Below are 104171 nucleotides of genomic sequence, written 5' to 3' on the forward strand. Positions count from 1 at the left end.
CGCCCGCCCGCCGCCGTCCGCGCCTTGCCGTTCAGAGCGCCGAGGCCGCTTTGGCCAGCTTCACGGCTTCTTCGTAGTTGGCGCGGGCGCGGCCGTTCCACTCGCCTTCCAGCTGGGTGATCTGCTGGTTCACGGCGGCGTCCTTCTTGTTGCCGGCAAAGATGGCCAGGAAGGCCGGGTCCGCCGCCTTCTTGCCGTCGACGAGCGGCGCCCAGGCCAGCTTGCGCGCCTGGTCCAGCAGTTCCGCGGCTCGGCCGCTCTTGGCCTTGTCGCCCAGCTTGGCTTCGGCGTCGTAGATGGCCTTGGTGGCCGCCTGCAGTTCCTTCAGCCGGAACGTGACGGTCTGGTCGTAGAGCGACTGCACGACGTAGTAGCGCGACTGGGACAGGTCGGCGTCGAACTGGACCTTGCTGCGCTTGGCGATTTCGGCCGGGTCGGGATAGCCCGGCGGAATCTTGCCGGCCAGCGCCGAGTAGGGCAGCACCGGCAGGCGGGAGATCTTCGGCTCCAGCAGCAGCTCCTGGCCCGCCTGGCTCAGCGTGAAGGCGATGAACTTCTTGCCTTCCTCGGTGTTCTTCGCGCCTTCGATGAGCGCGATGTTGGCCGGCACGATGGCGGTTTCGGAGGGGTAGACGAATTCAACCGGGAACTTGGAGTACTTGCTGGACAGGCCGAAGAAGTCGATGACCGGGCCGGCGCCGAACTGGCCGTTGTTCACGCCGTCGGGCACCCCGAAGGAGCGCTCGGTGACGGCGCTGCTGTTGCCCGACATGCGCAAGAGCGTGCGCCAGCCGTCGTCCCAGCCTTCGCCCTGCAGAATGGTCTCGACCGTCAGGTGCATTGTGCCCGAGCGCGAGGGCGAGGTGATGCCTACGTGGCCGAACCATTTCGGCGACAGCAGGTCCTTCCATTCCACCGGGGCGGGAATCTTGTGCGCCGCAATGTAGCGCGTGTTGTAGATGATGCCGTAGCCCGCCAGCGCCTGGCCCAGATACATGCCGCCGGGATCGTTGATGGGGTAGTTGCCGATCTTGTCCGGCACGTTCTTGTTCGCCACGTCGGACGACTTGACCAGCAGCTTGTCGCGGCCCAGCACCTCGAAGGCATCGGGCGCGCTGGCCCAGAACACCTCGGGCCGCTGGCCGGCGGGCGTCTCGCGCACATAGGCAATGCCGGACACGGTGTTCTTGTTCAGGATCTCCAGCGTGATGCCGGGGTTGGCCTTTTCAAACGCGGTCTTGTAGGCCTGGGTCAGGTCCTTGGGGAACGACGTGATCACCGTGACGGTGCCTGCCAGGGCGGGCGCCGCGCAGACGGCCAGCAGCGCCCCTGCAAGGGCTGTGCGCATTGCGTGCATGGTTTGTCTCCGTGGTTTTAGATTTGTTCGGAGACAGTACTGGGCGGTCCGCCAGGCGTCCAATCAGAAATTTTGATGCGGTCCATCATCGCGGACGCCTCGGGCAGGCGTCCGCGTCGCGCGCTACGCCGTGGCGGACACGCCGCCGCCCTGCGAGGCCCGGGCCTGCTGCGCCATCACCTGAGCGATCTGCCCCTGGATCTGCACCGCCTGGGCATTGAGCGCCAGCACTTGCTGCGCCTTCATTTCAGCCGGCATTCCGCTGGCCTTGACCTTGGCGATCTGGTCCATGATCCGCTTGAGCTGCTTCTGCAGTTCCTTGATCTGGCGGGTGTATTCGTCGTCGTTGTCGGTCTCTTCGGTTGCCGCGGCGCTGGCCGCGGCCATCCCCCCAGGATTGTTGATGCGGACCTTGCCGTCCGCGGTCAACGAGGTCGCCTCCTGGCTCGTGGAATTCCTGGCCTCTTTGTTGGCCTGGATGCGCTCGGCCCACAGATCGGCCAGGCTGTTGGTCCGGGAGATGCCGCTGATGGGATTGGTCGCCATGATTGCTCCTGCTGCCGGGATGGAATTTGGGGTTTCCACTGATACGGCATCTTTGGCTGAAACTTAAACGTTGCCGCCCCTTCGCGGCCCCATTTACACTGGCGCCCGCTCATACCCAATACCTACCGGGGAATCCATGTCCAATTCCTATTTTCCGCGCTGGCGCCTGGCGGACGACGCCGAGCCCGGCGTCATCATCGCGCCCGATGAAAGGCTGTCCTGGCCCAAGAACGTGGCCATGGGCGCCCAGCACGTGGTTGCGATGTTCGGCTCCACCGTGCTGGCGCCGTTGCTCATGGGCTTCGATCCCAACGTCGCCATCCTGATGTCGGGCATCGGCACGCTGATCTTCTTCCTGTTCGTGGGCGGGCGCGTGCCCAGCTACCTGGGATCCAGCTTCGCCTTCATCGGCGGGGTGATCGCGGTGACTGGCTATGCCGGCAGCGGCGCCAACGCCAATATCGGGGTGGCGCTGGGCGCCATCATCGCCTGCGGCCTGGCCTATACGCTGATCGGCGTGGTCGTCTGGATTGTCAACGCGCGCGCCGGGGGCGGGGCCAACTGGATCGACGCGCTCATGCCGCCCGTGGTGACGGGCGCGGTGGTCGCCGTGATCGGCCTGAACCTTGCGCCCATCGCGGCCAAGGGCGCGATGGGCGCCTCGGGCTTTGACAGCGTCATGGCGATGGTCACCATCGTGTGCGTGGGCGGCATCGCCGTGTACACCCGGGGCATGGTGCAGCGCCTGCTGATCCTGGTCGGCCTGATCCTGGCCTGCGTGGTTTACGCGGTGCTGGCCAATGGCCTAGGCTACGGCAAGCCCATCGATTTCTCCGCCGTATCGGCCGCCGCCTGGATCGGCCTGCCGCAATTCGCCGCGCCCGTGTTCAAGGCGGAAGCCATGGGCCTGATCGTGCCGGTCGCCATCATCCTGGTGGCCGAAAACCTGGGCCACGTGAAGGCCGTCAGCGCCATGACCGGGCGGGACCTGGACCGCTACCTGGGCCGCGCCTTCGTCGGCGACGGGGTGGCCACGATGGTCTCCGGCGCCGTGGGCGGCACCGGCGTCACGACCTACGCCGAGAACATCGGCGTGATGGCCGTGACCCGCATCTATTCCACGCTCGTCTTCGTGGTGGCCGCCCTGATCGCCATCGTGCTGGGCTTCTCGCCCAAGTTCGGCGCGCTGATCCAGACGATCCCGGCGCCCGTGCTGGGCGGCATGTCGGTCGTGGTGTTCGGCCTGATCGCCGTTGCCGGCGCCCGCATCTGGGTGGTCAACCAGGTCGACTTCAGCGACAACCGCAACCTCATCGTGGCCGCGGTCACGCTGGTGCTGGGCGCGGGCGATTTCACCGTCAAGCTGGGCAACTTCACGCTGGGCGGCATCGGCACCGCCACCTTCGGCGCCATCATCCTGTACGCCTTGCTGCGCCGCCGCGGGACGTAAATCCGCAGGCCGGCCGGGACGCGCACGCGCCCCGGCCAGGGCCGATGCGCCTAGGAGCGCGACAGCCTCGCGGCCAGCGCCGTCCGCGCAATCCGCTCGGGCGACGCCTCGATCACCTGCCCGGACTGCGTCTTGAACACGGCGGTGGCCTCAGCCAGGCGCCGCGCCTGTTCCTCCATCGCCGACGCCGCGGCCGAGGCCTCTTCCACCAGCGCCGCGTTCTGCTGCGTCACCTCGTCCATCTGCGAAATCGCCAGGCTGACCTGGTCGATGCCGCCGGCCTGCTGGGCCGACGCCGCCGAAATCTCCCCCATGATGTCCGCCACCCGCTGAACGGAAGCCACGATCTCCTGCATGGTCTGGCCGGCGGCGGCGACCTGCGCGGAACCCGTGGTCACCGTGTCCGCCGAGGCTTCGATCAGCGCCTTGATCTCCTTGGCAGCCTGCGCGGCGCGCTGCGCCAGCGTGCGCACTTCGCCCGCGACCACCGCGAAACCCTTGCCCTGTTCCCCGGCCCGCGCCGCCTCGACGGCCGCGTTCAGCGCGAGGATGTTGGTCTGAAAGGCGATGCTGTCGATCACCGACACGATGTCCGCGATCTTGCGCGAACTGTCCGAGATGCCTTGCATGGTCGCCACGACCTGCCCGACGTTGTGGCCGCCGCGCTGCGCCACGTCCATGCTGACCGCGGCCAGCTGATTGGCCTGGGCCGCGTTTTCGGCGTTCTGCTTGACGGTGGTGGCCAGTTCTTCCATGGTGGAGGCCGTCTCTTCCAGCGCCGCCGCCTGCTGTTCGGTGCGGGTGGACAGGTTGGCGTTGCCGGTGGCGATCTCCGCCGCGCCCACATTGATTTCCTCGACCCCGTGGCGCACGGACGTCACGGTCCGGGTCAGGCCCTCCTGCATGCGCTTTAGCGACGCGAACAGGGCGCCGATCTCGTTCTGGGAGCGGGTCTCGACCCGCTGCGTCAGGTCGCCGGCGGCGATGCGGTCGAAGTGCCTGCCCGCTTCCTGCAGGGGCAGCAGCACGCCGCGCCGGATGAAGGTCCAGCACAGCGCCGTCAGCAGCAGGGCGGCCGAAAGCAGGGCGATCGCCGAAATCCGCGCGGTGGAATAGGTCTTCTGCGAGCTCGCCAACACCCCGTCGCTGCGTTCCTGGACCCGCGCCAGGAAGACCTGCATGTCCTTGATGAAATTCGCATCCGCCTGGCGCACGCGCCCTTCGTCCTGCTGATACCTGGCGGGCGAGCGCTCCTTGATGGCGGCGGACAGCGCGTCCAGTATCGCGGTGTACTCCGTGTAGCGGGTCTGCAGCGTCAGCGCCAGGGCCTGGCCGCGTTCGCTCTTGGGCACTTCCATGTAGCGGGCAAACCGTTCGCGCGCCAGTTTGAGCTGACTGGCGGCGTCCTGTTCGGCCGTCGCGGCCTGTTCCGTGGCGCCCGTCTGCAGCGCCGCATTGGCCGCGCCCAGCGCCAGCCTTGCCCGCAGCAGCGCGGCATTGGCCTCGTAGAGCGGGTCGACCTGATGGACCGCCACGGTGTTCAGGTCCTCGATCTCGGTCATGCTGCGCTCAGCGTTCATCCAGCTCAATCCGCATGCCAGCGCCAGGGCGGTCACGAAGCACGCCAGCACCAGCAGCATTCCCGTACGGACTTTCAATTTTTCCAGCATGAGGGCTCCTCGTTCTTGAAAGCGATCCGCCGCACAGGGGACGGGCCGGGGCCGCGTGCCGCGCGGAGGACAGGCGGACGTCGTGCCGGGTGGCTGCGATGCGCCCGCCAGAATTGCAAACACGCAAAATCAATCGATTTCACGGCGGGTGTCCGCCGTGTCCCCCCGGGCCCAAGAAGAGAAACCTCTGCTTTCGGCCTATTTGTATTTAATTGTTATTAATGACTCAATTTGTTAGTTATACCTGTTTTATCGATATTGCCGGCTGGCTATTTGCGTAAACAGGGGGCGACGAACAGAATGGCCTATTCGCGAGTATCTTTTCCGCAACGCAATATGGGCGGAAATAATGCGGATGACGCCCGGCGCGCGCGGCAAGTCCCGCCGGTTCTCTGGCATCCTGGATGAAATGGCGGGTTTTAGCGGGTTACAGCGTCGAAATGCGTCGAAAACGACGTTTTCTCCAGTGGCTTGCAATTCCCGTGGACTTTGACCACAATATGACCTTGATTGCCCCGGTTCCGACCCGAGCCGGGGTTTTGTTTTGGTCGTCCGCGCCGCCCGTCACGTTACAAGCATCCGACGGCAAGCGAGCGCCAGGGTTACGACCTTCACCGAGAACGCTCCGTCGGGGCGTTTTTCTACTTTTGTTTGGGAAACGACATGTCTGCCATTCCTTTGACCGTGCGCGGGGCCGAGCGCTTGCAAGAAGAGCTCCAGCGGCTGAAAACCGTGGAACGTCCTGCCGTGATTAACGCCATCGCTGAGGCGCGCGCGCAGGGTGATCTGTCGGAAAATGCCGAATACGACGCCGCTCGCGAGCGCCAAGGCTTTATCGAGGGCCGGATTGCTGAACTTGAAGGCACGCTTTCCAATGCCCACCTGATCGACCCCTCTTCCCTGGAGGCCGAAGGCCGCGCCGTGTTTGGCGCAACCGTCGACATCGAGGACCTGGATTCGGGCGATCGCGTGACGTACCAGATCGTCGGCGACGTTGAAGCCGATATCAAGTCGAACCTGATTTCCGTGTCGAGCCCGGTGGCGCGCGCGTTGATCGGCAAGAGCGAAGGCGATGTCGTCGAGGTCAAGGCCCCGGCTGGCGTTCGCGAATATGAAGTCCTGGGCGTGCGTTACATCTGACGCAAACGCCCTAAGCTGTAAAAACTGTCAAAACACCATAGCCTGAACCCTGCGTTCGTCTGAATTCCGCGGTACATTGCGGATCGCTATGGTGGACCGGGCGCGTAAAGCGCCCGTTTTTGTGCCCGGCCTTACCTTTTCGACGTCTTGCGGCTGGTGCCGCTGCGTGCCCCGGCCCGCAGGCTGAGCGCGCTGCCGGCGCGGCGGGGAATGCCGTGACCGCCCGAGGTTGCGCGCTTGTTGCTGGGACGCATGGGCTTGCCGTTCTTGTTGAGCTCGTCCTGGGGCACATAGCGCGTCTTTGCCGGCTTGGGCTCTTCGGATTCGCTGCGGCGCGGACGCTTGGACAGGGTCTTGCCTTCGGCGGCCAGCTTCTTGGGCGTGTACGGCTCGGAGGCGCGGCGCTTGGGCGGACGCTCGGGCTCCATGGCGGCCAGCGCGGCGGGCTTGACGTTGCCGGCCAGCGGGCGGAAAAGAATCAGGGTCTTGCCCAGGTGGTGCACCGGGGCGCAGGATAGCGTGTCGCAGATGGTCGACAGCATGGCATCGCGGGCCTCGCGGTCTTCGCCGCCGGCACGGACCTTGATGAGGCCGTGCGAAGACAGTGCCAGGTCGATTTCCTTGAGCACGGCTTCAGTCAGGCCATTGTCGCCAATCAGGACGACGGGGCGCAGAGGGTGAGCGGCGGACCGAAGGTCGCTGCGCTCACGAGAGGTAAGTTCTAATATAGGCATGCGTGGAATTGTACGGTAATGGCCAAGAATAAATTCTCTAAAGACTGGATTCACCAGCACATCAACGATCCCTATGTGAAGCTGGCGCAACAGAAGGGCTACCGGGCCCGCGCCGCCTTCAAGCTGATCGAGATCCTCGACACCGAAAAGCTGATGCGCCGGGGAGACCTGGTCATCGACCTGGGCTCGGCGCCCGGAAGCTGGTCCCAAGTGGCGCGCGAGCGCCTGGCCGGGCCAGGCGGGGTCGTGGATGGACGTATTATCGCGCTGGACCTGCTGCCGATGGAACCGGTCGCGGGGGTGGAGTTCATCCAGGGCGACTTCCGCGACGACGAGGTCCTGCAACAATTGGAAGAGATGGTCGGATCTCGCGCGGTGGACCTTGTTATTTCAGACATGGCCCCCAACTTGTCAGGCGTGGGTATTGCCGACTCCGCGCGCATCCAGCATGTGTGCGAGCTGGCGATGGAATTTTCCTGCGCCCATTTGAAGCCCAATGGGGCGCTGATCGTCAAGGCCTTCCACGGCAGCGGCTTTTCGCAGATCGTGCAGTCCTTCAAGCAGCGCTTCAAGCGGGTGGTCGAACGCAAGCCGAAGGCATCACGGGACAAATCCTCTGAAACCTTTCTGGTGGCGCGCGATCTGAAATGACCCTGCCCTGGGCATGTCGCCCGGGACCTGGAAAAACCCACCGGCCTGCCGAGACAACGACCAGAAAACTCACGAATCAAATGTAATTAAATGGGTCCCACGCCTGCCAGGACGCAACTCCGTCTGACAGGGTAGAATGGGCTATTGACATACTTGTGACTGTGCCATACGCGGGTGCACAGTCGCCGGTCGGAATCGAAAGCAGGAGATCGACCTTGAATAATTCATTTTCCAAAGTCGCTGTCTGGATGGTGATAGCCCTGGTGCTGTTCACCGTCTTCAAACAGTTCGACGGACGCGCTCAGACCCAGGACGGCGTGACCTACACGCAGTTCATGGACGACGCCAAGGCGGGACGTATCCGCAAGGTCGACGTTCAAGGCGATGTGCTGTACGTCACCCCCGATGCGGGCCGCGCCTACACGCTGACTTCGCCCGGCGACCTCTGGATGGTCTCCGATCTGCTGAAGTTCGGCGTGCAGGTTTCGGGCAAGCCGCGTGAAGAGCAGTCGCTCCTGATGAGCATCTTCGTGTCGTGGTTCCCCATGCTGCTGCTGATCGGCGTCTGGGTGTTCTTCATGCGCCAGATGCAGGGCGGCGGCAGGGGCGGCGCATTCAGCTTCGGCAAATCGCGCGCCCGGATGCTCGACGAAAACACCAACCAGATCACGTTCGCCGACGTTGCGGGCTGCGATGAAGCCAAGGAAGACGTCCAGGAACTGGTCGATTTCCTGCGCGATCCCAGCAAGTTCCAGAAGCTGGGCGGCCGCATTCCGCGCGGCGTGCTGATGGTCGGTTCGCCCGGCACCGGCAAGACGCTGCTGGCCAAGGCCATCGCGGGCGAAGCCAAGGTTCCTTTCTTCAGCATCTCCGGCTCGGACTTCGTTGAAATGTTTGTCGGCGTGGGCGCGGCCCGTGTCCGCGACATGTTCGAGAACGCCAAGAAGCACGCTCCCTGCATCATCTTCATCGACGAAATCGATGCGGTGGGCCGTCAGCGCGGCGCCGGCCTGGGTGGCGGCAACGACGAGCGCGAACAGACCCTGAACCAGATGCTGGTTGAAATGGACGGCTTCGAATCCGGCCAGGGCGTGATCGTGATCGCCGCGACCAACCGTCCCGACGTGCTGGATCCGGCGCTGCTGCGTCCGGGCCGCTTTGACCGCCAGGTCGTGGTGCCGCTGCCCGATATCCGCGGCCGCGAGCAGATCCTGAAGGTCCACATGCGCAAGGTCCCGCTGTCGCCCAACGTCGACGCGACCATCCTGGCGCGCGGCTGCCCGGGCTTCTCCGGCGCCGATCTGGCCAACCTGGTCAACGAGGCCGCGCTGTTCGCCGCCCGCCGCAATGGCCGCACGGTGGATATGTCCGACTTCGAAAAGGCCAAGGACAAGATCATCATGGGCGCCGAGCGCCGCTCCATCGTCATGCCCGAAGAGGAACGCAAGAACACCGCGTACCACGAATCCGGCCACGCGATCGTTGCGCGCCTGTTGCCCAAGACCGACCCGGTCCACAAGGTCACCATCATCCCCCGCGGCCGCGCCCTGGGCGTGACGATGCAGTTGCCCGAAACCGACCGCTACAGCATGGACAAGGGCCGCTTGCTGTCCACCATCGCTGTGCTGTTTGGCGGCCGTATCGCCGAAGAGCTGTTCATGGACCAGATGACGACGGGCGCCTCGAATGACTTCGAACGCGCCACCGCCATCGCCCGCGACATCGTCACGCGCTACGGCATGACCGACGAACTGGGCCCCATGGTCTACGCCGAGAACGAAGGCGAAGTCTTCCTGGGCCGCAGCGTCACCAAGACGACCCACATGTCCGAAGCCACCATGCAGAAGGTGGACACCGAGATCCGCCGCATCATCGACGAGCAATACAGCGTCGCGCGCAAGATCCTGGAAGACAATCGCGACAAGGTCGAAGTGATGACCGCCGCGCTGCTCGAATGGGAAACCATCGACGCCGACCAGATCAACGACATCATCGAGGGCCGCCCCCCGCGTCCCCCGAAGACGCCGCAAGGCCCGTCGGATACGTCCGACACGCCGCCGACCGGCCTGGCGACAGGCGGCAGCACGGCAGCCGCGGTCTGAGGTTCTTCGTTCTGGTTTATGGCAAATAACTTTCTTTGCGGGCGCTTCGAGTTTGATCTCGAGCGCCCGCTTGTCATGGGCATCGTCAACGTCACGCCGGATTCCTTTTCCGACGGCGGCCAGCACGACGATACCGATTCCGCGGTGGCGCATGCGCGCCAATTGATCGAAGAGGGTGCCCAGATCCTGGATCTGGGCGGCGAGTCCACGCGCCCGGGGGCCGACCCGGTATCCGTGGCGGACGAGCTGGCCCGGCTGCTGCCGGTGGTGGAGGCGTTGCGCGATTGCGGCGTTCCGCTGTCCATCGATACCTTCAAGCCGGAAGTCATGCGCGCGACGCTGGACGCCGGCGCCGACATGATCAATGACATTTATGGCTTCAGGCAGCCGGGCGCGATCGAGGCGGTGACGCAATCGCGCTGCGGGCTGTGCGTGATGCACATGAAGGGCGAGCCCCGCACCATGCAGGCCGCTCCGCCCGAGTACACCGATCTGATCGGTGAAATCGGGCTATTCCTGGGGGCGCGCGCGCAGAAGCTGCGCGCGGCCTGGATCGATCCTCGCCGTATCGTGCTTGATCCGGGCTTCGGCTTCGGCAAGACCGGCGACCAGAACTTTCAACTGCTGCGCAGGCTTTCCAGCTTGCGCAGCACCGGTTATCCATTGCTGATCGGCTTGTCGCGTAAAACCATGATAGGCCAGGCCACGGGCCGGCCGGTGGGCGACAGGCTGCCCGGCAGCATTGCCGCTGCCCTTGCCTGCGTGGCGCGTGGCGCGTCCATCGTGCGTGTGCACGATGTCGCCGCCACGGTGGATGCGCTTAAGGTATGGCAGGCGGCTGAACAAGGAGCTATCAGTTCATGATTCGACGCAAGTATTTCGGTACCGATGGAGTGCGCGGTGAAGTAGGCGGTCCGGTGATCAATCCCGAGTTCGCCCTGCGCCTGGGCTACGCGGCCGGCCGCGTGCTGGCGCGCGAGCACGCCGCGCGCGGCGGCAGCCGCCCGCAGGTGGTGATCGGCAAGGACACCCGGATCTCGGGCTACATGCTGGAGTCCGCCCTGGAAGCCGGCCTGTCGGCCGCCGGCATCGACGTGCTGCTGGCCGGTCCGGTTCCCACGCCGGCCGTGGCCTACCTCACGCGGGCCCTGCGCCTGGTGGCCGGCATCGTGATCAGCGCATCGCACAATCCGTACCAGGACAACGGCATCAAGTTCTTTTCGGCGCAAGGCATGAAGCTGCCGGACGAAATCGAGGCGGATATCGAGGCCGCGCTCGACGAGCCGCTGGGTTGCGTCAGCTCGGAAGGGCTGGGCCGGGCGCGCCGCATGGGCGACGCCCAGGGCCGCTACATCGAATTCTGCAAGAGCACCTTCCCCAACGACCTGGACCTGAACGGCATGGCGATCGTGGTGGACGCCGCTCACGGCGCCGCCTACAACATCGCGCCGCACGTCTTCCGCGAATTGGGCGCTGAAGTGCACGCGATCGGCGTGCACCCGGACGGCTTCAACATCAACAAGGGCGTGGGCGCGCTGCACCCCGAACTGCTGGCCAAGGAAGTGAAGGCCCGCGGCGCGAAATTGGGCATTGCGCTGGACGGCGACGCCGACCGCCTGCAGATGGTGGACGGAGAAGGGCGCATCTACAACGGCGACGAACTCATGTACGCCATCGTGCGCGAGCGCATGCAGCGCGGCAAGGTTGATGGCGTGGTGGGCACGCTCATGACCAACTTCGGCTTCGAGCGCGAAATGAAGCGCCTGGGCGTGGGCTTCGAGCGCGCCAATGTGGGCGACCGCTACGTGCTGGAGCAAATGCAGTCGCGCGGCTGGCTCTACGGCGGCGAAAGCTCCGGCCACCTGCTGTGCCTGGACTGCCATTCCACCGGCGACGGCATTGTGGCCGCGCTGCAGGTCCTGACCGCGCTGCGCCGCAATTCGGTGCAGCTGGGCGAGTGGGTGCGCGATCTGCGCATGTACCCCCAGAAGATGATCAACGTGCCGCTGACGCCGGGACAGGACTGGAAAACGCACGCCGGCCTGACCGCCGCGCGCCAGGCGGTCGAGGCCGAACTGGACGGGCGGGGCCGGATTCTCATCCGCGCTTCGGGCACCGAACCCAAGCTGCGGTTGATGGTTGAAGCCGAGGACGAGGCCCTGGCGGTCGCTTGCGCCGAGAAGCTTGCGGCAAGCCTGGGGTAAACCCGGAGTTTTCGATTTAATATGAGGGCCACGCGTCGCGAGTCGATGCGTGGCCCTTGCTTATTTACCGGCTGTATTTATTTGTAAAGTTTCGTCGAAAGCTGTGGGAAGTGGACGGATCTGCCCCGATCTAAACTTCATAGTCACGTAACATATTGGTCAAGTCTTTGACATACAGGGCGTCCACACTGGCTGGACTCTCTAGGAGCTTCGCGCAATGCTGGAACTAGCACGCATCAACCCGAGCCGTAATGCCGCTGAACCTTGGACGGGCGCCGCCCCGAAGGTGCTGGCGGTCGGCCTGGCGCGCACGGCCGAAGAAATCGAGCAGATTCAACGCCTGCGCTACGACGTCTTCACCGAGGATATGGGCGCGGTGTTTCCCGATGCCCAGGACGGCATCGAGCAAGATCGCTTCGACCCGTACTGCGAACACCTGATGGTCCGCGAAATCGATACCGGCCGGGTCGTCGGCACGTACCGGATCCTGACGCCGGAAAAGGCGCGGGAGGCGGGCGGATACTATTCGCAGTCCGAATTCGACCTGTCCGGCCTGGGCCCGATCCGCGACGAGCTCGTGGAGGTCGGCCGGTCCTGCACGCATGCCGACTACCGCGGCGGCGCGGTCATCATGCTGCTGTGGTCCGGCCTGGCGGAATACCTGCGCCGCGGCGGCTACCAGTATGTGCTGGGCTGCGCCAGCGTGAGCCTGCGCGATGACGGCGTCACTGCCGCCGAAGTATGGCGCACCATCTCCAAGCATCTGCCCCAGGGCGACGAGCCCCGCGTGGCGCCGCTGCACCGCTACCCGGTGGAAAAGCTCAACAGCACCTTGCCGGCGCGCGTTCCGCCGCTGATCAAGGGCTACTTGAAGCTGGGCGCAAAGGTCTGTGGCGAGCCCGCCTGGGACCCGGATTTCAATGCCGCGGACTTCCCGGTGCTGCTGAAGATGGACCGCATGGATGAGCGCTACCGCCGCCATTTCGGCCTGGACCAGCCGGCCGCCGTCAACGGTCAGCGCTGAGCATCATGCGCCGCCTGTTCCGCCGGATGACAATCAGATTGATACGGCGGGCCACTCGGCCTTTGCGCATGGAGCTCAAGCAGCTCGAGCGCGAAACGGATCTGTCGCCGTTTTAGGAATCCAGGGCGGGGAGGGCGCAAACGCCTTTCCCGCCCTGTGTCGTCAGAACTCCAGCAGTTCGAACGAAAACCCGACCTTGTTCCATTCCGCCTCTTCGGCGCGCAGCGTGAAATCGCTCAGGGGGTGCTGGGCGAGCCATTCGCGGTTGACGCGCACGACGATGGAGTTCTCGCGCACCGAGGCGGTCAGCGGCAGGGGGTCGATCTCGCCGCGGCGGCGGAACAGCAGCACCGCCAGCCGCAGGCTGAGGATGGCCTTCCATTGCGCGCGGCTGCGCGCCAGCGGTTCCAGTTTGCCCAGCTTGCCCTGGTGGCCCAGCGCCAGCAGCGCCAGCAATTGCTGGTCCGCCCGCGAGAACCCTGGCATGTCGGCGTTCTCCAGCACGTAGGCCGTGTGCTTGTGATATGCGTTGTGGGCGATGGACAGGCCCACTTCGTGCAGGTCGGCCGCCCAGCCCAGCGCCGGCCGCAGCTCGGCGCGTTCCGGGCCGTCGGACACCATGGCGTCGAACAGGCTCAGCGCGGCGTGGTGCACGCGGCGGGCCTGGTTGATGTCCACGTGGTAGCGCTTCATGAACTGGCGCACGGATTCGTCGCGCTTGTCGTGCTCGTCGTCGCGTCCCAGCAGGTCATACAGCACGCCCAGGCGCAGCGCGCCGTCGCCGGTGTGCATGACGTCGATGCCCAGCTCGTCAAAGAGCGCGCTCATGATGGCCAGCCCGCCGGGCAGCACGTCGGCGCGCTCGATCTTGATGCCGGGCAGCTCGGACGGGATGACGCGGCCCGAACGCACGATGCGGTCTTTCAGCTTGGTCAGGCCCGCGCGCGTGATGCCCCGGTCGGAGAAACGGCATTCGGTCAGGATGGCGAACAGCGCCTTGGCGGTGCCCGACGAGCCGTAGGCTTCCTTCCAGCCCGTCTTGCGGTACTGCTTGGCGATGACTTCGATTTCGCGGCGGGCGGCCAGCTCCGCCTGCTTCATCTGGTGGGCGTCCACCACGCCGTCCGAGAAGAACTGGCGGCTGTAGCTGACGCAGCCCATGTACAGCGAGGACATCAGGCCGGGTTCGTGGCCCTTGCCGATGATGACTTCGGTCGATCCGCCGCCGATGTCGATGACCAGGCGCTTGTTGGGCGACGGGGGCAGCGTGTGGACCACCCCGGAGAAAATCAGGCGGGCTTCTTCGCGGCCGGCGATGACTTCGATGGGAAAGCCCAGCGCGGCCTCGGCCCGGGGCAGGAAGTCGCGGGTATTGCGGGCGACGCGGAACGTATTGGTGGCGACCGCGCGGACCCGGTTGGGATGGAAGCTGCGCAGGCGGTCGCCGAATCGCTCCAGCACGGCGATGGCCCGTTCGATGGCGTCGTCGCCAAGCCGTTTTTCGGCGTCTAGGCCAGCGGCCAGCCGGACGGTTTCCTTGAGGCGGTCGATCTGATAGATCTGGGGCGTACCGTCCTGTTGAACGATGCGTCCGATGGAGAGGCGAAAGCTGTTGGACCCGAGGTCCACCGCGGCCAGAAGTTGATCCATGCGGCTCGTAATATTGTCTGAGAGGTGGCCTGATTATAGAGACCCCATGTGACAGCGCCCCGCCATGCGGGTTTTCGCTTATGGAACAGGGGGTTGGACGGATGAGGCCTGCGCGCTATACGTCCCGGATTTGACGTACGCTACGGTGTTGGCGTTGTCATAGAACCGTCACTTTTTTGCAGTAAAACTCCACGCTCTCCCTACGTATGGAATCCGGTATGACCACACGCCCGCCTGGCGAGCCTTTGCTCCTGAATCGCGAGTTGTCGCTGCTCAAATTCAACGAACGCGTGCTGGCGATGGCGGAGAACCCGAAGACGCCCTTGCTGGAGCGGCTGCGCTACGTGTGCATCGTCAGCTCCAACCTGGATGAGTTCTTCGAGATCCGGATTTCCAGCCTGAAAGAGCAGCAGCGCCAGTCTCCGAATCTGGTCGGGCCCGACGGCATGACGCCGGACCAGGCGTTCGAAAACGTCCAGCAGGCGGTGCATGAACTGGTCAGGCGCCAGTACAACCTGCTCAACGACGAGATCCTGCCGGCCATGCAGGCCGAAGGCATCACGCTGCATCACGCGTCCGAATGGAACCCGCAGCAGCAGGAATGGGCGCGCAACGTGTTCAACCGCGACGTGATGCCGCTCCTGACGCCCATCGGGCTGGATCCGGCGCACCCTTTTCCCCGCGTCTACAACAAGAGCCTGAACTTCATCGTGTCGCTGGCGGGGGCCGACGCCTTCGGTCGCCAGGCGTCGATCGCGGTCGTGCAGGCGCCGCGCGCCCTGCCGCGCCTGATCAAGATGCCGCCGGAGCTTTCCGGCCATCCCGAAGGCTACATCCTGCTCACTTCCTTGCTGCGCGCCTTCGTGGGCGAGCTGTTTCCGGGCCTTGAGATGCTGGGCTGCTACCAGTGGCGGGTCACGCGCAACAGCGACCTGTTCGTGGACGAGGAAGAAGTCACCAACCTGCGCCATGCGCTGCAGGGCGAGCTCTCGCAGCGCAACTTCGGCGCCGCCGTGCGCCTGGAGATCGACAAGCTGACGCCCGTCGAGCTGGAGAACTTCCTGCAGCGGGAGTTCTCGCTCAAGCCCGACGACACCTACCGGGTGCCCGGACCGGTGAACCTGTCGCGCCTGATGCAGCTGTGCAACTCGGCGGCGCGGCCCGACCTGCTGTTTCCCGACTACCGCGCGCCCGTGCCGGCGCCTTTCGACCGGGTGGGCGACAAGCCGGCCGACCTGTTCGAGGCCGTGGCCGAGCAGGACCGCCTGCTGCACCATCCCTATCAGTCATTCCAGCCCGTCATCGACTTCCTGACCGCCGCCGCGCTGGATCCTGACGTGATGGCCATCAAGCAGACCATCTACCGCACCGGCGAGGATTCCGAGCTGATGAAGATCCTGCTGGCCGCCGCGCGCGCCGGCAAGGAGGTGACAGTGGTGGTGGAGCTGATGGCGCGATTTGACGAGCAGACCAACATCAACTGGGCGTCCAAGCTGGAAGAGGTGGGCGCGCACGTGGTGTATGGCGTGGTGGCGCACAAAACGCACGCCAAGATGGCGGTGGTGCTGCGCCGCGAAAAAGGGCGCCTGCGGCGCTACGCCCACCTGGGCACCGGCAACTATCACCCGCGCACGGCGCGCCTCTACACCGATTTCGGGCTGCTGACGGCGGATCCGAAGCTGTGCGAGGACATGGACAAGGTGTTCGCCCAGCTGACCGGGCTGGGCGCGCGCCGCTCGCTCAAGGCGCTGATGCAGTCCCCCTTCACCATGCACGACGGCATGGTGGCGCTGATACGGGCGGAAGCCCGCGCCGCCAAGGCGGGCAAGCGTTCGCGCATCATGGCCAAGATGAATTCGCTGCTGGAAGAGCAGGTCATCGAGGAACTCTACAAGGCCGGGCAGGCGGGCGTGAAGATCGACCTGATCGTGCGCGGCGTGTGCGCGCTGCGCGCCGGCGTGCCGGGGCTGTCCGAGAACATCCGGGTGCGCTCCATCGTGGGCCGCTTCCTGGAGCATTCCCGGGTCTTTTATTTCTATGCGGACGGCGAAGAAACCGTGTATCTGTCGTCGGCCGACTGGATGGACCGCAATTTCTTCCGCCGCGTGGAAATCGCCTTCCCCATCTACGACAAGACGCTGAAGAAGCGCGTGATCGACGAAGCCTTCACCTACGCGCTGCGCGACAACCAGCTGGCGTGGCAGCAACAGCAGGATGGGGACTACGCTCGCGTCAAGAGCCGCCGCGAGCCCTTCAACCTGCACCTGTACCTGATGCAGAAGCTGGGCGTGTAGGCCCGACTGTCATAAAAGGGGTTTGTCCCTTAATGTGCCGGCCGCCCAGGAGTCCACGGGGCGGCCGGCGCATTTTGGGGGCAATCGCGGGTGTCGCATGAACCGTATGTGACTGTCACTATCTTGTCACGTTGGACTTCTAATATGCGAGGGTCGCTGAAAGACAGGCAGTAACCAAAGCCTGCCAAGACTCCTCTAACGAGCACAGAAGGAACCCAGATGTTCAAACGTGTCTTCAAGCAAGTTTCCCTGGGCGTCGCGCTGAGCGCCGCCGTGTTTGCCGTCCAGGCCGCCGATGTCACCGGCGCCGGCGCATCGTTCCCGTACCCCATCTACGCCAAGTGGGCGTCCGACTACAAGGCGGCGACCAACAACGCGGTGAACTACCAGTCCATCGGTTCGGGCGGCGGCCAGCAGCAGATCATCGCCAAGACCGTCGATTTCGGCGCCTCGGATGATCCGATGAAGGCAGCCGACCTGGAAAAGAACGGCCTGCTGCAGTTCCCCGCCGTGATCGGCGGCACCGTGGCCGTGGTGAACATCGACGGCGTCGAGCCGGGCAAGATGAAGCTGTCGGGCAAGGTCCTGGGCGACATCTTCCTGGGCAAGATCAAGAAGTGGGACGACGCCGCCATCAAGGCGCTGAACCCCGACGTGAAGCTGCCTTCGGCCGACATCATCGTCGTCCACCGCTCTGACGGCTCGGGCACGACCTTCGGCTGGACGAACTACCTGTCCAAGGTTTCGCCGGAATGGAAGGCTCAGGTTGGCGAAGGCAAGGCTGTCAAGTGGCCCACCGGCCAGGGCGGCAAGGGCAACGAAGGCGTCGCCGCCTACGTCGGCCAGCTGAAGAACTCGATCGGCTACGTCGAATACGCCTACGCCAAGCAGAACAAGCTGGCCTGGACGCAGTTGCAGAACAAGGACGGCAAGTTCGTCCAGCCCGAACAGAAGGCGTTTGCCGCCGCGGCCGCCAACGCCGACTGGAAGAGCGCGCCGGGCATGGGCGTGGTCCTGACCGACGAGCCGGGCGCCGATTCCTGGCCCGTCACCGCCGCCACCTTCATCCTGATCCACAAGTCGCAAGACAAGCCGGCTCAGGGCAAGGCGGTCCTGGACTTCTTCGACTGGACGTTCAAGAACGGCGCCAAGTCGGCTGAAGCCATGGACTACGTGCCGCTGCCGGAAGCCGTGACCAAGGAAATCCGCGCGGCCTGGGGCGAAGTCAAGTCCGCCGACGGCAAGGCCGTCTGGAAGTAAGGCGAGGGTAGCGCGGCTGGCGGGTGGCGGCATCGCCGCCCGCCAGCGCGCAACCTTTCAACCGGCAGCCCCCGATGGCCGATATCGGGCAGAAGGGGCCGCTGCACGCAACATGATCCCCCTGTTTTTCCCCCAGGTTTCCTAAGGAAAGTCCATCCATGAGCGCGGTAATGGATAATAGTGTGCCGCTTCCGCCCAGCGTGGCGGACTCCGTGACTACCGGCACGCCTTCGCCTATGAAGCAAACCAAAAACGCGCTGATGGATGCGCTGTTCAAGAATCTGACCCGCCTGTTCGCCTTTCTGGTGTTCATCCTGCTGGCGGCGATTCTTGTCTCCCTGATCTACGGCGCCCGCGAATCGCTGGCCAAATATGGCCTGTCGTTCCTGTGGCTCAATGACTGGGACCCCGTCAATTCGAACTACGGCGCCGTGGTGCCGATCATCGGCACCCTGCTGACATCGGCGATCGCGCTGATCATCGCCGTGCCGGTGTCCTTCGGCATCGCCATCTTCCTGACAGAGCTGTCGCCGACCTGGCTGCGCCGCCCCTTGGGCACCGCGATCGAAATGCTGGCGGCCATCCCGTCCATCATCTACGGCATGTGGGGCCTTTTCGTCTTTGTGCCGGTGTTCCAGCAGTATGTGCAGCCCTACCTGATCGCGACCCTGGGCAGCCTGCCCGTCATCGGCGGACTGTTCGCGGGGCCGCCGTTCGGCATTGGCATCTTCACGGCGGGCCTGATCCTGTCGATCATGATCATCCCGTTCATCGCGGCCGTCATGCGCGACGTGTTCGAACTGGTGCCTGCAATGCTGAAGGAATCGGCCTACGGCCTGGGCAGCACGACCTGGGAAGTGATGTGGCGCGTGGTGCTGCCCTTCACCAAGTCCGGCGTCATCGGCGGCATCATGCTCGGCCTGGGCCGCGCCCTTGGCGAGACCATGGCCGTCACCTTCGTGATCGGCAACGCATTCAAATGGTCCGGCTCGCTGTTCTCGCCAGGCAACTCGATCGCCTCCGCGCTGGCCAACGAATTCAATGAGGCGGGCGGCATACAGAAGGCGGCGTTGCTGGAACTGGGCCTGATCCTGTTCCTGATCACGACGATTGTGCTGGCCCTGGCCAAGATGCTGCTGGTTCGCCTGTCCGCCGGCGAAGGCAAGAAAACCTGACGCGCCCAGAGCACAAGGAAAAGACCATGGCTGTATCCGTACTCAATATGCAGAACGGCATCTATCGCCGGCGCCGCGCGATCAACCGCGTGATGCTCGCCGTGTCGATGGGAACGCTGGTGTTCGGCCTGTTCTGGCTGTTCTGGATCATCCTCACCCTGCTGATGAAGGGCGCGCCCGCGCTGTCGTACACGCTCTTCACCGAAATCACGCCGCCGCCGGGGCAAGCGGGCGGCCTGATCAACGCCATCCTCGGCAGCGTGATGATGGCCGGCGTGGGCACGCTGATCGGCACGCCGATCGGCATCCTGGCCGGCACGTACCTGGCCGAATACGGTCACCGCGGCTGGCTGGCGCCGGCCACGCGCTTCCTGAACGACGTGCTGCTGTCGGCGCCGTCCATCATCATCGGCCTCTTCATCTACGCGGTGTATGTGGCGCAGGTGGGGCATTACTCCGGCTGGGCCGGCGCGATCGCGCTGTCCATCCTGGTGATCCCGGTGGTGGTGCGCACGACCGACAACATGCTGATGCTGGTGCCCAACAGCCTGCGCGAAGCCGCGGCGGCGCTGGGCTGCCCCAAGTGGCGCATGATCACCCTGGTGTGCTATCGCGCCGCCAAGTCCGGCATCATCACCGGCGTGCTGCTGGCGATCGCCCGGATCTCCGGCGAGACCGCGCCGCTGCTGTTCACCGCGCTGTCCAACCAGTTCATGTCGCTGAACATGAACGGGCCGATGGCCAACCTGCCGGTCGTCATCTACCAATACGCCGCCAGCCCCTTCAAGGACTGGAACAACCTGGCCTGGGCCGGGGCTACGCTGATTACGCTGCTGGTGCTGGGCATCAACATCATTGCCCGCAACCTGTTCCGCAAATAAAGATCGCATTGCCGGCGCGCTGGGCGCGCCGGAGCCAAGGGAAACCAAATGGAAAATATCGCTACCGCCGTCAAGAACAAGATCGAGGTCAAGGACCTGAACTTCTACTACGGCAAGTTCCATGCGATCCGCAATGTGAACATGTCGATCCAGGAGAAGAAGGTCACGGCCTTCATCGGACCGTCGGGTTGCGGCAAGTCGACGCTGCTGCGCACGTTCAACCGCATGTTCGAGCTGTACCCGGGCCAGCGCGCCGAGGGCGAGATCATCCTGGACGGCGAGAACCTGCTGACGGCCAAGACCGACATTTCGCTGATCCGCGCCAAGATCGGCATGGTGTTCCAGAAGCCCACGCCGTTCCCCATGAGCATCTACGACAATATCGCCTTCGGCGTGCGCCTGTTCGAGCGCCTGTCCAAGGGCGAGATGGACGAGCGCGTGGAATGGGCGCTGAGCAAGGCGGCGCTGTGGAACGAAGTGAAGGATAAGCTGCACCAGAGCGGCAACAGCCTGTCGGGCGGCCAGCAACAGCGCCTGTGCATCGCGCGCGGCGTGGCCATCAAGCCGGAAGTGCTGCTGCTGGACGAGCCGTGCTCGGCGCTGGATCCGATTTCCACCGCCAAGATCGAAGAACTGATCGCCGAGCTGAAGAACGACTACACGGTCGTGATCGTGACCCACAACATGCAGCAGGCCGCGCGCTGCTCGGACTACACCGCCTACATGTACCTGGGCGAGCTGATGGAATTCGGGCAGACCGACCAGATCTTCGTGAAGCCCTCCCGCAAGGAAACCGAAGACTACATCACGGGCCGCTTCGGCTGATCCCTTCAGGCTCTACCGCAGGCTCAAAAAAACGGCGCGCCATCGCGAGGCGCGCCGTTTTGCACTTCAGGGCCGCTGCAGGGCCGGCGAGGCGTCCTGCCTGGGTGCGGCTTGCGGGTTGCCCGCGTAGCGTCCCGGGATCAGCATGACGAAGACCGCCGCCAGCACCGCCGCGCACGAGAAGGCAATGAAGTTCCAGGCCAGCGGCAGTTTCAGCGCGGCCAGGTAGCCGCCGACGATGGGGCCGCTCATCGCGCCGATGCGGGCAAACGACAGCGCCCAGCCCGCCGCGGCGCCGCGGGCATGCGCCGGGTAGTAGCCCGTCAGATAGCCCGTCAGGATCAGCGACGTGGAAATGCTGCCTACTCCGGCCAGCGCCACCCACAAATAGTTCACCACCAGCGAGTTATTGAAGGTGAGGCAATAGATGCCTATCCCGCCGGCCAGAAAGAACAGCGCCACGATCTTGCGCGGTTCGGTCTTGTCGGCGAACTGGCCCAGCAGCAGCCCGCCGATGGCGGACGCCAGGCTGAACACCAGCAGGAAAGAAAGGCTGGATCCGAGGTCATGGCCGTTCTTGCGCATGATCTGCGGCAGCCAGGTGCTCAGGCCATACACCAGCATCAGGCCCAGGAACAGCGCGCCCCAGAAGCACAGGGTGGCGCGCAGGTGGCGGGGCGCAAACACCGCCGCCATCACGTCGCGCCAGGTCGCCTTTTCGCCGGCAACCTCGCGCGGCCGGAAGGACTCCAGCGAGTCGATGCCCAGGCGCTGGGCCTGAGCACGTGCGCCAGCTTCGTCGCCCTTGGACAGCAGGTACTCCAGCGACTCCGGCAGCAGCCGGGCCAGCACCGGCACCAGCAGCAAGGGCAGGGCGCCCACCCCGATCACGGCACGCCATCCCATCTGGCTGAGGAGCGCCATGGCCACTGCCGCGGAGCACAGGATGCCCAGCGAATATCCCGAATACATCACGCCGTAGTTGAAGCCGCGCTTGGCGGGCGGCGAGTATTCGATGGTCAGCGCCGCCGCCACCGGAATCAGGCCGCCCAGCCCCAGCCCGCCTATGAAGCGGAACGCCCCGAACCAGGCGGGCGTGGGCGCCCAGGCCGCCCCGATCATCGTCAGCGAAAACAGGGTGACGCAGGCAAGCAGCATGCGCCGGCGGCCGAGCAGGTCGCTCAGCGTGCCCACGACAAAGGAACCCACGAACATGCCCACGAGCGCGTAGCTGCTCAACAGGCCGAGTTCTATGGAGGTCAGGGTCCAGTTCTTGTCGTCGGCCAGGGCCGGCAGCACGGCGCCCATTACGCCGACGTCATAGCCCTCGAACAGGATAGCCAGCCAGCAGACGAACAGCACGGTATAGGTGGTCCGCGGGGGCGTGGTCCAGGCGGATGGAGCGGAGGCGTTTGCCATATGTTTCCCGATGAGTGTTTTTGCGTTGGGCCGGCGACGCCCGCCGTGGTCGGCGGGAATATCCGGCGTGAAAACAAGGAACATGCAGGGGTCAGGCAGGCAAACGGGCACGGCCGTCCGCCCTCCAGCGGCTATCCTTCGCTGCGCCGGAAGCCACAATTAATTTAGGCTTGAAATATATAGGTGTCAACTAGGGGATTTCCGGGCAAGGCGCTGCGGCGCGCGGCCAAGGCGGGAACAGGCCGGAATGGGCGGGATTCTGGTATAGTTGCCACCCTTCGGGGCGTAGCGCAGCCTGGTAGCGCATCTGCTTTGGGAGCAGAGGGTCGTGAGTTCGAATCCCACCGCCCCGACCAAAAAAAAAGGGTTAGCTCAGTTCATGAGCTAACCCTTTTGTCTTTTGCGCATGCCGCCAGCCAGCCTCGCGGTCTCGCCGCATTTGCGATATTCGGCAATTCATCGCTCGATGACATTATTGCCGCACATTATTTCAAACTAATGCGCGTCTTTGTTTTTCATAATCAAATACGCTGACCTATAACCCGCAAAATATATTAAGCGCGCGCCCGTTCAAGGGCGGCGCTTTGCCTCGCGCGCAGCCCTCGAGTGCCGGCCCTGCTTGATCCGGCGCAAATCGTGACGGGCCAGGTTGATAATTAATCACTCGAATCAACCGCCAGAACTGCAATCAAGCAATTCATCTCCTGAGTGGAACGATATTTTTCCGGCCTTCCATGGCCGGATTTTTTCAATGTCGCCGGGGTGGGATTTTAATAATTCTTCTAAATACATCCCGCACCCCGGTGGATAAAGTCTGGCCTCAAATGGACGCCGCACGTCAGCTCCGGATTGCGGCCTGGCGGCCGAGCTTTGCGGCGGGCTGTGCCCGCCCCACCTCTGGAAAGCGAGTTATTCATCATGAACGCGCTGGGCTACATACAACACAGGGAATCCGGGCTGCCAGCGGTCCTGGGCGGACGGCAGATGTCGATGGTCGCCGTGGGCACGGTCATCAGCTATGGGCTCATTTCCGGAAGCGCTTTCCCGTTGCTGGCTGCCGGACCCGCCGCAGTGCTGGCCTATCTGGCCGCGGCGCTGGTGGCGGTACTGCTGATGGCCTGCCTGAGCGGCCTCGCCAGCGCCCATCCGACTCCCGGCGCGTTTGGGTCCTATGCCGAATGCTATCTGGGGCCGGCCGCGGGATTCATGGTGCGCGCGGCGTATTTCGCTTCGTTCGTGCTGATCATGGGAACGGAAGTGTCGCTGCTTGCTCCGGTGCTGAACGCCTGGCTGCCGCAGGTCCACACCGGGCTCCTGCTTGCCTGCGTGTTCGTGGGGCTAGCCCTGGTAAACCTGCATGGAACAAGAACCTTCGCCCATTGCGAAGTTGCGCTCTCCATGCTCAAAGTCCTCGCCTTGATCGGCCTGATCGGTCTGGCGTGCTATTACGCCGCGTTCGGCACGCCCACACCGCCCCATAATCCCATCGATGCCGTGGCCGCCATCCGGGGCGCGTCGTTTCCCTCTATCTGGCAAGCGTTCATTCTCGCGGCGCTGGGCTACGTCGGCATCGAGTCGCTGGCTGTCGCGGCCGGAGAGGCCAACGTATCCGCGCGGGCGTTGCGGCGCAGGATGCGCGCGACCACCTTGGCCGTCGTGGGACTGACCGTCGCCGCGGTAGCGGCCTCGGCGGCCCTGGTCAACAGCGGCGTGGTGTCCTTGTTCCAGGCGCCCTTCGGCGCCTTGCTCGGATTGACCGCCACGCCATGGCCGCAGACTCTGTTCCGCGCACTGATATTCGTCACGGTTCTATCCGTGCTCAACAGCCAGATGTATTGCGCATCGAGAATGCTGTTCAGCATGGCGCGCGCGGAGCAGGCGCCGTCGGCGCTGGGCCGGTCTTCGGCGCGCGGCCCCTCCCGGGCGGTCATTGCAACGGCAGGGTTGGCCTTCGCCGTATTCCTCGCCGGCGCATGGTTTCCCGTCCAGACCTATCTTGCGTCGACCTCGATCGCGACAACCGGCCTGCTGTTCGTGTGGCTGGCGATCTTCCTCACCTATGGAAGTTACCGCCGTAGCCAGACCGGACGGGCGAATACCCGCAGGGCCAGGCTCAGGGACATCGCAGCGGCGGGGGGCGGTGCGCTGACGGTGGGCACGATAGCGGCATCCACGTGGGCCGCCGAGTCCTTTTCCCTGACGTTGCGCGTAGGCCTTCCCTTCATGTTGCTGCTGTGGCTGACCTATGCGCTGCTCAAGCGCCGCGCATCGCGCCGCGTCCGGCCCGTCGAGCCGACACCGATTCCTTTCCACCGTTGCGCGGGCTCCAGAAACGGAGCGCGGACAAACGCCGTCCGCCTGTGCGCGGATCAACCGACCGGGTGAATTACATGAGCAAGCTGGGCATCTGGGTCGATTTTGAAAGGAAGATTGTGTGCAATGAACTGCGCCGTCAGAACCTCATTTCCTTTCAGGATTGGGTGCATGACGCGAGCCATTGCGCAAAGAGATTCTCGCCGACGAGCTACCTGGGCTATTGCGTCTGGGCGATCCCATGTCTGCGGCTGATGCGCAAGCATCCGCCGTTGGCAGCAAGGCTTGCGGTCGTGGTTCGATGGATGGTCGCTGATCTGAAGTACGAAAAGGGCGTCAGCAAGCAGCCGCACCTGTTAGGACGCATCGTGCGGCGAGGGGTGTTCTGGCCAGGAAACTGGCTCTTGGGTCGTCTTGCGCGCCTGGCTCGGATTGAACCTGGCAATCCTTCCCGTCGAATCCGGATGCAAGCGCCGGGGCGGTCCTTCGGGCCGTCCTCATCATCATTTGTTCCTTCAACTTTGACAGGTCTAAAAGCCATGAAAAAACTCGTCCTCAATGCTCTGATCGCCACCAGCTTCGCGGCAATCACCGGCATCGCGTCGGCCGACACGGGCAATATCTCGTTCCAGGGCGAAATCACGACGTCGCCCTGCACGATTGCCGGTGGCCAGCAAGGCACCGACATGGTGGTTCCGCTGGGGAGCATCTCCAAAAACAACTTCGGCGACATTGGCGAAAGAAGCCCGGCCACGCCATTCGTCATCTCGCTGATGAACTGCGACACCGCCGTTGCGCAGTCGGCCGTAATCGCGTTCCGCGCGGGCGCCGGCAGCGTCATCGACAATCGGCTGCTCAGCCTGGAGAACGGCGCCGGCGCGCAGGGCGTGGCCATCGGCCTGATCGACCAGGCCGGCAATCCGGTGAATGTCGGAGGCACCGCGTTGAACTACAGCCTGATTGAAGGCACCAACAACTTCAATTTCAAGGCGTTCTACGAAGCCACCGATACCGATATTACGGCGGGCCCGGCCAACGGCCGCGCGGTGTTCGAGGTCACCTACTCATAAATTGCCAGCGATCCCGTAGGCGGCGGGCCCGGCTGGCGCCGGGCCCTCTCAAGAAACAGTTTTCATGAACCGCTATGCGAGGCGGTTCGAAGCCGGGCGGGATATCGCACCACTGGGGACCGGCGCCTGCTTTGTCTTGCCTCCAGCCTTCGCAATGTCTGCATTGCGAGCCCGGGGCGCAGCGGATGCGCCGAACGACGATATGAATCTCAAAACTGAAAGCGCCGCCGCGGCCGCCGTTCTCTTGTCCACGGCATGCGCGGCATACGGCCAGGCGGCTACGCTGTCCATCCAGGGGCGCATTACGAGCACGCCATGCACCATTTCGGTGGGCTCGGTTGCCATGGGCGAAGTGCCCATCTCGGAATTCAGCGGGTCGAGTACGCCTGGCCAGAGCTACTGGAAAACTTTCACGGTCACCTTGCAGGATTGCGAGATGTCGACCTTGCAGGCCGCCAGCCTGCGATTCAACGGCACGACGGCGTTCGGAGACGCCACCATTCTTGCGCTGACGCCCGGCGCGGATAACGCGACCGGCTTCGGCGTGCAGGTGCAGACGAGCGATGCGACACACGGTTCCGGCGTCAAGGTCCGCATGGACGGCAGCCAGGCTTACGCCCTCAACGTGCACACGGCCCAGAACACGTTCCAGTTCACCAGCTACTACATCACTGCGCCAGGCGCGACCGAGATCAGATCCGGAGCGGCCAACGCCACCGCGACGATCACGCTGTCGTACTCCTGATTCCGGTCCGGCCCAGTGCCGCCGTGGCCTGGACAAGATGGCCATGCCTGCATTTCCAACCTTCAACCGGGTCGCCTGGAGCGAGCCAGAGGTCAGCCCCATGAACATTCTTTTCCAACGCCTGCTTCCCGCGATCGCCGCGATGGGCGTGTTGAGCGGCGCCGTTGCCGAAGCCGCCGTCCAGCTTTCCACTACGCGTGTCATCGTCAACGAGAAAGACAGGAACGTTTCCGTTTCCGCCAAGAATCATGGCGCCGATCCGTTCGTCGTCCAGGCCTGGATCGATGGCGATTCCGAAGAGATGGAAACGCCCTTCTTCGTAACCCCGCCCTTGAGCCGTTTCGACGGCAAGGCCGAACGCAGCCTCAATATCACGCGAGTGAGCGCAGGCATGCCCGGCGACCGCGAAAGCTACTACTGGTTGAACGTGCTGGAGATCCCGCAGAAGAAGGCGGCCCACACCGATAACAGCCTGACGCTCGCCACGCGCACGCGCATCAAGCTGTTCTATCGTCCCGCCGCGATCCAGCAATTGCCGCGCGGCCCCAGTCTGGCGCAATGGTCGTGGGCGGGCGACGGCAAGCAATGCTGGCTCGCCATCAAGAATGCTTCCGCGTTTACCGTCAACTTTGCGGCCATCGAGATCATGGGCGAAGCCGCGGGCTTTGCCCGCACTGTCGTCGCCAAGCCGCTCGCGACGACGCAGGTTCCGCTCGGCAAATGCCCCAGCGGCGTGATCAAGGCAACGGCGCATGTCGTCAATGACTTCGGCGTGGTTGAAACGTGGCCGGAGGTTGCGGTGCAACCGGAGACCGGTAGTCCGGAGAGGCGCCAGCAGTGAAGCGAAAGTGGAATCGAGCGAGGCCGGGCTTGACGGCAGTCGCGATTCTTGCAGCGTGCGCATCCAGTTCAGCCGGGGAGGTGGGCCGGGAAGCGGCTACCTTCGACAGCAGCTTTTTGCATAAGACCAAGGTCGACCTGTCGGTATTTGCCTACTCGAATCGAACCCTGCCGGGCAGAAAATCGGTAATGATAAATCTGAACCGCCAGACAGTCGGCATGCGTGAAATTGAGTTCACCGCTGTCGAAGGGATGGACGACGCGCAGCCCTGTCTTCCCATTTCCCTGCTAAAGGAGATGGGCGTGAAGGTGGACGCTTTTCCCGCCTTGCAGAAGCTCGACGCCGCCGCGTGCGAAGGCGTACTGAAGGCCTTGCCGTCGGCCGAGACGCGATATGACCAAGACAAGAACGTGCTTGACGTGTCCATCGCCCAGGCTGCGCTGGACCGCCGGGCCCGCGGGACTGTCGCGCCGGAGTTGTGGGACCACGGCGCGACCGCCTTGTGGTCGTCCTACCGCTTGACGCACAACGCCGCCCGTACGCCGGGCGGACAGGGAGGCGGCAGGAACAACAGCACATTTGCCAACTTCCGCAATGGATTGAACCTAGGCGCGTGGCGCCTGCGGGCCAATGGCAGCTATTACGACAGCGCGAAGCAATCGAACTGGGACTGGAGCGATCTGTACGCCGAGCGCGATGTCGCCGCCTGGCGCGGCTGGCTGCGCCTGGGCGACAGTTCGACGCCGGGCAGTATTTTCAAGGCCACGCGCTTGCGCGGGGCGCTCCTGCAATCCGATGACGGGATGCTGCCGGACAGCCAGCGCGGCTACGCGCCGGTCGTTCGCGGCATCGCGCCTTCGAATGCCAAGGTGACCGTGCGCCAGAACGGCCATGCGATCTATACGACGTTCGTGCCTGCGGGGCCGTTCGTCATCGATGATCTCTATTCCACGCCCGGGGGCGGCGACCTCGAAGTCATCATCGAGGAACTCGGCGGACGCACGACGCGCTCCTTTCAGCCGTTCTCGGCGCTGCCGACGATGCTGCGCGAGGGAACCTGGAACTACAGCCTCGCGGCGGGCGAGCATCGCCAGTTGTATCTGGACGAGCGTCCGCTGGTGGCCCAGCTGACCCTGGCGCACGGACTGCCTCTTGGGGTCACGGCCTATGGCGGTTGGACGAGCGCCCAGGGCGCGTACCATGCGGGCGCGGCCGGCCTGGCGTTCAACCTGCGCGAGATGGGCGCGGTGTCCGTCGACCTGACGAGCTCGCGTTCGCAAGGGGCCGCCGGCGTAAAACAGGTGGGCACGGCCGCCAGGGCGCAGTACGCCAAGTCCTTTACCGGGACGGGAACCGATCTGACGCTGGCCGGATACCGGTACAACTCCGACGGCTATCGCAGCCTGGACGACGCCATGCGCGAACGCTCGCGGCGCGACGTGTATACGGGCTACGAGCGGCAGCACGAGTACCAGTTCTGGCTGTCGCAACGGCTTTCGAGGATGGGTTCGTTGTCGTTCAACTATTACGGCATTGCCTATCGGAACGCGCCGCGCAACGCCTCCTTTCTTCAAGTTTCATTCTCCAGCGCCCTCGGCCCGGTGGGCTATGCCCTGAACTACGGCGTCAACAGAAGCCCGTGGCAGGGCCGGGAGTCGACCATCATGCTGACGCTCAGCATCCCGCTGGGCGGCAGGCACAACGCCAGCTATTCGATGAGCCGTGCCCAGGGACAGGGCGCCAGCCACGACGTCAACGTCAGCGGCTCGCTGGCCGACGACTACTCGCTGACGTATGCCGTGCAGGCAGGGGTGACGGACGGTTCGCAAGGCAATGGCAGCCGGGGCTACGCGACGATGGGCTACGCGTCGCCGGTGGGGCTCGCCAACCTGAGCCATGCCTACAACGCCGGCGCCTCCAACACGAACATCGACTTTGCCGGCGCCCTGGTGGTGGACGGCAAGGGCGTGCTGTTCGGCCAATCCATCGGCGAGACGGCCGTCATTGTGGAAGCGCCCGGCGCCGCCGGGGCGGTGGTGGATGCCTATCCGGGAGTCCGCACCAATGGCTCGGGCCGCGCACTGGTGCCGTATGCGACGCCCTATCGGGAAAACCGCATTTCCTTGTCGCCCGATTACGACGATCCCAATGCGACGATCACGGGGAACGTCGCGACGGTCGTTCCGACCCGCGGCGCGATCGTGGTCGCAAAGTTCGAGACCGAGCTCGGGCGCACCACGCTCGTCGTGCTCAAGAACGTCTCGGGGGACGAGTTGCCCTTCGGAGCGGCCATCTACGCCGCCGATGGCGAGCAGCGCGGCATAGTCGGGCCAGTCGGCCGGGCATGGTTGACCGGGCTGCAGGGGGCGAGCCGCTACACGGTGAAGTGGGGCAGTGCGCAGGAGCAGCACTGCTCATTCGAAATCGACGTCTCCGCGGAGCAATCCGGCGCTGCGGACACCCAGGAGGAACTGACATGCGCCTGAGCGCCAAGCTCGTTTCTTGTGTGGATCTTGGCCGGGCCGCGCCAGGCCGGGCCGCGCCAGGCCGGGCCGCGCTAGGCCGGGCCGCGCCGCGCCGCCGATTGGCGAGGCTGTGCCTCGCGCTGTCGGCCGCCGCGGCCGGGATCCATACCGCCGTTGCGGGGCCGCTGGATGCGCGCGCATCCAGCTGCTCGATCAACTCGGGCGGCCCGGGGCCTAGCGGCACGCGCTACGCGGCGTTTTCGGGCTATCAATTCTCACTGAACTCGGGAAGAGACTCATTTGCCACGCCTGCGCAGGCCACGCAAGGCGATTTGCTGTTTGCGGTGGAGCAAGGGCTGCCCACCTTAACCGGGGGGGATCAGGGCAAGGTGGCGCCCCTGTATAACTGCCCTCCGGGAATGATGGAGTACTTCAATGGCAACGGGGACCTGATCGCCGGCACCGACATTTTCCGCACCAATATCGCGGGTATCGGCTATCGCGTCTTCTACTATCTGAACAGCCAGGGCTACGCGACTGCGCCGGTGGCTTACTTCAACGAGTACGCGAACGGCGTGCTGGTGTTTCCGTTCGATCACCCGGGTTTTGGCCCAAATACCAAGACCCGGATCGAAATCGTCGCTACCGGGGAACCGATAGGCACCGGGATCTTGAACGCGAGCCGCATCTACGCCCAGGTCTCCGTGAGCTATACGGGCGGCCCGATGCCCCCGGGGGGCATGTACCGGGTGGCATTGTCGCGCAACGTGACGATCACCCGCCCGACATGCAGCGTGACCAACCAGGACGCGTTGAGCCTGACGCTGCCTGACGCCACGCTATCCGCGTTGAAAAGCGGCAGCGCCGGCGAGGTGAAATCGACCGATCTTCTGGTGACCTGCGGCGGCGCGAGCATGGCGGCGCCCAGCCTGTCGATTTCCGGCGCCACGGTCAGCGGCTATCCGGCAACGCTGGCGAATCAGAACACGACGACCGCGGGCGCCAAGGGGGTTGGAGTCAGGCTGTGGATCCACGACCCGCAAACCGGGGACTTCCGCCAGCCGGCCATGGGGCTGGCCGAGAGCAGCCTCGGCACGGCGGTGGGGGCCCTTCCCACGGCGACGTGGTCGTATCGCGTCGGCGCAAGCTACCAGCAAGTCGAGTCCACCCCGACGGCCGGGGCTGTGCGCGCGACAGCGACGCTGACCTTCACATACAGCTGACGGGCAATGGGCGCTTCCACCACCGCCGCCGCGCTTGCGGGCTGGATGCGGCCATTGTCAGTCCTATTTTTTTTGGAAATCCGATCATGCAAACCCAGCCGACAACGCCAGTCCTTCCGGACCCCGCAATCCTGCGCGAAAAGCTCGCAGGCATCATCGCCAATGTGTGCCGGTGCGAGCCGGCGCCTCTGCTCGAAGACCAGGAGTTTTCCGCCGTCATCACGCAGTTCGACTCCCTCGCCATACTCGAGATCCTTCTCGAGATCGAAACCGAATTCCATATCCAGACCGACGACATGCTGCCCACCGACCATGCGGTCGGCGCGCAGGAAATCACGAGCATCTTTCCCAATAATCTCTCCGCGCTGATCGCCTATATGCACGCAGTCGTCGAACGCTTGGCCGCAGGGCCCGCGCAGGGCAGCGTGGCGGCGCGCGTGGCGCTTGCAGAGGCCCGGCGGGCCAAGGGCTGACAAGGAAACTTCCATGATGGAACGCAAAAAAGTCGTCGTCACCGCCATCGGCATGGCGACGCCCGTGGGCGGTACGGCCGGAGAGACTTTCGACGCCCTGATTGAGGGCAAGTGCGGCGTGGCTGAGCTCCGCGACAGCGGCATCGGGCGGCGCGTGGGCTATGTGCGGGCGGATATCGCCCCAGGCGTGCATCCGGCGCAGGCACGCATGATGGACCGGGTTACGCTGATGGCGCAGCACGCGGCGGGCGAAGCCATGGCGCTGGCTGGCCTGGACGACATGCAGAAGGCCAGTTGCGGCGTCTTCGTGGGGACCGGAATCGGTGGCGTGTCCATCCTGTGCGAGGCGGTCGAGGCATACCATGGCATTGTCCCGAAACGGCCGGTGCTGGTGGTGCCCGCCGCCATGCCGAATGCGCCGGCGGCGCATATCGCCCAGCAGCTCAAGTCCGTGGCGGAGGCGCAGACCTACACGACCGCCTGTTCGGCGGGGGCGGTCGCCATCGGCGAGGCCTTCCGCCGCATTCGCGACGGCTACCTGGACATCGCGCTGGCGGGCGGCGCGGAGGCCATGCTGACCCCGACCATCATGGCGGCCTGGACGCAGCTGCATGTGCTTTGCGCGGATCCCGAAGACGGCGAAGAGGGAGGCTGCCGGCCGTTCAGCCACCGGCGCACCGGATTCGCCCTGGCCGAAGGCGCCGCGATGCTGGTGCTGGAGTCGGCGGAGCACGCCGCTGCCCGCGGCGCCGCGCCCATCGCCGAGATCTGCGGCTATGGCGTCAGCAACGATGGCACGCATCCCTTGCGCCCCGACTCCGAGGGCCAGGCGCTGGCGATGTCGCGGTGCCTGGCCGACGGCGGCCTGTCGTCCGGGCAAGTCGACTATCTCAACGCGCACGCCACCGGCACGCTGGTGGGCGACCGGATCGAGACCGCGGCGATCAAGCGGGTGTTCGGCGTACACGCGCTCACCCTGCCGGTCAGCAGCATCAAGGGCGCGATCGGACATGCGATCGGCGCGGCCGGCGCAATCGAAGCGGCGGTGACGGCGATGGCGGTGTCTCGCGGAGTCGTGCCGCCCACGCTGTTTTTTGAGCGCGGCGATGACCAATGCGACCTGGACTACGTGCCGGGAACGGCGCGAGTCCTGCCCGCGCTGAAGCTGGCGGTGAGCAATTCCTTTGGCATGGGCGGCAACAACGCCGTGCTGGCGTTTCGCAAGACTTGAACTTTCGGAAAGGCCTTTGCGCTATCGGGCCGGCGGCAGCAGTTGCATCCCCGTGCGCCGCACGAACTCTTCATAGGTGATCGGCGCTCCCGCGTTCGTGTGCGCGCTGTTCGCCTGCCAATGGACCCACGAGCGTCCCGTCGTCGCGTCGTAAACGAGCTTGTAGATGTGGCTGGGCACGGCCACGCCTGACCCGATCTCCTTCGGCTTGTCCCCATAGAACGGCCCCGTGAAGACGTAGACGTCGCCCGGGGCGCGCATCACGTACTTCCTGGTGTCCTGCTCGATACTGCTCCAGGGGCCGGCGTTATGCGTCTGGTCCTGGGGAATCATGTTGGCCAGCGAGAAGCTCTGCGCCATGGCTTCGCGGGTGGACATGTCCCCCGCCGGCGCCATGTGCCCGCGCGAGTAGCCCGAGCCCCGGTAGTCGACCAGCTCGGCCCGCTCGGCGCGAGGCACGCGCGCCTCGGCGTAGAACTTGTCCGCCCGCTGCATCCCCTGAGCCTGCGCCAGCATTTTCCGGTTCAGGCGCTCCGCGACAAAGACCGGGGTCTTCGTCTGGCCGTTGTGCAAGATGGCGAATGTTGAAAAGCACAGTTCGCGCAGCGCCTGGCTGGCGGGAACGATGGGCGGGCTTTCCTTGGGAAAGAACTGAGGGCAATCCGCGAATCTCGTGTGGGCAAATCCGCCGGCCGGCGCCGCCGCGGGCGCATATTGCTCCTGGGCTGGCCATCCCAGGCGCGCCAGAATGTCTTCTGGCGAAAAATGAACCCGCCACTGCGGGTTCAGCGCGTAGGTGGCCGCGCCAAAGCTTGCAAGCGAGGTAAGGGCGAACGTACGCAGGAATCGATAAATGCGGCCGGCCTGTGTGGCGGAGGTCTTGCGTACCGGGGTTCTTTTTCTGGGGGCTGATTTCTTCGCGCGCGTCATGCTGCCTATGTGTTGCGGGCCGGCGCATCTGCGCGTCCGGCACGTCGACGGATTGTAGATGACTACCGGCAGGGACGCTGCGGCGCTCTGAAGGGTATTCTATGGTCGCCCGCTTTCTCGGGCTCGCAAACACAGCAGCCGCGCATGGCGGCTCACAAGATCGGGGATTTGGATGAGAATGCCGTTGCTTTTCGTGGCCGCCATCGTGACTGGCTGCGCCGCCACCAGCTCAGGGGATTTGATCAGCCAGGCCAAGGTAGAGGCCATCAGGATCAACGTCACCACCTTTGACGAGATGGCCCGCGACTTCGGACCGCCACGATCCCAGTACGTCGACGGGCAGGGGCTCCGGACCGCCACCTGGTTCTACTTCAATAACAGCGAATTCGGGGCGGCGCAGGACCAGCGGACCCTGACGGTGGTCTACAACAAGGACGGCACGGTGAAGGACTACATCAATTCCTCCGCCGGTGCGAAGGACGCTAAGCCCGTCCGATAGCGCAGTGGGACACGGAGCGCCGGCCGGCATGAAGCCGCCCCGAGGCCGTTTCCGCAAGCCGGGTCGGCGCACTGCCGAGCCATGTCGCGGAGCTCAAGAATTGAGCTCGCCGGAGGAAGGTCCGCCTATCGCAGGATCTCGGGGCGCTCCTGCCGCTCCGATGCGACGCTCTGGGCTTTAAGCAATTGCCACGGCTTGACATGCAGCGCTTTGGCCAATGCTCCAACCGTCCACTCGCAAAGCATGACGTCGCCATGGTCAAAGGCTGTCAGTGTGGTCGTGTTCATGCGCGTGCGGTTGTGCAGCGTCTGCATTGAAAGCCCGCAATAGTTGCGCCAGGCGCGCAGGGCGCTGGCGCGGCATTCAACTATGGCCTTGTAGACGGGATCAGGCAGCGCCACGCCGGTGCTGAACATGGGCTGCGCCTTGACGGTGGTCAGCATGGCGGGTTGAGGCGGAACCACCGGCACGATATCCACGTTGAGAGGAAAGTGCCGCGCGGACAGGGCTGATTTCATACGGGAGAAGGGCAGCATGATCAATTCCACAAAGCTTTGTTCAACAAGAATGTGGGCGAGCGGGGGGCGCGAATATGCGAAATTTCCCAATTTCTTTGAAGAAGTTTCCGACGCTGGGCCTTTGGGGGCTGCTTGCGCCGGCGCGGAGAATTTTCCGATCATTCTGTCGGAAGTTTCGTCAGGGATGAGGGACGGTAATCGCTGCAAACTTGTGACGTCATAACGCCTGGGGCGTCGGTTTTCGGCACAACGGCGGTGGAGATGAGGAGAACACAATGATGGCCCGTACGTTGATAATTACCGACAGGCTTGTCTCTTATCTCGAGTTCCAGCAGAAACTGCGGCAACACCCCGAGCCGGACGTTTGGCTTGTCGAGGCACGGGATCTGCGCTTCTTCGAGCACGAGACATATTCGCAGTCGCCCGAATTGGTGTTGCTGGATGTCGCCGCGAACGCCACTCGAAGCCTGGCCGCGACAGTGCGGGCGCGTGCTCTTTTTCCCAATGCGAAGATTGCAGTCCGGGCGGCGCGTCCGTGGGAGAACTTTGCCCGCCTTGCGATGCTAGCGGGCGCCCAGGGCGTCATCGACGCTTCGACCTATGGCAGCAAGAAGGACTTGTTCCGCCTGATCGATTCCATCCTGGCTGAAAATCTGATCTATCGCATGGACGCAAGCGAATGACGCGGGCCTCTTGTCGTTGCCGGATGGGGCTGCCATGCATGCGTGGATGGAGCCGGCGCGGCGTGTTTGGACTCCGCATCCACGAACGAGATCAACTGGGCTAGCGGCATGGGGCGCCCGAGCAGATAGCCCTGGCCATGATCGCATCCCAGCGCGCGCAACGTCAGCAGTTCGGCTTCAGTGGAAATTCCCTCCGCTATCACCCGCCAATCCATCCGTTTACCCAGCGCCAATGCGAAGCGCACGCATTCAAGCGCCACCAGGTTGTCATTGACGTGGGCGATCAATTTTCGGTCGAGCTTGAGTTCGTCGATGTCCAGACCGATAAGAATATCGAGGTTCGCGTGGCCCGTGCCAAAGTCGTCCAGGGCTACCGCGCAGCCCCAGCTCCGCAGTTGCGTGAGCGCGGCGCGCAAGGCAGGCTGATTCTCCACGGGCGAGTCCTCGGTCAGTTCGATGCGCAGCAGCGACGGATCTACGCCGCGGCGGTCGGCCTCAGCGCGCAGGAACGCCAGACTGAGCGGATCCGCCAATGTGAGGGCGCACGCATTGACTGAGATGGGAATGCGGATGCCTGCTGTGTCCAGCGAGCGCGCGGCATCAATAGCCTGCGCGCAGACGCGTTCAAAGAGGGCCCGCTGCAATCCCAGTCGGCGAATTGCAGGCATGAACGTGGCTGGCGCGACGTCGCCCAGTTCAGGATGGCGCCACCGCGCCAGCGCTTCCGCGGACACGATGCGACCGCTGCGCAAATCGACCTGAGGCTGAAAGGCCAGACGCAAGGGCGATCCGTCCCGTAGCAGGCCCGGGATCTGGTGATCACCGACGAGGCCGGTTTGGGGGAAGTGGGCCGGGGGCGTCATGACGGGCATTCCTTGAGTTGGAGCTTCGGTCGATTGCTGGGACTGTACCCAAAGGGCAGGCCACTGAATGTGGGAAATTTCACATTGAGGGCGCGCGGCATCTGTAGGAAATTTCCTCATTTCAATCAGACGTTTCCACACCATGGCGGAGTTGGGGGGGACTAGATTGGATCGGTTATCTTCTCTTTCCTCAGTTGCTCCATTTCATGGTACTTCCACCGCTTCAGCCTGATTGCGTAGTAGGTGCTCCCCAGCTCCGGCGGTTAGGAAAGATGGCGGCTGGCTGCGCGATACCCGCCTGCGCGCTGGCGGCAGGCGCAATAAATCTGTTTGCCGACACACTGGCGAGCGTTTGGGTGAAGCTGACTTCGCTGGTGTGCCTCGGCGGCTTTCTGGCGGCGGTGGTCGCATTGCTGTTGCTGCGGCGCAAGGCCCGCCAGCACTCGCGGTCGGAAGAAAAACTGAAGGATCTACTGGCGTTTCAGGTGGGCGTGCTGGACGCGATCCCTCAGCCCATCGCATTGCGCGATACCAACCTCAACCTCGTGGCTTGCAATAGCGCCTTCCAGCGCATGCTGATGCAGCCCAAGCCTGCCATGGCGTCGACCACGCTCGAGGACGCGGTTAAGTTGCTGGGATGCGACTTGGAGCTGTCCATGATCGAAGCGGACTACCGGCAGGTCATGGCCTCCGAACTGCCGCTGTCGAAAGACCGCGAGTTCCACATCGGCGGCCGGGAAATGACCGTGCAGCACTGGATGGAGCCATTGCGCAATGCCCGTGGAACGGTGGTCGGCGTGGTGAGCGGCTGGATGGACATCACCCAACGTCAACGCGTGTTCAAGGAGCTGGCTATTGCGAGGGATCGCGCCGAAAGCGCGAACCGCACCAAGACAACCTTTCTGGCGTCCGTCAGCCATGAGATCCGTACGCCGATGAACGCCGTCATGGGAATGCTGGAACTGACCTTGGCGCGTTCCGACCTGCCGATCGATGAGCGAGGGCAACTGACGACCGCGCATCATGCGGCCAAGTCGTTGTTGGCCCTGATCGATGATCTGCTGGATCTCTCCAAGATGGAGGCCGGAAAATTCCAGTTATTGCCCAAGCCGACGAACCTGTATGAACTGGTGGAAGAAGTCGTGGGTATATTCCGGCCAATCGCCGCCAGCAAGGGCGTGGCGCTGATATTGAGCCTTGACGTTCCTGACGGACAGTCCAGTATGCATAATGTGGATCCATTGCGTCTGAAGCAGGTGATGAACAACTTTGTGTCCAATGCGATCCGGTTTACCGAGCACGGATCGGTGCATGTTTGCCTGCATGCCGACCCGGTGGTGGACGACCGGCAATGGATTGCGTTCACCGTAAACGATACCGGCGTTGGCATACCCGCCAGCGCGCTGGCTACCCTGCTGCAGCCCTTCGTTCAGGTGGAGCAGACGTTGCCAGCGTCCGACCGGGGTACAGGACTGGGCCTGTCCATCTGTGACCGCCTCGTGACGAAAATGGGCGGAACCATACAGATAGAGAGCGAATTGGGGGTCGGCACGGTCATGACGGCGCGCCTGCCGCTACCGCTGACACAGACATCGAAAAATGAGACGCGCAGTGTGGCGCCTGCCGCGTCCTCACTGCCTGAGGTCGCTGGTCTGCATGTGCTGGTGATTGACGACCACGCGTCAAATGTACTGCTGCTGCAGCGGCAGTTGCAGAAGCTAGGGCACGAAGTGGCTTTCGCGGGTAACGGCCGCGATGCGCTGGCCTTGGTGGACCGGCAGGTCTTTGACCTGATCGTATGCGATTGCGCCATGCCGGTGATGGATGGCTGCATGTTCGCCCAAACGCTGCGCGAACGCACAGATGCTGCGGCGAGATTGCCGATTCTGGGGTACACAGCGGGCGCGCATGAGGCCGAGGTCGAGCGGGCACGGGCCGCAGGCATGACTGAAATATTGATAAAACCCGTGGATATGGGCACGCTGCAGCGGGCGATTGCCACGGCCTTGCGCGAGCATGCCCAAGGTCGGCCGCATTGAACTCCCCGCTCAGGATGCTGTTCGCAGGCTGCGTAGTACGTCGCAGAGCCGCTGTACGGCGGGTGTGAAAATCACGTTGAGGCGCTCCACGACGGAGCCGGCCTCGCTGCGGGAGGCCAATTCGATGCGTTCGCATACGCGCGTCAACGATATGCAGCCCGCCATGCGGGCGGTGCCCTTGATGCGGTGCGCCAGCGACCCGGCCGCGGCCCAGTCGCCCTCCAGGCAGCGCGCCTGATAGGCAGCCAGGTCGGCCTCGCCGGTGCTGAGGAGGCTGTCGATCAATTCCGAGACGATCGCCTGGTCGCTATCGACAAGGTCATGGATCGCGCCTTTGATGGCGGCGCATTCGGCGTCCGCCGGCAAGCGGTAGCCGGCGTCCAGCAACGCCCGGAGCAGCGCCTCCTCCGTCGCGGGTGGCTGCAGGACCGCCTGCACTCCCTGGATCGGCGTGCCCGATGCCGAGACCGCAAGCCGGATAGGTGCGGCTGCGATGCCCGCAGGCATGGGACGCGCCAGCGCGTCGATCGCGTCCTCGTCCAGCAGCAACACTTGCGGGAACGCTTGATCGGGGGCGATAGCCGAGACGCTTGGCCGCGTCTCTACCCGCAGACCCAGGCCATTAAGCTTGCTGGCAAGTTCCTGCAGCGAGCCTTGTCGTCTGCCGATGATCAATGCGAGGTTCATCAGATGTTTGACCGCGAGCTCACGGTGCAATATGGCATTGTCGGGCGAAATCGACGAGTTCCAACAAGGATTGCACTTCCAACTTTCCCATGATCCGTGTCTTGTGGGTGCTGACGGTCTTGTTGCTGATGAAGAGCGCATCTCCAATTTCCTTGTTGGACATGCCGCGCGCCAGCATCTGCATGATCACGATTTCCTTGTCCGACAGCCGGTTCAGCTTGTCGACATTCTGGGCGACGCGCTCCAGGCGCGGCGCCTGCGGCCCTTCGGCATTGGGGAACACGGTATAGCCGGCCAGGATGGCCTCGACGCAATGGATGATCTCGGAAATCTCCTGCGTCTTGCTGACATAGCCATTGGCGCCGGCTGCTTTCGCCCGGGGCGCGAAGACGGGCTGGTCCTGGCCAGATACGACCAGAATGCGGATGGATGGCTGAATTGCGCGGATACGCGGAATCACATCCAGTCCATTGATTTTCGGGATATCGATGTCCAGGACGACCAGACCGGGAGCTGAATCCTTCACGATCTGTATCGTGGCCTGTCCGTTATCAGCTTCCAGAATGCCCGTCACCCCCAAAACTTGCGATAGATGCGTCTTCAGCACCAGGCGCAAGGAGGGGTGGTCATCAACGATAAGTACAGTAGTCACGAGCGGTTCCATCCGTTGAGCGACAATCGCATGCGCAGGCAGCGCAGGCAGCGCAGGAGCGCCGAAAGCGCGTCAAAACTCTTCATCTGTCCATTTTTCTATACATTCCCGCAAAGTCGACAGATTCACGGGCTTGACCAGGAAATCATTCATGCCCGCGTTGCTGGAACGCTGCAGATAGTCGGGCGATACGTCCGCACTGAGCGCCACCACGGGCAGGTCGCGTATGCCGGTATCGGCCAGCGCGCGAATCTGGCGCGTCAGTTCGAAACCGTCCATGCCGGGCAAGTGGCAATCTGTGATGATCAGGTCATAACGCGTTTGCTTCAGCAGTTGCAGCGCCTTCGGGCCGTCGGCGACGACGTCGGATGCCGCCCCCAGCCTTTCCAGCAAATTCCGGATCACGATCTGATAGGGCAAATGGTCCTCCACGACGAGGATGCGCCGCAAGGGCCGCGTTGGCGGGCTCTCCGGCAAAGCGGCCGGAGCTCCAGCGCCAAGCTGCGGTGGCTGCAACGCGGTGAGACACACTCTCTTGAAGTCCATCCATCGGATCGGACCGCTGCCCAGACAGGCAGGCGCGGGCAGGCCTTGCGAATCCGCGAACGGGTGGCGGACCAGGGCAATGACGGTTCCTGGGCGCGCCGGCGCCGCCCCCACGATTGGGGCGTCCGTGATTCGAAGGTCCGCGCTATCGGCCGCAGGGACGATCGAGAGGCCAAGGGTCCCCGCGTACTCCCGCAGGCAGGCTTCGTCCTGCGCCCTGTGCACCGACAGGGACAGGCTGCGGCCGAAGAGAGACGGGTTCGGTTCTGAAGGGCGCGATACGTGCAACGGCAGGCGCACCTCGAATACGCTGCCCTGGCCTTCCTGGCTGTCGAGCCGGATATCGCCCCCCAGCAGGCGGGCCAGGCGCAGGCAGATCGCCAGCCCCAGGCCGCTGCCGCCGTACTGGCGGGCAGTGGACGCATCGGCTTGCACGAATGGCTGGAACAGGCGGCGCTGCGTGTCTGCAGATATACCGATGCCGGTGTCCGCGACCGTGATCGACAGGGATTGCCGCGCGCGGTTTTCGCTGTTCCCGTCCGAGGGGAGATCGACGGCCACCGCGATGCCTCCCGCCGGAGTGAACTTGATCGCGTTTCCCACCAGGTTCAGGATAATCTGCTTGATGCGCACCGGATCTCCCACGAACTCTTCGGCTACGCCGTGCGCGACGCGCAGGTCGAACGTCAGCCCCTTGTCGCGGGCGCCGGTCGAGAAGATGCGCAGTACCTGATCGAGCAGCTCCCGCAGTGAAAACGGAATGGCCTCGAGCCCTAGCTCGCCCGCGTCCAGGCGGGAGAAATCGAGGATGTCTCCTATTATTTCCATCAGCAGGCGCGACGCGTTATCGGCCAGTTCCACATGCTGGCGCTGCGCGGCATTCAACGGCGAGTCGCGCAGCAGCTCCAGCGCGCCCACGGTCGTCGCCAGCGGCGTGCGGATTTCATGGCTCATGGCGGCGAGAAACCGCGCTTTGGCGTCGGCATTGGCTTCCGCGGCCGCCTTGGCGCGGCTCAGCGCCAGCCCGTCGCAGTGCTCTTGCGTCACGTCGATCAGATAGCCGTTCCATTCCGTCGTGCCGTCGCCGCAGCGGCGTGGCACCGCGGTACCGATGCGTACCCATCCATCATCATTCAGGCGGTGCACTTCCAGGTCGATCTGGATCGATGTGCCGTTGGCTCGCGATTCATCCATCGCAGCGCGGGCGGCGGGCCAATTGGATTCCAGGACATTGGGTAGCTCCTCCCCGCCGGACCTGTTGCGTCCGTAGCCCGCCGGCAGGCGCAGGAAGCGTTCCGTGCGGCCCACGAAGTAAGGGAACCAGCGGTGTCCGCCGATTTCCTCGCGAATCCGGAAAAAAGCCATGGGCAGCGTCTCGACCAAGTCTTCGACGGTGTCTTTGATTTCGCGAGCTTCCCGCTGGGCCGAAACTCGGTCGGTGATGTCGACCAAAGCCATCAACGCCCCGTTTCGCGAGTCCTTGCCGGCATAGAAGGGCTGCACGATCAGCAGGCCATCGATGGCGCGCCCATTGGCGGCGCTCACCTTGACGATTTCGGTGATGGCCCGATCCGTGGCCACGCATTGCGCGGCGAATCCCTCCAGCTGCGCGCCCAGCGATCCGGCTACGCCCTGCATGGAACTGGCCTTGGCGCCGATCAGGCGGCTTCGATCCATCCCTATTGCTTCCTCGAACGCCTGGTTCACCGCGAGGTAGCGGTGCATCCCATCCAGCGCGGCGATCAGCGTCGGGGTTGCATCAAGCAGGCGGGTCTGCAGGTCTGCGGATGCCTCTGCCGCTTGCGAATGGTCCCGCAGTCTTCTGGCCTCGCCCAGAATGCCCCGGGCGAAGTACAGAACGAACACGGCGCCAAGCAGCAAGACTGCTGCACCGATCAGGAGGGCTTCCAGATAGGTCGACGGCATGGGCCTGGAGCGCTCCGTTCAGATGTTTGCGGCATTCTCATTGCCGACGCCTGGTTCCCGGCAAGACATATTCACGCCTGGCGTGAGCCCACAGCGAATAGTGAGGTAACTCGGATTGGGCAGGGCCTCGCTGCTAAAGCACTGCGAGTCTCCCCGAAGTATGAGACAGATGACCGGAAGAATCTGTAGGAAATTTCCGAGTCGGAGTTATCACTGTACTTTCGGGCGACCAACGCAGGCTAAGTCAGGTTGCTTAGTACTACAGCACTGAATAGAAGTATTTGCTTGCTGTATGTGTAACGTTTTTTTTTAGTGCGCGGCCGAAGGCTTCAGCGTGTTCGCCCTTATCCGCTCGGACCGTTCGCGCTGTTCCCTGCGTATGGGGATGCAATCCACCAGCAGCGCTTCCTCGCCGGTCCGCAGGTCTATCACCCTTGTGGCGCGGTAGAGGTCGCTGGGCGGCCCCCGGTCCAAGCAGGCGCGCTTTGCGCCGGAGGTCGCCCGGAAGAACTCGGGAACGCCCTGGTAGTTCGGATGCGGCACGCTCCATTTGCCGCTCATGTCCTGCGTCTGGACCACGTACTGCGCGCAGGCCGCGCCGGTCCATAGCAAGGCGGCGAGCGCGCAGGCGGCGCCAAAGGCGGATCTCATGGCCGGCATCCCTTCGAGGAGTGGTAGGGCAGCGTAGCAGCGGGCAGTGCGCCTGGCCGTCCTCCTGAGGGATGAGGGGCCTTACATCACGAGTTTCAGGCCAACCGCAAGCATGAACGCGCCCACGCAGGCATCCAGCGCCCGCCATGCCCTGGCGCTGGCAAACACAGGCCGCAGCAGCCGCGCGCCATAACCCAGCGTGAAGAAGAAAGCGAACGAGGCGGTGATCGCTCCCGATGCAAAGGCCGCCTTGCGCCCTTCATACTGGCTGGAGATCGAGCCCAGCAGCACGACGGTGTCCAGGTAGACGTGCGGATTCAGCCAGGTGAGGGCGAGGCAGGTCGCCAGCGCGGCGTAGCGTCCCTGGGCCTGTCGGGTGGAGGGCGCGAGGTGGCCGTGATGCTTGCGCAGCGCCGAATGCAGGCTGCGCGCGGCGTAGACGAACAGGAAGAGCGCGCCCCCATAGCGCATGGCGGGCTCCAGCCAGGGCAGGGCATCGACGGCAATGCCGAAGCCGGCCACGCCCGCGGCGATGAGGAGCGCGTCGGACACCGCGCAGGTCAGGCAGACGGCAAAGACGTGTTCCTGGCGGAGTCCCTGGCGCAGGACGAATGCGTTCTGCGCGCCGATCGCAACGATCAGGCTCAGGCCGAGCAGGAATCCGGGAATGAAGGCTGTCGTCATGTCGCACCTGGTGGAGAGAGCGATAGACTAGCGCCGGCTGGTCGATTAGAAAAACTAAAGATGCTAATCGTTGTTTAGATAATCTGAATGCTCTCCGTCCACTGGGCATGACCCCGGGTCAGGGGGATCTTCCCGCAGTCTCCAGGTGCGCCAGCAGCAGGGCTGCGGCGGCGGGCAGTCCGCTTTCGTCCCGCATGCAGATGGCGAAGCGTCGCCGGCTCCATTCGTCTTTCAGGGGCAGCACGCGCAAGCCATGCGCCATGGCATAGGGGGTGGCGACCTCGATGGGCGCGACGCTGATGGCCAATCCAGCCAGCACCACGCGGAAGGCGGAGTCGAAGTTGCTGACCGTCACCCGGTGCCGCAGGACCTTGCCGCTTGCGCTGGCGGCGGTTTGCAGCATGCGCAGCACGGCGCCTGCCGCCGGCATGTTCACGTGCTCGTATTCCAGCGCCTCTTCGAACCAGACGGCTTCGCGGCGGGCCAGCGGGTGCCCCGGCGCGGTCACCACGGCCAGGCGGTCGCCGCGGTAGGCGCGGGTCGCCAATCCGTGGAAGTCGGCCGCGTCCCAGCAGATGCCCAGGCTGGCGATGCCTTCCTTGACGCCTCGCACGACCTCCTGGCTGACCCGCTCTTCCATGTCCACCCGGATATTGCGGTGCGGCGCGGCTTGCAGGAATGCCGCAATGTCTTCGGCCAGCGATTCCGCCAGCACCGAGGCCGTGGCCAGGATGCGCACCTGCCCCTTCACGCCGCTGGCGTAGGCGGACATGTCGCGTTCGATGCGCTCCGAACTGGCCAGGATGGCGCGCGCATGTTCCAGCAGCGTCTCGCCCGCCTCGGTGGGCTCGACGCCGCGGCGCTTGCGCGTCAACAGCTTGGCGCCCACGGTGTCTTCCAGCTGCGCCAGCCTTTTGCTGATGGCCGAGCCCACGATATTGGCGCGTTGCCCGGCGCGCGCGATGTTGCCGGTCTCGCAGACCGAGATGAAGAGCCGCAGCGTGGTGATGTCGAGGTCGCGCATGGGAGGGCATGCCTGTTCTAGAAGTTCCAATTGGGAATATTAAACGTTCCAAAATAGCGCTTGTTAGGGAATTGAGAATATCTAAACTGGTCATTCCCTATCCCATCCGCCGCCCCGTTATGCCCGCCGCCATTTCTTCCTGCCGCCCCGCCAGCGCCACCGTCCGTGAAGTGGGCTTGCGCGATGGCCTGCAAAGCCTGTCCGTGGTGCTGCCCACGCAGCGCAAGTTCGATTGGATCGACGCCGCCTACGCGGCCGGGCAGCGCGAGATCGAGGTCGGCTCGTTCGTGCCGGCCCGGCTGTTGCCGCAGTTGGCCGATACCGATGAACTGGTTGCCTACGCCAGGCGCCTGCCCGGCTTGTCCGTATCGGTGCTGGTGCCCAACCTGAAGGGCGCGCAACGGGCGCTGGCCAGCGGCGCGGACCTGATGCTGGTGCCGCTGTCGGCCAGCCATGCGCACAGCCTGGCCAATCTGCGCAAGACGCCGCAAGAGGTGGTGGCGATGGTGGGCGAGATCCGCGCGGCGCGCGATGCGGCGGGGTCGGCCATGCAGATCGAGGGCGGGGTGGGCACGGCGTTTGGCTGCACCCTGCAAGGCGAGGTGCCGCCGGACGAGGTGCTGCGCCTGATGCAGGCCCTGCTGGATGCCGGCGCGGATCGCGTGAGCCTGGCCGATACCGTGGGCTACGCCGACCCGGCGTCGGTGCGCCGCCTGTTCGAGCAGGCGCGGCGCATCGCGGGCGACCGTCTGTGCTGCGCGCATTTCCACGACACGCGCGGACTGGGCCTGGCCAATGTGCTGGCCGCCCTGGAGACCGGCGTGTCGCGATTCGACGCCTGCCTGGCCGGCATCGGCGGCTGTCCGCAAGCGCCCGGCGCCAGCGGCAATGTCAGCACCGAAGACCTGGTGTTCATGCTGGAAAGCATGGGCATCGACACGGGGGTGGACATGGAAAAGCTGCTGGCGCTGCGCGAGTTGGCCGGCCGCTGGCTGCCCGGCCAGCCCTTGCATGGCGCGCTGTGGCGCGCCGGCCTGCCCAAGACCTTCCGCGCGCGTGCCGGCGCGGCCGCCTGAATCCGCGCCACAGAATTCATCCCGAGCCCCGCCATGCAGAACACGACACCCGCCGCCGTTTCCCCGCCTTCGCGCGCCTTGCCGCTAGCCGGCCTGCGCGTGGTCGAATTCACCCACATGGTCATGGGCCCCACCTGCGGGATGGTGCTGGCCGACCTGGGCGCCGAGGTCATCAAGGTGGAGCCCGTGCAGGGCGACCGCACCCGCCACCTGCTGGGGGTGGGCGCGGGCTTTTTCCCCATGTTCAACCGCAACAAGAAGAGCATCGCGCTGGACATCCAGAGCGCGGCGGGCGCCGAGGCGGCGCGCAAGCTGGCCGCCAGCGCCGATGTGGTGGCGGAGAATTTCCGGCCGGGGACCATGGCCAAGTACGGCCTGGACTACGCGTCCTTGTCGAGGGACAACCCGCGCCTGATCTACGTCAGCCACAAGGGCTTTCTGCCGGGCCCCTATGCCCAGCGCACGGCGCTGGACGAGGTGGTGCAGATGATGGGCGGGCTGGCGTACATGACCGGCCGTCCGGGCGATCCGGTGCGCGCCGGCACCAGCGTGAACGACATCATGGGCGGCATGTTCGGCGCCATCGGGGCGATGGCGGCGCTGATCCAGCGCGGCATTACCGGACGCGGCCAGGAGGTGCAGTCCGCGCTGTTCGAGAACAATGTGTTCCTGGTCGGCCAGCACATGCTGCAGTATGCGATCACCGGCCAGCCTTCCGCACCCATGCCGGACCGCGTGTCGGCCTGGGCGTTGTACGACGTTTTCACGGTCAAGGACGGTGAACAGATCTTCCTGGCGGCGGTGAGCGATTCGCAATGGGCGACCTTCTGCGACGCCTTCGGCTTTGACGACCTGAAGCGGGATCCGGCGATGGCCACCAACAATGACCGCGTGCGCCTGCGGCCCACCTTGCTGGCCGACCTGCGCCGGCGCCTGGCTCCTTACGGCGCGGCCGAACTCGCCGCCGTGTTCGAGCGGATCGGCCTGCCGTTCGCGCCTATCGTCAAGCCGGAGGAGCTGTATGACGATCCCCATCTGCTTGCCACCGGCGGCCTGGCCGACATCCGCCTGCCGGACGGCGGGCGCGCGGGCCAGATGGCCGGCGCGGCGCTGTTTCCGCTGATGATGGACGGCCGGCGGCTGGGCGTGCGGCGGCATCCGCCGGTGCTGGGGGCGGACACGGCGGAATTGATGCGGGGCCTGGGCTACGACGCCGGACAGATCGCCGCATTGCGCGATCAGGGCGTCCTCGCCTGACGCCGCTGGGGCGGACAGCAAGTGTTGAAGTCGCTGTAGGGAAACGGCCGCGCAAGTCGGCCGATACAAGAACCATTAGGAGACAGACATGAGCAATCAACGCGGGGGCTGGAGCCGCCGGCAGGTACTGGGCGCCCTGGGCGCCACGATGCTGGGCGCGTCGGCCATGGCGCGGGCGCAGGGCGACCGGCCGGTGAAATTCATCTTGCCCGTGGGCGTGGGGTCCGGCGTGGACACCATTACGCGCGCGGCGGGACCGGCGCTGTCGGCGGCGCTGGGACATACGGTGGTGATCGAGAACCAGCCCGGCGCCGGCGGCATCGTCGGCACGTCGGCGCTGGTGCGGTCGGCGCCCGACGGCTATACGCTGAGCATGCTGTCCAACAACCATGTCATCTTTCCCAGCGTCTACAAGTCCTTGCCCTTCGATCCGCTGGCCGACATCACGCCGATCAGCATGGTGGGGATGACGCCATTCCTGCTGGTGGCCAACCCGCAGAAGATATCCGCGAACAACATCAAGGAGCTGACCGCGCTGTTAAAGAGCCAGCCGGGCCGCTACAACTATGCGTCCTCCGGCAACGGCACCATCCTGCACCTGGCCGCCGAAATGTATGTCCAGCAGGCAGGCGTGAAGGCCAGGCATATTCCGTACAAGGGGGTCGGGCCGATGATGGCGGACCTGATGGGCGGGCAGGTGGACTTTGGCGTGCTGTCCTTGCCTTCCGTGCTGCCGCAGGTCAAGAGCGGGGCGCTCAAGGCGCTGGGCGCCTGTGGCGCCGAGCGCATGGCCGCGCTGCCCGACCTGCCCACGTTGCGCGAGCAGGGTCTGGCGGACTATGAAATCGGCGGCTGGTTTGCGGCGGCCGGTCCGGCGAAGCTGCCCGCGGCCGACGTGCGCCGGATCTACGACGCGCTGGGGCGCGCGTTCAACTCGCCGGAGGTGAAGCAGGCCATGGCGACGCAGAACAACAGGATCGTCCTGATGCCGCCCGAGCAGACGGTGGCGTACTTCCGTACGGAAATGGCGAAGTACGCGGCCGTCGTCAAAGGAGCGGGGCTGGAATTGATGTAGCCCGGCCGGGGGGCGTCAGCCGCCGTTCTGGTCGGCCGCGCGCAGCAAGCCATATAGCTTGTCCTTGAGCTGCAGCTTTTCTTTCTTGAGCACTTCGATATTGGTGCCCGAGGACGGCACGATGCCGTCTTCCATGTTCTTGATTTCCTGGTCCAGGTCGTTGTGCCGCTGGAACAGGGCCGAGAAATGCGCATTCTCGGACTTCAACTGCGTGATGAGTTGGCGATATTCAGGAAACATAGGGGCCTCTTTGGGGAACCGGGTTGACGGGACCGATAAAGCGCCATGCAGACGCTTCATCAGCGTCTGTTCCATGACACGCCAACGCCCGCGCCTTGTCAACCATGGAGGCCGGGCGCGAGGCGGGCGCCATTGACGGGGCGCAAGGCCAGGGTCCAGGACGAGCCATTCTGTCTCGCATACTCACGTTTCATTACAAGGCGTTCCGTCCCCGGCGATAAACTCCGCTTCCCCGTGGATAGCCTTACAAGTGAAATGAAACAACGCGCGCCCATCTATCGGCAGGTCTTCGAACTTTTCAGGCAGGACGGACGCATCCACCCGGGCACCGGGATGATGAGCGGCGTGATCGCGCTGTTCCTGGCCATCCTGGCGGTGCTGGGCGTGCTGGCCTTTCACTTTCCGGCCTATCTGACCACGCCGGAGCTGCGCGCGTTCTATTCCGTGGAAGCGATGCGCTCCCTGCTGTTCGGCGCGCTGCTGGTGTCCGGCACGATCGCGCTGGCCAACACCGTGCTGGGCCGCCAGCGCTGGCTGAACATCTCGGCCTTCGTGCTGGTCTGCTGCGCGGTGGCGGCGGGCGGCAGCCAGGTCGTGGTGACCGCCTCCAATACGGGCAACCATCCCTATCTGGGACTGGACTGGTTCATCCTGGACCTGCTGGCGTCCAGCACGGTCTTCATCATCTTCGAGAAGCTCACGCCGCTGTACCCGGGGCAGCCCGTGTTCCGCGGCGAGTGGCAGGTGGACATGAAGCACTTCCTGTTCAACCATCTGTCGGTGGGGGCGGTGCTGCTGTGCATCAACTTCTTCATCCATCGCCTGTTTTCCTGGGCGGCCTACGAGCCGCTGCAGCAAGCCATCCAATCCATGCCGTATCTGCTGGAGCTGTTCGTGGCGGTGCTGGTGGCCGACCTGGCGCAGTACGCGGCGCACCGGATCTATCACGAGGTGCCGTTCATGTGGCGCTTTCACGCCGTGCACCACAGCACACGCACGCTGGACTGGCTTGCCGGATCGCGCCTGCACATCGTCGAATTGCTGATCACCCGGGTGGCGGTGCTGGGCGTGCTGTTCGTGCTGGGCTTTTCCAAGTCGGTGCTGGACGCCTACATCATCATCGTGGGGTTCCAGGCGGTGTTGATCCATTCCAACGTGAAGCTGCCCTGGGGCTGGCTGCGCTACATCATCGTGACGCCGGACTTCCATCACTGGCATCACTCGTCGGATACCGAGGCGATCGACAGGAACTACGCGGCGCATTTCTCGTTCATCGACTACCTCTTCGGCACCGCCGTGCGCGGCGTGGGCAACCGCCTGCCGGAGAACTACGGCATCCTGGACAACGACATGCCCGGGACCTTCCTGGCGCAGCAGGCGTATCCCTTCGCCCGCAAGCCCTGAGTTCTTCCCTGGTCCGGGCAGGCCTGCCCGGACCCTTTTCCTACAGCATCTTCACCGCGCGTCCGATGAACTGAATCGGGCCGGTCGGCTTGCCGATGGGCGAGCCGGTCTTGGGTTCCAAGGTCAGTTCGAAGAGCTGGTTGGGTTCCAGCGGCGGCAGCTTGTCCAGCGGAATGCGGACGGCCACGCCTGGCTTGACCAGGCCCAGCGACACGGGGCCGGCCCAGCCGTCGGCCTTGGTCCAGAATTCCAGCGCGCGGTCCGGCGGCACTTCCGTCGCCGCGAGCGGCGCCAGCTGCACGGTCGATTGGCCTGCGTGAGCCTGGACGACCCAGCCCGGGGCCTGCGACTGCGGCGCCACCAGCACCACGACATATTGCGCCGCCCCGGTAACCGGGGGCGGGCGCAGCGCCAGCGCGCTGCCCAGGATGAGCACCGCGGCCATGCCGCCGGCGGCAAGGCTGCGCCAGAAGAACAGGCTTTCCCAGATGCCGCCCGCGCGGCGCGCGGCGGGGCGTTGCGCCGCGGCGGCGGCGTCCAGCGTGCCGGCGATGCGCGGCCACAGGCGGGAGGAAGGCTCGACCGGGGGCGACAGGCTGGCCAGCGGCAGCAGCCGTTCTTCCCAGCGCGCGACCGCGGCCTGCAAAGCGGCGTCGTGCGCCAGGCGCGCCTGCACGTCGCGGCGCTGTGCGGCGGTCAACGTGCCCAACACGTATTCGCCCGCGAGTTCGTCCAGGCCGTCAGGGGAGTCGAGGGGGGCGCTCATGCCAGGCACTCCTTGAGCGCCTGCAGGCTGCGCTTGATCCAGGCCTTGACGGTGCCCAGCGGCGCGCCCAGGCGCTGCGCGATCTCGCTGTGCGACAGGCCCTCTACGTAGGCATGCAGCACGCAATTGCGGCGCACGGGCTCCAGCTGTTCCAGGCAGGGGCCGATCCGGCCGGCGCTGGCGCGCCAGTCGAAGGCGTCGCGGGTGTCGCGCCAGGCTTCCATGGAATCCCGGATGTCCAGCGCGGCGGCCGCGTCGTCGTCGACGCCGGTTTCGCGCGAGGTATCGCGTAGCGCGTTCAGCGCGAGGTTGCGGGTAATGCTGTAGATCCAGCCGCGCGCGGACCCGCGCGACGCGTCGAAGCTGCCGGCGTGGTTCCAGATCCTGACGAAAGCGTCATGCACGATGTCCTCTGCCCAGGCGCGATCGCGCAGGAGCCGCTGGGCCACGCCCAACAGGCGCGGGCCCTCCTGGCGATAAATGGCTTCCAGCGCCGGCCGGCGGCCAGCGGCGCACTCCATGAGGGCTGCTTCGTAATCGAAATCCGGGATAAGGCGGTTCGGCATGCGAGCGCGGGAGCGGGAGGTTGGCCGCCGCGCAGGCTGGGCATGCGCGGCGGCTGATCGCGCCATCTTACCGGACTCCGGCTGCAGGCCTGGGCCCGCCGATGCAACCGGCGGGCGCGGGCTTCAGGCGGCCTTCCAGAAGATGTAGTCGGCCTGATAGGGAACCTGGCTCTTCTGGCCCAGCGTGCATGGCGTTTTCGGCGCCACGCCGCCCTTGAGCGCGACGCGCTGGATGTAGGTGACGCCGGTCAGCGCGCCGGCTCCCACGGCCGGATTGGCCTTCACCAGCTGGTAGGGCAGGTTGCCCTCGCCCGACGGGGCCACCGCCACCTGCGTGCCGGTCAGCCTGGATCCGTCCATGGCTTCCCAGGTCGCCGGCGGGCCGTAGTAGGTGCCCACCTGCTTGCCCTTGCGGTCGTTGAGCACGGCTTTGGGACCGGCGAAGACCCATTCCGTCTGGGATTTCATGTCGGCCTTGGCGCGGCATTCATAGGTGATTTCTCCCACGCCCACGGTTTCCCAGGCGACCCGGTTGCCCGCGGGCGCCTGGACGCTGGCGGGCAGGCTGGCCTGGGAGTAGGCCATGGACTTGGAACCCATCGTGCCGCAAGCGGCGAGGAGCGACACGGCGAACAGGCCGGCAACGGTGGGAATGCGATTCGAGCGTTGGGTATTCATGAGCGGTCTCCGGCGGCGTGAAATGTCCGTAGGCGGCGCGCAACATGCGCGCCGGTACAGGTACTACACGCGGGAGACCGATATGGATGCAGGCCGGACGCAGATATTTCGTCCGGCCCGCGAAGGGCCGCCGGCAGGCTTACTTGGAGGCCTTGACGGTCGAGTACGCCGCCATCAGGTTGCGGTAGTCGGGGATGTGGTTGGCGAACAGCGTGCCCAGGCCTTCCACGTCATTGCGCCAGTCGCGGTGCAGTTCGCACGCCACGCCGAACCACGACATCAGCTGCGCGCCGGCCTGCTCCATGCGGCTCCAGGCAGCGTTGCGGGTGACTTCGTTGAAGGTGCCCGAGGCATCCGTGACGACGAACACGTCAAAACCTTCTTCCAGGGCCGACAGGGCCGGGAAGGCGACGCACACTTCGGTGACCACGCCGGCGATGATCAACTGTTTCTTGCCGGTGGCCTTGACGGCTTTGACGAAGTCTTCGTTGTCCCAGGCGTTGATGTTCCCGGGGCGGGCAATGTAGGGGGCCTTGGGGAATTTGTCCTTCAGCTCCTGGACGAGCGGGCCGTTGGGGCCGTCCTCGAAGCTGGTGGTCAGGATGGTGGGCAGCTTGAAGTATTCGGCAAGGTCGGCCAGGGCCAGCACATTGTTCTTGAACTGGTCGGGCTGGAAGTCGCGCACCAGGGACAACAGGCCTGCCTGGTGATCCACCAGCAGAACGGCGGCTTGGGTCTTGTCGAGCTTTACGTAGGGCTTGGTCATGGCTTGTTCCTTGGTTGGGTCGGTCTGTCGCGCCGGGTAGCGCGGTGCTGAGAAGAACGCTGAGTGCGTAGACAGAATCCTAAATTCAAGCCGATTGGTTCGCTAGACCAGTAAAACGATCTTCAGCGTCCTATGTATCGGACAATCAATGCGGGAGCTTCAAGGCAGGGATGCCGTGGCGCAGCTGCGTATCGGCTTCGCGCCGCGCGTTTTCACGATACTCCGCGCTCATGAAATCCAGAAGCTCCCGAACGCCGGGCAAGAGCCCCCGGCGCGAGGGAAACACGGCATGCACGCTGCCCGGTTCCGGCTGCCAGGGCGCGCCCACCGCCACCAGCTTGCCGGCGTCCAGTTCCTCGCGGATCATCAGCAAGGGCAGGGCGACCACGCCCACGCCCCGCAGCGCCGCCTGCTTCAAGGCCAGCATGTCGTCGGTCACCAGCCTGGGCGTGAAGGGCACGATCTCGCGGGCGTTGTCGGGCCCGTGCAGCCGCCACTGGCATTCGCGCTGTTCCGTGCCCAGGGCCAGCGTGGGCTGCCGGCTGATCCGCTGCAGGTCGGCCGGGTCGGGCAGCGCGCGCGCCAGCGCCGGGCTGGCGACCAGGCTCTGGCAGCTCATGCCCAGGTGCTTCATGACCAGGTCGCTGCTTTCTATCGCGCCAAAGCGCACCCGCACCGCCAGGTCGAAGCCCTCGCGCAGGACGTCCACCGGGCGGCTGAAGCTTTTCAGGTAGACGTTCACCTTGGGGCATTTCTCCATGAAGCGCGCCACCACGTCGCCCAGGAAGTAGTAGATCAGCGCGGGCGGGGCGGCGATGCGGATCGTGCCCTGGGGCTCGGCGTGCGTGCGGTCGATGACCTCCTGCGCCGCTTCCGCGCCGGCCAGCATCGACAGGCACTGGTCGAAGTACTCCTGGCCCAGGTCGGTCACGGCGAACGTGCGGGTGGATCGCTGGATCAGGCGCACCCCCAGGCGCTCTTCGAGCAGGGCGATGCGCCGGCTGAGCCGGGACTTGGGGATATCCAGCGCCCGTCCGGCGGCGGCGAATCCGCCGTTCCTGACGACCTGGACGAAGTAATAAAGGTCATTCAAGTCGTGCATGCGTTTTTCCTCGTCGTTCTGGATTGGGCGGTCAGGGCGAGCATATTACGGCTGTGGCGCCGGAGCACGCTCGCCGCGGAGGCGCTTTTCCTTTTAAAGTCGGTTCAACGCAAAGCCAGAGGAATTCCCGCCATGTCATTCGACCCGCCGGCGCTTGCCCGCGAAATCAAGGCGGCGCAGGACGACGCCTTGTCCGTCGCGCCCATCACCGCAAGATACCCCCGCTTCAGCCTGGCCGCCGCCTATGACGTGGCGGCCAGGGTGCACGAGGCGCGCCTGGCGCAAGGGGCGGCGGCCGTCGGCCGCAAGATCGGATTCACCAATCCGGCCATGTGGGCCTCGCTGGGCGTGGACTTCCCCGTCTGGGGCCGGGTCTATGAGCACACCGCGACGCACAGCGACAGCGGCGAAGTCCGTTGCAGGCTGGACCGCTATGTCGAGCCGCGCATCGAACCGGAGATCGTGCTGCATTTCCACGCCGCGCCGCCGCAGACCCGGGACCTTGCAAGCATTCTGGCCTGCGTGGACTGGATCGCCCATGGCTTTGAGCTCGTGCAGTCGCACTATCCCGCCTGGCAGTTCCAGGCGGCCGACACCGTGGCGGACAACGCCTTGCACGGCGCGCTGTTCGTCGGCCCGCGCGAAGAGCCGGCAAGCCTGGGGCCGGACCTGATCGATCAGCTGGAACGGTTCCGGGTGGCGCTGTCCTGCAACGGCATCCGGCGCGAGACCGGGTGCGGCGCCAATGTGCTGGGCAATCCGCTGGCGGCGCTGGCGCATCTGCTGGCGGTGCTGGCCGACCGTCCGGCTGGCGAGGCGATCCAGGCGGGCGAACTGGTCACGACCGGCACGCTGACCAAGGCCTACCCCGTGCACGCGGGCGAGACTTGGAGCACCGCGTTGGAGGGAATCGGCCTGTCGGGGATGCGGATCGTGTTCGACGAATAGGCGCGCGCCAGGCTGTACGCCCTGAAGGCAGCCCGCGCACGGATCCTAGACGCTGGCGCGCGCGTTGAGCGTCAGTGGGAACACTTCCTGCCGCGATGCCGGCATTTCGCCGTTCAGGCGCTGAAGCAGCAACTGGCCGGCGCGCGCGCCCAGCTTACGGCTGTCGACGCCGATGGTGGTCAGCTTCGGGTCGATCTCGCTGGCGATGTCGGTATCGCCGAACCCGAGGATGGCGATGTCCCGGGGAATGGCGAGCCGGCGGTCGCGCGCCTCGAACAATGCGCCCACGGCCAGCAGGTCGTTGGCGCAGAATACGGCGTCGAACGCCTGGCCCAGGGCGAGCAGGCGGGCAAGCGCGGCGCGCCCGTCGGCGATGGTGTGCGCATTGTCCACGGCCAGCTCCGCCACCACCTGCACGCCGTATTGGGCCGCCGCGGCGTTGAAGCCCTGGCGGCGCAGTTCGCCGCGCCCGCCCTGGCGGGCCACGAAGGCGACGCGCCGGTAGCCTTTTTCGGCCAGATGGCGCGCGGCCATGAAGCCGCCGTCATAGTTGGAAAAGCCGACCAGCATGTCGATGGGGTCCCGCGGATAGGCCCAGGTCTCCATGATGGGGATGCCCAGCTCGCGCAGCGACTGCCGGTTTTCTTCCAGTTCGATGACGCCGGTGAACAGCACCGCGGCGGGGCGCAGGGCGCGCAGCGACGCAATCATGCTGGTTTCCTTGGCGTAGGAGTACGACGTCTGTCCCACCATGAGCTGATAGCCCTGCGGTTCGAGCACTTCGGCGCAGCCCTGCACGGCCAGCGCGAATTGCTGGCTGAGGATATTGGACACGAAGGCCGCCACCACGCTGGAATGCCCGGAGCGCAAGGCCCGCGCGTGCGGATTCGAGGCATAGCCTGTCTGGGCCACCGCCTGCAGAATGCGGTCGCGCTTTTCCTTGGCCACTTTCTCCGGCTGGCGCAAGGCCCGCGACACGGTGATGGGCGACACGCCCGCCAGCCGCGCCACTTCCTCGATGCGCGGCGGTCTGGCGGGAGCCTGCGGGCGCGCAGGCGCGGCGGCCCCTTCGGGCCGCACGCGCAGCACGTCGTCATAGGTAGGGAAGGAAGGGGGCGCGGGCCGGGTGGTCATGCGTTTTTCTTTAGAGTGTTCCGGGATCAGGCTGCAGGCGTCAGGATATCAGCCAGACTGACCGGATGCGCGACCTGGATCAGGCTGTCGCCCGATTCGCAATCGGTATGCAGCCGCCGCGAAATGACGATGCCCGATACCCGGAAACGCAGGACTTCCTCCTCGGCGCCCAACTGGTTGAGGTCGTGGTAGCAGCCGGCGATATCGCCCGCGCGGACCTCGGCACCGATGTCGACGGCGGGTTCGAACCAGCCGCGGCGCGTGGCGAAGATGTTCTGCTCGTGGCTGTTCAGCGCCAGCAGCTGCATGCCGGCCGCGGCCGGCGCATGCGGGCCGAGCACGGGTGCATCCGTCACGCCCAGTTTTTGCAGCAGGCTGTCGATGGCGCGCTGCGTGGCGGCCAGCGTTGCCGGGGTCAGCGTGCCGCCGCCGCCGAACTCCCCGCTGATGCCGATCGCGCCCGCGCGCGCCGCGGCCGCCATGGACGTGGGCGCATCGCGGCCATTGGTGGCGACAAAGGCGTGGCCCATGCCCATCGACCCCATCAGGTCCAGCGCGCGCGCCATACGCTCGGGCGAATCCTGCCGCTCGATCAGGGCGGTGGGCAGATGCGCCATGGAGGTGCCGCCGGAATGGATGTCGAACACGACGTCATGGCGCGGGAAGAGTTCGTGCTCCAGGAAGTGCGCGAGCCGTTCGGTGGGCGTGCCGCCGGGCAGTCCGGGGAATGCCCGGTTGAGATTGCCGTTGTCCAGCGGCGAGCGCCTGCGGGCCGCCATCACGGCGGGCAGGTTGGCCAGCGGCAGGATGGTGACTTCGCCGCGCATGCGCGACGGGTCCAGCCGGCGGATCAGCCGGCTCAGCGCGATCTCGCCTTCGTATTCGTCGCCGTGGTTGCCGGCCATGAGCAGCACGCGCGGGCCATGGCCGTTGCGGATGCGGCAGACGGGCGTCTTGATCTGGTAGTAAGGCGAGCGGTCCACAGAATAGGGGGTGCCCAGGAAGCTGAGCGCCTTGCCGTCGGCGTCAAAATCAATCTCGTGAAACAGGCCGGTATGCATGTAGGGAAGCTGCGGCGCCGCGGGTAGCGGCGCGAAAGTGGATCGGAGTGTCGGAGCGCCGGCGCGGGCCGCGCCCTAGCGCAAGGCGGCGACGGCGGTCATCTCGACCCGCAGGTCGGGGTCGGCCAGCCGGGCCTCGACGCAGGCGCGGGCAGGAGGATTGGCCGGGTCGATCCAGGCGTCGTAGACGCGGTTCATGGCGTCGAAGTCGCCAATGGCGGGCAGGAACACATCCACGGCAAGCAAGTGCGACTTGTCGCTGCCGGCTTGCGCCAGCAGCGCTTCGATCTTGGCCAGCACTTCGCGGGTTTGCGATTCCAGCGAACCCTGGCGGTTGTCGGCGACCTGGCCGGCGATGAACACGAAGCCGTTGTAGGACACGGCCTGGCTCATGCGCGAGCCGGATTTGAAGCGTTTGATCATGAGAGTCCTAGAGTGTGGGGGCGTGCAGGCCCGGATTACATCTGCGGCAGCGTCTGGGCTTCCTTGAACCATTTTTCCTGCAGGGCGGGCAGCTTGCCGTTCAGGCGATTGGCGAAAAGAAAGGTGTTGATCCAGTTCAGCAGGTTCTGCTGCCCTTGCTGCACGGCGGCGTGGGCCGGCGACTGGCGGATCAGGAACGCGAGATGGGGCGCCTTGGCAGGATTGTCCTCGGCGACCTTGAGCGCGATGGCGCTGTTTTCCGCGAACGATTCCGACTGGCCCGCCAGGTAGGCGGCCACGGCAGAAGGCGTGTCTTCAAAGCGCGCCAGCTTGGCGCCCGGCGCGTTGTCGGTGAGCCAGATGTCCAGCGTCGAGCCCTTGGCGACCGCGATGCTGCGGCCCTTCAGCTCGTCCACGGTCTTGGCTTGCGGCAGGCCTGCTCCGCCGTACACGCCCAGGTTCACGGCGGCGTAGGGCTGCGAGAACATCACCTGCTGTGCGCGTTCGGGCGTGGCGCCGGCGGCTGCGATCAGCACGTCGACCTTGCCCGCGAGCAGGCTGGGAATGCGGCTGGCGCCGGTGACCTGCACCAGCTCCAGCTTGACGCCCATGTCGGCGGCCATCAGCTTGGCCATGTCGATGTCCAGGCCGGCGGCTTCGCCCTTGGCGTCCTTGAAGCCCCAGGGCGCGGCGTCCATCAGCACGCCTACGCGCAGCTTGCCGGCGCCCAGGACATCCTGCAGTTTGTCGGCGGCCGCGGCGGGGGCAGCCAGAGAGAGACAGAGGGCCGCCGCGGCGGCCAGCTTGGCGTACAGTTTCATGCGATGACTCCAGTGGCGGATGCCCTAGTGAGTGGAAGGCGAGGCCGTGCCGATGAACTGGCGCAGCTCGGGGGTTTGGGGATTGCTGAAGAGTTCGGCGGGCGGGCCCTGTTCCCACACGCGGCCCTGGTGCATGAAGACGACCTTGGACGCGACGTTGCGGGCGAACGCCATTTCATGCGTGACCAGCACCATCGTCATGCCCTGGCGCGCCATGTCTTCCATGACCTTCAGCACCTCGCCCACCAGCTCCGGGTCCAGCGCCGACGTGACCTCATCGAACAGCATCAGCTGCGGGGCCATGGCCAGGCAGCGGGCAATCGCCACGCGCTGTTGCTGGCCGCCCGAGAGCAGGGCGGGATAGGCGTCGATCTTCTCGGCCAGGCCGACCCGTCGCAGCACGTCCAGCGCCAGCGCGCGGCCCTGCGATTTGGGGATCTTGCCGTTGAGGGTGGGCGCCAGCGTGATGTTGCGCTCCACGTTCAGGTGCGGGAACAGATTGAATTGCTGGAACACGATGCCCACGCGCTGGCGGAACTGGCGCAGGCCGGGCATGCCGGCGTGGATGCGCTCGCCGCCGATGCGGATGTCGCCGTCGTCCACCGTCTCCAGCGCGTTCAGGCAGCGCAGCAGGGTGGACTTGCCCGAGCCGGAGCGGCCGATGATGGTGACGATCTCGCCTTCGTTCACTTCCAGCGAGACGCCGTTGAGCACCGCATTGGCCCCGAAGCGTTTGTGAATATTGGAGACTTCAACGAGCGCCATGGAAGCGGCCCTCCAGGTTACGCGCCCACATCGTGAGGGGCAGGCACGCCGCGAAGTACAGCAACGCGACGCAGGAATAGACCAGCAGGGGCTGGAATGTGGCGGCGCTGGCGATCTGCCCGGCGCGCGCCAGTTCGACGAATCCCACCACGGAAGCCAGCGAGGTGCCCTTGATGAGCTGCACCAGGAAGCCCACCGTGGGCGGCAGGGAAAGGCGCAGCGCCTGGGGCGCGATCACATGGCGGAACTGATGCCATTTGGACAGGCCCAGGCAGGCGGCGGCTTCCCATTGTTCGTGCTTCACCGCCTGGATTCCGCCGTACCAGATCTGGCCCAGGAAGGCCGCCGTGTAGATGATGAAGGCGACGCTGACGGCGGTCAGCGCGGGCACCTCGATGCCCAGGAATACCGGCATGCCGAAATAGAAGAACATCAGCAGGCCCAGCAGCGGCACGCCTTGAACCAGCTGCTGCAAGGCCGCGGCCAGCCACCGCAGCGGCGCCGCGCGGTGGCCGCGCAGGAGCGCCAGCGCGAGGCCCAGGGGCGCGCCGATGGCCAGCGCGATCAGCACCAGCGCCACCGTCCATTGCAGCGCGCTGACGAGCGACGCGAAATCGGTCAGGGAAAACGTACGCATGCTTGCGGCTCCTAGCGGCGCACGGGCCAGGTGAAGGCCAGGCTGCCGGCCAGCGCCAGCAGCGCCTTGGTGATCAGCACCAGCGTGAAATAGATGCCGCAGATGACCGCATAGACTTCAAAGCTGCGGTAGGTGCGGCTCTCGATGAAGCTGCCGGCGTGGAACAGGTCTTCGGCCGACACCTGCGAGGCCAGCGAGGTGCCCAGCAGCAGGATGACCAGCTGCGTTCCCAGGGCGGGATAGACATTGCGCAGGGCCGGGGCCAGCACGATGTGGCGATACACCTGCCAGGTGCTCAGGCCCAGGCAGTGGCCGGCTTCGATCTGGCTGCGCGGAATGGAGTCCAGGCCGGCCCGCAGGATCTCGATGGCGTAGGCGCCGAAATACAGGCTGAGCGCCAGCGCCGCCGCGACGAAAGGCGACATGCGCAGCCCCAGGCCCGGCAGGACGAAGAACACCACGAACAGCTGGATCAGCGACGGCGTGTTGCGGAACACCTCGACATACGCGCGCAGCGCCAGTTTGACCTGCCTGGGGCCATGGCGCGTGAGCAGGGCGCCGGCCAGCCCGATCGCCAGCCCGGCGATCACGGCGATGACGGTCAACTCCAGGGTGACCTGGATGCCGTCCCAAAGCTGTTCGCGATAGCGCCAGACCTGTTGGAAATTCAGCTGTTGCATGGCTTACCCGAAGAACGTGCGGTAGGCGGATTGCACGCGGCCCTCGGCGTCCAGGCCGAAGAAGACGCGCCAGCGGTCCAGACAGGTGCAGGGATGCGAAATGCCGAGCTCGATCACATCGCCGGGCGCCAGCGCGCTGTCCGGCGCGATGGCCAGGAAGGCGTGCTGGTCGTTCAGCCGCGTGACGCGCGCCTGGGGGTCCCAGCCGGAAAGGGGCGCGCCATCGCGAAAGGCCGCCAGCGGCACGGGCAGGTCCTGGTCATAGGACACGTCGCGCATGCCGAAGCCGCAGATGGCCAGCCCGGGTTCCGGGCGGGACAGCACTTCGCCCCACAGGCGCAAGGCGGGTTGGAAGCCGGTGGCGGCGCGGCGCGCCTGGCCGTCGACCGTAAAGCCTTCGCGGGCATCCATGGCCGTCAGCGCCCGCTGGTACGTGCCGTGGTCATGGAAGAAGATGGCGCCGCTGCGCAGCACCAGTTGCGCGTTGCCATCCTGCTCCAGCAAGGGTTTGGCGGCCTGGGTGACCTGGTCGAAGAAGGCGGAGCCGCCGGCTGTAAACACCAGCGGCGTGTCCGGCGCCAGGGCGCGCACCTGCCGCAACGCCTTTGCGGCCCGCTTCATCAGCGCGGCGATGTTCTTCGCGGTGGCCGCTGCGTCCGAGGTGGCGACGGCGCCTTCGTACGTGGCCACGCCGGCCAGCGCCAGCCTGCCCGGCTGCTCGCGGATGGCGTCCAGGATGGCGTCGACCGCCGCGTCGTCGCGGGCGCCGGCGCGGCCGCCGCCGACTTCCACCAGGACCTCCGCGGGGCGGCCGGCCTGTTCCGCCGCGGCCGCCAGCGAGCGCACCGTGTCCGGCGAATCCGCGAACATCAGCATGCGCGCATCGGGGTAGGCCGCAAGCAGCTTGCCCAGGCGGGCGCCGCTGGCCGCGCCGCCGATTTCGTTGCCCAGCATCAGGCGGCGCACGCCGGCGCGCAGCAGCACGGCGGCCTGCTGCAGGTTGGCGACCGTGGCGCCCCAGGCGCCGGCATCAAGCAGGCGCTGCACGATCTGCGGCGACATCGGGGTCTTGGCGTGCGGCGCGAGCGCCGCGCCGTGGCTGCGGGCGTACTGGAAGATCTGGTCGACGTTGTGGGCGAAGGCGGCTTCGTCCAGCGTCAGGACGGGCAGGGCCATGTTGCCGCTGCTGGGCTGCCATTGCCGGGCGGCCACGGCCCGCAGCGGGATCGGATCCTCGCCGGGAGGCACGCCCCGGTAGGTATCGTCCAGAGGGGTGTCGAGCAGGGTTTCCAGAAAAGGATTCATGCGGCCGCCGAGAAAGATTCAGGATTTTGACAACGTTGTCATTTGATGGTCGAAGTCTAATGGTAACGTTGTCAAAACAAGAATTAGGGCAATCCCCTAGCCGTTCGATCCCGGACTTTCAGGCGGTAGCCGCGACCGTCTCGTCCTTCCAGCGCTGCTTGTCGCGCAAGGGGGGAGATCCGAACAGCCGGCTGTACTCGCGGCTGAACTGCGACGAGCTTTCATAGCCGACGGCGTGCGCCGCCAGCGCCACGCCGGCGTCGTCGGTCAACATGAGCCGGCGCGCTTCCTGCAGGCGCAGGTGCTTCTGGTATTGCAGCGGGCTCATGGCCGTGGCCTGCTTGAAATGGTGGTGCAGCGAGGACACGCTCATGTGCACGTCGCGGGCGATTTCTTCCACGCGCAAGGGCTGGGCGTAGTTGTCCCGCAGGATGCGGATGGCCTTCGCCACGCGGTTGAGTTGGCTGTCCTGCAGCACTGTCTGGCGCAGGACGACGCCCTGGCCGTTCATCAGCAAGCGGTACAGGAGTTCGCGCTTGATCATCGGCGCGAGGATGGGGATGTCGCGCGGCGTATCCAGCAGCCGCAGCAGGCGCAGCACCACGTCCAGCAAGGTGCCGCCGAGGGGATTCACGCACAGGGCGCGCGACGCTTCGGCCGGCAGCAGCGGCGGCAGGTTCTCGTCGCTGATCAGTTCGGTGATCTCCTCCGCGTTCAGGTCCAGCCGCAGGCCCAGATAAGGCAAGGTGGGGCTGGCGACCGACACCTTGGCCACCACTGGCAGGTCCACCGAGGAGATCAGGTAGTGGAAGGGGTCATACTCGTAGCTCTCGTCGCCGACGAATACGCGCTTGGATCCCTGCGCAATGACCGCCAACGCGGCTTTCTGCAAGCCCGGCTTGGCGCCCGTGGGCTGCGACAGGCGGTGCAGGAACAGGCCTTCGACGGGCGTGTCCAGGGAACCTTCGAGGGTTCCGGTCATGCGCTCCAGCGTGCACAGCAGCTCGCGCCGCGCGGACTCGCAGGCGGCGTCCTGGAGGGCGCTGAGGAGGTCGCCGGGATGGGCTGTTGTCGGTGGCATGGGGACTCCCCTGGAATGCGCCGCCCCGCGCGCGAGCCGGCGGAGCAACAGAGAATTAGGTGCCTGCCAGTGTATGCCCGGCCGGCGCCGCCGTCTCCAGCGAAAAGCCAGGGTATGGAGGAATGGGCAAAAGATTCGGAGGATTGAGCGGGTTGGGGAAAAGTCTCCGGCAGGCCGGAGAATCAGGCAAAAAAAGGGCAGGATCAAGCAGCGCGAGCGGCGGCCCCCGGACGCATACTGTGCCCACACCGGCAGGCAGCGGCAGCGGCGTCCCATCCCGGGGCCAGCGCGCCTGCCGAGCCTCGGAAGGAGTGCAATCATGCGGTACAAGAAATTCGGAAGCACGGGCTTGTTCGTCTCGGAACTGTGCCTGGGCACCATGACCTTCGGCGGCGAAGGCGAGCTCTGGAGCAAGATAGGCAATTTGCAGCAGGAAGACGCCAACCGGCTGGTCGGGCGGGCGCTGGACGCCGGCGTGAACTTCATCGATACGGCGGATGTGTATTCCGAGGGCCGCTCGGAAATCATCACAGGACAGGCCCTGCGCGACCTGAAGGTAGCGCGCGACGATGTGGTCATCGCGACCAAGGTGTTCGGGCAGACCGGCGCCGGCGTGAATGCCCGCGGCAACTCGCGCTTTCACATCATGGACGGCATCAAGAAAAGCCTGTCGCGCCTGCAGCTGGACCATATCGATCTCTACCAGATCCACGGTTTCGACCCGGCGACGCCCGTGGAGGAAACGGTGCGGGCGCTGGACACCCTGGTGCAGCACGGCCATGTCCGCTACGTGGGCGTATCCAACTGGGCGGCCTGGCAGATCATGAAGGCGCTGGGCATTGCCGAACGTCTGGGGCTGGCGCGCTTTGAGTCGCTGCAGGCCTACTACACGATCGCGGGCCGCGACCTGGAGCGCGAACTCGTGCCCATGCTGCAAAGCGAGGGCGTCGGGCTGATGGTGTGGAGCCCGCTGGCGGGCGGCCTGCTCAGCGGCAAGTATGGCCGCGACGGCCAGGCCGAGGCCGGCAGCCGCCGCGCCGCGTTCGACTTCCCGCCCGTGGACCAGGACCGCGCCTACGACAGCATCGACGCCTTGAAGCGGGTGGCCGACGCGCGCGGCGTGTCGGTGGCGCAGGTGGCGCTGGCCTGGCTGCTGCATCAGCAGGTGGTGACCAGCGTGATCATCGGCGCCAAGCGCGTGGACCAGCTTGACGACAACCTGGCCGCCACCGGCATCAGGCTGACCGGGGACGAGCTGGCGGAGCTGGACAAGGTCAGCGCGCTGCCGCCGGAGTATCCGGGCTGGATGCATGTGCGCCAGGGCGAGTTCCGGCGCAAGCAGCTGAGCGAATCGGGCGCGGCGTAACTGCGGCCGCGTTCAGGGGGGACTGGCGGCCGGGTTTCGTTGAAGGCCGCTAGTAGAATCGCCGTAGTCCCATCCTTGAAGATTCGACATGAGCGACGTTTTTTCTCCCGGCGAGCTGGACGCCTTGCGCGAGCACGGCATTGCGGTGTTCGCGGACCGCGTGCTGATCGGTGTGCAGCCTCCCTTGTCCGATGCGCGCATCGCGCAGATCGAAGCCGCATGCGAGGGGCCTTTGCCGCAGACCTTGCTGGACCTGTGGCGCCTGACCTCGGGCGGAGAACTGGCGTACGACTTGCGCGCGCGGATGGACGGCAACGAAGAGGCCCTGAGCTGGGCTGAGCTGTTCTACGATGGCAGCGATCACTATCGCGACCTGCAAGGCTGGATCGAACACGAGCAGGAGTGCGCCGAAGAGGCCGCTTCCGAGGGCGGCGAAACCTGGAACGGCAAGCTTCGCTACCTGCCGATTGGCGGCTTTGAATACTGCGACCGCATCTATCTGGCGATGGAGCCCGGCCCCCGCGCGGGCATCGTCGTCGCATGGAAGCAAGGCATGCCGGGCTGGACGCACGCCTTGCAGCAGGACGGCATCGCAACCATCGCTGCGGACCTGCACAGCGCGTTTGCCGCGCTGTGCCTGGAGACGGACCCGGAGACGGACGAGGACAGCCCCGGCGTGCGCGTGCTGGAATACCTGGACGAGCGCGTCTCGGATCACGCCATGCCGCAAGCGCTGGCGGACAAGCTGACCGCGTTCTACCGGCGCGCCCTGGCGGACTGGCGCGGCCCCTTGGCGGCGGGGACGCTGGCCGATACGCCGCGGCTTGCCAGCCTGGCCTTGCAGCATGCGCTGGCCCACGATGATGCCGCGCTGGTGCGGCAGTTGGCGGCGCAAGGCGTGCGCCTTGACCTTGCGCTGCGCGGCAGCGCGCAGCCGGTGGACGTCGCCCTGATGCAGCACGCCTACGCCGCGGCCAGGGCCTTGCTGGACGCAGGCTCGCCGGTCAGCCCCACGGCGATCCACCATCTCGATCGCAAACCTTCTCCGGAACTGGTGGCGCGGCTGCTGGAGCACGGCGCCGTTGCCGACGCATTGGGCGTGGCGCGCTGCGTCGCTTGCGGTTCGCCCGAAGCCGCGCGCCTGGTGGCGCAAGCGGGTGGCGAGGGCGTCGCCGCCGCGTACGCCGAAGCCCGGGATTCGATGGCAAGTCGCTACGAGGAAGACCTGCGGCGCGTGCGCGCGGGCAAGCTGGGCCACTACCTTGGCGCGGACGGACTGGCCGAGCGCGTCGCCAACCTGCGGGAGTTTTCCGTATGAAACGCCATGCTCAGGGCCCGCGCCGACTAGAATGTGATCCTCATTGCGTGAGTGCGTTCTTGCTTTGAAGGGACAAGCGTGGCCATTCCGTATCTGCGCCGGCTGACGGCCGTCAGCCGCAGTCCGCAAGCCAACAGGCATCTTGCCTATTTCCTGACCTTCACCGCGGGCGCGGTCAACGCCGGCGGCTTCCTGGCCGTCCAGCAATACACCTCGCACATGTCGGGCATCGTGTCGATGATGGCCGACCACATGGCGCTGGGCGGCGTGGTGGTGGTGCTGCAGGGCCTGGCCGCGCTGGTGTCGTTCCTGGCCGGCGCCGCAAGTTCAGCCTTCCTGATCAACTTCGGACGCCGGTCCCGCCTGGCCAGCGAATACGCCTTGCCGCTCCTGTTCGAGGCGTTGCTGCTGCTCGCCTTCGGCCTGCTGGGCGCCAACCTGGAGACGCTGCGCTGGTTCTACGTCCCCGGCACCGTGATGCTGCTGTGCTACATCATGGGCCTGCAGAACGCGATGATTACCAAGGTCTCGCGGTCCGAGATCCGCACGACGCATGTGACGGGCATGGTGACCGACATCGGCATCGAATTCGGCAAGCTGTTTTACTGGAACGTGGCCAAGGGCGATGCCCAGGCCATGCCGCCCGTGCGCGCAGACCGCGGCAAGCTGATCGTGCTGAGCGCGATGGTCTCCTTGTTCTTCGTGGGCGGCGTGACGGGCGCGTACTCGTTCTTCCACTTCGGCTTCGGCTCGACCTGGCCGCTGGCGCTGCTGCTGATGCTGCTGGCCATGGTGCCGATCGCGGACGATATCCGCAGCTTCATTCACCGCGCCTGACGATCCGGGGGCAAGGGCCCGTTCCTGCGTGCCAGCCAGCTGCGTTTGTGCGAGCGCGCACCCCGGCTGCACGCGCAGCGCGGCTTCGCAGGCCCGGCGTGCGCCGGGCGGCGCCGCTGCGCAGCCGCGCCTGCCGGCATTACTTGGGCATCAGCACCGTATCGATGACGTGAATCGCGCCGTTGGATTGATAGACGTCATAGGTGCTGATGGTGGACACGCCGCCTTTCTCGTCCTTCAGGGTCAGGTTGTGCTTGCCGTTCATCATTACCCAGAGCTTGCCTCCGCTGGCCGTGGCTAGTTCGGCGGAACCGCCTCCCTTCTTGATCTTGGCCGCCAGTGCATCGAAGTCCAGCTTCCCGGGCACCACGTGGTAGGTCAGGATCTTGGTCAGCGTGTCCTTGTTTTCAGGCTTGACCAGCGTGTCGACCGTGCCGGCCGGCAGTTTGCCGAAGGCCGCGTTGGTGGGGGCGAAGACCGTGAACGGACCCTTGCCCTGCAGCGTATCGACGAGGCCGGCGGCCTTGACCGCGGCGACCAGCGTGGTGTGGTCGGCGGAATTCACCGCGTTGGCGACAATGTTCCGGCTGGGCATCATCGCCTGGCCGCCGACCATGACGTCGGCCGCGAATGCGGGCGACAGGGTCAGCGCGGAGCAGGCAATGGCAATCGAGGCTATCAGTTTCATGACGATCTCCTTTTGTGTGGCCGTCATCAGGAGATACGAGTCAGGCGGGCCGCCGGATGCAGCGCCGGAATTGGTACAAACCCTGATCAGATGACCTTGCCGCTCAACACGATCGGGCCGGTAGGCACGCCCTTGGGCGCTCCGCCTTGCGGTTCCAGCGTGACGGCGACCGCGTCGCCCGGCAGCGGCGGCAGGCGCGGCGCAAGCACGGTGGTCTGGCCGGGGGCGACCAGCCCCAGCGAGCGCGGCGCCTGGCCCGGCGAGATCGCCCACAGTTCCAGTGCGCGGCCCTGCGCCAGCAGGGCCAGGTCCTGCATGGGCTGGACCGCCAGGCGCCGGTCCGGCAGCTGGTTCACCACCAGCGCGCCGGGCGCCTTGTCGCCGGACAGCACGGCGACGGTGCGCAGCGCTTCCGGCGGCGTGGCCGGACTGAGCATCAGGAAGGCCAGCACCGCCACGGCGGCGGCCAGGCCCGCGGACAGCGCGCGCCACCAGGGCAGGCCGCGCAAGCGGGGGGCGGGGGCAGGGGATGGGGACGCCGGCGAGACGCGCGCGGCGATCGCCGTCCATACATGCGCCGGCGGCGCTTCGGGCGGCAAGGCCAGCGCCAGCGGCAACAGCCTGTCTTCCCATTCGGCAACCGCGCGCCGCAACGCGGCGTCATCGCGCATCAGCCGGATGAACCGCCGCCGCGCGCCGCCGCGCAGCCCGCCCAGCACGTACTCGGCGGCCAGGCGATCTTGCAGGTCGGGATTGCGGTAGTTCATTCCAGGCACCTCTTCAGCCGCTGCAGGCCGCGGCGGATCCAGCTTTTTATCGTTCCTAGCGGCGTGTTCAGGCGCGCCGCGATGTCGGGATGGGCCAAATCGTCGAAAAACGCCATGGCGATGGCGACGCGCTGCGGGCCGTCCAGCTGCCCCATGCAATCGGCCAGGCGGCGGCCGTCCTGGCTGGCCTGCAGCCGGGCAAGCGGCCCGGGGCCCTCGTCGGCCATGGCCTGCGTCAGCCTGTCGTCCGGGTCGGCGGTCTCGATATCGGGCCGCCGCAGGCGGTCTATGCAGCGGTTCCGGACGATGCTGGTCATCCAGGTCATGGGTTGGCTCTGCTCGGCCCGATACTGGCCCGCCTGGCGCCAGATCGCCACGAAACACTCCTGCAGCACGTCTTCCGCGGCGGCCTGGTCTCTCAACATACGTCTGGCAAGCGCAAACAGATGCGGCGACGCAAGGCGATAGACCTCGGCCAGCGCCGATTCGCGCTTTTCAGCGCACTGGCCAAGCAAGGCCTGGAGGTGCTGGGCGTCGGGCATCGGTTCCTGGGGCGGGGAGGGCATGCTTGGCCAAAGCATACCGGCCCGGCCGCCGGGCGTCACCCTGGGGCGGGCACTACAATGCCCGGACACTGTGAGGCAGCAACAGGGATTCATAGGAGGAGCAGACAAGACATGGACGCGGAATTCTGGTTGGAACGGTGGCGCGACGGGCGCACGCATTTTCATCAAACGCGGGTAACGCCGCTCTTGCAGAAATATTGGCCGGCGCTGGCCGTGCCGGAAGGCGGCAAGGTGCTGGTGCCGCTTTGCGGCAAGTCGCTGGACATGGTCTGGCTGGCGGCGCAGGGCCATCCGGTCCTGGGAGCCGAGCTGTCGAAGCTCGCGGTGGAGCAGTTCTTCGCCGAGAACGAGCTCACGCCCGTCACGCACGAGTCCCCCTACGGCAAGCACTATGTGGCGGGCAATATCGAGATCATCTGCGGCGACATCTTCAAGCTGGATGCCCAGGTGCTGTCGCATTGCGTCGGCGTGTACGACCGCGCCGCGCTGGTGGCCCTGCCTGACGTCATGCGCGCCGATTACGTGCGCCACGTCTACGGACAGTTGTCGCCCGCCTATCGGGGCTTGCTGATCACCCTGGACTATCCCCAGGAAGAGATGGCGGGGCCGCCGTTCTCGGTAGTGGACGCGGAAGTGCAGGCGATCTTCTCCGGCGTATCGCCCGCGGCGATCATCGACCGCCGGGACATCCTGGACAAGGAGCCCAAGTTCCAGGCCGCGGGCGTGAGCCGGCTGGATACGGTGGTCTACCGCCTGGGCGCGCAAGGCTGAATCAGGTCCCGCGATAAGCAAAAAGCCCGTTCAGCAGAACGGGCTTTTTGCTAAGTCATCAGCCATCCGCCGGCCACGTCCAGGACCTGCCCGGTCACGAAGCGCGCCTGGTCGGAGGCAAGGAAGAGGCAGGCATCCGCAACCTCCTCCGGCGTGCCCAGCCGCCGCAGTGCGGTCACCTGGGCCACGGCGTCGTTGATTTCCTGGGGCACGCTTTTGAGCAGCGGCGTGCTGATCCGCCCCGGCGCCAGGCCGTTGACGGTGACCTGGTGCTCGCCCAGCTCGGCGGCCCAGTGGCGCGTCAGCCCGATCAGCCCGGCCTTGGTCGCCGCATAGTGCGCCGCCACGATGTCGCAGTACGCCTTGCCCGCCACGGACGACATGTTGATCACGCGCCCCTGGCGCGCCCGCAGCATGTGCGGCGTGGCCAGATGCGTCATGTAGAACACGCTGTTCAGGTTCACCGAGACGACGTTGTCCCATTCGGCGGGCGGCATCTCCCAGACCTTCAGCGCGCGGCCGTTGGTCTTGGGAGAGATGCCGACGTTGTTCACCAGAATGGTCGCGGCGCCCAGTTCGCGCGTGATGCGCGCGTAGGCCGCCTGGCACTGGTCGAAATGCGAGACGTCCGCGTGCACGAAGCAGGCGTCGTGGCCGCGTTTCCTGAGCTCCTGCTCGTAGGACTGGCCGGCTTGCGAATTGAAGTCGATGAGGCCGACGCGGCCGCCTTCCGCCAGGAAACCCTCGACAATCGCCGACCCGATGCCGCCGACCGCGCCCGTGACGATGGCGACCTGGCCTTGGAAGCGCGGGGTCATTGCCGCACCTTCAGCATGATCTTGCCGATATGCCTGCTGCTTTCCATCAGCGCATGCGCGCGCGCCGCCTCGGCCAGCGGGAAGACTTCGTGTATCAGCGGCAGGCATTGTCCCTGTTCCATCAGGGGCGCCACCTTGGCGGAAAGCGATTGGGCGATGGCGCCCTTGTCCTCGTCCGAGCGGGGGCGCAGCGTGGAGCCAGTGAACTGCAGGCGCTTGATCATGATGGGCAGCGCGTCGATCTCGGCCTTGCTGCCTTCCAGGAACGCGATCTGCACCAGCCGGCCGTTGAGCGCCAGGAGGCGCAGGTTCTTGTTGATGTAGGCGCCGCCCACCATGTCCAGGATCACGTCGACTCCGGCGCCGCCGGTGCTTTCGCGCACCGAGGCTTCGAAGTCCTTGTCGCGGTACGGCACGGCGTGGTGCGCGCCGGCCTTCAGGCAGGCGTCCGCCTTTTCCTGGCTGCCGACGGTGGTCCAGACCTCGGCGCCGAAGGCGCGGGCCAGCTGGATGGCGGTCAGGCCGATGCCGCTGGATCCACCGTGGACCAGGAACTTCTCGCCGGCGGACAGGCGCGCGCGGTCGAACACGTTGGTCCAGACGGTGAAGTAGTTCTCGGGGATGGCGGCGGCGGACAGCAGGTCCATGCCGCGCGGCACCGGCAGGCAGTGGCGTTCATCGGCCAGGCAGTACTGGGCATAGCCGCCGCCGGGCGTCAGCGCGCAGACCTGGTCGCCCACTTTCCAGGCATGGGCCTCGGGGCCGACGGCCACGATGGTGCCCGACACTTCCAGGCCCAGGTGGGGCGAGGCGCCGGGGGGAGGCGGATAGGAGCCCGAGCGTTGCAGGACGTCGGGACGGTTGACGCCGGCATAGGCGACTTCGATCAGCACCTGCCGGCCCACGGGCGACTCCATGGCGCGCTCCGAGATGCGCATGCAGTCGGGTGCGCCGCCCTTGCCGTGATCGATGAATGTGCAGCGTAAAGACATGAGACTGTGGTCCTTGGATTCAGTGGCCCAGGTAGGCCTTCTTGACATGCGGGTCGCCGAGCAGTTCCGCGCCCGTGCCGGTGCGCACGATGGCGCCGTTTTCCAGCACGTAGCCGCGGTCCGCCAGCCGCAGCGTGCGGAACACGTTCTGCTCCACCAGCAGCACCGTCACGCCATGCGAGGTGACGTCGCGGATGATGTCGAACATCTGCTGCACCAGCAGCGGGGACAGGCCCAGCGACGGCTCGTCGAACACCAGCAGCTTGGGGTCGGCCATCATGCCGCGCGCGATGGCCACCATCTGCTGTTCGCCGCCCGACAGCGAACCGGCGTACTGGCTCAGCCGCTCCTTTACGCGAGGGAAGATGCGCAGCACCTCGTCGAGCTTGCGCTGCACGATGGGCCGCGCCGCGCGCTTGTACGAGCCCATCAGCAGGTTGTCGCGCACGGTGAAATGCGGGAACAGCTGGCGGCCTTCGGGGATCATGGTGATCCCGGCGTCCACGATGTCGTAGGGATGCCGGTTGGTCAGGTCCTGGCCTTCGAATTCCACTTTGCCCTGCGTGGCGTTGATTACGCCGCACAGGGCCTTGAGCGTGGTGGTCTTGCCCGCGCCGTTGGCGCCGATCAGGGTCACGATCTCGCCCGCGCTGACCTCGAAGTTCAGGCCGTTGAGCACCTGGCTCTTGCCGTAGCCCGAAGACAGATTCGAAACCTTAAGCATCCTGGTACTCCTTGCCCAAATAGGCTTCGATGACGGCGGGGTTCTCCACCACGTCCTTCGGCGCGCCGCTGACCAGCACGCCGCCTTCGTTCAGCACGATGATGCGGTCCGAGAGCGCCATCGTCGCCTGCATCATGTGCTCGATCAGCAGCACCGACACGCCCGAATCGCGGATGCGCCGGATCATCTGGATGGATTTTTCGATGTCCGTCGGATTCAGCCCGGCCATTACCTCGTCCAGCAGCAGGATCCGCGGCTTTATGGCAAGCGCGCGGGCAATCTCCAGCCGCTTCATCCCGCCCACGGTGAGGTTGCGGGCCTCGGTGTTCAGGTGCTTGGCCAGGTCGGTCTGCTCGGCGACCTTCAGCGCGATCTGTTCGGCCTCGTCGCGGTTGGATGTGCGGATGAAGGCGCCCAGCATGATGTTCTCAAGCACCGTCAGCCCCGTGAACGGCTTGGCGATCTGGAACGTGCGGCCCAGTCCCTTGTGCGCGAACGCGTCGGGCGTCTTGCAGGTCACCCAGTTGCCGTCGGCGTCCAGCATGGAGATGTCGCCCTGGTCCGGCGACAGGAAGCCGGACAGCAGGTTGAACACCGTGGTCTTGCCCGCGCCGTTGGGCCCGATCATGCCCAGGATCTCGTTCTGGTTCAGCGTCAGCGACACGTCGTTGGTGGCGCGCAGCCCGCCGAAGCTCTTGAACAGCTTGTCCGCCTTCAGCACGGGCTGCTCGCTGCGGGTGGCGCTGCGCAGGCGCATTTCGTCGGCCAACTGCAGTTTCGGGCGGGGCGCGCCCAGGTAGGGCAGGCGGGCGAGCATGCGTTCCACGAAGGGGCCGAACGCGCCGGCCAGGCCGCGCGGAATCGTCAGCACCACCGCCACCAGGATCAGGCCATAGATCAGCCCGTGCATGCCGTTGCCCACGCTGCTGAGCCAGCCGCGCGCCAGTTCGGCGATGGGCAGCACCAGGAACGTGCCGGCGATGGGGCCGGAAACGGTGCCCAGGCCGCCGATCAGCGCGAACATGGCCACCTGGATGGACAGCTCCAGCGAGAACGCCGAGCTCGGGTCCACGAAGGTCAGGTAGGTGATGTGGAATGTGCCGATGATGCTGGTCAGCATGGCCGACACCACCGCGGCGATGATCTTCACGCGCACGGTGTGGATGCCGACGGCCAGCGCCGCGTCCTCGCGTTCGCGGATGGCGATCAGGTAGTGCCCGATGCGCGACTTGCGGATGTACCAGGACACCCAGGTCACGAACAGGAACAGGCCAAAGGCGATGATGACGTAGTTGACCTTCTCGCGGAATACGATCCATGCCCAGCCGATGTTCAGCGGCAGGCTGATGCCGCTAGAGCCGCCGGTCCAGCTTTCCTCGTGGATGACGAGCAGGCGCACCACTTCCAGGATGGCGATGGTGGCCAGCGCGAAGAAGGGGCCGCGCAGGCGCAGCGTGGGGTAGCTGATCAGGATCGCCACCGCGGCCGAAATGGCCGCGCCGGCGAACATGCCGATCCACGGCGAGATGCCGAAGTTCTGCGTGAGCAGCGTGGCCGTATAGCCGCCGATGCCGTAGAACACCGCATGGCCCAGGGACAGCTGGCCGGCATAGCCGCCCACGATGTTCCAGGCGACCGACAAGGCGGAGAAGACGAACAGCAATACGAAAAGATTGGTCCAGAATGGCGTGCCCATGACGACGGGCACGAGGAACATCGCGATCAGCAGAATGGCGCTGACGTAGGTCTTGGGGTGTCGAAAGTCGGGAAACACGTCTCGCTCCTTGTTGTTCTGGTCACTCTGTACCGACGCCGAACAGGCCGTTCGGTCGCAGGACAAGGATCAAGAGGAAGATCCCGAAATACACGACCTCTTTCAGGTCGGGGGCGATGTAGAACCCGGCCAGCGTGTCGACGATGCCGATGATCATGGAGCCGGCGACCGCGCCGTACAGGCTGCCCAGTCCGCCCAGCACGACGATGACGAAGGCGGTCAGCACGAAGTACGTGCCCACGGTGGGAAACACTGGATACTGCGGCGCAAGCAGGCCGGCGGCGATGCCGACGAAGGCCGTGCCCAGGCCGAAGGCGATGGCGTACACGTTGTTGACGTTCACGCCCATCAGGGTGGCCGCGTAGCGGTGCTGGGCCACGGCCCGCAGCGCGCGGCCCAGGTAGGTGCGATGCATGAACAGGTGCAGCAGCACGGCCAGGCTCAGGCCGATCACGAAGGTGATGAGCTGGCCCGTCACCATCGAATAAGGGCCGACCTCGATGGCGTTGGTGCCCAGTTCCACGGGCGCGCGGTAGACGTTGGCGCCGAAGATCACCAGCGCAAGGTTCAGGAGGATGGTGGACACGCCCACCGTGGCGAAGATCTGGATGTGCTGGTCGGCATTGAGCAGCGGCTGGATGATGCCCTTCTGCGTCAGCGCGCCCAGCGCGAACAGGATGACGGCAACCGGGATCAGGCCCGCATAGGGATGAACGCCGAACTGCGCCGCGATCAGATAGACCATGTACATGCCTATCATCAGGAATTCGCCATGCGCGAAGTTCACGACGCGCACGACGCCGAAGATGAGCGTCAGCCCCAGGCTGATGATGGTGTATGCGCCGCCCAGCAACAGGCCGTTGATGACCAGTTGAATGAATAATTCCATGGTGCAACCTCTAAGTGCGGGAGAGCGCCCCGTCCTTGCCGTGCAGCGGGCAAGGACGGGGCGCGCCGGTCCCGGGTGAGGTCAGGCGCCCCCTTGCGCCCGACCGCTGGCGTCGCGCTTATTTCTTGAAGACGGGTTTGCCAAGGGCGAGGTTGCCGGGCGCAATGGTGACGAGCTTGCCGTCCTGCCACTGCATGACGTAGAAGGTGGAGGCGTTGTTCTGCCCGTCTTCGCCGAATTCGAAGGCCCAGCCGTTGGCCGTCTGGCCGGCGGGCTTCTTGTATGCCAGGACTGCCTCGCGGATCTTGTCGCGGTCGGTGGACTTGGCGTTGCCGATGGCTTCAAAGAAGGCCTTGGCGCCGACGTAGTTGGTCAGGCTGTGGCCGGACTGCGGATCGCTCTTGTAGGTGCTCTTGTAGGCTTCCAGGAACTTGTCCAGGCCGGGCGCGCCGGCCGGATTGATGGACGATTGGGGAAAGTCCAGGTCGAATACGCCGTTCATGTCGGCGCCCACGGCCTTGGCGGTATCGGCCAGCGAATAGCCGCCGCCCGCGCCGATCACGACCTTGGGCTTGAAGCCCGCGGCGCGCGCCTGGCTGAAGAACAGGATGGCGTCGTTCTGGTAGGCGGTTTGCAGCACCACGTCGACCTTGGCGCCCTTCAGGCGCAGGATCAGGGACGACAGGTCCACGGTCTTGGCCGAGTACGGCAGGACTTCGGCCACGGTGTAGCCCAGTTCCTGTGCGCGCTTCTTTTCGGTTGCCGCCACGTCCGTGCCATAGGGGCCGTCTTCGTGGATGATGCCGATCTTGATGTCCTTGGGGTTCAGCCCCATGCCCGGCGCGATGGTGTCGTGCAACGCGTTGACCACCGACACGCCATACAGCGCGGTGTTGGGGTTGCTGCGGAACAGGTACTTGTAGCCGCGCGTGGTGATCTTGTGCGCGGTGGCGCCCAGTTCGAAGTACGGCACGCCGGCCAGTTCGGTGACGGGGGACGCCGCATACGAGATGCCGGACGCGTAGCTGCCGAACACGCCGACCACGTTGGACGAGATCAGGCGCTTGGTTTCCGACACGGCCTGCGTCGGGTCCACGGCGTCGGCCTTGACGATTTCGATCTTCTCGCCGTTGACACCCCCCGCGGCGTTGATTTCATTGACGGCCAGCTCCAGGCCGCGATAGCTCTCTTGTCCAAGGAGCGCAAGGGCGCCGCTGAACGGGAAGAGGGCGCCTACCTTCATGTCGGCCGCCGCGGCGCCGCTTGCCAGCACGCTGCAAACGCCCAGCGCCAAAGCAATTTTGTTGAACTTGAACACTTGTCTACGCTCCTTTGTCGGTATGGGGATGCGGACTAGTCTGATTTTTGTCCGTCTTTGTATATATGATATATGAGCCGGCCGGGCGTAAAACCCTCGCCTTGGATTCTAGTGTCGGCTGCCTCAAGCCGAATCAGGGAATTCCCTGAAACCGCATGAATAAAGCCTTAGCGGCCGATATTGAGGGGAAACCCACGCATGATTCCGTCAGGCGGACGGCGCCTTCAGGCAGGCCCCGCCGCCATATGAAAGGACACAGAATAGCTGTTTTTATCATATATCGTATATTATAAAAACGCGCTTTTAAGAATGTTCCTAGGAGACGGAAGCATGTTCGAGGAAGTTGATTTCGCCGGCAAAAAGGTGCTGATCACCGCCGGCGCGGATGGCCTGGGCCTGGAAATGGCCAAGGTGTTCCGCCACGCGGGCGCCACGGTTTTCGTGTGCGACGTGAATGAAGAACGTCTGGCGGCGCTGCCGGCCGAATTGCCCGGGGTGCACGCGGCGCGCGCGGACGTGTCGGACGAGGACAGCGTGGGCGCGCTCTTTGCCGCCGTCAAGGAAAAGCTGGGCGGCCTGGACATCCTGGTCAACAACGCCGGCGTGGCGGGCCCCACGGGCTACGTCGAGAACCTGTCCAAGGCCGACTGGGACCGCACGCTGGCCGTGAACATCACCGGCCAGTTCCTGTGTGCGCGGCAGGCGATTCCGCTGCTCAAGGAATCCCGGGCGGGCGTGATGATCAACCTGTCCTCGGCCGCCGGCCACCTGGGATTCGCCGGACGCTCGGTCTATTCGGCGTCCAAGTGGGCGGTGATCGGTTTTACCAAGTCGCTCGCCATCGAACTTGGCGGCCATGGCATCCGCGTCAACGCCATCCTGCCGGGCGCGGTCGAAGGCCCCCGGATCCGCGCCGTCATCGCGGCCAAGGCCGGCACCCTGGGCCGTCCGGTCGAAGAGATCGCCTCCCAATACGAAAACCAGGCGGTGCTGGGCCGCATGGTGACCGCGCGCGACATCGCCAACATGGTGCTGTTCAACGCCAGCGAGGCGGCCCGCAGCGTGACGGGGCAGGCCATCGTGGTGGACGGCTTCACGCAGAAGCTCTACTGATGGACGCCGGCTCCCCGGCGCGGCGCGCCGCCATCATCGGAACCGGCCTGATCGGCCAGGGCTGGGCCATTGTCTTCGCCCGCATGGGCTGGGAAGTGCGGCTGTACGACGTCAACGCCGCCATGCTGGCCGAGGCCCGCTCCCTGATCCTGCAGCAACTGCGCGAACTGGAAACCCAGGGCTTGCTGGACGACGCCGACGCCGTGGTCGAGCGCGTCCAGACGGCCGCCAGCCTGCAGGACGCTTTGACGGGCGCCAGCTACGTCCAGGAGAACTCCCCCGAAAAGGTGGAGATCAAGCGCGCGCTGTTCTCCGAACTGGACGCGGCGGCCGAGCCGCACGCGGTCATCGGCAGCTCCACCTCCAGCATCCCCGCCAGCGAATTCACCGAGCATCTGGCGGGCCGCCACCGCTGCCTGGTGGCGCATCCGGTCAACCCGCCCTACCTGATCCCGGTCGTGGAGCTGTGTCCCGCGCCCTGGACCAGCCAGGAAGCGCTGGCCGGCGCGCGCGCGGTGATGGCCGCCATCGGCCAGAAACCGGTGCTGGTCAGGAAGGAGATCGAAGGCTTCATCCTGAACCGCCTGCAAGGCGCCTTGCTGCATGAAGCCTTCCGGCTGGCCAGCGAGGGCATCGCCAGCGCCGAGGACATCGACACGACCGTCAAGGATGGCCTTGGCCTGCGCTGGTCCTTCATGGGGCCGTTTGAAACCATAGACCTGAACGCGCCCGGAGGCATCGCGGATTACTGCGCGCGCTACGGCGGGCTCTACCAATCCATCGGCGCCACGCAGGGCGAATGCGTCGCCTGGGAAGGGGCGCTGGCGGACGCCCTGTCCGACGAGCGGCGCAGCCTGCTGCCCCAGGAAGATCTTGCCGCGCGCCGTTTCTGGCGCGACGAAAAACTGATGCGCCTGATGCGCCACAAGCAAAGCAACGGAGACAATAATGGCTAAGCCCAAACCGAAAGTCGTCATTACCTGCGCCGTGACGGGCGCGATCCACACCCCCAGCATGTCGCCGCACCTGCCGGTCACCGCGGACGAGATCGCGCAAGCCGCCATCGGCGCCGCCAAGGCCGGGGCGGCGGTGCTGCACCTGCACGCGCGCGATCCGCGGACGGGCAAGCCGTCGCAGGATCCGGCCTTGTTCAAGCCCTTCCTGGAGCGCATCAAGCGCGAGACCGACGCCATCATCAACATCACCACCGGCGGCAGCCCGCACATGACGGTGGAAGAGCGCATGCGTCCGGCCACCACCTTCCAGCCGGAACTGGCTTCGCTGAACATGGGCTCGATGAACTTCGGCCTGTTCCCGATGCTGGACCGCTTCAAGGACTTCAAGCACGACTGGGAGCGCGAGCACCTGGAGAACAGCCGCTCGCTGATCTTTCGCAATACCTACCAGGACATCGAGTCGATCCTGACCCTGGGCAACGCCAATGGCACGCGCTTCGAGTTCGAGTGCTACGACATCAGCCATCTCTACAACCTGGCGCACTTCGTGGACCGCGGCCTGGTGAAGTCGCCGCCCTTCATCCAGTCGGTGTTCGGCATCCTGGGCGGCATCGGCCCGCATCCCGAAGACCTGATGCACATGAAGCGCACGGCCGACCGCCTGTTCGGCAACGACTACGAATGGTCGATCCTGGGCGCGGGCCGCAGCCAGATGCAGCTGGCGACCATCGGCGCGGCCATGGGGTCCAACGTGCGGGTCGGGCTGGAGGATTCCTTGTGGATCGGTCCGGGCCAGCTGGCCGAATCCAATCGCGTGCAGGTCGAGCGCATCCGCGGCATTCTTGAGGCCCTGAACCTGGACATCGCGACCCCGGACGAGGCGCGCGCCAAGCTGGGCCTGAAAGGCAAGGACAACGTGGCGTTTTGAGACGCGCGGTCAGCGGCGCGCGGTCAGCGGTGCGCGGTCAGCGACGCGCGGTCAGCGGTGCGCGACCAGCAGCGCGCGGCGCGGCCGGCCCAGCCGCCGGCCGCTTCCGCGTCAGGCGCGTCGGCGCAAGGCGTCGGCCAGCGTGTCCACATCCAGCGCATGATCAAAATTCGCGGCATGGCGCGCCTTCAGGCTCAGGTCCGCCGCCCGCGCCAGTTCGGCGTCGGACGGCGTGCCGGCCGCGCCCAGTTCACGCAGGGTGGCAGGCAGGCCCACTTGGGCATACCACTGCGTCAGGTCGGCCAGCATGCCGTCCTTGCGGTTCTCCAGGTCCAGCTGCACCAGCAGGCCCACGGCGACCTGCAGGCCGTGCAGCGCCGTGGCCACGCCATTGATCTTGGGCAGCCCGCGCGTCAGCGCATGGGCAATGGACAGGCCGCCGCTTTCGAAACCGAGACCGCTCATGAGGATCATCGCTTCCACCACGCGTTCAAAGGCCGGCGTGGGCTGGCCGCTGCCGGCCACGGCCACCGCGTCCGCGCCGTCCGCCAGCAGGGTGCGCAAGCAGCCGTCGGCGATGAACTGGGCGGTCAGCAGCGGCGCCGCGTCGTACATGTTCCTGCCGCCATTGCGCTGGCATTGCTCGGCTTCGAATTTCTTGGAGATCGCATCGCCCAGGCCGGCGCGGAAGAAATGCGCGGGAGCGGTCGCGATGATGGCGGTGTCCACCAGCACGATCGTGGGGTTGAACAGCATGTGCTCGACCGCCAGGAGGTTGTGATGGGCGTCGTACAGGACGTAGTTCTTGCTGGTGGGAGCGTCGTTGGACGCCACCGTGGGCACGGTGAGCAGGTGGCAGTGGGAGGACTTCGCCACCGCCTTGCCCGCGTCCAGCGACTTGCCGCCGCCCACCGCGATCACCATGTCGATGCCGGCGGGCGAGGCTTGCGCGCGCAGGTCCGCAATGACCTCGGGCGTCAGGTCGCCCTCGACGATCAGGGGGACGAGCGCGACACCGTGCGCGGCGCACAGGTTTTCGATTCTTGGGCCCAGCACGCCATGGACGTAGCTGTCGATGACGAGCGCGGCGCGGCGGCCGAACAGCGCCGCGTACTGGCCCAGCGTGTCCAGGGCGCCCGCTCCCTGGATGTAGCGGCAGGGAGCACCAAAAATCTTCAGCATGAAGTCTTCCTATTTGCGGGCCCCGGGGGGGCGGTAGTCGAGTTCTTTTTCGCGTTCGACAAGCCAGTCGATCATGATCTTGCCGCCCCAGACCAGGTCGGCCTGGATGGCCTTGCGGGCGGCTTCCGAGTCGCGCGCTTCCAGGGCCTCGATCACGGCCTCGTGGCGGTGTTCGTTCTGCGAATAGTCCAGCCCCGCGGTCTTGATGTGGAACACCTTGAGGATGGGGCCAGTAATGACCCAGAACGACTCGACGGTGCTGCGCAAGATGGGCTTGTTGCTGGCTTCCAGGATGGCGAAGTGGAACTTGCGGTTCAGGTAGCTGGCGCGCTTGGGATCGGTGGACGTGCAGGAAATGAAGTCCCGCTGCAGGGCGATCAGGTTGTCGAGCTGCTTGCGCGTGATGTTCTGGGCGGCCTCGGCCGCGCCCATGCCTTCCAGGTGGAAGCGGATCTGCTGGATTTCCCGCAGCTTCTCCGAATTGACGTAGGGAACATAGACCGCCGTGGCCGCCTGCATTTCCAGCCCCTGCTCGCTGATGAGGCGGAAGATGGCCTCGCGCACGGGCGTGATCGACACGCCCATTTCCTGGGCCAGTTCTCCGATGATCAGGCGTTCCCCGGGCTCGTACTGCCCGTTGATCAGGGCGTTACGGATTTCGTTGTAGACCTTGACGGAGAGGTTCTCTTTCTTGACCGGTTTAAGGCTGGGCATGACGTGTCTGGCTTGCTGTATGTGGGAACGGGTGAATCCAGGATGAATTCTAGCCCGCCATAGCCAATTCAAGCGCAATGGGTATATTATATATCATATATTCTAACGAAGAGAGGAAGCGCCATGCGCGAGGACCAGGAGGCCCCTTCAGAAGGGGAAATCGGAATGCTGCGGGAAAAGGCCCGCCATATCCGGCTGGAGACAATCAGGCTGATCGAGATCGCCAAGGTCGGGCATTACAGCTCGGTGTTCTCGTGCGCGGAGATCTTTGCCGCGCTGTACTACGACGTGATGCGCCTGCGTCCGGGCGAGCCGCGGTGGCCCGACCGGGACCGCTTCCTGATGGGCAAGGGCCACGCGGCGGTGGGGCTGTTTCCGGTGCTGGCCGACCACGGCTTCATCGAACGCGAGCTGCTGGACGGCTACACGCGGCTGGGCAGCCCGCTGGGCGACCACCCCGACATGAGCAAGGTGCCGGGCGTCGACTTCAGTTCGGGGTCCATCGGCCATGCGCTGTCCAACGGCGTGGGCATGGCGGTGGGCGGCCGCATGAGCCAGCGCGACTTCAATGTGTTCGTAATGCTGGGCGACGGCGAGATGCAGGAAGGGCAGGTGTGGGAAGCGGCGCTGTTCGCCGCGCACAACCGCCTGTCGCGCCTGATCGCCATCATTGACCGCAACGGCTACCAGCTCGACGGCAAGGTGGACGACGTGATGGGCGTGGAATCGCTGAAGGAAAAGTGGCTGGCCTTCGGCTGGGAAGTGCATGAGGTCGACGGACACAACTTGGCCGAGCTGACCGCCTTGCTGCGCCGCCTGCGCGCCGACGATGCGCGCGGCAAGCCGGCGTGCGTAATCGCCAGGACGGTCAAGGGCAAGGGCGTGTCCTTCATGGAAACCGAGCCGGGCTGGCACCTGGGCTATCTGGCGCCGCAGGACGCGCAAAGCGCCGTCGACGAAATCCTCTCCCGCGAGATCTGAATGGCACAGGCACAAGTTCTTTCCCCCGACTCCTGGCAGTACCGCGCGCTGAACGCGGTGAACCCCGGGCTGTCCTATCTTTCCGACGCGCTGATCGAACTGGCGCAGGCCGGGCATCCCGTCGTCGCCGGTTCCGCCGACCTGCAATACTCCAACGGCCTGAACCGCTTTGCAGAGGCCTATCCCGACCGCTATGTCCAGTTCGGCATCTCCGAGCAGAACATGGTGTCCGCCGCGGCGGGCCTGGCAACCACGGGCATGATGCCCTTCGTGGCCACGTTCGCGTCCTTCCTGGGGCTGTTGTGCTGCGAGCAGATCCGCATGGACGTGGCCTACACCAAGCTGCCGGTCCGCCTGATCGGGCATCACACCGGCATCAGCCTGGGTTTTTACGGCACCTCGCACCACGCCACCGAAGACATCTCCACCATGCGCGCCCTGGCCGGCCTGACCGTGGTGTCGCCCGCCGACGGGCCGCAGCTGGCGTCCGCCATCAAGGCCTCGGTCGACTGGCCAGAACCCATCTACTTCCGCATCGGCCGCGGCCGCGATCCGCAGGTCTATGAAGACGGCGCGCCTTTCGAGTTCGGCCGCGCCATCGTGCACTCCACGGGCAGCGACCTGAACATCATCGCCTGCGGCATCACCCTGCATGCCGCGCTGGCCGCGGCCGGCACGCTGCGCGAGGAAGGGCTGTCGGTGGGCGTGATCGACATGCCCACCATCAAGCCCCTGGACCGCGACGCCGTGCTGGCGGCCGCGGGCCAGTCCGGCCTGTTGATGACGGTGGAAGAACACAACGTGCTGGGCGGGCTGGGCTCGGCCGTGGCCGAGGTGCTGGCCGACGCGGGCGCCGGCACGCGCCTGCGCCGCCACGGCATCTATGATGAATACAGCCTGATCGCGCCGCCCACCACCCTGTACGCCCATTACAAGCTCGATGCCGCCGGCATCGGCGAGGTTGCGCGCGAACTGATCCATTCCTGATACCCGGAGAAGACAATGAAGGAAATCAGCGGAAACACCCGCCTGTTCGGCATCCTGGCCGACCCTATCCATCACGTGAAGACGCCGCAGCGCATGAACGAGCACTTCGCCAGGATCGGATTCGACGGCGTGTGCGTGCCGTTCCACGCCCGGCCCGAGAATCTGGCCGCCGTGGTCGAGGGGCTGCGCCGTCTGGAGAACCTGGGCGGCGTGATCGTCACCGTCCCGCACAAGACCGCCATCCTGGAACTGGCCGACGAAGCCACGCCCGTCGCGCGCAAGATCGGCGCGGCCAACGTGCTGCGCCGCGAGGCCGACGGGCGGCTGGTCGCGCACATGCTGGACGGCGAGGGCTTCGTGCGCGGCCTGCAAAGCAGCGGCGTGTCCCTGGAGGGCAAAAGCGTTTACCTCGCCGGGGCGGGCGGCGCGGCCAACGCGATCGGCTTCGCGCTGGTCCAGGCGGGCGTCTCGCGGCTGACCATCGCCAACCGCACGCCGGCCAAGGCCGAGGACCTGAAGGCCCGCATCTTGTCCCTGCATCCGGATGCGGACATCGCGGTGGGCACGCCCGATCCGTCGGGCCATGACCTGGTCGTCAACGGCACGTCGCTGGGCATGAAGGAGGGCGATGCGCTGCCGCTGGACGCGAGCCGCCTGACGCCCGGCCAGCTGGTGTGCGAAGTCATCATGCAGCCCAAGGACACCGCGCTGCTGCTGGCCGCGCAGGCGCGCGGCTGCAAGGTTCACCATGGCGCGCCGATGCTGGCCTGCCAGATCGAACTGATGGCGCAAATGCTGGGCGTGGCATCCGCTGCTTAAGCCCATGCAGCCATACTCGGGACTCGGTGAATAAAGATGGGCGATTACGATTTCATCATTGCGGGCGGCGGCACGGCCGGCTGCATCCTGGCCAACCGGCTCAGCGCGGACGGCAAGCATCGCGTGCTGATGCTCGAGGCCGGGCAGGAAGCCCGCAGCATGTGGATTTCGATCCCGGCGGGCTTCTCCAAGCTGCTGGTGAATCCGGACTACAACTGGCGCTTTTCCACGGAACCGGAAGACAACGTATACGGGCGGACCATCGCCGTGCCGCGCGGCAAGGGCGTGGGGGGCTCAACGCTGATCAACGGCATGATCTATGTGCGCGGACAGCCCCAGGATTACGACGGCTGGGAGGCCGCCGGCGCCGCAGGCTGGGGCTCCCGCGAGGCCGAGCGCGTCTTTCGCAAGATAGAGAACTACGCGCCGGGCGGCGAGGGCCGGGGCAAGAGCGGGCCCATGCATCTGGAAGAGGTGGCCGAGCGCTTTCCCGTGTCGGACGCCTTCCTGCAGGCGGCCCGCGAAGACGGCCAGCCCCTGAACCCCGACTACAACGCCGGCGATCAGGAAGGCGTGGGCTACTACCAGGTGCTGCAGCGCCACGGGAGGCGCTGGAGCGTGGTGGACGGCTATATGAAGCCGGCCGCCGGGCGCAAGAATCTCACCGTGGAATGTGGCGCCCACGTGACGCGGCTGGTGTTCGAAGGCAAGCGCTGCGTCGGCGTGGCCTATCGCAAGAACGGGCAGGAACTTACGGTGCGCGCGCGGCGCGAAACCCTGCTGTGCATGGGGGCGGTGCAGTCGCCGCAACTGCTGGAGCTGTCCGGCGTGGGCAATCCCGCCTTGCTGCAGGCCTTCGGCATCGAGCTCGTGCACGCGCAGCCCCAGGTGGGCGAGAACTACATCGACCATTTCGCCACGCGCATGAACTGGCGCGTGAAGGACACGGTGACCCTGAACGAGATGTCGCGCGGCTGGCGGCTGGCCCGGCAGGTGGCGCGATACTACCTGAGCCACAAGGGCATCCTGACGCTGGGCACGGGGCTTGCGCATGGCTTCGTGAAGAGCGCGCCCGACCTGCCCAGGCCGGACGTGCAGTTCTTCTTCGTCCATGCCAGCTACGCCAATGCGGCCGAACGCATCCTGGACCGGCATCCGGGCATGACGATAGGCGTGGCGCAGCTGCGGCCCGAGTCCATCGGCGCCATCCACATCAAGTCGGCCGATCCCCAGGCCGGGCCGTCCATCCGCCCGAACTTCCTGTCCGCGCAAGTGGACCGGGACAGCCTGGTGGGCGGCATGCAGGCCGCGCGCCGCATCGTGGGGCAACCCGCCATGCAGCGCTATGTGGAGTCCGAGCTCAGTCCCGGCGCCGCCGTGGACAGCTACGACGAATGGCTGGATTTCGCGCGGCGCAACGGGCAGACCATCTATCACCCGATCGGCACCTGCCGCATGGGCTCGGACGCCGCCGCGGTCACTGACCCGCGGCTGCGCGTGAACGGCGTGTCGGGCCTGCGCGTGGTGGATGCGTCGGTCATGCCCAAGATGGTCTCCGGCAACACCCAGGCCGCCGTCATGATGGTGGCCGAGCGCGGCGCGGAGATGATCCTGGAGGATGCGGCGCAGGCGTAAGACTGCTCCGCCAGGAAAGGCGCGCAAGGCTCTGCGGCCCTGCGCGCCTTTTTCCTGCGCGTTTCAGCGGACCAGGAAGCCCGCGCCCACCGGGTCGTTCTTGTCGATGACCCAGCGCGCGGTGCCCAGTATGCTGGCGGTGCCCTTGACCGTGGGGCGCACTGCGCGCGTGCCGTTCAGGTCCACTTCGCCCAGCAGGCAGCCTTCGAACACGCCGCTGCCCAGCAGGCCTTCGGACTTGATGGGCTGGTTCAGCCCCATCTTCCCGCGCGCCTCGAACATGGCCATCATGGCGCTGGTGCCGGTGCCGCCGGGCGAACGGTCCAGTTGTCCGGCGCTGAACACGTGCACGTTCTTGTAGAACGCGCCTTCGATCGTGGGCTGGTGCCAGAACGTGATGAAGTTCAGGTTGTTGATGTGCGCCTCGGTCGGGTGCTGGATGCGCTGGCGGGCGTTGAGCTGGTCGCGCACGATCAGGCCCATGCGAGACAGCTCCGTGCCGTTGTCGGGCGAGATCCGCAGGTCGCAGCCGGACAGGTCCACGATGCCGAAGTAGTTGCCGCCCCATACGATGTCGGCCGACAGCTTGCCGTAGCCGGGCAATTCCACCGGGATGTCCTGCGCGGCCACGTAGGCCGGCACGTTCTCGAAGCGCGTCCACAGCACGTTGTCGCCCTCGGACGCCACTTCCGACACCACCAGTCCCGCCGTGGTTTCAAAGCGGATCTTGGTGATGCCGTCCTTGCCGCGCGCCACCAGCCCGTTGGCCACCATGGCCATGCTGACCGCGATGGTGCCGTGGCCGCACATGTGCGAATACTCGGTGCCGTCGATGTAGATCAGGCCGGCGTCGTACTCGGGGCTGGACGGCGGCGTGAGGAACACGCCGAACATGTCCTTGTGGCCGCGCGGCTCGCGCATCAGCGCGCGGCGCAGCCAGTCGTAGTTCTGCTCCAGAAAGGCCCGCTTCTCCAGGATGGTGGATCCGGCGGGGTAGGGGATGCCGCTATGCACGATGCACAGGGGCTCGCCTTCGGTATGGGTATAGATGACATCGAACGCGTCTTGCTTGCGCATGACTGTGGCTCCAGACAAGAGAGAAGATAAGCAGGGTTATTTGCCGCGTTCGGACAGCATGTCCAGCCCGACGGTCAAATCCAGGATGACGATGGCGATCACCGCAGCCACGATCGTGGCGCCCGATACGGCTGCGATGGTCGGATCTATCGTGTATTGCACATAGTTGAAGAGCTTCACGGGGATGGTGTTCAGGTCCGCCGTGGTGTTGAAAATGGACAGCTCCACGTTGATCCAGGACGAGATGAACGCGAAGATCGAGCCGGTGACGATGCCGGGCCGGATCTGCGGCAGCACTACCAGGAAGAAGGTGGTCCACGGATTGGCGCCCAGGTCCGCCGACGCCTCTTCCAGCGCCCGCTGCTCCGGCGTCAGCAGGGTCAGCGTGGACCGCAGCACGAACGGCGCGATGATCACGATGTGCCCGATCAGCAGCGACAGGAAGCTGCGCGTCAGGCCGAAGTACGCGCCGTACTGCAGCAGCGCCGCGCCCAGCACGATATGCGGCAGCACCAGCGGGGACATCAGCACCGAGGTCAGCGCCGCCTTGCCGGGGAACTCGTACCGCGCCAGGGCGAGCGCGGCCGGCACCGTCAGCAGCACGGCCGCGACCGTGGCCGCCAGCGCCAGCACGGTGCTGGTCGTGAACGCCGCCACATAGCCGGCCTCGATCAGCAGGGTTCGGTACCAGTCCAGCGTCCAGCCTTGCGGCGGAAACGCCAGGTACGGCGTGGCCGTGAACGAGGCGCCCAGGATGACCACGAGCGGCAGCGCCAGGTAGGCCAGCACGCCCAGCGCAATCAGGCGGATCAGGTGGCGGGCGATCATCGCGCGGCTCCGGGCAGGGTGGCGGCGCGGTTCGCCAGCGCAACCAGGATCAGGGTGAACACCAGCAGCACCATGCTCAGCGCGCCGCCGTAATGGAAGTCGAACACCGTGCTGTACTGCTGGAAGATCAGCATGGACAGCACCGAGATGCGGCCGCCGGACAGCAGCGCCGGCGTCACGTAGGCGCTGACCGCCAGCGTGAAGACGATGATGGCGCCGGACACCACGCCGGGCAGCGTCAGCGGCCAGGTGACGTGGCGAAAGGTGGCCGCGGGACCCGCGCCCAGGTCGGCCGACGCCTGCTCGCACGCCGGATCCACGCGGGCCAGCGCGTTGCCCACCGCCAGCACCACGAAGGGCAGCAGCACATAGACCATGCCGATCAGGATGCCCAGCTCCGTGCCGATGAAGCGCACGGGACGGTCCGCCGCGCCCGAGGCCACCAGCGCCTGGTTGACCAGCCCGTTGCGCCCCAGCAGCACCATCCAGCCGAAAGCGCGGACGATGTTGCTGGTAAAGAGCGGCACCACCAGCAGGATCACGCAGAACCGGCGCCACGCCTGCCAGCGCACGACGCGCACCAGGTACCAGGCCAGCGGATAGCCCAGGATGACGCAGACGACCGTCGTGAAGAACGCCAGCCGGAATGTCACCAGGATCACGTCCCAGTGATACTGGTCGGCCAGGACGCGCACGTACTGCTGCGCCGTCAGGGTCAGGCCGTCGGGTCCGCCCGTGATGCTGGCCAGCGCCACCACCGCAAGCGGCGCCAGGAAAAAAGCTGTGAAGAACAGCACCGGGGCCGCCAGCAACAGGCCGGGCGAGAGCCAGCGGCCGCTCATGGCTGTTCACCTATCAGGTGCAGGTGTTCGGGCGCGAACGTCAGGCGGACGGTGGCGCCGGGCAGCAGCCCCGACGGCGCGATGCCGCCGTGGCGCGCCACCAGGACCTGCCCGCCGATATCCACATGGATCATGCTGTGGCTGCCCACGTTGATCACGTCGGTCACCGCGCCCGTCAGCACGATGTCCGCGGCGGCGTCCGCCAGGCGCAGGTCTTCGGGCCGCAACACGGCCGTGCCGCGCGCGGGCGCGCTCCCGCCAGGGAACGGCACGCGCAGGCCCTGCGCATCCAGGTGCAGCGCATCGTCCGCGGCGCTGAACGCCATGAAGTTGGCCTCCCCGATGAACTCCGCGACGAAGCGCGTGGCGGGCTGGCGGTAGATGTCCGTTCCCGCGCCCACCTGTTCGATCTTGCCGGCATGCATGACCACCACCCGGTCGGCCATGGTCATCGCCTCTTCCTGGTCATGGGTGACGAAGATGAAGGCGATGCCGAGCTTGGCTTGCAGGTGCTTGAGCTCCAGCTGCATGCGCTTGCGCAGCTTCAGGTCCAGCGCCGACAGCGGCTCGTCCAGCAACAGCAGCTTGGGCTGGTTGACGATCGCGCGCGCCAGCGCCACCCGCTGCTGCTGTCCGCCCGACATCTCGCGGGGATAGCGCGGGCCGAAGTCCGCCAGCCCCACCATGTCCAGCGCCGCGCGGGCGCGCCCGGCCGCGTCGGCCCGCGAGGCCCCCTGGCGCCGCGGGCCATATGCCACGTTCTCCAGCACGTTCATGTGCGGAAACAGCGCGTAGTTCTGGAACACGGTGTTCAGGGGCCGTTGGTGCGCGGGCAGGCGGCTGATGTCCTGGCCCTCTATCAGGATGCGGCCGGACTCGGGTTTGAGGAATCCGGCGATCGAACGCAGCAGGGTGGTCTTGCCGCAGCCGCTGGGCCCCAGCAGGGCCACGAACTCGCCCTGGCGGATATCCAGGTCGATGCGGTCCAGCGCCTGGTAGGCGCCAAAGCGCATCGACACGGCTTCGATGGTGAGCAAAGCGGACATGTTCGACCCCGGCCTAGTTCTTGCGGGCGACCTGGCGGTTCCACGCGTCGGTGACTTCGGCGCGGCGGCTGTTGATGAGGTTCCAGTCGAAGAGGCTCAGGCTCTTCACCGAGCCTTCGGCGCCCCAGGGCAGCTTGCGCGCGACTTCCTTGGACACCTGCACATCCTTGACCGCGGGGCCCAGGTACAGGCGCGTGGCCAGGCAGGCGGCGGCGTCGGGCGTCAGCGCGGTGTCGATGAACTTCTGGGCGGCGGCCCGGTTCGGCGCGTTCTTGACCAGATGCAGGCGGGCGTCCGTGGCCCATGCGCCTTCCTTGGGCACGGCGAAGCCGATGGGCAGCCCCTTGTCGATCAGGTCCCACGCGCCCACGTTGAAGTGCGCGCCGATGATGGCTTCGCCGCTCTGGTAGGCATTGGTGGCCGCGCCCGAGCTGTCGAAGAACAGCGCGGTGTCCAGGGCCGCCAGCTTGGCGTACAGCGGCGCCAGGTTGGACGGGTCGATGGCCCATACCCGCGCCAGGAAGAACACGAACGGCACGCCGGACGAGTTCGCCGGCGACGGCACGGCCACGGCGCCCGCGTATTCGGGCTTCCACAGGTCCTTCCAGCTGGTGGGCGCCTGCGTTACTTCCTTGGTGTTGTACGCGATGCCCAGCGAGTAGTAGCCGGTGCTGACCGCGTAGGTTGAGCCGCCGTCCTTGTAGACGGCCTGGTCGATGACGTTTTTCAGGTTGGGAATGGCGCCGGGGTCCAGCGTGTCCAGCACGCCGGCCTGCGCGGCCAGTTCGCTGATCCCGCCGTCCATCCACGCGACGTCGATGGTGGGCGCGTTCTTCTGCTGCTGAAGCTTGGCCAGCGTGGTGGTGGACGTGCCGACTTCCGGCACGACGGTCACGCCGGTGGCCTTGGTGTAGGGCTCGGCGACGCAGGCGCGGAACGCGTCGCCCCAGTTGCCGCCATACCAGGCCACGGTGATCTTCTGTTGCTGCGCCTGCGCCTGGGCGGACAGCAGCAGTCCGGCTCCCAGCAAGGCGGCGCTCAGGGCGCTGCGGGTCAGTGTTGCCATGTCGGATTCCCCTTGTCGATTTGTCGGCCCTGGTCCGTCGGCCCCAGATAGGCGCCGCGAGCCGGTGCACATCTGCATCTTGGGCGATCCCCGGGAAAACGAGCTTGAAGGCGCGGGACAAAAACTTGAATAATTGCGTCATGAACACCGCGCCGCCCGCCGAATTCCCGCCCGTCCCCTATGAGGACGACGGCGATGGTCAGCCTCGGGGAAAACCCGCGCTGACCGTCGGCATCGTGCTGCTGGACCAGTTCACCCTGGCCGCCTTCGCCGGTCTGGTGGACGTGTTGCGGCTGGCCGGCGACCACGGCGGACGCAGCCGGCAGATCCATACCGCGTGGCGGGTAATGAGCTGGGACGGCAAGCCGCGCTGCTCCAGCGCGGGCCTGACGATCGACGTCGCCGACAGCCTGCCCGATGACCCTACGCAGTTCGACTACGTGGCGGTGTGCGGCGGCAATGACTACATCTCCGGCCGCATGCCCGAGCCGTTGCGCGACTGGCTGCGCCGGGCCGCCGCGCAGCGCGTGCGGCTGCTGGGCATCTGCACGGGCACGTTCGCGCTGGCGCAGGCCGGCGTGGTCGGGCCACGCACCGTCTGCGTGCACTGGAACGTGCTGGACACGTTCCGCGAGCGCTTTCCGCAAACCCGCGCCGTCGTCGACCGCCTGTTCGTGGACGAGGGCGACCTGATCTCCTGCGCGGGCTCCACGGCGGCGATCGACCTGGGCCTGTACCTGGTGGCCCGGCATTGCGGGCGCGACAAGGCGCAACAGGCGATGCGGCACATGATGCTCCAGGGCGTGCGCCCGGGCCGGGTGCCGCAGGCGCATTTCCGCACCGACCTGTCCGGCATCCAGGACCTGCGCGTCCGGCAGGCCGCGCATTTCATCGAGCAGCGCATCGACAATCCGCCGCCGCTCGATGCCATCGCGCGATACGTGGGCGTGGGGCGCAGGCAGCTCGAACGCGCCTTCCGGCTTGCCACCGGCATGTCGCCCATGGCGTTTCAGCGCCAGTTGCGGCTGGAATACGGCAGCTGGCTGCTGCTGAACAACCCGTGCAGCATCACGCAGATCGCGCTGGACTGCGGCTTTGCGGACGGGGCGCATTTTTCGCGGGATTTCCGGGCGCATTTCGGACTATCCCCCCGGCAATATCAACAGGCCCACGGCCAGCAGGCCGAGGAGCAAGAAGGCGACATCAGCGTATTTGCTGTCTAGGGGCCTGGCGGCGCGACGGGAAGCGCCGCGCGGGCTCCAGCCTTCGCCAATCGGAAGGAGACCGCATGACTTACGACCTTTGGTATTGGAACGGGATTCCGGGGCGCGGGGAATTCGTGCGCCTGGCGCTGGAAGCGGGCGGCATTCCGTATCGGGAGCGGGCGCGCGAGCCCGGCGCCGACGAAAACACGCTGATCAAGGACATGCAGGCCGAGCGCCCGCATCCGCCTTTCGCTCCGCCTTATCTGGTGGCGGGGAAAATGACGCTGGGGCAGACCGCCAATATCCTGCTGTTCCTCGGCGAAAAGCACGGCCTGGCGCCGGAGTCGCTGGAAGGCCGCTTGTGGGTGAACCAGCTGCAGCTCACCATCGCGGACATGGTGGCCGAGGCGCACGACACCCATCACCCCATTTCCGCCAGCGAATACTACGAAGACCAGAAAGAAGAGGCCGCGCGCCGCGCCCGCGTCTTCCGCGAGGAGCGCATCCCGAAGTTCCTGGACTATTTCGAACGCGTGCTGGGCGGGCCCGAGGCCTGGCTGGCCGGCGGCGAGGACTGGACTTATGTGGACCTGTCGCTGTTTCACCTGGTCGACGGGCTGCTCTACGCCTTTCCCAAGCGGATGGGCACGGTGGCCGCGCATTTTCCGAACGTGTTTGCGCTGCATGAGCGCGTGACGAAGCTGCCGGCGCTGCAGCCGTATTTTTCAAGCGGCAGGCGCCTGCCGTTCGGCGAAGATATCTTCCGGCAATACCGCGAACTCGATGCCGCCTAGATCACGGGGTTTACCCGCGTGAGCGTACGGCGACGGGCCTCGCATTTTGGCCGGGCGCATGCGGAATAGGTTGAGAGGTGTTCATTTTTAGGATTAAATAGTTTCGCCTAGATACATTCTCTGGCTGATTCATTTTGGTCTGGAACTGCCGTTACCCCAGTGATGACGGACTACACAGGTAGCGGTGCACGCGGCGCGGCGTGCTCTGCCTTTTTTGGGACGCGCCAGGTAGTACTGCTTCAGATACTCCTCTTTTATCGTTGTCAGCACTCTCGTCCCATCTTTGGCAGGAGCTCATCATGCATTGGTTCAATCTCGGCCGCCTGTTCGGCGGAGACCGCGCCTTGCGGCAGGCGGATCTGAACGGCCAGATCGCGGCCATCCATAAATCCCAGGCGGTCATCGAATTCGATCTTGAAGGCCACATCCTGATGGCCAACCAGAATTTCCTGGACACCATGGGATATGGCCTGGACGAGATTCTGGGCCAGCACCACCGCATGTTCATCGATCCCGCCGAGCGCGGGTCGGCCGCCTACGCGGAGTTCTGGCGAAAGCTGGGGCAGGGCGCGCACGACTCCGGCCGTTATCGCCGGATCCGCAAGAATGGCGCCGACGTCTGGCTGCAAGCCTCCTACAACCCCATCTTCGACAAGCGCGGCCAGCCGATAAAGGTGGTCAAGTATGCAACCGACATCACCGAGCAGCAGCATCGCCAGGCGGACTCCCAAGGGCAGCTGGCGGCGATTTCCAAGGTGCAGGCCATTATCGAGTTCGAGCTGGACGGCACCATCATCCGCGCCAACGACCTGTTCCTGAACGCCGTCGGCTATCGCGCCGACGAAGTGCTGGGGCGCCATCACAGCATGTTCGTGCTGCCGGACGAGGCCCGCGGCGCGGCGTACAAGGAATTCTGGCGCAAGCTGCGCAACGGCGAACACGACACGGGCCAGTATCTGCGCTTGGGCAAGGACGGCCGCGAGGTCTGGATCGAGGCCAGCTACAACCCCATCTTCGATGCCGATGGCCGGCCGTTCAAGGTCGTGAAGTACGCCACCGACATCACCCGGCGCTTCACCGCGGCCCAGACGCTGCGGGTCGCCGTGCAGGGACTGACCGAAAACGCCGAACGCGCCGGCCAGGCCAACGCCCTGGCGCGGGACGCGAGCAGCGTCGCGGAACAGGGCGGCAAGACGGTGCAGCAGGTGGTCCGGACCATGGGCGCCATCACGGAAAGCTCGCGCCGGATTTCCGAGATCATCGGCGTGATGGACGGCGTTGCGTTCCAGACCAACATCCTCGCGCTCAACGCCGCGGTCGAGGCGGCGCGCGCCGGCGCGCACGGCAAGGGGTTTGCCGTCGTGGCGGCCGAGGTCCGCAGCCTGGCTCAGAACAGCGCCGCCGCCGCCAAGGAAATCAAGGGCCTCATCACCACCTCGGTCGAACAGATCGAAAACGGAGCGGCCCAGGTCCAGTCCGCGGGGACCACCATGGAAGGCATCGTGGCCTCGTCGCGGCGGGTGACCGAGATCATGGCCGAAGTCGTGGAGGTGTCGCTGGCGCAGTCGGTCAAGCTGGGCGATGTCACCGAGGACATCACCCAGATGACCGCCGAGGCGGCCGAGACGCTGCGCGCCGCGCACGACAAGGCTGGCGCGCGACCGGTTGCGATGGTCAAGCCCGTGGCGCCCGCCGTCCGCGCCAGGCCGGCCGCCAACACGCCCATGCCGCCCAAGCCGGCGCTGGAATACGCGCGCTACTGAAACACCGCAAGGGGCGGCGCGGGCAGGCGCCGTCCCGAGTGCGCTATAAAGACGGAATTCTCCGAACCCCCAGGCCCCGGCAGGAACCTTCCCGCCCGGGCCGCGCCATTTGCGGCCACCGTCCATGACCGAATCCGAAGCCCTGGCTCTTGCCTCGCACCGCCATTACAAGGGCGGCCTCTACCGCTATGTGGGCACCGCCCGCCACTCCGAAACGGAGGAGTCCATGGTGGTGTACGAACACTTGTGGCCCCACGCGCGCGGCCTGTGGGTGCGCCCGGCCACGCTGTTCTTCGGGCAGCTTGCCGACGGCTCGCCCCGCTTCGCGCCCCTGCAGGCGGCGGAGTAAGGACGTGACGTACTTCTACCGGCGCCCGCGCGCCAGCGGCGCACCCCCCGCCCGGCCCGCGGCGGCGCGCACCCAGGCCGCCCTGGCCGAGGCGCTGCAGGCGCTGCGCGGCCCCTTCATCGTGGCCGACCTGGAAACCACCGGACTGTCCACCGCAAGCTGCGAAATCCTGGAGTTCGCCGCCGTCCGGGTGGGCGCCGCCGGCGCGCTGGAAAGGGAGTACACGCAGGTCGTGCGCACGCGCGGTCCGGTTCCTTCCTTTATCTCCCGGCTTACCGGCATCACGCAGGCGGAGGTCGACCGCCATGGCGTGCCGGTCGTGCAGGCGTTTTCCTCGTTCCTGGATTTCGTGGAAGACCTGCCCGTGTTTTTTCACAATGCCTCTTTCGACCGGCGCTTCCTGACCGCGGCGGCCGATCAGACCGGCCTGCCGTTCGGCAACGCCACCCATTGCACGCTGGCGCTGGCGCGGCGCGCCTGGCCCGAGTTGCCCTCGCACAAGCTGGATATCCTGGCGCGCCACGTGGGCGCGTCCCAGCCCACCCACCGGGCGCTCGCCGACGTGCGGACCACCGTCGCCGTGGCGCTGGCGGCCAGTTCGCGCCTGGCCGCGGCATGATGCGGCCTGACGCGCCGCCGATCTAGGAGCTTCGATGTCCGACCTGGAACAGATCAGGCTCGCCGTGCGCCAGTTCACGGCGGAACGGGAGTGGCAGCAGTTTCATTCGCCCAAGAACCTGGCGATGGCCCTGGCGGGCGAAGCGGGCGAGCTGGTGGCCCTGTTCCAGTGGCTGAGCGAGGACGACTCGCGCAGGCTTTCCGCCGAACGGCTGGCGGACGCGGCCGACGAGATCGCGGACGTGCAGATGTATCTGGTGGCGCTGGCGGACCAGCTCGGCATCGACATCGCCGAAGCGGTGTCGGGCAAGATGGTCAAGAATGCGCGGACGTATCCGGCCGATCGTTTTCGCAGCAGCGCGCGCAAGTACAACGATCCGCCGGACGAGGCCTAGGCCCGGGGGCCGCAGGCGTCAGACCACTTTCTGTTCGTGATGCACCAGCGGCGGTTCGACGAAGAAGCCCGCCACGAGTTTGCGCCACTCCTGGAAGTCGGCGGATTCGCGGAAATCGACCATGTGGTTTTCCACGGTTTCCCAGTCCACGACCAGCGTATAGCGCTGCGGCTGCTCGATGCTGCGGTACAGCTCCATGCCGTGGCATCCGCGCGCGCGCAGGAAAAGCGGCTTCGCTTGCGCGACGCCTGCCTCGAACAGCGCTTCCTGCCCTTCGCGGACAAGGATGCTGGCAATCTCCTGAATCATGGCTAGGTCTCCGAATAAATGGGGCCAGGTGGGGCCTGGCCGGCCGGAGTAGTATGGCTGAAAATTCCATTTTCAGCGTGTCCGATGAATTACCGAGCCGTCACCTTGACTCGTCTCATTGCCGTTCGCCTGCTTTGGTACGTCGGCGTCGGCGCCATCGCCGTGATGGCCTTGTCCCTGCATACGAAATTCAGCGTCGCCGTGCTGCTGCCGGCCATCGCCGTCTACATACCCCTGTCGATGCTCAGCCTGCCGCTCATGGCCTGGCTGTGCCTGGCGCGGCCCGCCCCGGCCGCCGGCCGGGGGCTGCCGCCTGCCTGGCCCGGCTATCTGGCGGGCGCCACGGGCATCGCGCTTCTGGCCAGCCACCGCGTGCTGGCCGACCTGGACCTGGCGGCTTGCGGGTTCCTGCTCATCCTGGTGGCCGGCGATCTGCTGCTGGCCCGCAAGGAATCGGCGCGGCTCTGCAGCGTCGCCCGGGTACGGGGCTGAGCCTTTGTGCCCACGCCTGCCGGCCATGAACCGAAAGGCCATCGGCGCAGCGCGCACCATCGTGCGCGCTAGGCGACTTGCGTGAGCTGAACGCGCGCCGTCCCATCCATAGAGCTGAGTATTTCCGCAAGAGTCCCGGCTCTCGCGCTTTTCTCATCGTCCATACGCATGGGCGGGATGCCGCCAGCCCGTCTATTCCGGTTCATGCGTGGCGTCCCGGCATCGTCCACAAAGACCCGGTCGCCCGTTTAACCGATATCGACATGCCTAGGACGGCGCAATCATTCCGTACCAATACAAAAGTCCCACGCCACTATCCCGAGCCTGGGAGCAGTCCATGGGAAGTAACGGTCCGCGCCGGTCGGCCACCGGCACCTGTGCATCCGCGCAAACGGATCAGGAGGAGCTCAAATGAAAAAGCTCGCAGCAGTCGCCGCGTTGTCATTGTTCGCCGTATCGGCATACGCCACCGGCCCCGGCCAGATCGGCGCCTCGGTGACCGGCCATGCCGGCACCATCCACGGCACCGCGTCATCCATCTCCACCGGCAGTTCCGTGGTGGCCACGCAGGTCAACGGCTACGGCTCCTCCAGCCAGACGTCGTTCGGCAGCACGGGCGGCATCGCGGAAGTCGGCGGCACGTTCAGCCACGACGGCACGCAGGTCGTCACCAGCACGCGCCAGTACGCCAATAGCGAGTCCTACGGCAATGTCACGGGCAACGCGCCCATCATGGTCGGCGACAGCATCGCCAACGGCGGCGCGACGTTCGGCCAGACGGAAACCAACGCGACCGCCACCGGGACCTTCCACGCAGGAAACGTCGGCGCTTTCGGGTCGATACACGGCATAGGCTCGGTGGGCCATGTCGTCGGGTTCAATCGCTGACCCAATTATCCGGACGGCTTCGGCCGTCCGGGCGAGGGGACATCATGAAAACCATTGTTCTTGCCATTTCCTTGTCGCTGGCGGCGTTCTCGGCCGGGGCGCAGACCAGCACCTCCAGTTCCACGACGTCGGCATCGTCCGGGTCGACCAATGCGGGCAACAACCAGGGCATCACTTTCAATTCCAGCAATAGCGGGTCCAGCACCGTGCGCACCGTGCCGCCCGTGGGCGGACAGAGCTTCTACGGCTCGTTCTCGTCGGACAGCTGCATGGTGTCGGCGGGCGGCGGCGGCTCGGTGGTGGGCTTCGGCATGAATGTCGCGATCCCGATAGAGGATCAGAAATGCAGCCTGCGCCGCAACTTCGAACGCACGATGCAGGCAGCGGCTTCCACCAAGGATGCCGACCGTTCCCGCCGGCTGGAGACGGCGGCCATCGATATCCTGTGCCAGACCGATGACCGCACCAAGGCGGCGCTGGTGGCGCAAGGACTGTGCACCAATCCCGCCTTGACGACGGCCGACCACCGCTTCGACAGCGGGGCGGTGGCCCAGGTCGCGACGCCCACGCCCGTGCAGACCGTGCGGACCACGCCCGCGCAGCCTCAGGCGCCGGTCGTGCAGGGCTATCCGGTGCAGTCCGCCCGCAGCGCCGCGCTGGGCGCGCCGCCGCTGCGCAATCCGCGGCTGGAGCGCCAGCAGTTCGCCGACCTGTATTCGCCTGGCTGAGGCGGGACATGAGCGCCGGCCAAGACTGCGCGGGGCGGCTAGGACGTGGCGGGCGGCGGGACCGCGACGGGCGCGGCCGCCTGTTCCTGCAGCGGCGCGGAGGCCAGCAGCATCGTGGGAGGCGACGACACCTCCAGCCCGGCGTCGTGCAGGCGCTTGAGCACGGTGAAGAGCAGGGCGCTGCGCACGCCGTACGCCGCGCGGGGCGAGGACACGTAGCCCTTGGCGTTGAAGATCAGATGGCCGGCGTCGATGCCGTCCAGGAAAACATCGGGCGCGGGCGCGTCCAGCACGCCTTCATGATCCGCAAAGGCTTGCAGAATCAACTCGCGCACCTGTTCGGCGTCGGTTGACAGCGGCATGGGCAGCTTGATCTGCACCAGGCCAAGCGGATTCGACCGCGTGACGTTGCGCACCGTTTTCGTCACGAACTCCGAGTTCGGGACAATCACAGTGGAACGGTCGCCCATCTGGATTTCGGTCGCGCGCACGTTGATGCGCAGGATGTCGCCTTCGACGCCGCCCAGGGACACCCAGTCGCCCACCTTGACTGGCCGTTCGGCCAGCAGGATCAGGCCCGACACGAAGTTCTGCACCACCGCCTGCAAGCCAAAGCCGATACCCACCGACAGCGCGCTGGCAATCCACGCCACCCGCTCCAGGCCGATGCCCGCGGCGGACAGCGACAAACCCACCGCCAAGACAACGCCGGCATAGCCGAACAGGGTGGCGGCCGACAACTGCATGCCCGGGTCCAGCTCCGTGGTGGGCAGGTAGCGGTTGGACAGCCAGCGCTTGAGCATCTTGACGCCCAGCAGCGAAAGGGCCAGCACCAGCAGCGCCTGCAGCACCGCGCCGGGCCGGATCTGGGCCTCGCCGATGGCCAATCCCTTGCGCAACTGGTCAAAGCGCTGCAGCAGGTCCGTCGGCGCTTCGCCGAAGGGGGCCAGCAAGAGCGTAATGGCCAGCAGTCCTATCGCCACGCGTCCCATGCCGGACAGCAGCACCGCCGCCTGGTCGCGCATGCTGGGACCTTCGCCTTCGCCGGTGTCGCGGTGCGACGTGCCCAGCAAGGTGCTGAATCCGTCTTCGATCAAGGTCGAGGCCAGATACGCCGACGCAAGCACGATCAGCATCCACAGCACCTGCTTGACCAGGAAGCTGCCGAACGCCACGTAGCCGGCCAGGAGGCTGGCAAGGCTTACGATCAGCACGGTCCAGACGGCGGCCACCAGCAGGGACGCCCAGAGCGGAATCGGCGTGTCGCTTTCCTCCAGGGCCAGGCGCCGCAGCCTGCGGCCGATGGCCAGGACGGCGCCCAGCATCGCCATGGTGAGCACGGCGACGATGCCCGTCAGCGTGATCGTCGTCGTCAGGCTGGCGTTGAGCAGCACGGGCAGCCGTTCGGCCAGCCAGATCATCACCACCAGCACGCCCAGCACGCCGGGCAGCCAGCGCAGCCGGTTCGCCACGACGTCGCTCACCGACGGAAGCCGCCACGACGGACGGTTCGTGGACAGGAGCGCATAGCCCAGCCCGGACACATAGCCGCCGAAACAGACCGTCGCCACCAGGTTCGCCAAGAGCGAAGACGTGCTGTCGGACAGCTGCGATTTCCAGTCCAGGCCCGTTTGAATCAACAGGGCGATCACGCCGGGCGTGGCGACCGACAGGATCACGAGCGTGACGGCCAGGAAGGAGCGGCGCAGGCGGCCCGGCGGCACGCGCGTGGCCGTGAGCTGCAGCAGATACCGGCCGATCCATACGCGCAGCGCGATCGCCAGCGCGGCCGCGGCCGTCAGCAGCAGCCAGCCCCATTTGGGCGTCTGTCCGAGGGCGGTCGACAAGTCGTCGCGCAAGTCTTCCAGGCGCTGCAGGTCGCGCGGGAATTCTTGGCGGAATTCGGTCCAGAACTGGCCGGACAGGAAGGAGTCGCGCCGTTCGCCCAGGCGCGCCTGGAACTGCGTGCGCCGTTGCCCGGAGATCTGCTCCGCCGTTTGCCCGGCGTCGACGGACAGCAGCCGCGCCAGCTTGAGCTGGGCGTCCAGCGCGCGGCTGTTTTTCTCAAGCTGCGCGCGCTGCGCCGCCACGTCGGGCGCTTCCTTGGCGCCGTCGGGGGGCGTGCCCAGCTCGCTCAGCCGGGCGGTCACGCTGGCCAACTGAGGAACGAGGGCTTCGGTCGCCGCGTCGGCCTTGGACTGGATGTCCAGCGCCTCGCCGCGCTGCTTGACCAGCGTGGCGTCATCGGTCTCGTCGGCGACCCGCTTGCGGATGTCGTCGATCTGCTTGCGCGCGGCGGCCAGCACCGTCTCGACGTCGGGTGGCGGACTGGGCGGCGCCGCGAAGGCGGGCATCAGGCAGAACGCCAGCAGCAATGCCGCCAGCAGCGCCGCGAAAGAGGGGGGGCGGACGCGGCGGGCGCGTGAAAGCAAAGGGTGCGTTGTCAGGTTCATGTTCTTGTGCGAGTCACTCGCGTCGAGGCGGCAGCATAGCAAGCCGCCGGGCGGCCCGTTGCAACAAAAACTGGTATTGCGTCCCCGGTTTTCAGCGCGCCCGGATCGGCGGCGAGGCAGGGACAGGCAGGAGATAAAAACGGGGCCGGGTCTGGCCGCAAGCGCCGCGGGCCCGCCCGAGGAGGGGCCGGCCGCAACCCAAGTTTACGTGGCGAACGTTTGGATTCAATTCGGGCTAGCGGATCGGGCGGCGGGGGGCCGCTATCTTCGGTTTGCCCAGCACCGCGTCGCACACGTCCAGCCAGGCGCGGGCGGCAAAGGACAGGTAGCCCGATTGCAGCCAGATATGGCCGACCTCCCATTGCATGCCCGATTTGGCCAGCTTCGCCGTGCTCAGGCCGCGCGTCTTCATGCGCTGCATCAGCGGCTCGGGCAGCAAGGCCACGCCCAGCCCGGCCGAGGCCATCGCCACCAGGAAGTCCCAATGCGCGCTCTGCGCCGCGATGCCCGGCTGAAAGCCCGCTTCGGCGAAGGCCTGGCGCAGGCGGCGCGTGACGGCAAAGTCGTCCGTGGGAATCAGCAGCCGCGCGTCGCGCAGGGCATTGAGCGGCAGCGAGGTCTTTCCGGCCCAGGGCGCATCGGGCGGCCCGATCACCCAGATGGGATAGCTGCCGAACGGCTGGGCGGCGAGTCCGCCGTCGGGCGCGATGGGCAGGACGGTCGCGCCCACCTCCAGTTCGCCGCTGGCGACGAGGCCCTCCACGGCCTGGCCCGTGCCTTCGCGCAGGGTCAGGTGGATGCCGGGATGCAGTTCGCGAAAACGCTTCACGACCGGCGTGAACAGCAGGTTGATCATGGGCGGGATGCCAACTTCCAGCGCTCCGCGATCCAGCTCGGCGGTCTGGCGCAGTTCTTCCGACAGTTGCCGCATGGTTTCCAGCACCTGCAGGCCGCGTTGGTACATCACCCGCCCGGTATCGGTGGGGCGGGCGGTGTGGCCGTCGCGGATCAGCAGGGGCGTGCCCGCTTCCTCTTCAAGCTGGCGAATCATTTTGCTCACGGTGGACTGCGTGACGAACAGCGCCTTGGCCGCCTGCGTGAAGCTGGCGTGCCTGACGGTCTCCACGAAATACCGCAATGCGCGCACGTCCATGGCTGCGGAACTCCCTCGCGCAGTGCGCGCAAAACATTCAAGCTATGAAAAAAACGACTGGTTTGGATGATTTTAAGTCATTACGAGATTTGAGCCCGCCTTCCTATACTGCCGAAAATTCGTCCCAAGGCTGGCTGAGCCGGCAGTGGGACCTCGGGAAACGCCGCGTCAGACGGTGCCTGGGCGCTGAAGGCGGCATCGCCGCGCCCGGCCGCAAGCCGTAGGCCCTTAAATCTGGAGACAACATGCATCTCGACCGTATCCGCCATCCTGGGCTGCGCGCCAAGATCACATCCGCCGATCAGGCGGCTTTGCTGGTTCAGGACGGCATGACCGTCGGAATGAGCGGTTTCACGCGCGCCGGAGACTGTAAGTCCGTGCCGGCGGCGCTGGCCGCCCGCGCGGAGCGCGAGCCGCTCTCCATCACGCTGATCACCGGCGCATCGCTGGGCCACGACACCGACAAGATGCTGGCGCAAGCCAACGTCCTGGCGCGCCGCATGCCGTTCCAGGTCGACACGACCCTGCGCCGCAAGATCAACCAGGGCGAGACCGCCTTCATTGACCAGCATCTGTCCGAAACTGTCGAACAACTGCGCGCCGGGCATATCGGCCCGATCAACGTGGCCATCATCGAGGCGGCCGCCATTACCGAAACCGGCGCCATCGTGCCGACGATGTCGGTGGGCAACTCCGCCTCCTTCGCGCAGCAGGCCGACAAGATCATCATTGAACTGAACATGAGCGTGCCCGCCGCCATCGAAGGCCTGCACGACATCTACGTTCCGGGCGACCGCCCGGCGCGGCAGCCGATCGGCCTGGTGTCGGCGGATCAGCGCATCGGCCAGCCCTGCATCGAGGTGGCCCCTGGAAAGATTGCCGCTATCGTCATCACGCAGGAGCCCGACAGCCCGTCCAACGCCCTGCCGCCGGACGAGGAAACCAACGCCATCGCCGGCCACATCAATGATTTCCTGCGCGGCGAAGTCGACGCGGGCCGCCTGACCAACGCCTTGCTGCCCCTGCAGGCCGGCATCGGCACCATCGCCAACGCCGTGCTGCACGGCTTCGAGTCGTCGGATTTCCAGAACCTGACCATGTACTCCGAAGTGCTGCAGGACAGCGCCATCGAGTTGCTGGACCAGGGCAAGCTCGCGTTCGCCTCGGCCTCGTCCATCACGGTGTCCAAGCCCGTGTACGAAAAGATCCTGGCCAACATGGAGCACTACCGCGAGCGCATCGTGCTGCGCCCGCAGGAAATCAGCAACGCGCCCGAGATCGTTCGCCGCCTGGGCATCATCGCCATCAACACCGCCCTGGAATTCGACATCTACGGCAACGTGAATTCCACCCACGTGGGCGGCACGCACATGATGAACGGCATCGGCGGATCGGGCGATTTCGCGCGCAACGCCCACTTGGCGATCTTCGTCTCCAAATCCATGGCCAAGAACGGCGACATCTCCAGCGTTGTGCCGATGGTGTCCCATGTGGACCACACCGAGCACGACGTGGATGTGCTGGTCACCGAATGCGGCCTGGCCGACCTGCGTGGCCTGGCGCCCCGTGAGCGAGCGCGAGCGGTCATCCAGAATTGCGTGCATCCGTCGTATCGCGATGCCTTGCAGGACTACTTCGACCGTGCGTGCGAGCGCGGCGGCCAGACGCCTCATCTGCTGGAAGAAGCGTTCTCGTGGCACCAGCGCTTCAATGAAACGGATTCCATGCGCGCCGCGCCGCCGTCCGCCAGGAAAGCCGCCTGAGCTAGTCCGGACTGCGGGCTGCCGCCGCGGCGGCGGCCCGCTTTATTTTTTTTCCTGCCCCATGCCGCCGTCCGGCGGTTCATCCGGGGTAACCAGGTTGCGCCGGGACATCTCCAGCTCGTCGCGCAGCCATTGCTTCAACGCGACCAGCGGCGCCCAGTCCCGCAGGCTGGGCCGATAGACGAGGTGATAGGTCTGCGCCTGCTCATAGTGGACGCTCACGGGCGACACCTGCACCAGTCGCCCGGCGCAGAGGGCGTCCGCGGCCAGCAGCTCGCGCCCCAGGGTGATGCCCAGTCCTTGCTCGGCCGCCTGCAGCATCATCCCCGCATCATTGAAGGAAGCCACCGGCGTGACCGGCGTGCGCAGGCCGGCCGCATTGAACCAATGCTGCCAGACCTCGCGTTCACCCAGCAGCGGCTGGCGCGCCAGCGTTTCCGGCGAGTTGTCGGGCAGCGCGGCGGCCGTCTCGGGCGACGCCAGCGCAATGAGCGGCAGCGGCATGTCGAAAAGCGGCTCTGATTCCACCCCCGCCCACGGGCCGCGGCCAAAGCGCAGCGCGGCATGAAACCCATCCCGCAGCAGGTCCACCACTTGTTGCGAGGTCTCGATCTCCAGCGCCAGGTCGGGATGCCGCGCACGCCAGCGCGACATGCGCGGCAACATCCACCGCTGCGCGAAAGAGGGCAGCACCGATACGCGCAGGCGTTGCTCGCTGCCCGTTGCGGCGGCGGAGGCCGCCAGCATGCCCTCATCCAGAAGCGTCATCGCTCCCTGCACGCTGCATAGCAAGGCGGCGCCGGCGGTGTTCAGGACAATGCCCCGCCCGCTGCGCTCGAACAGCGGGAAACCCAATTGATCTTCCAGCACCTTGATCTGCTGGCTGACGGCGCTGTGCGTCAGATGCAAGCGTTCAGCCGCCGCGCGCAGGTTCTGCAGTTCGGCGACGACACGGAAGGCGGGAAGGGTATTGAGGGGTATGCGCATGGGAATGCCTGGAGTAAATGCCTATTGGTCATCGTAGCTGACCAATAAGGCAAAAACAATTCGATTTTCACGGGTTGATTGGGCGAATACTCTTACCAAAACGGATAAACCAAAGGAGCCCATCATGTCTGCGCAAAGCTGCACCTCGCCTTCTTCTCCTTTTGGCCGGCTGTACGCCGAGCCGCAACGGGCCGCCCGCAGCGCCGATAAGCCGGCGCTCGTGGTCCAGCCCGCCGTCCTGGAAACGGCGCAAGCCCCCGACCAAGGCTTGCTTGCGCGCCTCTGGCGCGCCTACTGCAAGCGGCGCAGCGAAGCCCGGCTGCGCAACCTGGCCACGGATATGGATCCGCATCTGCTGGAAGACGTGGGTGCGCCCAGTTGGCTGATCAATGAAACTACCCTGCGGCGCGATCTGACCCGCTTGCGCAACGCGGACTACATGCGCTGGTAGCCTCCGAGCATCCGCCGCAGGCTCCGGGGCGGCCCCGTCTACCTTCTTGTATAGGAGGGAAGAGGCGGGGCCGCTTCGCTTGCAGCAATGCCTATATATAGAGGACGGATACCGCCGCCCAGAGGGTCCCCATATAGAGTCCGCGGTGAACCACCGGTCGGGCACGGAAATAAAGAGGCCATTTGCTTCCTGCGCATGACAGGCCGAAAATTTGTGCTATAGTCTCGCTCCTTCGCAGTTCAAGCAGTTTTGAGCCGCGAAGCCAAGCAAGTGCAACAGGTCAGGCGGGTTACCCGGCAGGCCTGCCGCGGAAAGCGATCAGGAATGAGAGCCCAGCGGTTATTGCAAGGATTGGTGCAAATCAGGCAAAAGCCAGTTGCACGGTCTGCAAAAATTGTGCTATAGTCTTGGACTTGGCAGATGCCGAAAACTTAGGGTTAACCCTAATGTTTCGACAGCTGCTAAGGCGAGACCTGAAGAGGTCGTAGGCAAGAAAGCGAAGCAAGTTTGAAACGAACGACGCTGACTTGACAAACGATAAAAACTTCTTCATAATCTCGTTTCTCTGCTGCAACGACAGCAACGACGCGA

General features: G+C 65.8%; 99 protein-coding genes, 1 tRNA gene and 1 pseudogene. 51 read left to right on the plus strand and 50 right to left on the minus strand.

The genetic code is table 11. From position 1 onward, the window contains the following. Positions 1-31 precede the first annotated feature (31 nt). On the minus strand, positions 32-1357 hold the full coding sequence (locus ACFWP0_RS26910; RefSeq protein ID WP_377847430.1) for an ABC transporter substrate-binding protein: 1326 nt from the start codon (positions 1355-1357) through the stop codon (positions 32-34). Between the two features lie 123 nt (positions 1358-1480). Continuing rightward, entirely contained in the window at positions 1481-1903 is a 423-nt protein-coding gene (locus tag ACFWP0_RS26915) for a FlxA-like family protein (protein ID WP_377847432.1), read from the minus strand. Between the two features lie 136 nt (positions 1904-2039). Between ACFWP0_RS26915 and ACFWP0_RS26920 the strand changes: the two genes are divergently transcribed. Continuing rightward, a complete protein-coding gene (locus ACFWP0_RS26920) occupies positions 2040-3353 on the plus strand; it encodes a solute carrier family 23 protein (protein ID WP_377847434.1) in 1314 nt (437 codons plus the stop codon). Positions 3354-3403: 50 nt separating this feature from the next. Here the strand turns inward: ACFWP0_RS26920 and ACFWP0_RS26925 are convergent, their stop codons facing one another. Beyond that, positions 3404-5023, minus strand: coding sequence for a methyl-accepting chemotaxis protein (locus tag ACFWP0_RS26925; protein WP_377847435.1), 1620 nt, complete (start codon positions 5021-5023; stop codon positions 3404-3406). Between the two features lie 663 nt (positions 5024-5686). Between ACFWP0_RS26925 and greA the strand changes: the two genes are divergently transcribed. Next, positions 5687-6163: a transcription elongation factor GreA gene (gene greA, locus ACFWP0_RS26930; RefSeq protein WP_025139566.1), complete on the plus strand. Its 477-nt coding sequence runs from the start codon at positions 5687-5689 to the stop codon at positions 6161-6163. Positions 6164-6294: 131 nt separating this feature from the next. Here greA and ACFWP0_RS26935 read toward each other — a convergent pair whose 3' ends face one another. Beyond that, positions 6295-6897, minus strand: a complete 603-nt coding sequence (locus tag ACFWP0_RS26935) for a YhbY family RNA-binding protein (protein ID WP_377847438.1) — start codon at positions 6895-6897, stop codon at positions 6295-6297. An 18-nt stretch (positions 6898-6915) separates the two neighbouring features. Here ACFWP0_RS26935 and ACFWP0_RS26940 point away from each other — a divergent pair, with 18 nt between their 5' ends. From ACFWP0_RS26940 to ACFWP0_RS26960, 5 genes are all read left to right on the plus strand, one after another. Continuing rightward, positions 6916-7548: an RlmE family RNA methyltransferase gene (locus ACFWP0_RS26940; RefSeq protein WP_377847439.1), complete on the plus strand. Its 633-nt coding sequence runs from the start codon at positions 6916-6918 to the stop codon at positions 7546-7548. 215 nt (positions 7549-7763) lie between these two features. Continuing rightward, the gene (gene ftsH, locus ACFWP0_RS26945) at positions 7764-9650 is read left to right on the plus strand and encodes an ATP-dependent zinc metalloprotease FtsH (RefSeq protein WP_377847441.1); all 1887 of its coding nucleotides are present in this window, start codon (positions 7764-7766) and stop codon (positions 9648-9650) included. A gap of 18 nt (positions 9651-9668) precedes the next feature. Next, positions 9669-10514, plus strand: coding sequence for a dihydropteroate synthase (gene folP / locus ACFWP0_RS26950; protein ID WP_377847443.1), 846 nt, complete (start codon positions 9669-9671; stop codon positions 10512-10514). Next, positions 10511-11854 (plus strand): phosphoglucosamine mutase, encoded by a 1344-nt coding sequence (glmM, locus tag ACFWP0_RS26955; protein ID WP_377847445.1) that lies wholly within the window; start codon positions 10511-10513, stop codon positions 11852-11854. The genes folP and glmM overlap by 4 nt, the downstream gene beginning before the upstream one ends. A 217-nt stretch (positions 11855-12071) precedes the next feature. Further along, on the plus strand, positions 12072-12878 hold the full coding sequence (locus tag ACFWP0_RS26960; RefSeq protein WP_377847446.1) for a GNAT family N-acetyltransferase: 807 nt from the start codon (positions 12072-12074) through the stop codon (positions 12876-12878). A gap of 162 nt (positions 12879-13040) precedes the next feature. Here the strand turns inward: ACFWP0_RS26960 and ppx are convergent, their stop codons facing one another. Then, positions 13041-14528 (minus strand): exopolyphosphatase, encoded by a 1488-nt coding sequence (gene ppx / locus ACFWP0_RS26965; protein WP_377847448.1) that lies wholly within the window; start codon positions 14526-14528, stop codon positions 13041-13043. Between the two features lie 218 nt (positions 14529-14746). Between ppx and ppk1 the strand changes: the two genes are divergently transcribed. From ppk1 to pstB, 5 genes are all read left to right on the plus strand, one after another. After that, a complete protein-coding gene (gene ppk1 / locus ACFWP0_RS26970) occupies positions 14747-16822 on the plus strand; it encodes a polyphosphate kinase 1 (RefSeq protein WP_377847449.1) in 2076 nt (691 codons plus the stop codon). 219 nt (positions 16823-17041) lie between these two features. After that, positions 17042-18082, plus strand: a complete 1041-nt coding sequence (gene pstS, locus ACFWP0_RS26975; protein WP_377847451.1) for a phosphate ABC transporter substrate-binding protein PstS — start codon at positions 17042-17044, stop codon at positions 18080-18082. 158 nt (positions 18083-18240) lie between these two features. Beyond that, positions 18241-19257 (plus strand): phosphate ABC transporter permease subunit PstC, encoded by a 1017-nt coding sequence (pstC, locus tag ACFWP0_RS26980; RefSeq protein WP_377847453.1) that lies wholly within the window; start codon positions 18241-18243, stop codon positions 19255-19257. 26 nt (positions 19258-19283) lie between these two features. Continuing rightward, entirely contained in the window at positions 19284-20138 is an 855-nt protein-coding gene (pstA, locus tag ACFWP0_RS26985) for a phosphate ABC transporter permease PstA (protein WP_377847455.1), read from the plus strand. A gap of 48 nt (positions 20139-20186) precedes the next feature. Continuing rightward, on the plus strand, positions 20187-20963 hold the full coding sequence (gene pstB / locus ACFWP0_RS26990; protein WP_377847457.1) for a phosphate ABC transporter ATP-binding protein PstB: 777 nt from the start codon (positions 20187-20189) through the stop codon (positions 20961-20963). 66 nt (positions 20964-21029) lie between these two features. On the opposite strand, the gene ACFWP0_RS26995 is transcribed toward pstB, so the two are convergent. Further along, the gene (locus ACFWP0_RS26995) at positions 21030-22382 is read right to left on the minus strand and encodes an MFS transporter (protein WP_377847459.1); all 1353 of its coding nucleotides are present in this window, start codon (positions 22380-22382) and stop codon (positions 21030-21032) included. A gap of 279 nt (positions 22383-22661) precedes the next feature. Here ACFWP0_RS26995 and ACFWP0_RS27000 point away from each other — a divergent pair. The 9 genes from ACFWP0_RS27000 to ACFWP0_RS27040 all read left to right on the plus strand — a co-directional run bounded on the left by ACFWP0_RS27000 (position 22662) and on the right by ACFWP0_RS27040 (position 32743). Then, positions 22662-22738 (plus strand) — tRNA-Pro (locus ACFWP0_RS27000). Between the two features lie 562 nt (positions 22739-23300). Next, positions 23301-24767, plus strand: a complete 1467-nt coding sequence (locus ACFWP0_RS27005; protein WP_377847461.1) for an amino acid permease — start codon at positions 23301-23303, stop codon at positions 24765-24767. Positions 24768-24772: 5 nt separating this feature from the next. Further along, the gene (locus ACFWP0_RS27010; RefSeq protein ID WP_377847463.1) at positions 24773-25765 is read left to right on the plus strand and encodes a fimbrial protein; all 993 of its coding nucleotides are present in this window, start codon (positions 24773-24775) and stop codon (positions 25763-25765) included. A 202-nt stretch (positions 25766-25967) separates the two neighbouring features. Then, positions 25968-26510 (plus strand): fimbrial protein, encoded by a 543-nt coding sequence (locus tag ACFWP0_RS27015; RefSeq protein ID WP_377847465.1) that lies wholly within the window; start codon positions 25968-25970, stop codon positions 26508-26510. A 100-nt stretch (positions 26511-26610) separates the two neighbouring features. Further along, positions 26611-27351 (plus strand): molecular chaperone, encoded by a 741-nt coding sequence (locus ACFWP0_RS27020; protein ID WP_377847467.1) that lies wholly within the window; start codon positions 26611-26613, stop codon positions 27349-27351. Between the two features lie 80 nt (positions 27352-27431). Beyond that, positions 27432-29837, plus strand: coding sequence for a fimbria/pilus outer membrane usher protein (locus ACFWP0_RS27025; RefSeq protein ID WP_377847468.1), 2406 nt, complete (start codon positions 27432-27434; stop codon positions 29835-29837). After that, entirely contained in the window at positions 29828-31039 is a 1212-nt protein-coding gene (locus ACFWP0_RS27030) for a fimbrial protein (RefSeq protein WP_377847470.1), read from the plus strand. Before ACFWP0_RS27025 ends, ACFWP0_RS27030 begins: the two co-directional genes overlap by 10 nt. A gap of 86 nt (positions 31040-31125) precedes the next feature. Further along, entirely contained in the window at positions 31126-31512 is a 387-nt protein-coding gene (locus ACFWP0_RS27035) for an acyl carrier protein (protein WP_377847471.1), read from the plus strand. 13 nt (positions 31513-31525) lie between these two features. Further along, on the plus strand, positions 31526-32743 hold the full coding sequence (locus ACFWP0_RS27040; protein WP_377847473.1) for a beta-ketoacyl-[acyl-carrier-protein] synthase family protein: 1218 nt from the start codon (positions 31526-31528) through the stop codon (positions 32741-32743). Positions 32744-32764: 21 nt separating this feature from the next. Here ACFWP0_RS27040 and ACFWP0_RS27045 read toward each other — a convergent pair whose 3' ends face one another. After that, a complete protein-coding gene (locus ACFWP0_RS27045; protein WP_377847475.1) occupies positions 32765-33673 on the minus strand; it encodes a DNA/RNA non-specific endonuclease in 909 nt (302 codons plus the stop codon). A gap of 178 nt (positions 33674-33851) precedes the next feature. Between ACFWP0_RS27045 and ACFWP0_RS27050 the strand changes: the two genes are divergently transcribed. Next, complete coding sequence (locus ACFWP0_RS27050) at positions 33852-34172, plus strand: hypothetical protein (RefSeq protein ID WP_377847477.1); 321 nt, start codon at positions 33852-33854, stop codon at positions 34170-34172. Between the two features lie 125 nt (positions 34173-34297). Here ACFWP0_RS27050 and ACFWP0_RS27055 read toward each other — a convergent pair whose 3' ends face one another. After that, complete coding sequence (locus ACFWP0_RS27055) at positions 34298-34852, minus strand: helix-turn-helix domain-containing protein (RefSeq protein ID WP_377847479.1); 555 nt, start codon at positions 34850-34852, stop codon at positions 34298-34300. 113 nt (positions 34853-34965) lie between these two features. On the opposite strand from ACFWP0_RS27055, the gene ACFWP0_RS27060 reads away from it, so the two are divergent. After that, complete coding sequence (locus ACFWP0_RS27060; RefSeq protein ID WP_377847480.1) at positions 34966-35373, plus strand: hypothetical protein; 408 nt, start codon at positions 34966-34968, stop codon at positions 35371-35373. On the opposite strand, the gene ACFWP0_RS27065 is transcribed toward ACFWP0_RS27060, so the two are convergent. Beyond that, entirely contained in the window at positions 35349-36236 is an 888-nt protein-coding gene (locus tag ACFWP0_RS27065) for an EAL domain-containing protein (protein WP_377847482.1), read from the minus strand. The genes ACFWP0_RS27060 and ACFWP0_RS27065 overlap by 25 nt on opposite strands. Before the next feature lie 272 nt (positions 36237-36508). Between ACFWP0_RS27065 and ACFWP0_RS27070 the strand changes: the two genes are divergently transcribed. Further along, entirely contained in the window at positions 36509-38275 is a 1767-nt protein-coding gene (locus tag ACFWP0_RS27070) for an ATP-binding protein (RefSeq protein ID WP_377847484.1), read from the plus strand. Positions 38276-38284: 9 nt separating this feature from the next. On the opposite strand, the gene ACFWP0_RS27075 is transcribed toward ACFWP0_RS27070, so the two are convergent. The 6 genes from ACFWP0_RS27075 to ACFWP0_RS27100 all read right to left on the minus strand — a co-directional run bounded on the left by ACFWP0_RS27075 (position 38285) and on the right by ACFWP0_RS27100 (position 44445). Next, positions 38285-38962, minus strand: a complete 678-nt coding sequence (locus ACFWP0_RS27075) for an Hpt domain-containing protein (RefSeq protein WP_377847486.1) — start codon at positions 38960-38962, stop codon at positions 38285-38287. 19 nt (positions 38963-38981) lie between these two features. Next, entirely contained in the window at positions 38982-39614 is a 633-nt protein-coding gene (locus tag ACFWP0_RS27080; RefSeq protein ID WP_377847488.1) for a response regulator, read from the minus strand. Positions 39615-39686: 72 nt separating this feature from the next. Continuing rightward, on the minus strand, positions 39687-42086 hold the full coding sequence (locus tag ACFWP0_RS27085; protein ID WP_377847490.1) for an ATP-binding protein: 2400 nt from the start codon (positions 42084-42086) through the stop codon (positions 39687-39689). Between the two features lie 309 nt (positions 42087-42395). Continuing rightward, positions 42396-42737 (minus strand): hypothetical protein, encoded by a 342-nt coding sequence (locus ACFWP0_RS27090; RefSeq protein ID WP_377847492.1) that lies wholly within the window; start codon positions 42735-42737, stop codon positions 42396-42398. A gap of 81 nt (positions 42738-42818) precedes the next feature. Continuing rightward, a complete protein-coding gene (locus ACFWP0_RS27095) occupies positions 42819-43421 on the minus strand; it encodes a LysE/ArgO family amino acid transporter (RefSeq protein WP_377847494.1) in 603 nt (200 codons plus the stop codon). A gap of 118 nt (positions 43422-43539) precedes the next feature. Next, positions 43540-44445: a LysR family transcriptional regulator gene (locus ACFWP0_RS27100; RefSeq protein WP_377847495.1), complete on the minus strand. Its 906-nt coding sequence runs from the start codon at positions 44443-44445 to the stop codon at positions 43540-43542. Between the two features lie 119 nt (positions 44446-44564). On the opposite strand from ACFWP0_RS27100, the gene ACFWP0_RS27105 reads away from it, so the two are divergent. The 3 genes from ACFWP0_RS27105 to ACFWP0_RS27115 all read left to right on the plus strand — a co-directional run bounded on the left by ACFWP0_RS27105 (position 44565) and on the right by ACFWP0_RS27115 (position 47853). Then, complete coding sequence (locus ACFWP0_RS27105; RefSeq protein ID WP_377847497.1) at positions 44565-45521, plus strand: hydroxymethylglutaryl-CoA lyase; 957 nt, start codon at positions 44565-44567, stop codon at positions 45519-45521. Positions 45522-45554: 33 nt separating this feature from the next. After that, positions 45555-46778, plus strand: a complete 1224-nt coding sequence (locus ACFWP0_RS27110; protein ID WP_377847499.1) for a CaiB/BaiF CoA transferase family protein — start codon at positions 45555-45557, stop codon at positions 46776-46778. 88 nt (positions 46779-46866) lie between these two features. After that, positions 46867-47853 carry a Bug family tripartite tricarboxylate transporter substrate binding protein gene (locus tag ACFWP0_RS27115; RefSeq protein WP_377847501.1) on the plus strand — a complete coding sequence of 329 codons (987 nt, stop codon included), beginning with the start codon at positions 46867-46869 and terminating at the stop codon, positions 47851-47853. 15 nt (positions 47854-47868) lie between these two features. On the opposite strand, the gene ACFWP0_RS27120 is transcribed toward ACFWP0_RS27115, so the two are convergent. After that, a complete protein-coding gene (locus tag ACFWP0_RS27120; protein ID WP_377847502.1) occupies positions 47869-48093 on the minus strand; it encodes a YdcH family protein in 225 nt (74 codons plus the stop codon). Positions 48094-48348: 255 nt separating this feature from the next. Here ACFWP0_RS27120 and ACFWP0_RS27125 point away from each other — a divergent pair, with 255 nt between their 5' ends. Then, entirely contained in the window at positions 48349-49497 is a 1149-nt protein-coding gene (locus tag ACFWP0_RS27125) for a sterol desaturase family protein (protein WP_377847505.1), read from the plus strand. A gap of 40 nt (positions 49498-49537) precedes the next feature. On the opposite strand, the gene ACFWP0_RS27130 is transcribed toward ACFWP0_RS27125, so the two are convergent. The 5 genes from ACFWP0_RS27130 to ACFWP0_RS27150 form a co-directional block, all read right to left on the minus strand. Continuing rightward, on the minus strand, positions 49538-50263 hold the full coding sequence (locus tag ACFWP0_RS27130) for an anti-sigma factor domain-containing protein (RefSeq protein ID WP_377847507.1): 726 nt from the start codon (positions 50261-50263) through the stop codon (positions 49538-49540). After that, positions 50260-50829, minus strand: a complete 570-nt coding sequence (locus ACFWP0_RS27135) for a sigma-70 family RNA polymerase sigma factor (RefSeq protein WP_377847509.1) — start codon at positions 50827-50829, stop codon at positions 50260-50262. The genes ACFWP0_RS27130 and ACFWP0_RS27135 overlap by 4 nt, the downstream gene beginning before the upstream one ends. Positions 50830-50952: 123 nt before the next feature. Further along, on the minus strand, positions 50953-51507 hold the full coding sequence (locus ACFWP0_RS27140) for a DUF3455 domain-containing protein (RefSeq protein WP_377847510.1): 555 nt from the start codon (positions 51505-51507) through the stop codon (positions 50953-50955). A 139-nt stretch (positions 51508-51646) separates the two neighbouring features. Then, complete coding sequence (ycaC, locus tag ACFWP0_RS27145; protein WP_377847512.1) at positions 51647-52273, minus strand: isochorismate family cysteine hydrolase YcaC; 627 nt, start codon at positions 52271-52273, stop codon at positions 51647-51649. A 145-nt stretch (positions 52274-52418) separates the two neighbouring features. After that, positions 52419-53375, minus strand: coding sequence for a LysR substrate-binding domain-containing protein (locus tag ACFWP0_RS27150; RefSeq protein WP_377847514.1), 957 nt, complete (start codon positions 53373-53375; stop codon positions 52419-52421). A gap of 132 nt (positions 53376-53507) precedes the next feature. Here ACFWP0_RS27150 and ACFWP0_RS27155 point away from each other — a divergent pair, with 132 nt between their 5' ends. Beyond that, a complete protein-coding gene (locus ACFWP0_RS27155; RefSeq protein WP_377847516.1) occupies positions 53508-54323 on the plus strand; it encodes a 2-keto-4-pentenoate hydratase in 816 nt (271 codons plus the stop codon). Positions 54324-54368: 45 nt separating this feature from the next. Here ACFWP0_RS27155 and ACFWP0_RS27160 read toward each other — a convergent pair whose 3' ends face one another. The 9 genes from ACFWP0_RS27160 to ACFWP0_RS27200 form a co-directional block, all read right to left on the minus strand. Then, on the minus strand, positions 54369-55457 hold the full coding sequence (locus tag ACFWP0_RS27160) for a LacI family DNA-binding transcriptional regulator (protein ID WP_377847518.1): 1089 nt from the start codon (positions 55455-55457) through the stop codon (positions 54369-54371). Between the two features lie 26 nt (positions 55458-55483). After that, positions 55484-56518 (minus strand): succinylglutamate desuccinylase/aspartoacylase family protein, encoded by a 1035-nt coding sequence (locus ACFWP0_RS27165; protein ID WP_377847520.1) that lies wholly within the window; start codon positions 56516-56518, stop codon positions 55484-55486. Between the two features lie 75 nt (positions 56519-56593). Further along, positions 56594-56941: a RidA family protein gene (locus tag ACFWP0_RS27170; protein WP_377847522.1), complete on the minus strand. Its 348-nt coding sequence runs from the start codon at positions 56939-56941 to the stop codon at positions 56594-56596. 35 nt (positions 56942-56976) lie between these two features. After that, entirely contained in the window at positions 56977-57762 is a 786-nt protein-coding gene (locus ACFWP0_RS27175; RefSeq protein WP_377847524.1) for a transporter substrate-binding domain-containing protein, read from the minus strand. A gap of 24 nt (positions 57763-57786) precedes the next feature. Further along, entirely contained in the window at positions 57787-58527 is a 741-nt protein-coding gene (locus tag ACFWP0_RS27180; RefSeq protein ID WP_377847526.1) for an amino acid ABC transporter ATP-binding protein, read from the minus strand. Further along, the gene (locus tag ACFWP0_RS27185) at positions 58514-59164 is read right to left on the minus strand and encodes an amino acid ABC transporter permease (RefSeq protein ID WP_377847528.1); all 651 of its coding nucleotides are present in this window, start codon (positions 59162-59164) and stop codon (positions 58514-58516) included. Before ACFWP0_RS27185 ends, ACFWP0_RS27180 begins: the two co-directional genes overlap by 14 nt. An 11-nt stretch (positions 59165-59175) precedes the next feature. Further along, the gene (locus ACFWP0_RS27190; RefSeq protein ID WP_377847529.1) at positions 59176-59844 is read right to left on the minus strand and encodes an amino acid ABC transporter permease; all 669 of its coding nucleotides are present in this window, start codon (positions 59842-59844) and stop codon (positions 59176-59178) included. A 3-nt stretch (positions 59845-59847) separates the two neighbouring features. Next, positions 59848-61149, minus strand: a complete 1302-nt coding sequence (locus tag ACFWP0_RS27195) for an alanine racemase (RefSeq protein WP_377847531.1) — start codon at positions 61147-61149, stop codon at positions 59848-59850. 118 nt (positions 61150-61267) lie between these two features. Further along, the gene (locus ACFWP0_RS27200) at positions 61268-62230 is read right to left on the minus strand and encodes an AraC family transcriptional regulator N-terminal domain-containing protein (RefSeq protein WP_377847533.1); all 963 of its coding nucleotides are present in this window, start codon (positions 62228-62230) and stop codon (positions 61268-61270) included. 319 nt (positions 62231-62549) lie between these two features. On the opposite strand from ACFWP0_RS27200, the gene ACFWP0_RS27205 reads away from it, so the two are divergent. From ACFWP0_RS27205 to ACFWP0_RS27215, 3 genes and pseudogenes are all read left to right on the plus strand, one after another. Next, positions 62550-63596, plus strand: coding sequence for an aldo/keto reductase (locus tag ACFWP0_RS27205; RefSeq protein ID WP_377847535.1), 1047 nt, complete (start codon positions 62550-62552; stop codon positions 63594-63596). Between the two features lie 88 nt (positions 63597-63684). Next, positions 63685-64914 carry an SMI1/KNR4 family protein gene (locus tag ACFWP0_RS27210; protein WP_377847537.1) on the plus strand — a complete coding sequence of 410 codons (1230 nt, stop codon included), beginning with the start codon at positions 63685-63687 and terminating at the stop codon, positions 64912-64914. Between the two features lie 78 nt (positions 64915-64992). Beyond that, positions 64993-65730 (plus strand): annotated as a pseudogene (locus ACFWP0_RS27215) (YoaK family protein); the annotation flags it as partial. A gap of 160 nt (positions 65731-65890) precedes the next feature. Here the strand turns inward: ACFWP0_RS27215 and ACFWP0_RS27220 are convergent. The 3 genes from ACFWP0_RS27220 to ACFWP0_RS27230 form a co-directional block, all read right to left on the minus strand. Beyond that, positions 65891-66439, minus strand: coding sequence for a fasciclin domain-containing protein (locus ACFWP0_RS27220; protein WP_377847539.1), 549 nt, complete (start codon positions 66437-66439; stop codon positions 65891-65893). 86 nt (positions 66440-66525) lie between these two features. Next, positions 66526-67206, minus strand: a complete 681-nt coding sequence (locus ACFWP0_RS27225) for an anti-sigma factor domain-containing protein (RefSeq protein ID WP_377847541.1) — start codon at positions 67204-67206, stop codon at positions 66526-66528. After that, on the minus strand, positions 67203-67772 hold the full coding sequence (locus tag ACFWP0_RS27230) for an RNA polymerase sigma factor (protein ID WP_377847543.1): 570 nt from the start codon (positions 67770-67772) through the stop codon (positions 67203-67205). The genes ACFWP0_RS27225 and ACFWP0_RS27230 overlap by 4 nt, the downstream gene beginning before the upstream one ends. A gap of 111 nt (positions 67773-67883) precedes the next feature. On the opposite strand from ACFWP0_RS27230, the gene ACFWP0_RS27235 reads away from it, so the two are divergent. Beyond that, positions 67884-68543, plus strand: a complete 660-nt coding sequence (locus ACFWP0_RS27235) for a thiopurine S-methyltransferase (protein WP_377847545.1) — start codon at positions 67884-67886, stop codon at positions 68541-68543. A gap of 50 nt (positions 68544-68593) precedes the next feature. Here ACFWP0_RS27235 and ACFWP0_RS27240 read toward each other — a convergent pair whose 3' ends face one another. From ACFWP0_RS27240 to ACFWP0_RS27265, 6 genes are all read right to left on the minus strand, one after another. Continuing rightward, complete coding sequence (locus tag ACFWP0_RS27240; RefSeq protein WP_377847547.1) at positions 68594-69361, minus strand: SDR family oxidoreductase; 768 nt, start codon at positions 69359-69361, stop codon at positions 68594-68596. After that, positions 69358-70353 carry an NAD(P)H-quinone oxidoreductase gene (locus tag ACFWP0_RS27245; protein WP_377847549.1) on the minus strand — a complete coding sequence of 332 codons (996 nt, stop codon included), beginning with the start codon at positions 70351-70353 and terminating at the stop codon, positions 69358-69360. The genes ACFWP0_RS27240 and ACFWP0_RS27245 overlap by 4 nt, the downstream gene beginning before the upstream one ends. Positions 70354-70372: 19 nt before the next feature. Next, positions 70373-71077: an ABC transporter ATP-binding protein gene (locus ACFWP0_RS27250; RefSeq protein ID WP_377847551.1), complete on the minus strand. Its 705-nt coding sequence runs from the start codon at positions 71075-71077 to the stop codon at positions 70373-70375. Then, positions 71070-72851, minus strand: a complete 1782-nt coding sequence (locus ACFWP0_RS27255; protein ID WP_377847553.1) for an ATP-binding cassette domain-containing protein — start codon at positions 72849-72851, stop codon at positions 71070-71072. The genes ACFWP0_RS27250 and ACFWP0_RS27255 overlap by 8 nt, the downstream gene beginning before the upstream one ends. A gap of 22 nt (positions 72852-72873) precedes the next feature. After that, positions 72874-73740 (minus strand): branched-chain amino acid ABC transporter permease, encoded by an 867-nt coding sequence (locus tag ACFWP0_RS27260; protein WP_377847555.1) that lies wholly within the window; start codon positions 73738-73740, stop codon positions 72874-72876. A gap of 118 nt (positions 73741-73858) precedes the next feature. Next, positions 73859-75058: an ABC transporter substrate-binding protein gene (locus ACFWP0_RS27265; RefSeq protein WP_377847557.1), complete on the minus strand. Its 1200-nt coding sequence runs from the start codon at positions 75056-75058 to the stop codon at positions 73859-73861. A gap of 330 nt (positions 75059-75388) precedes the next feature. Between ACFWP0_RS27265 and ACFWP0_RS27270 the strand changes: the two genes are divergently transcribed. From ACFWP0_RS27270 to ACFWP0_RS27280, 3 genes are read left to right on the plus strand one after another with little or no spacing between them, the layout of a single operon-like run. After that, a complete protein-coding gene (locus ACFWP0_RS27270; RefSeq protein ID WP_377847559.1) occupies positions 75389-76171 on the plus strand; it encodes an SDR family oxidoreductase in 783 nt (260 codons plus the stop codon). Further along, positions 76171-77127: a 3-hydroxyacyl-CoA dehydrogenase gene (locus ACFWP0_RS27275; RefSeq protein ID WP_377847561.1), complete on the plus strand. Its 957-nt coding sequence runs from the start codon at positions 76171-76173 to the stop codon at positions 77125-77127. Before ACFWP0_RS27270 ends, ACFWP0_RS27275 begins: the two co-directional genes overlap by 1 nt. Continuing rightward, positions 77120-78055: a 3-keto-5-aminohexanoate cleavage protein gene (locus ACFWP0_RS27280; RefSeq protein ID WP_377847563.1), complete on the plus strand. Its 936-nt coding sequence runs from the start codon at positions 77120-77122 to the stop codon at positions 78053-78055. The genes ACFWP0_RS27275 and ACFWP0_RS27280 overlap by 8 nt, the downstream gene beginning before the upstream one ends. Before the next feature lie 111 nt (positions 78056-78166). On the opposite strand, the gene ACFWP0_RS27285 is transcribed toward ACFWP0_RS27280, so the two are convergent. After that, positions 78167-79237 carry a glycerol dehydrogenase gene (locus ACFWP0_RS27285; RefSeq protein ID WP_377847565.1) on the minus strand — a complete coding sequence of 357 codons (1071 nt, stop codon included), beginning with the start codon at positions 79235-79237 and terminating at the stop codon, positions 78167-78169. A 9-nt stretch (positions 79238-79246) separates the two neighbouring features. Then, on the minus strand, positions 79247-79951 hold the full coding sequence (locus ACFWP0_RS27290) for a GntR family transcriptional regulator (RefSeq protein ID WP_377847567.1): 705 nt from the start codon (positions 79949-79951) through the stop codon (positions 79247-79249). A 165-nt stretch (positions 79952-80116) separates the two neighbouring features. Between ACFWP0_RS27290 and ACFWP0_RS27295 the strand changes: the two genes are divergently transcribed. The 4 genes from ACFWP0_RS27295 to ACFWP0_RS27310 are packed head-to-tail and all read left to right on the plus strand — an operon-like array spanning position 80117 to position 84373. Continuing rightward, positions 80117-80932 (plus strand): transketolase, encoded by an 816-nt coding sequence (locus ACFWP0_RS27295; RefSeq protein WP_377847568.1) that lies wholly within the window; start codon positions 80117-80119, stop codon positions 80930-80932. Beyond that, entirely contained in the window at positions 80933-81919 is a 987-nt protein-coding gene (locus ACFWP0_RS27300; protein ID WP_377847570.1) for a transketolase family protein, read from the plus strand. It begins immediately after the preceding gene. 15 nt (positions 81920-81934) lie between these two features. Then, on the plus strand, positions 81935-82738 hold the full coding sequence (locus ACFWP0_RS27305; RefSeq protein ID WP_377847572.1) for a shikimate dehydrogenase family protein: 804 nt from the start codon (positions 81935-81937) through the stop codon (positions 82736-82738). 36 nt (positions 82739-82774) lie between these two features. After that, entirely contained in the window at positions 82775-84373 is a 1599-nt protein-coding gene (locus ACFWP0_RS27310; RefSeq protein WP_377847574.1) for a GMC family oxidoreductase, read from the plus strand. A gap of 63 nt (positions 84374-84436) precedes the next feature. Here the strand turns inward: ACFWP0_RS27310 and ACFWP0_RS27315 are convergent, their stop codons facing one another. Genes ACFWP0_RS27315 through ACFWP0_RS27335 form a run of 5 tightly spaced genes read right to left on the minus strand, consistent with a single transcriptional unit; the run spans position 84437 to position 89232 of the window. Continuing rightward, a complete protein-coding gene (locus ACFWP0_RS27315; RefSeq protein ID WP_377847576.1) occupies positions 84437-85450 on the minus strand; it encodes a proline racemase family protein in 1014 nt (337 codons plus the stop codon). Positions 85451-85486: 36 nt separating this feature from the next. Beyond that, positions 85487-86278, minus strand: a complete 792-nt coding sequence (locus tag ACFWP0_RS27320) for an ABC transporter permease (protein ID WP_377847578.1) — start codon at positions 86276-86278, stop codon at positions 85487-85489. Continuing rightward, complete coding sequence (locus tag ACFWP0_RS27325; RefSeq protein ID WP_377847579.1) at positions 86275-87120, minus strand: ABC transporter permease; 846 nt, start codon at positions 87118-87120, stop codon at positions 86275-86277. Before ACFWP0_RS27325 ends, ACFWP0_RS27320 begins: the two co-directional genes overlap by 4 nt. Next, the gene (locus ACFWP0_RS27330) at positions 87117-88166 is read right to left on the minus strand and encodes an ABC transporter ATP-binding protein (RefSeq protein ID WP_377847581.1); all 1050 of its coding nucleotides are present in this window, start codon (positions 88164-88166) and stop codon (positions 87117-87119) included. Before ACFWP0_RS27330 ends, ACFWP0_RS27325 begins: the two co-directional genes overlap by 4 nt. A 13-nt stretch (positions 88167-88179) precedes the next feature. After that, positions 88180-89232 (minus strand): ABC transporter substrate-binding protein, encoded by a 1053-nt coding sequence (locus ACFWP0_RS27335; protein WP_377847583.1) that lies wholly within the window; start codon positions 89230-89232, stop codon positions 88180-88182. Between the two features lie 140 nt (positions 89233-89372). Here ACFWP0_RS27335 and ACFWP0_RS27340 point away from each other — a divergent pair, with 140 nt between their 5' ends. The 6 genes from ACFWP0_RS27340 (at position 89373) to ACFWP0_RS27365 (ending at position 94356) form a co-directional block, all read left to right on the plus strand. After that, positions 89373-90455: a GlxA family transcriptional regulator gene (locus tag ACFWP0_RS27340; protein WP_377847585.1), complete on the plus strand. Its 1083-nt coding sequence runs from the start codon at positions 89373-89375 to the stop codon at positions 90453-90455. Between the two features lie 65 nt (positions 90456-90520). After that, entirely contained in the window at positions 90521-91231 is a 711-nt protein-coding gene (locus tag ACFWP0_RS27345) for a glutathione S-transferase (protein ID WP_377847587.1), read from the plus strand. 299 nt (positions 91232-91530) lie between these two features. After that, positions 91531-92994: a methyl-accepting chemotaxis protein gene (locus ACFWP0_RS27350; protein WP_377847589.1), complete on the plus strand. Its 1464-nt coding sequence runs from the start codon at positions 91531-91533 to the stop codon at positions 92992-92994. A gap of 124 nt (positions 92995-93118) precedes the next feature. Next, the gene (locus ACFWP0_RS27355) at positions 93119-93343 is read left to right on the plus strand and encodes a DUF1653 domain-containing protein (protein ID WP_377847591.1); all 225 of its coding nucleotides are present in this window, start codon (positions 93119-93121) and stop codon (positions 93341-93343) included. 82 nt (positions 93344-93425) lie between these two features. Further along, positions 93426-93962, plus strand: a complete 537-nt coding sequence (locus ACFWP0_RS27360) for a PolC-type DNA polymerase III (RefSeq protein ID WP_377847613.1) — start codon at positions 93426-93428, stop codon at positions 93960-93962. Positions 93963-93996: 34 nt separating this feature from the next. Continuing rightward, positions 93997-94356 carry a nucleotide pyrophosphohydrolase gene (locus tag ACFWP0_RS27365; protein WP_377847593.1) on the plus strand — a complete coding sequence of 120 codons (360 nt, stop codon included), beginning with the start codon at positions 93997-93999 and terminating at the stop codon, positions 94354-94356. A gap of 18 nt (positions 94357-94374) precedes the next feature. Here ACFWP0_RS27365 and ACFWP0_RS27370 read toward each other — a convergent pair whose 3' ends face one another. Then, entirely contained in the window at positions 94375-94665 is a 291-nt protein-coding gene (locus tag ACFWP0_RS27370; RefSeq protein ID WP_377847595.1) for an antibiotic biosynthesis monooxygenase family protein, read from the minus strand. A gap of 105 nt (positions 94666-94770) precedes the next feature. Between ACFWP0_RS27370 and ACFWP0_RS27375 the strand changes: the two genes are divergently transcribed. From ACFWP0_RS27375 to ACFWP0_RS27385, 3 genes are all read left to right on the plus strand, one after another. Then, a complete protein-coding gene (locus tag ACFWP0_RS27375) occupies positions 94771-95157 on the plus strand; it encodes a hypothetical protein (protein ID WP_377847597.1) in 387 nt (128 codons plus the stop codon). Between the two features lie 411 nt (positions 95158-95568). Then, a complete protein-coding gene (locus ACFWP0_RS27380; RefSeq protein WP_377847599.1) occupies positions 95569-96045 on the plus strand; it encodes a hypothetical protein in 477 nt (158 codons plus the stop codon). 44 nt (positions 96046-96089) lie between these two features. After that, entirely contained in the window at positions 96090-96773 is a 684-nt protein-coding gene (locus ACFWP0_RS27385; RefSeq protein ID WP_377847602.1) for a hypothetical protein, read from the plus strand. A gap of 38 nt (positions 96774-96811) precedes the next feature. Here ACFWP0_RS27385 and ACFWP0_RS27390 read toward each other — a convergent pair whose 3' ends face one another. Together ACFWP0_RS27390 and ACFWP0_RS27395 are read right to left on the minus strand one after the other, a co-directional pair. Then, positions 96812-99226, minus strand: a complete 2415-nt coding sequence (locus ACFWP0_RS27390) for a DUF3772 domain-containing protein (protein WP_377847604.1) — start codon at positions 99224-99226, stop codon at positions 96812-96814. Between the two features lie 235 nt (positions 99227-99461). Beyond that, entirely contained in the window at positions 99462-100379 is a 918-nt protein-coding gene (locus ACFWP0_RS27395; RefSeq protein WP_377847606.1) for a LysR family transcriptional regulator, read from the minus strand. A 245-nt stretch (positions 100380-100624) separates the two neighbouring features. Here ACFWP0_RS27395 and ACFWP0_RS27400 point away from each other — a divergent pair, with 245 nt between their 5' ends. Further along, positions 100625-102142, plus strand: a complete 1518-nt coding sequence (locus ACFWP0_RS27400; RefSeq protein ID WP_377847608.1) for an acetyl-CoA hydrolase/transferase family protein — start codon at positions 100625-100627, stop codon at positions 102140-102142. Between the two features lie 42 nt (positions 102143-102184). On the opposite strand, the gene ACFWP0_RS27405 is transcribed toward ACFWP0_RS27400, so the two are convergent. After that, on the minus strand, positions 102185-103129 hold the full coding sequence (locus ACFWP0_RS27405; protein WP_377847609.1) for a LysR substrate-binding domain-containing protein: 945 nt from the start codon (positions 103127-103129) through the stop codon (positions 102185-102187). Positions 103130-103253: 124 nt separating this feature from the next. Here ACFWP0_RS27405 and ACFWP0_RS27410 point away from each other — a divergent pair, with 124 nt between their 5' ends. Continuing rightward, positions 103254-103580, plus strand: coding sequence for a hypothetical protein (locus ACFWP0_RS27410; protein ID WP_377847611.1), 327 nt, complete (start codon positions 103254-103256; stop codon positions 103578-103580). Positions 103581-104171: the final 591 nt, after the last annotated feature.

Source organism: Achromobacter sp. NPDC058515 (assembly GCF_042721735.1).
Taxonomy (GTDB): Bacteria; Pseudomonadota; Gammaproteobacteria; order Burkholderiales; family Burkholderiaceae_B; genus Achromobacter.

Coding starts and splice junctions, on each gene's coding strand:
- ACFWP0_RS26910 (WP_377847430.1), bottom strand. CDS start 1,357: ATGCACGCAATGCGCACAGCCCTTGCAGGGGCGCTGCTGGCCGTCTGC.
- ACFWP0_RS26915 (WP_377847432.1), bottom strand. CDS start 1,903: ATGGCGACCAATCCCATCAGCGGCATCTCCCGGACCAACAGCCTGGCC.
- ACFWP0_RS26920 (WP_377847434.1), top strand. CDS start 2,040: ATGTCCAATTCCTATTTTCCGCGCTGGCGCCTGGCGGACGACGCCGAG.
- ACFWP0_RS26925 (WP_377847435.1), bottom strand. CDS start 5,023: ATGCTGGAAAAATTGAAAGTCCGTACGGGAATGCTGCTGGTGCTGGCG.
- greA (WP_025139566.1), top strand. CDS start 5,687: ATGTCTGCCATTCCTTTGACCGTGCGCGGGGCCGAGCGCTTGCAAGAA.
- ACFWP0_RS26935 (WP_377847438.1), bottom strand. CDS start 6,897: ATGCCTATATTAGAACTTACCTCTCGTGAGCGCAGCGACCTTCGGTCC.
- ACFWP0_RS26940 (WP_377847439.1), top strand. CDS start 6,916: ATGGCCAAGAATAAATTCTCTAAAGACTGGATTCACCAGCACATCAAC.
- folP (WP_377847443.1), top strand. CDS start 9,669: ATGGCAAATAACTTTCTTTGCGGGCGCTTCGAGTTTGATCTCGAGCGC.
- glmM (WP_377847445.1), top strand. CDS start 10,511: ATGATTCGACGCAAGTATTTCGGTACCGATGGAGTGCGCGGTGAAGTA.
- ACFWP0_RS26960 (WP_377847446.1), top strand. CDS start 12,072: ATGCTGGAACTAGCACGCATCAACCCGAGCCGTAATGCCGCTGAACCT.
- ppx (WP_377847448.1), bottom strand. CDS start 14,528: ATGGATCAACTTCTGGCCGCGGTGGACCTCGGGTCCAACAGCTTTCGC.
- ppk1 (WP_377847449.1), top strand. CDS start 14,747: ATGACCACACGCCCGCCTGGCGAGCCTTTGCTCCTGAATCGCGAGTTG.
- pstS (WP_377847451.1), top strand. CDS start 17,042: ATGTTCAAACGTGTCTTCAAGCAAGTTTCCCTGGGCGTCGCGCTGAGC.
- pstC (WP_377847453.1), top strand. CDS start 18,241: ATGAGCGCGGTAATGGATAATAGTGTGCCGCTTCCGCCCAGCGTGGCG.
- pstA (WP_377847455.1), top strand. CDS start 19,284: ATGGCTGTATCCGTACTCAATATGCAGAACGGCATCTATCGCCGGCGC.
- pstB (WP_377847457.1), top strand. CDS start 20,187: ATGGAAAATATCGCTACCGCCGTCAAGAACAAGATCGAGGTCAAGGAC.
- ACFWP0_RS26995 (WP_377847459.1), bottom strand. CDS start 22,382: ATGGCAAACGCCTCCGCTCCATCCGCCTGGACCACGCCCCCGCGGACC.
- ACFWP0_RS27005 (WP_377847461.1), top strand. CDS start 23,301: ATGAACGCGCTGGGCTACATACAACACAGGGAATCCGGGCTGCCAGCG.
- ACFWP0_RS27010 (WP_377847463.1), top strand. CDS start 24,773: ATGAGCAAGCTGGGCATCTGGGTCGATTTTGAAAGGAAGATTGTGTGC.
- ACFWP0_RS27015 (WP_377847465.1), top strand. CDS start 25,968: ATGAATCTCAAAACTGAAAGCGCCGCCGCGGCCGCCGTTCTCTTGTCC.
- ACFWP0_RS27020 (WP_377847467.1), top strand. CDS start 26,611: ATGAACATTCTTTTCCAACGCCTGCTTCCCGCGATCGCCGCGATGGGC.
- ACFWP0_RS27030 (WP_377847470.1), top strand. CDS start 29,828: ATGCGCCTGAGCGCCAAGCTCGTTTCTTGTGTGGATCTTGGCCGGGCC.
- ACFWP0_RS27035 (WP_377847471.1), top strand. CDS start 31,126: ATGCAAACCCAGCCGACAACGCCAGTCCTTCCGGACCCCGCAATCCTG.
- ACFWP0_RS27040 (WP_377847473.1), top strand. CDS start 31,526: ATGATGGAACGCAAAAAAGTCGTCGTCACCGCCATCGGCATGGCGACG.
- ACFWP0_RS27045 (WP_377847475.1), bottom strand. CDS start 33,673: ATGACGCGCGCGAAGAAATCAGCCCCCAGAAAAAGAACCCCGGTACGC.
- ACFWP0_RS27050 (WP_377847477.1), top strand. CDS start 33,852: ATGCCGTTGCTTTTCGTGGCCGCCATCGTGACTGGCTGCGCCGCCACC.
- ACFWP0_RS27055 (WP_377847479.1), bottom strand. CDS start 34,852: ATGATCGGAAAATTCTCCGCGCCGGCGCAAGCAGCCCCCAAAGGCCCA.
- ACFWP0_RS27060 (WP_377847480.1), top strand. CDS start 34,966: ATGATGGCCCGTACGTTGATAATTACCGACAGGCTTGTCTCTTATCTC.
- ACFWP0_RS27065 (WP_377847482.1), bottom strand. CDS start 36,236: ATGACGCCCCCGGCCCACTTCCCCCAAACCGGCCTCGTCGGTGATCAC.
- ACFWP0_RS27070 (WP_377847484.1), top strand. CDS start 36,509: ATGGCGGCTGGCTGCGCGATACCCGCCTGCGCGCTGGCGGCAGGCGCA.
- ACFWP0_RS27075 (WP_377847486.1), bottom strand. CDS start 38,962: ATGAACCTCGCATTGATCATCGGCAGACGACAAGGCTCGCTGCAGGAA.
- ACFWP0_RS27085 (WP_377847490.1), bottom strand. CDS start 42,086: ATGCCGTCGACCTATCTGGAAGCCCTCCTGATCGGTGCAGCAGTCTTG.
- ACFWP0_RS27090 (WP_377847492.1), bottom strand. CDS start 42,737: ATGAGATCCGCCTTTGGCGCCGCCTGCGCGCTCGCCGCCTTGCTATGG.
- ACFWP0_RS27095 (WP_377847494.1), bottom strand. CDS start 43,421: ATGACGACAGCCTTCATTCCCGGATTCCTGCTCGGCCTGAGCCTGATC.
- ACFWP0_RS27100 (WP_377847495.1), bottom strand. CDS start 44,445: ATGCGCGACCTCGACATCACCACGCTGCGGCTCTTCATCTCGGTCTGC.
- ACFWP0_RS27105 (WP_377847497.1), top strand. CDS start 44,565: ATGCCCGCCGCCATTTCTTCCTGCCGCCCCGCCAGCGCCACCGTCCGT.
- ACFWP0_RS27110 (WP_377847499.1), top strand. CDS start 45,555: ATGCAGAACACGACACCCGCCGCCGTTTCCCCGCCTTCGCGCGCCTTG.
- ACFWP0_RS27115 (WP_377847501.1), top strand. CDS start 46,867: ATGAGCAATCAACGCGGGGGCTGGAGCCGCCGGCAGGTACTGGGCGCC.
- ACFWP0_RS27120 (WP_377847502.1), bottom strand. CDS start 48,093: ATGTTTCCTGAATATCGCCAACTCATCACGCAGTTGAAGTCCGAGAAT.
- ACFWP0_RS27125 (WP_377847505.1), top strand. CDS start 48,349: ATGAAACAACGCGCGCCCATCTATCGGCAGGTCTTCGAACTTTTCAGG.
- ACFWP0_RS27130 (WP_377847507.1), bottom strand. CDS start 50,263: ATGAGCGCCCCCCTCGACTCCCCTGACGGCCTGGACGAACTCGCGGGC.
- ACFWP0_RS27135 (WP_377847509.1), bottom strand. CDS start 50,829: ATGCCGAACCGCCTTATCCCGGATTTCGATTACGAAGCAGCCCTCATG.
- ACFWP0_RS27140 (WP_377847510.1), bottom strand. CDS start 51,507: ATGAATACCCAACGCTCGAATCGCATTCCCACCGTTGCCGGCCTGTTC.
- ycaC (WP_377847512.1), bottom strand. CDS start 52,273: ATGACCAAGCCCTACGTAAAGCTCGACAAGACCCAAGCCGCCGTTCTG.
- ACFWP0_RS27150 (WP_377847514.1), bottom strand. CDS start 53,375: ATGCACGACTTGAATGACCTTTATTACTTCGTCCAGGTCGTCAGGAAC.
- ACFWP0_RS27155 (WP_377847516.1), top strand. CDS start 53,508: ATGTCATTCGACCCGCCGGCGCTTGCCCGCGAAATCAAGGCGGCGCAG.
- ACFWP0_RS27160 (WP_377847518.1), bottom strand. CDS start 55,457: ATGACCACCCGGCCCGCGCCCCCTTCCTTCCCTACCTATGACGACGTG.
- ACFWP0_RS27165 (WP_377847520.1), bottom strand. CDS start 56,518: ATGCATACCGGCCTGTTTCACGAGATTGATTTTGACGCCGACGGCAAG.
- ACFWP0_RS27170 (WP_377847522.1), bottom strand. CDS start 56,941: ATGATCAAACGCTTCAAATCCGGCTCGCGCATGAGCCAGGCCGTGTCC.
- ACFWP0_RS27175 (WP_377847524.1), bottom strand. CDS start 57,762: ATGAAACTGTACGCCAAGCTGGCCGCCGCGGCGGCCCTCTGTCTCTCT.
- ACFWP0_RS27180 (WP_377847526.1), bottom strand. CDS start 58,527: ATGGCGCTCGTTGAAGTCTCCAATATTCACAAACGCTTCGGGGCCAAT.
- ACFWP0_RS27185 (WP_377847528.1), bottom strand. CDS start 59,164: ATGCGTACGTTTTCCCTGACCGATTTCGCGTCGCTCGTCAGCGCGCTG.
- ACFWP0_RS27190 (WP_377847529.1), bottom strand. CDS start 59,844: ATGCAACAGCTGAATTTCCAACAGGTCTGGCGCTATCGCGAACAGCTT.
- ACFWP0_RS27195 (WP_377847531.1), bottom strand. CDS start 61,149: ATGAATCCTTTTCTGGAAACCCTGCTCGACACCCCTCTGGACGATACC.
- ACFWP0_RS27200 (WP_377847533.1), bottom strand. CDS start 62,230: ATGCCACCGACAACAGCCCATCCCGGCGACCTCCTCAGCGCCCTCCAG.
- ACFWP0_RS27205 (WP_377847535.1), top strand. CDS start 62,550: ATGCGGTACAAGAAATTCGGAAGCACGGGCTTGTTCGTCTCGGAACTG.
- ACFWP0_RS27210 (WP_377847537.1), top strand. CDS start 63,685: ATGAGCGACGTTTTTTCTCCCGGCGAGCTGGACGCCTTGCGCGAGCAC.
- ACFWP0_RS27220 (WP_377847539.1), bottom strand. CDS start 66,439: ATGAAACTGATAGCCTCGATTGCCATTGCCTGCTCCGCGCTGACCCTG.
- ACFWP0_RS27225 (WP_377847541.1), bottom strand. CDS start 67,206: ATGAACTACCGCAATCCCGACCTGCAAGATCGCCTGGCCGCCGAGTAC.
- ACFWP0_RS27230 (WP_377847543.1), bottom strand. CDS start 67,772: ATGCCCTCCCCGCCCCAGGAACCGATGCCCGACGCCCAGCACCTCCAG.
- ACFWP0_RS27235 (WP_377847545.1), top strand. CDS start 67,884: ATGGACGCGGAATTCTGGTTGGAACGGTGGCGCGACGGGCGCACGCAT.
- ACFWP0_RS27240 (WP_377847547.1), bottom strand. CDS start 69,361: ATGACCCCGCGCTTCCAAGGCCAGGTCGCCATCGTCACGGGCGCGGTC.
- ACFWP0_RS27245 (WP_377847549.1), bottom strand. CDS start 70,353: ATGTCTTTACGCTGCACATTCATCGATCACGGCAAGGGCGGCGCACCC.
- ACFWP0_RS27250 (WP_377847551.1), bottom strand. CDS start 71,077: ATGCTTAAGGTTTCGAATCTGTCTTCGGGCTACGGCAAGAGCCAGGTG.
- ACFWP0_RS27260 (WP_377847555.1), bottom strand. CDS start 73,740: ATGGAATTATTCATTCAACTGGTCATCAACGGCCTGTTGCTGGGCGGC.
- ACFWP0_RS27270 (WP_377847559.1), top strand. CDS start 75,389: ATGTTCGAGGAAGTTGATTTCGCCGGCAAAAAGGTGCTGATCACCGCC.
- ACFWP0_RS27275 (WP_377847561.1), top strand. CDS start 76,171: ATGGACGCCGGCTCCCCGGCGCGGCGCGCCGCCATCATCGGAACCGGC.
- ACFWP0_RS27280 (WP_377847563.1), top strand. CDS start 77,120: ATGGCTAAGCCCAAACCGAAAGTCGTCATTACCTGCGCCGTGACGGGC.
- ACFWP0_RS27285 (WP_377847565.1), bottom strand. CDS start 79,237: ATGCTGAAGATTTTTGGTGCTCCCTGCCGCTACATCCAGGGAGCGGGC.
- ACFWP0_RS27290 (WP_377847567.1), bottom strand. CDS start 79,951: ATGCCCAGCCTTAAACCGGTCAAGAAAGAGAACCTCTCCGTCAAGGTC.
- ACFWP0_RS27295 (WP_377847568.1), top strand. CDS start 80,117: ATGCTGCGGGAAAAGGCCCGCCATATCCGGCTGGAGACAATCAGGCTG.
- ACFWP0_RS27300 (WP_377847570.1), top strand. CDS start 80,933: ATGGCACAGGCACAAGTTCTTTCCCCCGACTCCTGGCAGTACCGCGCG.
- ACFWP0_RS27305 (WP_377847572.1), top strand. CDS start 81,935: ATGAAGGAAATCAGCGGAAACACCCGCCTGTTCGGCATCCTGGCCGAC.
- ACFWP0_RS27310 (WP_377847574.1), top strand. CDS start 82,775: ATGGGCGATTACGATTTCATCATTGCGGGCGGCGGCACGGCCGGCTGC.
- ACFWP0_RS27315 (WP_377847576.1), bottom strand. CDS start 85,450: ATGCGCAAGCAAGACGCGTTCGATGTCATCTATACCCATACCGAAGGC.
- ACFWP0_RS27320 (WP_377847578.1), bottom strand. CDS start 86,278: ATGATCGCCCGCCACCTGATCCGCCTGATTGCGCTGGGCGTGCTGGCC.
- ACFWP0_RS27325 (WP_377847579.1), bottom strand. CDS start 87,120: ATGAGCGGCCGCTGGCTCTCGCCCGGCCTGTTGCTGGCGGCCCCGGTG.
- ACFWP0_RS27330 (WP_377847581.1), bottom strand. CDS start 88,166: ATGTCCGCTTTGCTCACCATCGAAGCCGTGTCGATGCGCTTTGGCGCC.
- ACFWP0_RS27335 (WP_377847583.1), bottom strand. CDS start 89,232: ATGGCAACACTGACCCGCAGCGCCCTGAGCGCCGCCTTGCTGGGAGCC.
- ACFWP0_RS27340 (WP_377847585.1), top strand. CDS start 89,373: ATGAACACCGCGCCGCCCGCCGAATTCCCGCCCGTCCCCTATGAGGAC.
- ACFWP0_RS27345 (WP_377847587.1), top strand. CDS start 90,521: ATGACTTACGACCTTTGGTATTGGAACGGGATTCCGGGGCGCGGGGAA.
- ACFWP0_RS27350 (WP_377847589.1), top strand. CDS start 91,531: ATGCATTGGTTCAATCTCGGCCGCCTGTTCGGCGGAGACCGCGCCTTG.
- ACFWP0_RS27355 (WP_377847591.1), top strand. CDS start 93,119: ATGACCGAATCCGAAGCCCTGGCTCTTGCCTCGCACCGCCATTACAAG.
- ACFWP0_RS27365 (WP_377847593.1), top strand. CDS start 93,997: ATGTCCGACCTGGAACAGATCAGGCTCGCCGTGCGCCAGTTCACGGCG.
- ACFWP0_RS27370 (WP_377847595.1), bottom strand. CDS start 94,665: ATGATTCAGGAGATTGCCAGCATCCTTGTCCGCGAAGGGCAGGAAGCG.
- ACFWP0_RS27380 (WP_377847599.1), top strand. CDS start 95,569: ATGAAAAAGCTCGCAGCAGTCGCCGCGTTGTCATTGTTCGCCGTATCG.
- ACFWP0_RS27385 (WP_377847602.1), top strand. CDS start 96,090: ATGAAAACCATTGTTCTTGCCATTTCCTTGTCGCTGGCGGCGTTCTCG.
- ACFWP0_RS27390 (WP_377847604.1), bottom strand. CDS start 99,226: ATGAACCTGACAACGCACCCTTTGCTTTCACGCGCCCGCCGCGTCCGC.
- ACFWP0_RS27395 (WP_377847606.1), bottom strand. CDS start 100,379: ATGGACGTGCGCGCATTGCGGTATTTCGTGGAGACCGTCAGGCACGCC.
- ACFWP0_RS27400 (WP_377847608.1), top strand. CDS start 100,625: ATGCATCTCGACCGTATCCGCCATCCTGGGCTGCGCGCCAAGATCACA.
- ACFWP0_RS27405 (WP_377847609.1), bottom strand. CDS start 103,129: ATGCGCATACCCCTCAATACCCTTCCCGCCTTCCGTGTCGTCGCCGAA.
- ACFWP0_RS27410 (WP_377847611.1), top strand. CDS start 103,254: ATGTCTGCGCAAAGCTGCACCTCGCCTTCTTCTCCTTTTGGCCGGCTG.